At 47.6% G+C, this 115,343-nt stretch carries 101 protein-coding genes and 6 tRNA genes (1 of these 107 running past the window's edge); 66 read left to right on the forward strand and 41 right to left on the reverse strand.

Annotated features, from left to right (window positions below; genetic code table 11):
• From nifJ to ACKU41_RS19250, 12 genes are all read left to right on the forward strand, one after another.
• A protein-coding gene (nifJ, locus tag ACKU41_RS19195; protein ID WP_321403129.1) for a pyruvate:ferredoxin (flavodoxin) oxidoreductase crosses the window boundary here: on the forward strand, positions 1 to 1,581 show its 3' portion. Its footprint begins 1,944 nt before the window's first position; the window shows 1,581 of its 3,525 coding nt (coding positions 1,945-3,525); its start codon lies beyond the left edge, outside the window; it ends in the stop codon at positions 1,579 to 1,581.
• Between the two features lie 232 nt (positions 1,582 to 1,813).
• Complete coding sequence (locus ACKU41_RS19200; RefSeq protein ID WP_319779190.1) at positions 1,814 to 3,526, forward strand: L-lactate permease; 1,713 nt, start codon at positions 1,814 to 1,816, stop codon at positions 3,524 to 3,526.
• A 108-nt stretch (positions 3,527 to 3,634) separates the two neighbouring features.
• On the forward strand, positions 3,635 to 5,020 hold the full coding sequence (locus ACKU41_RS19205) for an FAD-linked oxidase C-terminal domain-containing protein (RefSeq protein WP_319779191.1): 1,386 nt from the start codon (positions 3,635 to 3,637) through the stop codon (positions 5,018 to 5,020).
• Between the two features lies 1 nt (position 5,021).
• Positions 5,022 to 6,314 carry a (Fe-S)-binding protein gene (locus tag ACKU41_RS19210; RefSeq protein WP_319779192.1) on the forward strand — a complete coding sequence of 431 codons (1,293 nt, stop codon included), beginning with the start codon at positions 5,022 to 5,024 and terminating at the stop codon, positions 6,312 to 6,314.
• 209 nt (positions 6,315 to 6,523) lie between these two features.
• On the forward strand, positions 6,524 to 8,641 hold the full coding sequence (gene pta / locus ACKU41_RS19215) for a phosphate acetyltransferase (protein ID WP_319779193.1): 2,118 nt from the start codon (positions 6,524 to 6,526) through the stop codon (positions 8,639 to 8,641).
• Positions 8,642 to 9,832: an acetate kinase gene (locus tag ACKU41_RS19220; RefSeq protein ID WP_321403134.1), complete on the forward strand. Its 1,191-nt coding sequence runs from the start codon at positions 8,642 to 8,644 to the stop codon at positions 9,830 to 9,832.
• A gap of 214 nt (positions 9,833 to 10,046) precedes the next feature.
• Positions 10,047 to 10,670: a lactate utilization protein gene (locus tag ACKU41_RS19225; protein ID WP_321403135.1), complete on the forward strand. Its 624-nt coding sequence runs from the start codon at positions 10,047 to 10,049 to the stop codon at positions 10,668 to 10,670.
• A 2-nt stretch (positions 10,671 to 10,672) separates the two neighbouring features.
• Positions 10,673 to 12,832: an L-lactate dehydrogenase (quinone) large subunit LdhH gene (gene ldhH, locus ACKU41_RS19230; RefSeq protein ID WP_319779197.1), complete on the forward strand. Its 2,160-nt coding sequence runs from the start codon at positions 10,673 to 10,675 to the stop codon at positions 12,830 to 12,832.
• A gap of 377 nt (positions 12,833 to 13,209) precedes the next feature.
• Positions 13,210 to 15,015 carry a methyl-accepting chemotaxis protein gene (locus ACKU41_RS19235; protein ID WP_321403138.1) on the forward strand — a complete coding sequence of 602 codons (1,806 nt, stop codon included), beginning with the start codon at positions 13,210 to 13,212 and terminating at the stop codon, positions 15,013 to 15,015.
• Positions 15,016 to 15,122: 107 nt separating this feature from the next.
• Positions 15,123 to 15,425, forward strand: a complete 303-nt coding sequence (locus ACKU41_RS19240) for a Dabb family protein (protein WP_319779199.1) — start codon at positions 15,123 to 15,125, stop codon at positions 15,423 to 15,425.
• 215 nt (positions 15,426 to 15,640) lie between these two features.
• Positions 15,641 to 17,452 (forward strand): methyl-accepting chemotaxis protein, encoded by a 1,812-nt coding sequence (locus ACKU41_RS19245; RefSeq protein WP_319779200.1) that lies wholly within the window; start codon positions 15,641 to 15,643, stop codon positions 17,450 to 17,452.
• Between the two features lie 57 nt (positions 17,453 to 17,509).
• Positions 17,510 to 17,851, forward strand: coding sequence for an Hpt domain-containing protein (locus tag ACKU41_RS19250; protein WP_321403140.1), 342 nt, complete (start codon positions 17,510 to 17,512; stop codon positions 17,849 to 17,851).
• A 35-nt stretch (positions 17,852 to 17,886) separates the two neighbouring features.
• Here the strand turns inward: ACKU41_RS19250 and ACKU41_RS19255 are convergent, their stop codons facing one another.
• Both ACKU41_RS19255 and ACKU41_RS19260 read right to left on the reverse strand, forming a co-directional pair.
• The gene (locus ACKU41_RS19255) at positions 17,887 to 18,849 is read right to left on the reverse strand and encodes an alpha/beta fold hydrolase (RefSeq protein WP_319779203.1); all 963 of its coding nucleotides are present in this window, start codon (positions 18,847 to 18,849) and stop codon (positions 17,887 to 17,889) included.
• 153 nt (positions 18,850 to 19,002) lie between these two features.
• The gene (locus tag ACKU41_RS19260; RefSeq protein WP_321403142.1) at positions 19,003 to 19,560 is read right to left on the reverse strand and encodes a manganese efflux pump MntP family protein; all 558 of its coding nucleotides are present in this window, start codon (positions 19,558 to 19,560) and stop codon (positions 19,003 to 19,005) included.
• 152 nt (positions 19,561 to 19,712) lie between these two features.
• Here ACKU41_RS19260 and ACKU41_RS19265 point away from each other — a divergent pair, with 152 nt between their 5' ends.
• Positions 19,713 to 20,609: a YitT family protein gene (locus ACKU41_RS19265; RefSeq protein WP_321405268.1), complete on the forward strand. Its 897-nt coding sequence runs from the start codon at positions 19,713 to 19,715 to the stop codon at positions 20,607 to 20,609.
• A 97-nt stretch (positions 20,610 to 20,706) separates the two neighbouring features.
• Here the strand turns inward: ACKU41_RS19265 and ACKU41_RS19270 are convergent, their stop codons facing one another.
• The gene (locus tag ACKU41_RS19270; protein WP_319779206.1) at positions 20,707 to 21,396 is read right to left on the reverse strand and encodes a VTT domain-containing protein; all 690 of its coding nucleotides are present in this window, start codon (positions 21,394 to 21,396) and stop codon (positions 20,707 to 20,709) included.
• Positions 21,397 to 22,128, reverse strand: coding sequence for a glycosyltransferase family 2 protein (locus ACKU41_RS19275; RefSeq protein ID WP_319779207.1), 732 nt, complete (start codon positions 22,126 to 22,128; stop codon positions 21,397 to 21,399).
• Between the two features lie 88 nt (positions 22,129 to 22,216).
• Here ACKU41_RS19275 and ACKU41_RS19280 point away from each other — a divergent pair.
• Positions 22,217 to 22,293, forward strand: a tRNA-Met gene (locus tag ACKU41_RS19280).
• Between the two features lie 55 nt (positions 22,294 to 22,348).
• Here ACKU41_RS19280 and ACKU41_RS19285 read toward each other — a convergent pair.
• Entirely contained in the window at positions 22,349 to 23,275 is a 927-nt protein-coding gene (locus ACKU41_RS19285) for a hypothetical protein (protein ID WP_321403144.1), read from the reverse strand.
• Between the two features lie 507 nt (positions 23,276 to 23,782).
• Here ACKU41_RS19285 and dhaK point away from each other — a divergent pair.
• The 5 genes from dhaK (at position 23,783) to ACKU41_RS19310 (ending at position 29,739) form a co-directional block, all read left to right on the forward strand.
• Positions 23,783 to 24,841, forward strand: a complete 1,059-nt coding sequence (dhaK, locus tag ACKU41_RS19290; RefSeq protein WP_321403146.1) for a dihydroxyacetone kinase subunit DhaK — start codon at positions 23,783 to 23,785, stop codon at positions 24,839 to 24,841.
• A 192-nt stretch (positions 24,842 to 25,033) separates the two neighbouring features.
• Positions 25,034 to 25,663, forward strand: a complete 630-nt coding sequence (dhaL, locus tag ACKU41_RS19295; protein ID WP_321403149.1) for a dihydroxyacetone kinase subunit DhaL — start codon at positions 25,034 to 25,036, stop codon at positions 25,661 to 25,663.
• 307 nt (positions 25,664 to 25,970) lie between these two features.
• The gene (ptsP, locus tag ACKU41_RS19300; protein WP_321403151.1) at positions 25,971 to 28,460 is read left to right on the forward strand and encodes a phosphoenolpyruvate--protein phosphotransferase; all 2,490 of its coding nucleotides are present in this window, start codon (positions 25,971 to 25,973) and stop codon (positions 28,458 to 28,460) included.
• 272 nt (positions 28,461 to 28,732) lie between these two features.
• Entirely contained in the window at positions 28,733 to 29,431 is a 699-nt protein-coding gene (locus ACKU41_RS19305) for an AzlC family ABC transporter permease (protein WP_321403153.1), read from the forward strand.
• Complete coding sequence (locus ACKU41_RS19310; protein WP_319779214.1) at positions 29,431 to 29,739, forward strand: AzlD domain-containing protein; 309 nt, start codon at positions 29,431 to 29,433, stop codon at positions 29,737 to 29,739. The genes ACKU41_RS19305 and ACKU41_RS19310 overlap by 1 nt, the downstream gene beginning before the upstream one ends.
• A 96-nt stretch (positions 29,740 to 29,835) precedes the next feature.
• On the opposite strand, the gene ACKU41_RS19315 is transcribed toward ACKU41_RS19310, so the two are convergent.
• Positions 29,836 to 31,287, reverse strand: a complete 1,452-nt coding sequence (locus tag ACKU41_RS19315; protein WP_321403155.1) for an amino acid permease — start codon at positions 31,285 to 31,287, stop codon at positions 29,836 to 29,838.
• Between the two features lie 131 nt (positions 31,288 to 31,418).
• Positions 31,419 to 32,039 (reverse strand): LysE/ArgO family amino acid transporter, encoded by a 621-nt coding sequence (locus ACKU41_RS19320; RefSeq protein ID WP_321403157.1) that lies wholly within the window; start codon positions 32,037 to 32,039, stop codon positions 31,419 to 31,421.
• Between the two features lie 100 nt (positions 32,040 to 32,139).
• On the opposite strand from ACKU41_RS19320, the gene ACKU41_RS19325 reads away from it, so the two are divergent.
• The 6 genes from ACKU41_RS19325 to ACKU41_RS19350 all read left to right on the forward strand — a co-directional run bounded on the left by ACKU41_RS19325 (position 32,140) and on the right by ACKU41_RS19350 (position 38,558).
• Positions 32,140 to 33,015: a LysR family transcriptional regulator ArgP gene (locus ACKU41_RS19325; RefSeq protein WP_321403159.1), complete on the forward strand. Its 876-nt coding sequence runs from the start codon at positions 32,140 to 32,142 to the stop codon at positions 33,013 to 33,015.
• A gap of 108 nt (positions 33,016 to 33,123) precedes the next feature.
• Positions 33,124 to 33,200, forward strand: a tRNA-Met gene (locus ACKU41_RS19330).
• A 189-nt stretch (positions 33,201 to 33,389) separates the two neighbouring features.
• Positions 33,390 to 33,466 (forward strand) — tRNA-Met (locus ACKU41_RS19335).
• 525 nt (positions 33,467 to 33,991) lie between these two features.
• Positions 33,992 to 35,530: a DUF4301 family protein gene (locus ACKU41_RS19340; RefSeq protein WP_321403160.1), complete on the forward strand. Its 1,539-nt coding sequence runs from the start codon at positions 33,992 to 33,994 to the stop codon at positions 35,528 to 35,530.
• A 237-nt stretch (positions 35,531 to 35,767) separates the two neighbouring features.
• A complete protein-coding gene (gene ercA, locus ACKU41_RS19345; protein WP_321403162.1) occupies positions 35,768 to 36,928 on the forward strand; it encodes an alcohol dehydrogenase-like regulatory protein ErcA in 1,161 nt (386 codons plus the stop codon).
• Entirely contained in the window at positions 36,912 to 38,558 is a 1,647-nt protein-coding gene (locus ACKU41_RS19350; RefSeq protein WP_321403164.1) for an ATP-binding protein, read from the forward strand. Before ercA ends, ACKU41_RS19350 begins: the two co-directional genes overlap by 17 nt.
• Positions 38,559 to 38,578: 20 nt before the next feature.
• On the opposite strand, the gene ACKU41_RS19355 is transcribed toward ACKU41_RS19350, so the two are convergent.
• The 3 genes from ACKU41_RS19355 to ACKU41_RS19365 all read right to left on the reverse strand — a co-directional run bounded on the left by ACKU41_RS19355 (position 38,579) and on the right by ACKU41_RS19365 (position 42,069).
• A complete protein-coding gene (locus tag ACKU41_RS19355; protein ID WP_321403165.1) occupies positions 38,579 to 39,736 on the reverse strand; it encodes a hypothetical protein in 1,158 nt (385 codons plus the stop codon).
• Positions 39,737 to 39,751: 15 nt separating this feature from the next.
• The gene (locus tag ACKU41_RS19360) at positions 39,752 to 41,344 is read right to left on the reverse strand and encodes a Na/Pi symporter (protein WP_321403167.1); all 1,593 of its coding nucleotides are present in this window, start codon (positions 41,342 to 41,344) and stop codon (positions 39,752 to 39,754) included.
• A gap of 248 nt (positions 41,345 to 41,592) precedes the next feature.
• Positions 41,593 to 42,069 carry an OmpH family outer membrane protein gene (locus ACKU41_RS19365; protein WP_321403169.1) on the reverse strand — a complete coding sequence of 159 codons (477 nt, stop codon included), beginning with the start codon at positions 42,067 to 42,069 and terminating at the stop codon, positions 41,593 to 41,595.
• Between the two features lie 247 nt (positions 42,070 to 42,316).
• Between ACKU41_RS19365 and pyk the strand changes: the two genes are divergently transcribed.
• Positions 42,317 to 43,744: a pyruvate kinase gene (pyk, locus tag ACKU41_RS19370; RefSeq protein WP_321403171.1), complete on the forward strand. Its 1,428-nt coding sequence runs from the start codon at positions 42,317 to 42,319 to the stop codon at positions 43,742 to 43,744.
• 54 nt (positions 43,745 to 43,798) lie between these two features.
• On the opposite strand, the gene ACKU41_RS19375 is transcribed toward pyk, so the two are convergent.
• The 4 genes from ACKU41_RS19375 to ACKU41_RS19390 all read right to left on the reverse strand — a co-directional run bounded on the left by ACKU41_RS19375 (position 43,799) and on the right by ACKU41_RS19390 (position 45,340).
• Complete coding sequence (locus ACKU41_RS19375) at positions 43,799 to 44,311, reverse strand: cereblon family protein (RefSeq protein WP_321403173.1); 513 nt, start codon at positions 44,309 to 44,311, stop codon at positions 43,799 to 43,801.
• 23 nt (positions 44,312 to 44,334) lie between these two features.
• Positions 44,335 to 44,410, reverse strand: a tRNA-Asn gene (locus tag ACKU41_RS19380).
• 444 nt (positions 44,411 to 44,854) lie between these two features.
• Positions 44,855 to 44,930, reverse strand: a tRNA-Asn gene (locus ACKU41_RS19385).
• Positions 44,931 to 45,264: 334 nt separating this feature from the next.
• Positions 45,265 to 45,340: transfer RNA gene (locus tag ACKU41_RS19390), tRNA-Asn, on the reverse strand.
• Positions 45,341 to 45,618: 278 nt separating this feature from the next.
• Here ACKU41_RS19390 and lysS point away from each other — a divergent pair.
• From lysS to ACKU41_RS19435, 9 genes are all read left to right on the forward strand, one after another.
• Positions 45,619 to 47,145, forward strand: coding sequence for a lysine--tRNA ligase (gene lysS / locus ACKU41_RS19395; protein WP_319779577.1), 1,527 nt, complete (start codon positions 45,619 to 45,621; stop codon positions 47,143 to 47,145).
• Positions 47,142 to 48,371, forward strand: a complete 1,230-nt coding sequence (locus ACKU41_RS19400; protein ID WP_319779227.1) for a lipoprotein-releasing ABC transporter permease subunit — start codon at positions 47,142 to 47,144, stop codon at positions 48,369 to 48,371. Before lysS ends, ACKU41_RS19400 begins: the two co-directional genes overlap by 4 nt.
• The gene (locus tag ACKU41_RS19405; protein ID WP_319779228.1) at positions 48,364 to 49,047 is read left to right on the forward strand and encodes an ABC transporter ATP-binding protein; all 684 of its coding nucleotides are present in this window, start codon (positions 48,364 to 48,366) and stop codon (positions 49,045 to 49,047) included. Before ACKU41_RS19400 ends, ACKU41_RS19405 begins: the two co-directional genes overlap by 8 nt.
• A complete protein-coding gene (gene bamA, locus ACKU41_RS19410) occupies positions 49,034 to 51,748 on the forward strand; it encodes an outer membrane protein assembly factor BamA (protein WP_321403175.1) in 2,715 nt (904 codons plus the stop codon). The genes ACKU41_RS19405 and bamA overlap by 14 nt, the downstream gene beginning before the upstream one ends.
• 94 nt (positions 51,749 to 51,842) lie before the next feature.
• Positions 51,843 to 52,370: an OmpH family outer membrane protein gene (locus tag ACKU41_RS19415; RefSeq protein WP_319779230.1), complete on the forward strand. Its 528-nt coding sequence runs from the start codon at positions 51,843 to 51,845 to the stop codon at positions 52,368 to 52,370.
• A 6-nt stretch (positions 52,371 to 52,376) separates the two neighbouring features.
• Positions 52,377 to 53,405: a UDP-3-O-(3-hydroxymyristoyl)glucosamine N-acyltransferase gene (gene lpxD, locus ACKU41_RS19420; RefSeq protein ID WP_319779231.1), complete on the forward strand. Its 1,029-nt coding sequence runs from the start codon at positions 52,377 to 52,379 to the stop codon at positions 53,403 to 53,405.
• 1 nt (position 53,406) lies between these two features.
• Positions 53,407 to 53,871, forward strand: coding sequence for a 3-hydroxyacyl-ACP dehydratase FabZ (fabZ, locus tag ACKU41_RS19425; RefSeq protein WP_319779233.1), 465 nt, complete (start codon positions 53,407 to 53,409; stop codon positions 53,869 to 53,871).
• Complete coding sequence (gene lpxA, locus ACKU41_RS19430; protein WP_319779234.1) at positions 53,871 to 54,677, forward strand: acyl-ACP--UDP-N-acetylglucosamine O-acyltransferase; 807 nt, start codon at positions 53,871 to 53,873, stop codon at positions 54,675 to 54,677. Before fabZ ends, lpxA begins: the two co-directional genes overlap by 1 nt.
• On the forward strand, positions 54,677 to 55,510 hold the full coding sequence (locus tag ACKU41_RS19435; protein WP_319779235.1) for a UDP-2,3-diacylglucosamine diphosphatase LpxI domain-containing protein: 834 nt from the start codon (positions 54,677 to 54,679) through the stop codon (positions 55,508 to 55,510). Before lpxA ends, ACKU41_RS19435 begins: the two co-directional genes overlap by 1 nt.
• A 205-nt stretch (positions 55,511 to 55,715) precedes the next feature.
• Here ACKU41_RS19435 and ACKU41_RS19440 read toward each other — a convergent pair whose 3' ends face one another.
• The 5 genes from ACKU41_RS19440 to ACKU41_RS19460 all read right to left on the reverse strand — a co-directional run bounded on the left by ACKU41_RS19440 (position 55,716) and on the right by ACKU41_RS19460 (position 58,445).
• Entirely contained in the window at positions 55,716 to 55,961 is a 246-nt protein-coding gene (locus ACKU41_RS19440; protein WP_321403179.1) for a zinc ribbon domain-containing protein, read from the reverse strand.
• Between the two features lie 10 nt (positions 55,962 to 55,971).
• The gene (locus tag ACKU41_RS19445; protein WP_321403181.1) at positions 55,972 to 56,343 is read right to left on the reverse strand and encodes a CGGC domain-containing protein; all 372 of its coding nucleotides are present in this window, start codon (positions 56,341 to 56,343) and stop codon (positions 55,972 to 55,974) included.
• A gap of 12 nt (positions 56,344 to 56,355) precedes the next feature.
• The gene (locus ACKU41_RS19450; RefSeq protein WP_321403183.1) at positions 56,356 to 57,213 is read right to left on the reverse strand and encodes an ATP-binding protein; all 858 of its coding nucleotides are present in this window, start codon (positions 57,211 to 57,213) and stop codon (positions 56,356 to 56,358) included.
• Between the two features lies 1 nt (position 57,214).
• A complete protein-coding gene (locus ACKU41_RS19455) occupies positions 57,215 to 58,075 on the reverse strand; it encodes an ATP-binding protein (RefSeq protein WP_321403184.1) in 861 nt (286 codons plus the stop codon).
• A gap of 160 nt (positions 58,076 to 58,235) precedes the next feature.
• Positions 58,236 to 58,445, reverse strand: coding sequence for a hypothetical protein (locus ACKU41_RS19460; RefSeq protein WP_319779240.1), 210 nt, complete (start codon positions 58,443 to 58,445; stop codon positions 58,236 to 58,238).
• A gap of 269 nt (positions 58,446 to 58,714) precedes the next feature.
• Between ACKU41_RS19460 and ACKU41_RS19465 the strand changes: the two genes are divergently transcribed.
• From ACKU41_RS19465 to ACKU41_RS19475, 3 genes are all read left to right on the forward strand, one after another.
• Entirely contained in the window at positions 58,715 to 59,566 is an 852-nt protein-coding gene (locus ACKU41_RS19465; RefSeq protein WP_321403187.1) for an ARMT1-like domain-containing protein, read from the forward strand.
• A 107-nt stretch (positions 59,567 to 59,673) separates the two neighbouring features.
• Positions 59,674 to 62,895 (forward strand): AsmA family protein, encoded by a 3,222-nt coding sequence (locus tag ACKU41_RS19470; protein ID WP_321403190.1) that lies wholly within the window; start codon positions 59,674 to 59,676, stop codon positions 62,893 to 62,895.
• Positions 62,896 to 62,962: 67 nt separating this feature from the next.
• The gene (locus tag ACKU41_RS19475; protein WP_321403191.1) at positions 62,963 to 64,327 is read left to right on the forward strand and encodes a YihY/virulence factor BrkB family protein; all 1,365 of its coding nucleotides are present in this window, start codon (positions 62,963 to 62,965) and stop codon (positions 64,325 to 64,327) included.
• A gap of 16 nt (positions 64,328 to 64,343) precedes the next feature.
• Here the strand turns inward: ACKU41_RS19475 and ACKU41_RS19480 are convergent, their stop codons facing one another.
• The 3 genes from ACKU41_RS19480 to nth are packed head-to-tail and all read right to left on the reverse strand — an operon-like array spanning position 64,344 to position 66,789.
• A complete protein-coding gene (locus ACKU41_RS19480; protein WP_321403193.1) occupies positions 64,344 to 64,991 on the reverse strand; it encodes a YdcF family protein in 648 nt (215 codons plus the stop codon).
• Entirely contained in the window at positions 64,991 to 66,127 is a 1,137-nt protein-coding gene (gene tgt / locus ACKU41_RS19485) for a tRNA guanosine(34) transglycosylase Tgt (RefSeq protein ID WP_321403194.1), read from the reverse strand. Before tgt ends, ACKU41_RS19480 begins: the two co-directional genes overlap by 1 nt.
• Positions 66,127 to 66,789, reverse strand: coding sequence for an endonuclease III (gene nth / locus ACKU41_RS19490; protein WP_319779247.1), 663 nt, complete (start codon positions 66,787 to 66,789; stop codon positions 66,127 to 66,129). Before nth ends, tgt begins: the two co-directional genes overlap by 1 nt.
• Before the next feature lie 146 nt (positions 66,790 to 66,935).
• On the opposite strand from nth, the gene ACKU41_RS19495 reads away from it, so the two are divergent.
• The 7 genes from ACKU41_RS19495 (at position 66,936) to ACKU41_RS19525 (ending at position 72,853) form a co-directional block, all read left to right on the forward strand.
• A complete protein-coding gene (locus ACKU41_RS19495; RefSeq protein WP_319779248.1) occupies positions 66,936 to 67,223 on the forward strand; it encodes a hypothetical protein in 288 nt (95 codons plus the stop codon).
• An 80-nt stretch (positions 67,224 to 67,303) separates the two neighbouring features.
• Entirely contained in the window at positions 67,304 to 67,618 is a 315-nt protein-coding gene (gene cutA / locus ACKU41_RS19500) for a divalent-cation tolerance protein CutA (RefSeq protein WP_321403197.1), read from the forward strand.
• 109 nt (positions 67,619 to 67,727) lie between these two features.
• Positions 67,728 to 68,660 carry a carbohydrate kinase family protein gene (locus ACKU41_RS19505; RefSeq protein WP_319779250.1) on the forward strand — a complete coding sequence of 311 codons (933 nt, stop codon included), beginning with the start codon at positions 67,728 to 67,730 and terminating at the stop codon, positions 68,658 to 68,660.
• A gap of 155 nt (positions 68,661 to 68,815) precedes the next feature.
• The gene (locus ACKU41_RS19510; protein ID WP_319779252.1) at positions 68,816 to 69,898 is read left to right on the forward strand and encodes a phosphotransferase; all 1,083 of its coding nucleotides are present in this window, start codon (positions 68,816 to 68,818) and stop codon (positions 69,896 to 69,898) included.
• Positions 69,870 to 70,478 carry an adenylyl-sulfate kinase gene (locus ACKU41_RS19515; RefSeq protein WP_319779254.1) on the forward strand — a complete coding sequence of 203 codons (609 nt, stop codon included), beginning with the start codon at positions 69,870 to 69,872 and terminating at the stop codon, positions 70,476 to 70,478. The genes ACKU41_RS19510 and ACKU41_RS19515 overlap by 29 nt, the downstream gene beginning before the upstream one ends.
• A 64-nt stretch (positions 70,479 to 70,542) precedes the next feature.
• A complete protein-coding gene (locus tag ACKU41_RS19520; protein ID WP_319779255.1) occupies positions 70,543 to 71,004 on the forward strand; it encodes a nuclear transport factor 2 family protein in 462 nt (153 codons plus the stop codon).
• Positions 70,976 to 72,853, forward strand: coding sequence for a KUP/HAK/KT family potassium transporter (locus ACKU41_RS19525; protein ID WP_319779579.1), 1,878 nt, complete (start codon positions 70,976 to 70,978; stop codon positions 72,851 to 72,853). The genes ACKU41_RS19520 and ACKU41_RS19525 overlap by 29 nt, the downstream gene beginning before the upstream one ends.
• Before the next feature lie 35 nt (positions 72,854 to 72,888).
• Here the strand turns inward: ACKU41_RS19525 and ACKU41_RS19530 are convergent, their stop codons facing one another.
• On the reverse strand, positions 72,889 to 73,518 hold the full coding sequence (locus ACKU41_RS19530) for a YigZ family protein (protein WP_321403201.1): 630 nt from the start codon (positions 73,516 to 73,518) through the stop codon (positions 72,889 to 72,891).
• 185 nt (positions 73,519 to 73,703) lie between these two features.
• Here ACKU41_RS19530 and ACKU41_RS19535 point away from each other — a divergent pair, with 185 nt between their 5' ends.
• Both ACKU41_RS19535 and ACKU41_RS19540 read left to right on the forward strand, forming a co-directional pair.
• Positions 73,704 to 74,048 (forward strand): DVU0772 family protein, encoded by a 345-nt coding sequence (locus tag ACKU41_RS19535; RefSeq protein ID WP_319779257.1) that lies wholly within the window; start codon positions 73,704 to 73,706, stop codon positions 74,046 to 74,048.
• Positions 74,049 to 74,304: 256 nt separating this feature from the next.
• Positions 74,305 to 75,495 carry a PLP-dependent aminotransferase family protein gene (locus ACKU41_RS19540; protein ID WP_321403202.1) on the forward strand — a complete coding sequence of 397 codons (1,191 nt, stop codon included), beginning with the start codon at positions 74,305 to 74,307 and terminating at the stop codon, positions 75,493 to 75,495.
• 79 nt (positions 75,496 to 75,574) lie between these two features.
• On the opposite strand, the gene ACKU41_RS19545 is transcribed toward ACKU41_RS19540, so the two are convergent.
• Both ACKU41_RS19545 and ACKU41_RS19550 read right to left on the reverse strand, forming a co-directional pair.
• On the reverse strand, positions 75,575 to 77,290 hold the full coding sequence (locus ACKU41_RS19545; protein WP_319779259.1) for a bacteriohemerythrin: 1,716 nt from the start codon (positions 77,288 to 77,290) through the stop codon (positions 75,575 to 75,577).
• A gap of 158 nt (positions 77,291 to 77,448) precedes the next feature.
• Positions 77,449 to 78,378 carry a LysR family transcriptional regulator gene (locus ACKU41_RS19550; RefSeq protein WP_321403204.1) on the reverse strand — a complete coding sequence of 310 codons (930 nt, stop codon included), beginning with the start codon at positions 78,376 to 78,378 and terminating at the stop codon, positions 77,449 to 77,451.
• Positions 78,379 to 78,540: 162 nt separating this feature from the next.
• Here ACKU41_RS19550 and ACKU41_RS19555 point away from each other — a divergent pair, with 162 nt between their 5' ends.
• Positions 78,541 to 78,978: a hypothetical protein gene (locus ACKU41_RS19555; protein ID WP_321403205.1), complete on the forward strand. Its 438-nt coding sequence runs from the start codon at positions 78,541 to 78,543 to the stop codon at positions 78,976 to 78,978.
• A 13-nt stretch (positions 78,979 to 78,991) separates the two neighbouring features.
• Here the strand turns inward: ACKU41_RS19555 and ACKU41_RS19560 are convergent, their stop codons facing one another.
• The 11 genes from ACKU41_RS19560 to ACKU41_RS19610 all read right to left on the reverse strand — a co-directional run bounded on the left by ACKU41_RS19560 (position 78,992) and on the right by ACKU41_RS19610 (position 90,308).
• Positions 78,992 to 79,753, reverse strand: a complete 762-nt coding sequence (locus ACKU41_RS19560; protein WP_319779263.1) for a transporter substrate-binding domain-containing protein — start codon at positions 79,751 to 79,753, stop codon at positions 78,992 to 78,994.
• A gap of 60 nt (positions 79,754 to 79,813) precedes the next feature.
• Positions 79,814 to 80,725: a phosphate acyltransferase gene (locus tag ACKU41_RS19565; RefSeq protein WP_319779264.1), complete on the reverse strand. Its 912-nt coding sequence runs from the start codon at positions 80,723 to 80,725 to the stop codon at positions 79,814 to 79,816.
• Positions 80,726 to 80,784: 59 nt separating this feature from the next.
• On the reverse strand, positions 80,785 to 81,264 hold the full coding sequence (gene ilvN / locus ACKU41_RS19570) for an acetolactate synthase small subunit (RefSeq protein WP_319779265.1): 480 nt from the start codon (positions 81,262 to 81,264) through the stop codon (positions 80,785 to 80,787).
• A 92-nt stretch (positions 81,265 to 81,356) separates the two neighbouring features.
• Complete coding sequence (locus ACKU41_RS19575) at positions 81,357 to 84,479, reverse strand: EAL domain-containing protein (protein ID WP_319779266.1); 3,123 nt, start codon at positions 84,477 to 84,479, stop codon at positions 81,357 to 81,359.
• An 87-nt stretch (positions 84,480 to 84,566) separates the two neighbouring features.
• Entirely contained in the window at positions 84,567 to 86,765 is a 2,199-nt protein-coding gene (locus ACKU41_RS19580; protein ID WP_321403206.1) for a transglutaminase domain-containing protein, read from the reverse strand.
• 209 nt (positions 86,766 to 86,974) lie between these two features.
• Positions 86,975 to 87,286, reverse strand: coding sequence for an iron-sulfur cluster biosynthesis family protein (locus ACKU41_RS19585; protein WP_319779268.1), 312 nt, complete (start codon positions 87,284 to 87,286; stop codon positions 86,975 to 86,977).
• Between the two features lie 152 nt (positions 87,287 to 87,438).
• Positions 87,439 to 88,275, reverse strand: a complete 837-nt coding sequence (locus tag ACKU41_RS19590) for an AraC family transcriptional regulator (RefSeq protein ID WP_319779269.1) — start codon at positions 88,273 to 88,275, stop codon at positions 87,439 to 87,441.
• 9 nt (positions 88,276 to 88,284) lie between these two features.
• Positions 88,285 to 88,677, reverse strand: a complete 393-nt coding sequence (locus tag ACKU41_RS19595) for a cupin domain-containing protein (protein ID WP_319779271.1) — start codon at positions 88,675 to 88,677, stop codon at positions 88,285 to 88,287.
• A 148-nt stretch (positions 88,678 to 88,825) separates the two neighbouring features.
• The gene (locus ACKU41_RS19600; RefSeq protein ID WP_321403208.1) at positions 88,826 to 89,221 is read right to left on the reverse strand and encodes an OsmC family protein; all 396 of its coding nucleotides are present in this window, start codon (positions 89,219 to 89,221) and stop codon (positions 88,826 to 88,828) included.
• 130 nt (positions 89,222 to 89,351) lie between these two features.
• Positions 89,352 to 89,813: a YkgJ family cysteine cluster protein gene (locus tag ACKU41_RS19605; RefSeq protein ID WP_319779580.1), complete on the reverse strand. Its 462-nt coding sequence runs from the start codon at positions 89,811 to 89,813 to the stop codon at positions 89,352 to 89,354.
• Between the two features lie 42 nt (positions 89,814 to 89,855).
• On the reverse strand, positions 89,856 to 90,308 hold the full coding sequence (locus ACKU41_RS19610) for a GtrA family protein (RefSeq protein WP_319779273.1): 453 nt from the start codon (positions 90,306 to 90,308) through the stop codon (positions 89,856 to 89,858).
• A 647-nt stretch (positions 90,309 to 90,955) separates the two neighbouring features.
• Here ACKU41_RS19610 and ACKU41_RS19615 point away from each other — a divergent pair.
• The 15 genes from ACKU41_RS19615 (at position 90,956) to ACKU41_RS19685 (ending at position 105,627) form a co-directional block, all read left to right on the forward strand.
• Positions 90,956 to 92,275, forward strand: a complete 1,320-nt coding sequence (locus tag ACKU41_RS19615) for a diguanylate cyclase domain-containing protein (protein ID WP_321403211.1) — start codon at positions 90,956 to 90,958, stop codon at positions 92,273 to 92,275.
• Positions 92,276 to 92,843: 568 nt separating this feature from the next.
• Entirely contained in the window at positions 92,844 to 93,221 is a 378-nt protein-coding gene (locus ACKU41_RS19620; RefSeq protein WP_319779275.1) for an NADH-quinone oxidoreductase subunit A, read from the forward strand.
• Complete coding sequence (locus ACKU41_RS19625; protein ID WP_319779276.1) at positions 93,200 to 93,739, forward strand: NADH-quinone oxidoreductase subunit NuoB; 540 nt, start codon at positions 93,200 to 93,202, stop codon at positions 93,737 to 93,739. The genes ACKU41_RS19620 and ACKU41_RS19625 overlap by 22 nt, the downstream gene beginning before the upstream one ends.
• The gene (locus ACKU41_RS19630; RefSeq protein ID WP_319779277.1) at positions 93,736 to 94,269 is read left to right on the forward strand and encodes an NADH-quinone oxidoreductase subunit C; all 534 of its coding nucleotides are present in this window, start codon (positions 93,736 to 93,738) and stop codon (positions 94,267 to 94,269) included. The genes ACKU41_RS19625 and ACKU41_RS19630 overlap by 4 nt, the downstream gene beginning before the upstream one ends.
• Positions 94,266 to 95,417, forward strand: a complete 1,152-nt coding sequence (locus ACKU41_RS19635; protein WP_319779278.1) for an NADH-quinone oxidoreductase subunit D — start codon at positions 94,266 to 94,268, stop codon at positions 95,415 to 95,417. Before ACKU41_RS19630 ends, ACKU41_RS19635 begins: the two co-directional genes overlap by 4 nt.
• Positions 95,418 to 95,430: 13 nt before the next feature.
• Complete coding sequence (gene nuoH / locus ACKU41_RS19640; RefSeq protein ID WP_319779279.1) at positions 95,431 to 96,399, forward strand: NADH-quinone oxidoreductase subunit NuoH; 969 nt, start codon at positions 95,431 to 95,433, stop codon at positions 96,397 to 96,399.
• Positions 96,400 to 96,411: 12 nt separating this feature from the next.
• Complete coding sequence (locus ACKU41_RS19645; RefSeq protein ID WP_319779280.1) at positions 96,412 to 97,014, forward strand: 4Fe-4S binding protein; 603 nt, start codon at positions 96,412 to 96,414, stop codon at positions 97,012 to 97,014.
• A complete protein-coding gene (locus ACKU41_RS19650) occupies positions 97,011 to 97,526 on the forward strand; it encodes an NADH-quinone oxidoreductase subunit J (RefSeq protein ID WP_319779282.1) in 516 nt (171 codons plus the stop codon). Before ACKU41_RS19645 ends, ACKU41_RS19650 begins: the two co-directional genes overlap by 4 nt.
• Positions 97,526 to 97,834, forward strand: coding sequence for an NADH-quinone oxidoreductase subunit NuoK (gene nuoK, locus ACKU41_RS19655; RefSeq protein ID WP_319779283.1), 309 nt, complete (start codon positions 97,526 to 97,528; stop codon positions 97,832 to 97,834). Before ACKU41_RS19650 ends, nuoK begins: the two co-directional genes overlap by 1 nt.
• A gap of 4 nt (positions 97,835 to 97,838) precedes the next feature.
• Entirely contained in the window at positions 97,839 to 99,332 is a 1,494-nt protein-coding gene (locus tag ACKU41_RS19660) for a monovalent cation/H+ antiporter subunit D family protein (protein WP_319779284.1), read from the forward strand.
• 11 nt (positions 99,333 to 99,343) lie between these two features.
• Entirely contained in the window at positions 99,344 to 99,604 is a 261-nt protein-coding gene (locus ACKU41_RS19665; protein ID WP_319779285.1) for a hypothetical protein, read from the forward strand.
• Positions 99,594 to 101,366, forward strand: coding sequence for a Na(+)/H(+) antiporter subunit D (locus ACKU41_RS19670; protein WP_321403219.1), 1,773 nt, complete (start codon positions 99,594 to 99,596; stop codon positions 101,364 to 101,366). The genes ACKU41_RS19665 and ACKU41_RS19670 overlap by 11 nt, the downstream gene beginning before the upstream one ends.
• A 13-nt stretch (positions 101,367 to 101,379) precedes the next feature.
• A complete protein-coding gene (locus ACKU41_RS19675; RefSeq protein ID WP_321403221.1) occupies positions 101,380 to 102,915 on the forward strand; it encodes an NADH-quinone oxidoreductase subunit M in 1,536 nt (511 codons plus the stop codon).
• 18 nt (positions 102,916 to 102,933) lie between these two features.
• A complete protein-coding gene (locus ACKU41_RS19680) occupies positions 102,934 to 104,355 on the forward strand; it encodes an NADH-quinone oxidoreductase subunit N (protein ID WP_319779287.1) in 1,422 nt (473 codons plus the stop codon).
• Between the two features lie 201 nt (positions 104,356 to 104,556).
• A complete protein-coding gene (locus ACKU41_RS19685) occupies positions 104,557 to 105,627 on the forward strand; it encodes a hypothetical protein (RefSeq protein WP_321403223.1) in 1,071 nt (356 codons plus the stop codon).
• Here ACKU41_RS19685 and ACKU41_RS19690 read toward each other — a convergent pair.
• The 3 genes from ACKU41_RS19690 to ACKU41_RS19700 are packed head-to-tail and all read right to left on the reverse strand — an operon-like array spanning position 105,593 to position 108,788.
• Complete coding sequence (locus ACKU41_RS19690; protein ID WP_321403225.1) at positions 105,593 to 106,378, reverse strand: hypothetical protein; 786 nt, start codon at positions 106,376 to 106,378, stop codon at positions 105,593 to 105,595. The two genes, ACKU41_RS19685 and ACKU41_RS19690, sit on opposite strands and share 35 nt — an antisense overlap.
• Before the next feature lie 47 nt (positions 106,379 to 106,425).
• Complete coding sequence (gene feoB, locus ACKU41_RS19695; protein WP_321403227.1) at positions 106,426 to 108,549, reverse strand: ferrous iron transport protein B; 2,124 nt, start codon at positions 108,547 to 108,549, stop codon at positions 106,426 to 106,428.
• A gap of 2 nt (positions 108,550 to 108,551) precedes the next feature.
• Complete coding sequence (locus ACKU41_RS19700) at positions 108,552 to 108,788, reverse strand: FeoA family protein (protein WP_321403228.1); 237 nt, start codon at positions 108,786 to 108,788, stop codon at positions 108,552 to 108,554.
• A gap of 426 nt (positions 108,789 to 109,214) precedes the next feature.
• On the opposite strand from ACKU41_RS19700, the gene ACKU41_RS19705 reads away from it, so the two are divergent.
• Both ACKU41_RS19705 and ACKU41_RS19710 read left to right on the forward strand, forming a co-directional pair.
• Complete coding sequence (locus ACKU41_RS19705) at positions 109,215 to 110,699, forward strand: MFS transporter (RefSeq protein WP_321403229.1); 1,485 nt, start codon at positions 109,215 to 109,217, stop codon at positions 110,697 to 110,699.
• A 246-nt stretch (positions 110,700 to 110,945) separates the two neighbouring features.
• The gene (locus ACKU41_RS19710) at positions 110,946 to 111,509 is read left to right on the forward strand and encodes a type I restriction enzyme HsdR N-terminal domain-containing protein (protein ID WP_321403232.1); all 564 of its coding nucleotides are present in this window, start codon (positions 110,946 to 110,948) and stop codon (positions 111,507 to 111,509) included.
• Between the two features lie 68 nt (positions 111,510 to 111,577).
• On the opposite strand, the gene ACKU41_RS19715 is transcribed toward ACKU41_RS19710, so the two are convergent.
• Positions 111,578 to 113,176 (reverse strand): sodium:solute symporter family protein, encoded by a 1,599-nt coding sequence (locus ACKU41_RS19715; RefSeq protein WP_319779295.1) that lies wholly within the window; start codon positions 113,174 to 113,176, stop codon positions 111,578 to 111,580.
• Positions 113,177 to 113,338, reverse strand: a complete 162-nt coding sequence (locus ACKU41_RS19720; protein WP_319779296.1) for a symporter small accessory protein — start codon at positions 113,336 to 113,338, stop codon at positions 113,177 to 113,179.
• A gap of 491 nt (positions 113,339 to 113,829) precedes the next feature.
• Between ACKU41_RS19720 and gdhA the strand changes: the two genes are divergently transcribed.
• Positions 113,830 to 115,176 (forward strand): NADP-specific glutamate dehydrogenase, encoded by a 1,347-nt coding sequence (gene gdhA, locus ACKU41_RS19725; RefSeq protein WP_319779297.1) that lies wholly within the window; start codon positions 113,830 to 113,832, stop codon positions 115,174 to 115,176.
• The last annotated feature ends 167 nt before the right edge of the window (positions 115,177 to 115,343 follow it).

Below are 115,343 nucleotides of genomic sequence, written 5' to 3' on the forward strand. Positions count from 1 at the left end.
GGAGACAACCTGCCTGTTTCCGCATTTGATCCTGACGGCCTCGTCCCTCTTTCCACTTCACAGTACGAAAAACGCGGCGTTGCTATCAACGTTCCCGAATGGCTGCCTGAGAACTGCATCCAGTGTAACCAGTGTGCATTTGTATGTCCCCACGCTGCCATCCGCCCCGTGCTCGTAACTGAAGAAGAGCTGAAAGACGCACCTGAATCCTTTGTAACTGTTGATGCAAAGGGTAAAGAGCTCAAAGGCCTTAAGTACCGCATGCAGGTTTATGCTCAGGACTGCCTCGGTTGCGGTAACTGCGCAGACATCTGCCCCGCAAAAGAGTCCGCTCTGGTTATGAAGCCTATCGCTTCTCAGCTTGATACTGAAGTTCCCAACCTTGATTTTGCTCAGACCGTTCCTGAAAAGGACAATCTCATGAGCAGAACCACTGTTAAGGGTTCCCAGTTCCAGCGTCCTCTTATGGAATTCTCCGGTGCATGTGCCGGTTGCGGTGAAACTCCCTACGTTAAGGCTCTCACCCAGCTCTTCGGCGAACGCATGATCATTGCCAACGCCACCGGTTGTTCCTCCATCTGGGGTGCATCCGCTCCGACCACTCCTTACTGCACCAACAAGAACGGTCACGGTCCCGCTTGGGGCAACTCCCTGTTCGAAGATGCAGCTGAGTTCGGATACGGCATCGAAATGGGTATTTCGCATCGCCGTGAAAAACTGGCTGACCTCGTGAATGAAGCAATCGAAGCAGGCGTTCCCGCTGAACTCGAAGCTGACATGAAGGCATGGCTGGAAAACAAAGATAACTCTGCTCTCTCCGAAGAGTACGGTCAGAAAGTTGTGGACGGCATCTACGGTGCTCCCCAGACCGAACTCCTCGCTGAGATCGCTGACATGGAAGAACTGTTCACCAAGAAATCCCTCTGGGTATTCGGTGGTGACGGTTGGGCATACGACATCGGCTTCGGCGGTGTTGACCACGTTCTCGCTTCCGGTCGCGATATCAATATCCTTGTAATGGATACTGAAGTATACTCCAACACCGGTGGTCAGTCCTCCAAGGCTACTCCTCTCGGCTCCATCGCCAAGTTCGCAGCCGGCGGTAAGAACACCGGCAAGAAAGACCTTGCCCGCATGATGATGAGCTACGGTTACGTATACGTTGCTTCCGTATCCATGGGCGCAAACAAACAGCAGTTCATGAAGGCAATCCAGGAAGCAGAAGCTTACCCCGGTCCTTCTCTCGTAATCTGCTACGCTCCCTGCATCAACCAGGGTATCCGCAAAGGTATGGGCAAGACTCAGCTTGAAATGAAGCTGGCAGTAGATTCCGGTTACTGGCCGCTCTACCGCTTCAACCCCATGCTTGCTGAAGAAGGCAAGAACCCCTTCGTTCTGGAGTCCAAAGCTCCTGACGGAACCATGCAGGAGTTCATGGGCGGCGAAAACCGTTACGGTCTTCTTGAGCGCATCAACCCTGAAGCTTCCAAAGAGTACCGCGCGAAAATCGAAAAAGATTACAACGAACGGTATGAAATCTTAAAATACATGGCTGACGCTGATTACAGCGAAAGCAAATAGCAGCACCCGCGCCTGCGGACGGGCCTGCACAGGTGGCCCGTCCGCAGCACCCGCTTTCTATCTACGAATTGTGGAAGGTGTCGTAGAGAGAGAAGGGCAGGGCATAAGTCGCTTCAACGAGACTTATTAAAAAAAAAGTTGAGCCTGTGTCGTTCTTATGTGGTATGATGAATGGGTTTTCATCAGAGGACGGCAAGAACAAAAGCATTTCTTTTATGCTTAAGGAGGAAACATGTCTGTAGGAATTTTGGCCCTCGTAGCGATCATCCCGATCGTACTGGCTCTGGTACTGATGGTCGGTATGCGCTGGCCTGCTACTAAAGCTATGCCCGTTGCATGGCTTTCTGCTGTTGCAGGCGCAATTGCAGTCTGGAACCTGCCCGCAGCTTACGTTGCTGCTCTTACCATTCACGGTTTTATCACCGCTATCGGCGTCCTGATCATTGTTTTCGGGGCGATTATCATTCTTTATACTCTGCAGTATTCCGGTGGTATGGAAACCATCCAGTACGGTTTTCAGGGTATCAGCCGTGACCGCCGTGTACAGGTTATTATCATCGGTTACCTGTTTGCAGCATTCATCGAGGGTGCCGCAGGTTTCGGTACTCCCGCAGCTCTGGCAGCTCCGCTGCTCCTCAGCCTCGGGTTCCCCCCCCTATGTGCAGTCGTAATGTGTCTGGTATTCAACTCTTTCCCCGTAACCTTCGGTGCTGTTGGTACCCCGATTATCCTCGGTATGAAATACCTGACTTCTTATGTTGATCAGGCTGTTGCAGCTGCAGTTCCCGGTCTGAACTTCCATTCCATGGAAGCTTTCGACGCTATCATCGGCCAGTGGTCTACTGTAATGCACCTGCCCATGATTTACATCCTTCCCATCTTCATGCTCGGCTTCATGACCCGTTTCTTCGGTGAAAACAAGAGCTGGTCTGAAGGTTTCGGAGCATGGAAATTCTCTCTTTTCGCATCTACCGCTTTCACCGTACCTTACCTCTTCACTGCATGGTTCGTAGGCCCTGAGTTTCCTTCCCTTATCGGTGGTCTTGTCGGTCTCGGTATTGCTGTCTTCGGTGCTAAAAAAGGTTTCTGCGTACCTGAAAAAACTTGGGACTTCGGCGCACCCTCCACTTGGGATGCTGAATGGACCGGTTCCGTATCTGCTGAAAACTCCGGTGAATTCAAAGCTCACATGAGCCAGTTCAAGGCATGGACCCCTTACATCCTTATCGGTCTTATCCTTGTTGTTACCCGTATCCCCGAGCTCGGCCTGAAAGGTATGCTCGCAGGTGTTGGAATTCCCTTTAAAAATATCCTCGGTTTTGCATCTGTAAACAACTCCATCAAGGTTCTGTACCTCCCCGGTACCATTCCTTTTGCTCTGGTTGCAGTACTGACCATCTTTATCCACGGCATGCCTGCTGACAAAGCAGCTACCGCTTGGAAAGAAGCAATTGCTAAAATGAAGAACCCCACCATCGCACTGTTCTTCTCTGTAGCGCTGGTATCCATCTTCCGCGGTTCCGGTATTGCTGATGCAGCATTGAATCCCAACGGTTACACATCCATGCCTCTGGCACTGGCTGAAGCTGTATCCGGCCTCGCCGGTCAGACCTGGCCCATGTTCGCATCCTTCGTTGGTGGTCTCGGTTCCTTCATTACCGGTTCCAACACTGTATCCGACTTGCTCTTCGCTGAATTCCAGTGGGGTGTTGCAGCTCAGCTCGAACTGCCCCGTCAGATCATCGTATCTGCACAGGCTGTAGGTGGCGCAATGGGTAACATGATCTGCATCCACAACATCGTTGCAGCATGCGCAGTTGTCGGCCTCTCCGGTATGGAAGGCGCAATCCTCAAGCGTACTGTATGGCCCTTCCTCGTATACGGTGTGGTTGTAGGTGTCATCGCTTGCGTACTTTCCTTCGTAATGTACCCGACTCTGTTCTAATTAAATAACGTCCCCTCAGGGCCGGAGACGGCTCCGGCCCTGAGAGTTTAATTAGTCCAGATTGATTTATATAAATGATTGTTTTTTAGATTCAGGAGCAAAAAAAACATGTCCAACGCTAAATTAGCAAAAGACTTTGAAAAGATTGTAGGTGCTGGAAACGTCATGCACGAAGAGGCTGACCTCCATGCGTACTCTTACGATTCTGCTGTACTCGATCCCCAGGTACCGTCACTCGTAGTTAAGCCTACCACCACCGAACAGCTCGGTCCCGTAACCAAGCTTTGTAACGAACACGGCCTGCCAATGACCGTTCGCGGTGCAGGAACAAACCTTTCCGGCGGTACCATTCCCCACCCCGGCGGTGTTGTTGTCCTGACCAACGGTCTTAATAAAATCCTCGAAATCAACGAGCAGGACCTCTACGCAGTAGTAGAACCCGGTGTTGTGACTGCACAGTTTGCAGCACAGGTCGCCGCAAAAGGACTTTTCTATCCCCCGGATCCGGGTTCTCAGGCAGTTTCCACCATCGGTGGTAACGTTGCCGAGAACGCAGGCGGACTCCGCGGACTCAAATACGGTGTTACCAAAAATTATGTCATGGGCATGGATTTCTATGATGTAAACGGTGACCTGATCAAATCCGGTTCCCGTACTGTTAAGTGCGTAACCGGTTATAACCTTGCAGGACTCATGGTTGCTTCCGAAGGAACTCTGGGTGTGTTCTCCAACATCATCCTCAAGCTTGTTCCTCCGCCGAAGGCATCCAAGGCTATGATGGCTGTGTTCCCTGATGTTCACAAAGCATCTGAAACCGTTGCTTCCATCATCGCCAGCCACATTGTGCCTTGTACTCTCGAGTTCCTTGATAACTCCACCATCCGTTACGTGGAAGACTATACTAAAGCAGGTCTGCCTACCGATGCCGGTGCTATTCTGCTCATCGAAGTTGACGGCCATCAGGCTGAAGTAATCGAAGATGCCGAGAAGGTTGTTAACATTTGTAAGAAGTGCGGTGCCAACGAAGTCAAGATGGCAGAAACCGCTGAAGAACGTGAAGCTCTCTGGACTGCACGCCGTAATGCGCTGCCGGCTCTTGCCCGTGCGAAACCGACTACTGTTCTTGAAGATGCAACTGTTCCCCGTTCCCAGATTCCTGCAATGATGGATGGTCTGGAGAAGATTGCAGCCAAGTATAAAATTAATATCGGAACTTTCGGTCACGCCGGCGATGGTAACCTGCACCCCACCATCCTCTGTGATAACCGTGACAAAGAAGAGTTCCACCGTGTTGAAGAAGCAGTCAACGAAATCTTTGAAGTTGCTCTTTCACTGAAAGGAACCCTTTCCGGAGAACACGGTATCGGCATGGCAAAATCCAAATGGATGGAGAAAGAGACTTCCAAAGCTACTCTTGAATACTCTCTGAAAATGAAGCGTGCTATCGATCCGAAAGGCATCCTGAACCCTACCAAGATCATTGGAGACGTTTAGGATGGAAGATCTCAAACAATTAGCACAAAACCTCATGGAGCTGGACGACCAGATGGCCGCCTGCATGAAGTGCGGTATGTGTCAGGCTGTATGTCCTGTCTTTGCCGAAACCATGCGGGAAGCTGACGTTACCCGAGGCAAGATCGCCCTGCTTGAGAAGCTTGCCCATGAAATGGTCAAAGACGCTGATCAGGTTAATGAAAAGCTCAACAGGTGTCTGCTTTGCGGTTCCTGTGCTGCCAACTGTCCTTCCGGCGTAAAGATCATGGATATTTTCATTAAGGCCAGAGTAATCGTCACCTCTTACAAGGGACTTTCACCGGCCAAGAAAATGATCTTCAAAGGGCTGCTTACCCGCCCCAAACTCTTTAACACCCTGACTGAGATGAGTGCGAAGTTTCAGGGCCCGTTTGCAAAAATCGCCGACCAGGCCTCCGGTGCTGCAAGCTGTGCCATGCTGAATCCGCTCCTCGGGGAACGTCACTTCATGCCTCTGGCTAAGAAGCCTTTCCGTAAGGATTATCCCGAACTGGATACCCCCCGCGGCAAGAGCGGACTGAAAGTAGCGTTCTACCCCGGCTGTGTTGTGGACAAGATGTTCCCCAACGTCGGCCATGCGGCAATCAAGATTCTCGAACATCACGGTGTCGGTATCTTTCTGCCCAAGGGACAGGCCTGCTGCGGTATCCCCACACTGGCTTCCGGTGATGCTGATACCATGGTTACTCTCATGAAGCAGAACATCAAGGCTTTCGAAAACGGAACCTATGATTATCTGGTGACTCCCTGTGCAACCTGCACAGCCACATTGCATGAGACCTGGCCTAAAATGATTGATAACGAAGATCCTGTTTTTGTTGAAAAAGTTAAGGATCTTGCAGCTAAGACTATGGATATTAACGCATTCCTCGTTGACATCGTGGGCGTTAAGGCTCCTGCGGAATCCAAGAAGGGCGGAAAGGTCGTTACCTACCACGATCCCTGCCACCTCTCTAAATCGCTTGGTGTTACCGCTCAGCCCCGTACCTTGCTGAAAATTAACGAGAACTATGAGTTCAAAGAAATGAATGAAGCCAACCGTTGCTGCGGCTGCGGTGGTTCTTTCAACCTTTACCATTACGACCTTTCCAAGAGCATCGGTGAACGCAAGGCGGGCAATGTCCGCGATGCGGGTGCTCAGGTTGCAGCCACCGGATGTCCTGCCTGCATGATGCAGCTGGGGGACATGCTGTCCCAGACCGGCGGTGGGGTAGAGGTGAAACACGTTCTCGAAATATACGCTGACTCCCTTTAGTTGTATACGAAAGTAGTCCAGAATGATTTCATTCTGGACTACTTAATCAAAAAAAGTTCATATAGGGATTGGCTGGAAGCAATTTTCGGGTTTGTAGGATCTCCATAGTTCGATCCGGCCCAAGATTAACTTATTGAAATAGTGCGGACTCTTCAAATGCGGCTCTGAAGGTTCCAGCTGTCCGTGCTTATACACAGGAGATAATCCCAGTGTCTAAAAACCTTTACATCACTGCCACAGAAGAAAAGAGTGGAAAATCTGCCATTGCTCTGGGCGTGATGCAACTGTTGCTGAGAGACCTGCAGCATGTCGCCTTCTTTCGTCCCATCATTAATGATAGTCAGACTGGAGACCGTGATCACGACATCAACCTGATCATGAAGCATTTCAATCTGGATATCAATTATGAGGATACCTATGCCTACACCTTGAAGGAAGCAAGGGAACTCATTAACAGCGGCAAACATTCCCTGCTGCTGGAGAATATTCTTAACAAGTACAGCTTACTTGAAGAGAAATATGATTTTGTCCTTTGCGAAGGAACCGACTTTCAGGGTAAAGACCAGAACTTCGAGTTCGACATCAATGCGGAAATCGCCGCCAACCTTAGCTGTCCCGTTCTTCTTGTTGCCAACGGAAGAGGGAAGAGTGCTGACGACATCATCGCATCAACCCAGCTCGTAATTGATGCTCTTGAAGATAAAGGCGTTGACACCGTAGCCGCAATCATCAACAGACTTACCGTTACCGGTGATGAGAAAAAAGAAATCCTTTCCAGCATCAAGTGCAAAACCAGATGCGCTCAGGAACTTCTCGTCTATGGTATTGATGAAAATGAAAGTCTGGGCAACCCCAGCATGAATGACGTTCGCAAATGGTTGAACGGTACTGTCCTTTACGGTCACGGAAGACTCGATACACTCGTTGATGACTATGTTATCGCTGCTATGCGTATCGGCAACTTCCTTGAATACATCGAAGACGGCAGTCTGATTATCACACCCGGTGACCGTTCCGACATTATTCTCAGTTCTCTGGCTTCCCGTCTTTCCAGCTCTTTCCCGGATATTTCCGGTATCCTGCTGACCGGAGGATTGCAGCCCAGCGCCAGCGTACATCGCTTGATCGAAGGTTGGACCGGTGTTCCCACTCCCATCCTTTCCGTGTCCACAAACACTTACCGCACTACACAACTGCTGAGTGAACTGTACGGAAGAATCGATCCTGAAGATCAGCGTAAAACCGCTTCCGCTCTCGGAACTTTTGAATCGAACGTTGATGCGGATGAACTCAGACATCGTCTGGTAACCAACAAGTCCAGCAAAGTTACTCCTAAAATGTTCGAGTACAAGCTGGTTCAAAAGGCTAAAGCCCACAAACAGACCATCGTTCTTCCCGAAGGAACGAGTGAAAGGGTTCTGCGTGCAGCTGATATCCTGACCCGCCGCGGCGTTGCAGATATCGTACTGCTGGGTAAGGCCGAAGATGTTACCGGAAAGATTTCCCAGCTCGGTCTTGAAATGCACGATGTGCGTATTATTGATCCCGAATCAGCACCGCAGTTAGACGATTACAGCGAAACCTACTTCAAACTGCGTGAGCACAAGGGTATCCGTATGTCCGATGCCCGTGACCGCATGATGGACCCCACATACTTCGCATCCATGATGGTCCACAAAGGTGATGCTGACGGTATGGTTTCCGGCTCTATCACAACAACTGCACAGACCATCCGTCCTGCTTTCGAGTTCATCAAGACCAAGCCCGATGCATCCATCGTATCCAGTGTCTTCCTGATGTGCCTCAAAGACCGTGTACTCGTATTCGGTGACTGCGCAGTTAACCCGAACCCCAATGCAGAACAGCTGGCTGAGATCGCACTGAACTCCGCTCAGACTGCTAGAATATTCGGTGTTGAACCACGTGTGGCTCTCATGTCTTACTCCACCGGTCAGTCCGGTAAGGGTGCTGACGTTGAAAAAGTCAAGGAAGCAGTCAAAATCGCCAAGGAACGCAATCCCGAGCTGAAACTCGAAGGACCTCTGCAGTACGATGCAGCTATTGATCCTTCTGTTGCACGCACCAAGCTTCCCGACAGTGAAGTAGCAGGACAGGCTACCGTGTTTATCTTCCCCGATCTTAATACCGGTAACAATACCTACAAGGCTGTACAGCGCTCCGCAGAACAGTCAGTGGCTATCGGCCCCGTACTCCAGGGTCTGAATAAACCTGTAAACGATCTCTCCAGAGGTTGTACTGTTCCGGATATTGTTAATACTGTCGCAATCACAGCAATTCAGGCAGCCGCCGAAAAAGGACAAATCTAAATGAAAATCTTAGTTATTAATGCTGGTAGCTCTTCTATCAAATACCAGCTTCTCGACATGAACACCGGTAACGATCTTGCTTCCGGTATCGTTGAACGTATCGGTGAAGAGATGGGCAGCATCTCATACAAAACAAGCGAAAAATATACTGCCGAACAGCCTTTCCCCACCCACAGGGAAGGTATGGTTGAAGTTATCAACCTGCTTACCGCTGCTGATAAAGGTGTTGTAAAAGATAAAGCTGAAATCGCTGCTATCGGTCATCGCATTGTTCACGGTGGTGAGCTTTTCTTCGAGCCTGTTGAAATCGATGCAAAGGTTCTGCAGGGCATCAGGGACTGCATCCCTCTCGCACCTCTGCACAACCCCGGTCATGTCATCGGCATTGAAACCGCTATGGAACTGTTCCCCGGTGTAAGACAGGTTGCCGTATTCGATACCTCTTTTCACCAGACCATGGAACCCAAAGCATACATGTACGGCGTTCCTTACGAGTACTATGAAAACTGGGGCCTCAGAAGATACGGTGCTCACGGTACCTCCCACAAGTATGTTGCCCGCGAAACTGCAAAGCTTCTCGGTAAGCCTCTTGAAGAGTGCAACATCATTACTGTCCACCTCGGAAACGGTGCTTCCATTTCCGCAGTCAAGAACGGTAAGTGCTATGACACTTCTATGGGACTGACTCCTCTCGGCGGTATCATCATGGGAACCCGTTGCGGTGATATTGATCCCGCGATCGTAGGTTTCATCGCTGAAAGAACCAAGCAGAGTGCTGCTGAAGTTGTTGCCACCCTTACCAATGAGTCCGGTCTTAAAGGTATCTGCGGTTCCAACGACCTGCGCGATATTCACGCCCGTATCAAAGAAGGCGACGAAAAAGCCAAACTCGCTCTGGACATGGCTTGCCACCGCGTCCGCCAGTTCATCGGTGCTTACGCATTCGAACTGGGCAGTGTAGATGCCATCGTATTCACTGCTGGTATCGGTGAAAACGACGAAGTTTACCGTGAGAATTGCCTCTCAGGTCTCGAAAACTTCGGCATCACCATCAATAAAGACAAGAACGAAAACTGGGATAGAACTCCCTCCTTCATCAGTGATGACGACGGTGCCGTTAAGGTCGCTATCATCGCCACCAACGAAGAACTTGAAATCGCAAATGATACTGTAACAGTTCTCGGACTGTAATAAGTATATATTAAAAAAACCGGGGTGAAGTGTGGAAGACTTCACCCCGGTAAAAATGGACAGGTCTTCCTCATGAAGGATGACCTGATGGAAACGGTCCGTATCAGCCTGTGGAAGAGGCTGTGCCGCCATCTTGTGGAAGGGATTGAGCGGTATTACGGAAATATTAACGGAAGATGTTATTATAATATCGACCATCGTATTTGGGGGAAAAATGACAGCTAAAGCTGAAAGTGTAAAGCTTTTTACCGATAAAGCTGGGCTTGCATCCGCTGTAGTGACTGAGATCTCTTCTATGGATGAAGCTTACAAGTACACTATGGATCTTTGCGGAAAGAAAGAAGCCTGTAAATTGCTTGTTTCCGGTTGTGAACAGAACCTCTCCAACAAAGCAGAGCAGTTTTGTGCCACCAAGACAGGTAAAACCATTGTTGCTCCTGCACTCACAGATAAAGAATCTGCTGCGCTGGAAAAAGAGTGTGAAGAAAATGGTTTCGCCCTCATTAAGGATAGCGTCCGTAACCACCTCGGTGGTATTGATATTGCTTTTTCTTATGCCGATCGCGGTATTTCCGAAACAGGCACTATCGTACTCAACTGTCCTAGTGAAGAATTGAGACTTGCCACCATGATCAGTGAAGTTCATGTGGCGGTTCTGCCCAAGTCCCAGATTGTGGATAATTCCTACGATCTCGAATCATGGATGGAAGGCAATATGATGGAAGGTAACTATACCGCATTCATCACCGGACCCAGCCGTACTGCCGACATTGAGCGCGTTCTCGCAATCGGTGTACACGGTCCCCTTGAACTTCATATTCTTCTTCTGGAGGACTAATCATGCAGGACGCTAAGAACCTTAAAGAATACAGAAAAGAGATCAAAGAATCTCTTGGTAATGATTTTCTCAGAACCGCAATGGATAACTTTGCTGTTGCCTACCGCGCCAGCCGGGCCAATGCGTTCAAAGGTATGGATGAAAAAGCGCTGATCAGTGAGATCGCCGCTGCAAAAGATGCTTCAGCTCAGAGACTCGACGAACTTTATCTCAAGTTCAAGGAAGAAGCTGAAAAGCGTGGTGCTGTAGTTCATCTTGCCAAGGATGCCAAGGAAGCCAATGAAATCATCGGCCGCATCGCTATGGAAGAAAACTGCAAGACTATCGTTAAATCCAAGTCCATGACTGCGGAAGAGACCCTGCTCAACCATCATCTTGAAGATGACCTGAACCTCAAGGTTGTAGAAACCGACCTCGGTGAATGGATTATCCAGATGCGCCATGAAGGTCCTTCTCACATGGTTATGCCTGCGATTCACCTTTCCCGCCATCAGGTCAGTGACCTTTTCTCCAACGTGACCGGCCAGAAGCAGGGCGATGATGTCCAGGCTCTTGTCAAGGTTGCACGTCGCGAGCTTCGTCAGGAATTTGTGGAAGCTGATATGGGTATTTCCGGCGGTAACTTCGCTATCGCTGAAACCGGTTCCATCGGTCTCGTTACCAACGAAGGTAACGCCCGACTGGTTACCACCCTGCCCAGAGTGCATGTTGCTCTCATGGGTCTCGATAAACTGACCCCTAAACTTCATGACGCTCTGCGTGTGATCAAAGCATTGCCCCGTAACGCAACCGGGCAGGCGATCACCTCTTATGTTACCTGGATCACCGGGTCCAACGAGTGTGCTGCGGCTGAGGATGACAGGAAGAAAGTGCACTTCGTGTTTTTGGACAATGGAAGACGCGCTCTCGCAAAGGACCCGGTGTTCTCTCAGGTCCATCGCTGCGTACGCTGCGGTGCCTGCGCCAACGTTTGTCCTGTCTACCGTATGGTTGGCGGCCACAAAATGGGCCATATCTATATCGGGGCTATCGGCCTCATCCTTACTTATTTCTACCACGGTACTGATAAGGCTAAGAACCTTGTTCAAAACTGCATTAACTGTGGAGCATGTAAGGAAATCTGTGCAGGTGGAATTGACCTGCCCGGTCTGATTAAAGACATTCAGGCCCGCATTCTGGAAGAAGAAGGACATCCCATGTACTCCTCCTTCCTCGCGAAAATGATGAAGAACCGCAAGCTCTTCCACAAGTTCCTGCGCATTGCTAAGCATGCCCAGAAGCCTGTGAAAGCTAAAGACGGTTTTATGCGCCACCTGCCCATGATCTTCGCACCGGACCACGACTTCCGTGCGCTGCCCACTGTGGCTGAAGTACCTTTCAGGGATATGTGGGCTAAAGTTAAGCCTGCCAAGCCTGCTGAAACTAAGCATAAAGTGGCACTCTTCTCCGGCTGCGTACAGGACTTCGTTTATCCCGAACAGTCTGTAGCAACCGTTGAAAGTATGAAGAACAAAGGCGTTGACTTTGAATTCCCCATGGATCAGTCCTGCTGCGGTCTGCCGCTGCAGATGATGGGTGAAATCGATAGCGCCAGAGACGTTGCTCTCCAGAACATGAAAGCCTTTGAAGCTACCGATTGTGACTACATCATCACCATGTGTGCTTCCTGTGCATCTCATCTGAAGCATAACTATGTAAAAATGCTTGGCAAAGATGCCCAGTACGCTCTGCGCGTTCAGGACTTCGCTGATAAAGTCATCGATTACAGCTCCTTCATGAACGATGTACTTGGTGTTGAAAAAGAAGACTTCCTTGATTCCGCCGGCGAATCTGTGACCTATCACGCTCCCTGCCACCTCTGCCGTGGTCTGGATGTTAAAGAAGCTCCCCGTGAGCTCATGGTCAAAGCCGGACTGGACTATAAAGAAAGTGCTGAAGAAGAAGTCTGTTGCGGTTTCGGCGGAACCTACTCTGTTAAGTTCCCCAAGATTTCCGAACAGCTGCTTCAAAAGAAAATCAATAATGCGAAGGAAAGCGGTGCTAAAGTATTGCTGACCGACTGCCCCGGCTGCGTAATGCAGATTCGAGGCGGTGCCAAGAAGCAGGGTGCTGACCTTGAAGTCAGACACATTGCTGAATACATGGCTCAACGCAGAAAATAACAATCGACACACGCTCACTGTCCGCGGCTTTGTTTGCCGGTCGCGGACAGTGGTTTAAGCTGCGGCATGTAATATGCCTCCAAATCCGGTACCTTCACCTCGCAACTGAAAACACCGGTTACAGGCCGCGCATCTAAGGCTTTTCCATTCGCTCGCCCGATGGAAAAGCCTTTTTTATTGTATTAACTATACAATATTTTATATTTAGTATGTAAAAATTTTTTTTATAGTTCTATAAGTATTAACTTTTGTTGTTATGTTGACGATATGTGTGTATCGTCAGCTTTAAGGCTGTAGAATATATGGGGTGGCACGTAAGATGTGGTGTTTTTTGTGCCTCATGGGTTGTCCTGAATTTATGTTTTCTGGAGAGAAATATGTTGAAGAATTTGTCAATTGGCGGACGTTTTGTGTTATTGCTTGTGTCAACACTGGTATTTATAATGCTATGTTGCGGCATGTTCCTTTTGGAAATTAAATCCGTAGTAGGTGTTGGAATCCATGAAGTGGAAACCGGTATGGTGCGGGGGCACAAGGACAAGATTGAAGTCGCCACGCAGGCTGCCGCTGATATGTTGGCAGCGCACATTAAAGACATTAATGGTGAGGATGAGAAAATAGCTTATGTACGCAAGGTTGTGGATCATTTCCGCTTTGAAAAAGATAAGTCCGGGTACTTTTTTGTTTACCGTGGAACTACAGTAATTACTGTTCCCACTAAGAAGTCATTGCAGGGGAAGGATCTTGGGGGAGCAAAAGACAAGAACGGCGTATATTTTGTTAAAGAGCTTTCAGAAGTAGCACATGCCGGTGGCGGCTTTGTAGAGTACGTGTTCGACAAACCGGGCAAAGGCCTTCAGCCTAAACTTGCCTATGCGACAATGATTCCGGGCAGTGATCTTTGGATCGGGACCGGTGTTTATATTGATAATGTTGATGCTGAAAAAGCCCGCATTAATCAGGAGTTGGGGGATGCCGTCAAGGCCGAGACAATTAGGATTGTTCTGATCATGCTGGCGTTGCTTCTCTTTATTCTTACCCCGCTTTGTATTGTCATCGTACGTTCAATTGTCAGGCCTATTCAGGATGCTACAGATGCTGCCAGCCGTGTAGCTGAAGGAGATTTGTCTATCTCTCTCAATCCTGCCGGCAAAAGTGAGATTTCTACTCTGCAGTCTTCCCTCAATACCATGGTTGAAACCCTTGATGCCAACCTCAAGGATATCAAGCGTAAGGAGGCTGAGTCTGCAGAACAGGCCAGAGTCGCTCAAAACATGGCTGCCGAAGCAGAAAAAGCACGTCAGCAGGCAGAGGGAGCCAAGCGGGAAGGTATGTTGGCCGCTGCAACCAAGCTAGAGAGTGTGCTTAATAATATTGTGAAAATTTCAAGGGATGTCGAAAAATCCACTAATGAAATCATGAACGGCAGCGATTTCCAGAAGCAGCGTATTGCCGAGACTGCAACTGCCATGGAAGAAATGAACGCTACTGTTCTTGAAGTTGCCAGGAATGCCACTGAAACCAATGAAGACACCGAAATGACGAGGGATAAGGCTGCAGAAGGTCAAGGTGTTGTGCAAGGTACCATCGAATCCATGGTCGGTATTCAAAACCAGACAAACGCACTGGAACAGCTTATGGATCAGCTCAATACCCAATCCATAGAAATTGGTAATGTAATGAGCGTAATTAATGATATTGCAGACCAGACAAACCTGTTGGCCCTGAACGCTGCCATTGAGGCTGCCCGTGCAGGTGAAGCAGGACGGGGATTTGCTGTTGTCGCAGATGAAGTACGCAAGCTTGCTGAAAAGACTATCGGTGCTACTGATGAAGTGGATAAGTCTATTTCTTCCATTCAAAGGTTGGCCAAACAGAATATTGAAGGTATGCGCACAGCTGTAGAGGCTATTGGCGGAGCAACAGAACACTCCCGTGCGTCTGGAGATGTTTTGTCCGAGATTGTACAACTGGCCTCCAATGCAGCCGGACAGGTCCAGTCCATTGCCACTGCAGCAGAAGAGCAGTCCGCTACTTCCGACGAGATTAACCGCAGTATCGCTGAAATTGATTCCATGACTGAAGACAACGCCCGTAACAGCATGCTCGCAGCCGAGGCGGCTACCAACCTTTCCCGTGAGGTAGACGCTCTGGTGGCACTGGTTGAGGAACTCAGGAGTTAAGCAGGCTGATTTTATCTTGTACAGCTTACGAAAATAAGCTTTAATGAATTTTCGAAATATCGAAGCCATTGTCCTGTTTATATATGCACTAAGGGAACGGAGGAAAAATGATTAAACATATCGTAATGTGGAACCTGAAAGAAGAAGCTGCAGGCGGAACTGCTGCTGAAAACGGAGCTAAAGTCAAAGAAATGATTGAAGCCCTTAACGGCAAGATTGCTGAACTCAAACATGTTGAAGTCAGTGTGGATGTTTTTGAAGCCACACAGAAATGGGACATGGTTCTTTATTCAGAGTTTGATAGTAAAGAAGATCTGCAGACTTATGCAGTTCACCCCCTGCATCAGGAATGCGTTGCTTTCATTAAGCAAGTGGTGACTTCCCGCGATGCTATCGATTACGTGATCTAGTTATAGGAACATATGCTTTCAAAGGCCGGAGACATACTGTCTTTGGCCTTTTTTTGTCCACTGGTATTTCAGGATGTAATGCTTATATTATTAGAAAGTAATATGAAGTTGTTTCATAAAAGTTGCTAAAAAAATTGAAATTCTCCACCAAAGATGTATATTTTAAGTAAGGCTGGCAAAATTAGTTTTCAAATCCGTAAACAAGGGGAGGGCCTATGTTGAAGAATTTATCAATAGGCGCACGTTTTTTTATGCTGCTGGCTTTGATGGTGCTTTTTTTGATCGTTACCGGTTTTTTCTTTCTGGGAGCCATTCGGGACATAACAGCCTTCGGTGTGAGTAGTACTGAGGAAATCATGTTTCAGGACCAGAAGGACAAGGTTAAGGTTGCCACTCTAGCCATGGCCCGTTCGCTAGGTGAAGAGATGAATGTTGTTTCCGGGGAAGAGGAACGATTGGAATTCCTTCGTGCAGCTCTTGATCCGGTTCGGTTTGAGAGTGATAACTCCGGTTATTTTTTCGTATACAAGGGAACTGTAAATATGGTCATGCCGCCCAAGAAGTCCCTGCAAGGCAAGGATCTCGGCGGACTGAAGGATCAGAACGGCCTGTTTCTCATCCGGGAACTTTCCAAGGCTGCTCATGCCGGTGGCGGATTTGTGAAGTATTACTTTGATAAGCCTGGAGCCGGTATTCAGCCCAAGATCAGCTATTCCATGATGATTCCCGGAACCGACATGTGGATCGGTACCGGTGTCTACATTGATAATATCGAAGTAGAAACCACCAAGATGGGTAATGAAATGCGTGAAAGCGCTAACAGCTATACCATGAAGATCGTTCTTGGTGCAGGTGCAGTTCTGCTGCTATTGGTGTTGCCTCTTGCCATCTACCTGATTCGGTCCATTGTAAATCCTCTGGTTGAATCTACCAAGGCAGCCACTGAGGTTGCGGAAGGTAATCTGGATGTTTCACTTAATCCCGAAGGACGTAATGAAATATCCACCTTGCAGACGGCTCTTAATACTATGGTCGGAACCTTGTCCTCCAACCTTGAAAACATCAAGGCTAAGGAAGCCGAAGCTCAGGAACAGGCCCGTATTGCAGAAGAATCCGCTGCTCAGGCCCGCGAAGCCCAGATAAGGGCCGAGGGCGCCAAGAAGGAAGGTATGCTTGCTGCTGCAAACAGGTTGCAGGAAGTAGTTGAGCGCGTTTCTAGCATCACAAGTGACGTTTCCAGCAGTGCTGAAGAAATTCAGCGCGGGAGCGAATTCCAGAAGCAGCGCGTGGCTGAAACCGCTACTGCCATGGAAGAAATGAATGCGACCGTTCTTGAAGTTGCCAGGAATGCCACCGAAACCAATGAGAGCTCTGAAAGGTCCATGGAAAAGGCTCGTGAGGGAGCCAAGGTTGTGCAGGATGTTATTGCTGCCATGGGCAACATTCAGGAACGTACTTCCAATCTGAAGGAGTCTATGGAGCATCTTGATACACAGGCTGTGGATATCGGCAACGTTTTGGGTGTAATTAATGACATTGCAGATCAGACCAATCTGTTGGCTTTGAATGCCGCTATTGAGGCTGCCCGTGCAGGCGATGCCGGAAGAGGCTTTGCTGTGGTTGCCGATGAGGTTCGAAAGCTTGCTGAAAAGACCATAGGTGCTACCGAAGAGGTTGAAAACAGTATTAATTCAATTCAGAAGTTGGCCCGTGAGAATGTGAGGGGGATGGATTCCACTGTAGACGCTGTAGCAAGTGCTACTGACCTTTCACGCTCCTCGGGCGAAATGCTGGATGAGATTGTCGAGCTGGCTGGTAATTCAGCAGATCAGGTACGTTCAATCGCTACCGCAGCAGAAGAACAGTCCGCCACTTCAGATGAGATCAACCGCAGCGTCGGTGAAATTGATTCCATGACTGAGGAAAATGCCCGTAACAGCCAGACTGCAGCAGAAGGAACCCGCTCGCTCACAGCGGAAGTTCAGGAACTTCTTAATCTGGTTGAAGAATTGCGAAGTGAAGAGTAGTGTGTTCTGCTAGGATTGGATTATTCTGTCCTTGTGACCTACGCAATTGGAGGACTCATGGCTTCTGAACTCATTGAGATCATTACAGAACATTTGCAGGGTAAAGCAGGTGTCCCGGCTGAAAAGATAATTGGGTTTCTCAAAGAAACGTCAGTTCATCTTCGGGTAATTATGGATACTCTTGATGAGGCCATTGATGAAGGTGAGTTTGAAGACGTGGTCGCCAGTTCCCATATGCTCAAGGGGAGTCTTGTAAACCTTGGGCTGGAGGAACTCAGCATTGTGGCGGGAAAAATCGAAACAGCAGCTTCAAGCACTTCTCCCCTGTATCTGAGCTGCTATTATATGCGATTACGCAGAGAGCTTTTACCTCTGCTTGATTATGCGGATAAAAGATGAAAAGTCCCGAGGCAACTGCCTCGGGACTTTTTTTATTATGTATTCAGAAATCTTACTGTCCTATCCTCAGACCAGAGTTGTTTTTCCATCGGCAGGTCAGCGAATCCGACATGACCGCCGAAGTTTGTTATCTGCAGAGACAGGTACTGGTTTTTTTCCGCTTCCTGAACAGGGTAGCACTCAGGGGTCAGGAAGGGGTCGTCCTTGGCATTCAGTATTAGTGAAGGTACCCGGATATTTTCTAGATATTGTTTGCAGGAAGATTTGCGGTAGTAGTCAGCTGCATCAGCAAAGCCGTTGATGGGGGCGGTGTATGCGTTGTCGAAATCAACTATATTTTTGATGGAAGAAAGTTTTTCGAGAGGATAGAGGTCCGGAAATTGTTTGTTTTTCAATTTTATTTTTTGTTTCAATGATCGAAGAAAATAATTTGTATAAATAAAATTGGATTTTGCACAGAGCCTTGTGGCCGAAGCTTCCAGATCGCATGGTACTGAAATACCAATGGCTCTTTTTACTTTGTTCGGGACGATGTCGGGATTTTCACCAAGATACTTTAGCACGTGGTTGCCACCCATGCTGAAGCCGATAAGGGCTGCATTTTCGTAAATACCATGATCAAGGCCGTATTTAAGAACTGTGTGCAGGTCTCTGGTATCACCACTGTGGTACATGCCGGGAGCTTTGTTCATCTCGCGGCTGCAGCCCCGGAAGCTGTATGTTATGCAGTCCCACCCTGCCAGCACCAGAGCGCGGGCCATACCAAGCACATACGGTCTGCGGGAATTGCCTTCAAGTCCGTGCGCAATCACGGCAAGTCTGGAGCTGCTCGCAAGGTGCCAGTCAATATCAAGGAAGTCTCCATCAGGTGTGTCGATTCTTCTTTTTACTACAGGCGGTAGGCTGACTTTCCGGAAAAGACGAGGGAAAATTGTTTGGATGTGACCGGATTGGAGAGGAAATTTGGGTTTATAGGGCGGGGGTTGCAATAAAGGCATTTGGTAAAAATATCCATCCTTTGGCTTGCTCAATTGAAGCCTGCTGATTGTGAATTGAAAATTTAAATCAAAGTGAGAATATACCGTTGGCAGTCTGCTGTCAAAAGGCTTATGCGCAGAGTAATTAATATCTTTTCGAGGATAGTCAACAGTTTATTGCAGTAGCAATTTCAGGCCGATTAAAATGAGCACGCATCCTCCGACCCTTTCGGCGATGTGGCTGTACCGCGAAGCACGTGCAAATGATTTACCCAGCCAGAGCCCGAAAGAAGTAAGCACCAGCGCGGTAATCCCGATCATGGTGCAGGGGAATAGGATTGGGTAATCCATGATTGAAAAGGAAAGTCCCACTGCTAAAGCATCAAGGCTGGTGGCAACCGAGAGAAATACCAGGGAAAAACCTTTGGTAGGGTCCTTTTGTGTGTCGCAGGAGTCATCTGTGTCAAAGGATTCCTGAATCATTTTACCGCCGACAAAAGCCAGCAGGAAAAATGAAATCCACGGGGCGTATGTTTCAACAAGGCCTTTTACAGTCAGCCCGGCCAGCCACCCCAGCAGGGGCATGAGAGCCTGAAACAGACCGAAGTGGAAAGAAAGCCTGAAGTTCTGGCGTCTGGTCACATCCGGCATGCATAGCCCGCAGGCCACGGCAATGGTGAAGGCATCCATGGCAAGTGCCACGGAGATGATGAGTATTTCGTATAAAGGCATGGGACGTTTACGGCTCCTGTAATTAATTAGGTAGTACTCTTACCTCTACGTTGCTTGTTTGTTAAGTACAAAAAAAAAGGTTATGGTGTGTGTTTGTTTTTGGTTTTGTCGTTATTAATTACGTTATAAAGAAGGGGGAGATTTACCAGCCAATGTTAGAGCCGCTTAAGTCCGTATTAGGCAAGGGAACCTTAATAAGCTTTGATTTTACCTATTCTGTCTGGTGGAACATCATGTTGATCACGGTCGGATCGACTATATGTTCTGTCGCAATTAAGAGTCTTGCGGTGCCGCACGAGTTCCTTGCGGGAGGGATTTTCGGTTTGGCTTCTCTTGTATTTTATAAATTTAGTTTTTTAACACCAGGTTGGCTTTTCTTTATACTAAATATTCCGCTTTTTATTTTTGCTTGGATAAAGGTAAGCAGACGGTTTTTTGGGTATAGCCTATATGCAACATTTGCCGCGACTATTGCATACGAATTCATTAATATACACCTTCCGGTGTATAATCATATTTATGCTGCTGTGGCATGCGGAACATTGCTTGGTTTTGGTGCTGGAATAGTACTGCGGTCTCTTGGATCAAACGGAGGTCTTGATGTTCTGGCTGTGTACTTGTTTCAGCGGTTTAATATTGGAATTGGTAAGGTCTATCTTGTTTTCAATTTTATCCTTTTCAGCTTAAGTCTGTTTGAGTTGCCGCTAGATACAATAATTGCCTCGCTAATCCTTGTGTTTATCTCGGCAACCGTGGTTGAGCAGACTCTCTCAATGTTTAACCAACGTAAGGTTGTCTTTATTATTTCTGATAATATAGAATTGATCTGCCATGATATTCTGCACGAAATGAAGCAGAGTGCCACTTTTATTAAGGGGCAGGGAGCTTATTTACGTGAGGATAGGAATATTTTGATGACAGTAGTGAACAATATCCAATTAAAGAAACTGGAAGAAATAGCTTTCCGGCATGATGAGAGGGTTTTGTTTATTGTTGAAAATACGTTTTCGGTTATCGGGGCAAGTTTTTCGCGCAGAAAAGTTTATTAGTGTCTTTTATCTCTGAAGATTTTTTTTGTGCCGATTAAATAAAAAAAGCCGGATGCCTGATGGCTCCGGCTTTAAAAATATTAATTGATCAAACCTTTTATTCTACAACAGCTTCCGCCTGATTGCGGTATTTGCGGTAGATCTTGAACCCCAGCAGGGTGGAGATAACAAACAGCACCACGGCCATGACCATACGGATAGAGGAAGATACTTCCACCCCGCTTCCGAACAGGGCAAAGACCATATTCTGGGGCAGGTAGCCGACAGTTGATCCTAATATGAAGGGCAAGGCAGGAATACTGGTCACACCCGCAAGAATGTTGGTTATTACGTTGCTGCCCAGCGGGAAAAAGCGGATGGTCAGGGCCATGTTGAATGGGCTGCGGCTCAGGAAATTGTCCACTTTCTGGATACGGGCGCCGAATTTGTTTTGAATGAAAGAGCGGCCCACCAGCCGTGAGTAAATAAACGCTCCTGCGCAACCAAGCCCGGTTCCGATACTTCCCAGCAGGGTTCCCAATGCGAAGCCGTATGCGTAGCCTCCCATAAAGCAGATCACCTGTCTGGGAAAGCCGACAGCAGAGAAGAATGCCGACAACCCTACATAGGTGAGGACTCCGATTAAGCCGCGAGAACGCACATGCTCGTCTACCCAGTGGGTATCCAGGGCATCGGCTAGTCCTGCATAACGGATCAGGTAAACCGATAAACCCATAACCGCGAGCATAGCCAGTCCTTTGATCAGGGCCTTGACGCTGACTTTTGATTCGCTGCTTATCGCGCTCATTTATTCATCGCCGCTGCGTTCTTTAACTGAATATGAAAAATGGCGTCCCAGCAGCCAGCGTACGCCAAGCAGGTCATACCCTCCTGCTATTGCCCGGTCGAGGGTTCCGTACTTGGATTCACCTTCGAAGCGGGGACGGTGGTTGACTTTCATTTCTGCAACAGATGCGCCCTGCATTTTCATGAGAGTGGGCAGGAAACGATGCATGCCGTTGAAGCGAGGAATAGCCCGGACCATGATGGTATTCATTATTTTAAGCGAACATCCGGTATCCCGCACGGTTTCGTTGGTCATCCTGTTACGGATGGCGTTGGCGATTTTGGAACCGATGCGTTTGATCCAGACATCCTTGCGTTTCTGACGCCAGCCGATGGTCATGTCGTGCCCCTCATTGTATAGGGCAAGCATGGCCGGAAGGTCTGCAGGATCATTTTGCAGGTCAGCGTCCATGGTGGCGACACGAGGTGCGCGGGCCTCATCAAATCCTGCACAGAAAGCTGCGGACTGCCCACGGTTTTCCGAAAAGGAAATGTAGCGGGCCTTGGGGTAGGTTAATGAAATATCTTTGAGCACGGCAAGGCTGTTATCCTTGCTGCCGTCATCTACAAATATAATTTCGTATGGAGTATCGAGCGGCTCAAGGGCTGCATCAATTTCCTGCATCAGTTTTCGTAAATTGTCCTGTTCGTTGTAAACAGGGATTACGATGGAAAGTTCGTAGTGGTTTGTCATATCGAGAGATGAGATAAGAAAATTTAAATAATTTGTAAATAGCTGTTGACATGAAGCGGCCTCGTCTGTAGAACCTCTTTCACAGTGACGCGGGGTGGAGCAGCTTGGTAGCTCGTCGGGCTCATAACCCGAAGGTCGTAGGTTCAAATCCTATCCCCGCAACCACAATGCTTCATCAGAAAGGCTCAACCTAACGGTTGGGCCTTTTTTTATTGTTTTTTTACATATCATCTTGCAATGCGGGGGTGTCTTTGCGCTTCTTCCTGACAGCTTCCCCGATTTTTTTTCCCGGAATAAATGTAAAATTTTTCAAAGCCGACAATGCTTTTTCACTGATGTTTTGGATTGGGATCTCAATTTTTATCCGTTTTCCAAGGTTAATCTCCTGCATGGTTTTGTTGTATACAGGATCGGTCATGATCATGTCCTGCAACTGTCCGTTATAATATGCAGTTTCCAGACCGGTTTTTATTGCGTTGTACAGCTTCTCGTTATCTTTTCTGACATAGAAAAAAGAGGCCAACGGATAGGAGAGGACAATATAATCATCGATTACAAGGTCGGGGTAATCCGCTGAGTACCGCTTGTACTCAGCGGCAATTTCGAAAAGTCCGCGCGGGTATAGATCTACTCTGTCGCGTATCAGCATTTTAGGAATATTTGTCGGATCTGCAGGGGTATGGACTGTAAGTCCGGCATTACGCAGTATTTTTACATCCGCCCAGCCCAGTCCCTGAGCGAAGATAAATTTGGAGAGGTCGTCGAGGTTTTTAACTTTTTTTAAATTGTCCTCCACATCAGGGCGGGTGAGCATAATTCTATGTCCGATTCCAAGTCCAAGCTGGATTGGAACATATATCGGTTTCAGAATTTCTTCGTGTTCCTTCCGGCTACCCAATGCGATGACATAATTTTGGGAGGATGAATTTACTATCTGCACTCTGCGGGGCTGTGACGCAGGTATGGTTTCAATTTTTAAATTATAAGGTATTTCCTGATTTTTAAGGGCAATATCCAGCACTTTGAATATGTAGTTTTCCGGTGTGAGAGGGCGATCAACAAGCAGGATTGTTTCCAATTTGTCTTGGGCAAAAGCTGATTGCGTATAAATAAAGACGAGGATGAAGCAAAAAAATATTTTCCGCATAACATATCTCCATATTGATTATATGAGCTATTATGCGGGAGAAGTCAAATAAATGCAGCTTAGTTTAGTTGGGGCTGGTCTGGTAATATTCAAAAGATTAAGCGGGTAGTGACGTCACTGTTTGCCACTGCCATTTCAAGAAAATCTACTCCCTGAAATTGACCGGTTACGCTTTTCATGGAGTCGTTCGGTCTCTTTCAGATACGAAACTATAGTTGTTTGCTTTCCTGATAAGAAACCGAGTGCTTACTTCTACACAGCCAAAGTATGGTATCTGTGTGATACGGACTGTTTTAAATGGGTATGTCTCAGGAATGAGCTCCGGTGGGAATTTATTTCCAACGGGAAATATTGAGAAAATTGTTTTCGAAATCGAAAATTATATACATTTATTAAAAATAATTTTAATAGAAGCGAAAAAAAATACGTTCATTTGTCGACAATGTTTCTCAATTGATTTAATGTTTCCCGCACGTAAGGAACCTAGAACCTGAGGTAATTTTTACTATGAAAAAATTGATCAATGATGTGGAAAATGTGGTTAAGGAGCAGCTTGAGGGGATGGCCCTCGCTCACCCTGAACTGAAAGTCAACTACGATCCCTATTACGTAGTTCGTGCTGATGCTCCGGTTGAAGGAAAGGTTGCCGTTATTTCCGGCGGCGGTTCCGGCCACGAACCCATGCACGGCGGTTTTGTCGGCAAAGGAATGCTCGACGGCGCCTGCCCCGGCGAAGTTTTTACTTCTCCCACACCCGACCAGATGTACGAATGCGCAAAGGCTGTAGATAGCGGTGCAGGCGTTCTTTTTATGGTAAAGAACTACACTGGCGATGTAATGAACTTTGAAGCAGCGGCCGAGCTGGTTGCAGCCGAAGGTATCAAAGTTCAGAATATTTTGATTGATGATGACGTGGCAGTTAAGGATAGTCTTTACACTGCTGGACGTAGAGGCGTTGGAACCACTGTTCTTGCTGAAAAGATTGTCGGTGCTGCTGCTGAAGCAGGGTACGACCTTGAAAAATGCTCCGATCTTTGCCGCAAGGTTAACCAGTATGGTCGTTCGTTCGGTGTTGCCCTGACTTCCTGCATTGTTCCCGCAGCAGGCAAGCCCACCTTCGAACTTGCTGAAGACGAAGTCGAGATGGGTATCGGCATCCACGGCGAGCCCGGCATCGAGCGTACCCCGCTCAAGTCTGTTGACGAAATGACCCAGTACGCAGCGGAACAGATCATTGATGATCCCGCATACAGCCGCACCGTCCGCGAATGGAACGGTTCCGAGTGGGAAGACAAAGAACTTACTGACGAGCCTTTCGCCAAAGGCGATAATGTCATCGCATTTGTTAACAGTATGGGCGGAACCCCGGTTTCCGAACTTTACGCTGTGTACAGAAAGCTTGATGAAGTCTGCAAAGCCAAGGGTATCAAAATTGTCCGCAATCTGATCGGACCTTACATTACTTCTTTGGAAATGCAGGGTTTCTCTATTACTCTGCTCAAGGTTGATGATGAAATGCTCAAGTTCTGGGATGCACCGGCACAGACTCCCGGTTTTGTCCGCTAAGCTTAACTTTCTATAATTATGAGTTAAAAATACGCAGGCGTGGGAAGAACTTTTCACGCCTGCGTTCCCGTTTTTTCAAAAGAAAAATTTATTTGTAAAGGAAACCTCCGGGCTGACGCTGATATCGTATATGCCCGCAGTAATTTCAAACCTGACCCAGTTTTAGATGGCGTCATCATTTGGAGGATAAGAATGTCCATGAACAAGGCCCAACTTATTGCATGGCTCGGCAGACTGAATGAAGTTTATGCTGACAAAAAAGAATATCTCACTGAACTTGATGCCGCTATCGGTGATGCCGACCACGGAATCAACATGAACCGCGGCTTCGGCAAGGTTATCGAAAAGCTGCCTACAGTGGAAACTAAAGATATCGGAACAATCCTCAAGACCGTGGGTATGACTCTCATGTCCAGTGTAGGCGGTGCCAGCGGCCCCCTTTACGGAACATTCTGGATGAAGGGCGGCATGCTTATGGGCGGTAAGGAAGAACTTAGCCCTGAAGATTTTGCCAAAGTAATTGAAGCTGGTGTTGAAGGGATTCTTCAGCGCGGGCGTCCCGATCTCGGAGACAAGACCCTGTATGACCTTTGGGCGCCTGTCCTTGAAGTAATCAAGGAAAAGGCCGGAAACGGTGACGATGTTCTTGCCATTGTTGAAGCTGCATTGCCTGTTGGTGAAAAGGCCCTTGCGGATACCATCCCCCTGCAGGCCAGAAAAGGACGGGCCAGCTATCTGGGTGAACGTTCTATCGGCCATCAGGACCCCGGTGCTACTTCATCTTATTACATGCTGGAAACACTGAAAGAAGTTTTGTCTTAAATAGTATGATGCCTCCGGCGGCCGGGGAAGGGGAAACTTTTGTAAGATTTTCTCCTTCTCCATCCCTTATCCCCTTCAGAACCTTTTATTAGGTCTTCGACGCTGGGGGCAGGAATCTGTTGTTCATATAAATGGATTTTTCCCACGCCGATTTGCGCGTTTTATAGGATCAAACGATTAATTTTTTTAACGGGTTATTCTGTGTAAGTAGGGGCCAAGCCCTACTAAAAGTTTTTGAAGAGTCCAGAGAAACTTTTTTCAAAAAGTTTCTCTGGCCCTCGGAGAGCCGCCGGAGGCATATCAAATTATGGTTGGATTAGTAATAGTTTCCCACAGCCAGATGTTGGCGCAGGGAGTTCTGGAACTTGCGGAGCAGATGACTCGCGGTTCCGTGGTCATGGAAGCCGCAGGCGGTATTGACGATCCCGATAATCCCATCGGCACCGATCCCATGAAGGTCATGATGTCCATCGAGTCCGTTGCCGCACAGTCCGAAGACGGCGTACTGGTCATTATGGATCTTGGCAGCGCGCTTATGAGTGCCGAGACTGCGCTTGATTTTCTGCCCGATGAAGTCAAAGAGAAAGTGCTGCTTTGTTCCGCCCCGATTGTGGAGGGAACAATGGCTGCGGCTGTACAGGCTTCTGTCGGCGCATCTCTTAAAGAGGTGAGTGCCGAGGCCGGTGCTGCTCTGAATGTTAAAATTGAGCAGTTGGCTCCCATTACCGGGGAAACTGTCCAGACTGCCGTACCTGCTCAGGAAGAAATTCAGGAAGGCGAAGAGCTCAGCATCGATCTGCTGGTAATCAACAAAATGGGGCTTCATGCCCGCCCGGCAGCCAATCTTGTTGCAGAGGCCGGTAAATTTCAATCAGCCATCCGGATTCACAAGGGTGAAAAGAGCGCATCAGCAAAGAGTATCAATCAGGTGGCCCTGCTGGCAGTCAAAAATGGTGAAACCATTACTGTTACGGCAACCGGACCGGATGCTCAGCAGGCAATTGACGGCCTGAAAGCTTTGCATGCCGATAACTTCGGTGAACGTGATGAAGACGTTGCTGAAGTTGTCATGGAAACCGAACCCTGCAAGGTCGGCGGGGAGGGTTACGTGCATGGTGCTCCGGCTTCTGCCGGGTATGCGGTCGGTCCGGTCTATGCCCATCTGGCGAGTCTGCCGGAAGTGGAGCGTCTCGAAATTGCCAACATTGATGCTGAAGTTTCGCGTCTTGATCAGGCATTATCCACAGCGCTTTCCGATATTCAATCTTTGCAGCGCGAGACTGAAAAGACTGCAGGTAAGGCTAATGCCGCAATTTTCGAAGTACACGGCCTGATCCTCGGTGATAAGGATATGCGTGACAAAGCCGTGTCCGTTATCTCTGATGAAAAGGTTAATGCCGAGTTCGCGTGGTTTCAGGTCATGGATAAAATGGCTTCTGACTATCGCGAGCTTGATGACGCATACATGCAGGCCCGTGCCGCAGACGTAATGGACTGCGGGGGACGTGTGTTGCGTGTCTTGACCGGTGAAGGGGAACAGGCCATCAGGCTTGAGCGGGAATCCATCATTGTGGCCCACGATCTTACTCCTTCCGATGTAGCCGGGATGGACCCTGAAAAGGTTCTGGGCATTATCACCGAGACAGGTGGGGCCACTTCCCATGCCGCGATTCTGTCCCGTTCAATGGGCATTCCGGCCGTTATCGGGACCGGAGAATGCTTTCAGTATGTTTCAGATGGACAGACGATTGCGTTGGACGGTTTTGAAGGTACTGTCTGGACCTCTCCTGATCAGGTCAAGCTGGACGAGATTTCCGCCAAACGGGATCAGTGGCTGGCCGAGTGCGAGGAAGCCAAAGCCAAGGGCGCTGCTCCGGCTAAGACTGTGGACGGTACTGAGATCATGGTCATGGGTAATATCGGTACTCCGGCAGATGCTCCTCGGGTGCTGGAATACGGCGCAGAAGGTGTAGGGCTTTTCCGTACCGAATTTCTCTTTCAGGACCGTGATCAGCAGCCGGATGAGCAGGAGCAGTTTGAAGCTTACGTTGAAGCTGCCAAGGCTATGAACGGTAATCCGGTCATCATCCGCACTCTCGACATCGGCGGTGACAAGCCTGTTAAATATTTGGATACCCCGGTTGAAGAAAATCCGTTCCTCGGTGAACGCGGAGTCCGTTTCTGCATGGCTCGGCCCGAGCTTTTCCGCACTCAGCTGCGCGCTTTATTGAGAGCTGCCAGCGCGGAAAATATCTGGATCATGTTTCCCATGATTTCCGGGGTGGAGGAGCTTGAAGGGGTTCTCGCATTTCAGGCTGAGGTCCGTGAAGGTCTTATCTCCGAAGGTGTGAAAATTGCCGAAAAGATCAAGACCGGAATTATGATTGAAGTTCCTTCCGCTGTTGCGGAGGCCGAAAAGCTCGCTGCGATCTGTGATTTCTTCAGCATTGGCACTAACGATTTGACTCAGTACGTAATGGCTGCGGACCGGGGTAACAAGTCGGTTTCCAAAATATGCGACAGCCTTAATCCCGCAGTACTGCGCATGATCAAAATGACCTGCGATGCAGCATCTGCCAATAATATTGAAGTCGGTATGTGTGGTGAGCTGGCCGGAAACCCCAAAGCTTCGGCATTGTTGCTCGGACTCGGTTTGGATGAGCTGAGCATGAGCGGTCCTTCAATTCCCGAAGTGAAGGAAGCTATCCGCGCCGTATCCATGGATGAGTGTTGCGCTCTGGCTGAAAAGGCGCTGGCTGCCAGATCCGGTGACGAGGTTCGTGATCTGCTGAAATAGTTTGCTTACGGCAGCGCCGCCGGGGGTCGGAGGAACTTTTGGGAAAAAATTCTCTGGACTCTTCAAAACTCTTTAATAGGCTTAGCTGTGTTGGATCACAGATTGTTGATGAAAATATATAGGCCCGTCTTTTTGGACGGGCCTTTTGTTTGTGTTGTACATTTTTAATGGATCTGTGTCTTATAAGTTATTCCTGTTTCGGCTAAACAGCAGACCTAACCTGTTCCGATTTTCCTTTTATTAATTATTTACCTCATTGCGGAGGTTTTAATATGAGCGGTTTTATGCGTGGAGTTCGAGCTAATGTCCCCCTTCTGCCCAGTGTGGTTGCCTACGCCGCGGTGCTTGGAGTGCTGGCAGCCCAGAAGTCCATTGCATGGGTGGATATGATGGCTTTGAACGTGCTTATGTTTGCCGGGTCAGCCCAGTTTGTGCTGGTGGATATGTGGAATGCACCGCTCCCAGTGCTGGAAATGATCCTTGCAGTGCTGGTTGTGAACTTGCGTTATGCCCTGATCGGGGCATCTCTCAAGGATTTGTTTGCCGGGCAGGGGCTCTTGAAGCGGCTGGGGATCATGCATTTTGTGGCTGACGAAAACTGGGCCATGACCATGGTAGCGGCACGTAAAGGAGAAGGGGATGTGTTTCATCTGTTGGGCGGGGGGCTGCTGCTCATGCTTTTCTGGAGCATAGGAACCATGGCCGGAATGTTTTTTGGCGGCCTAATTCCCGATCCCAAAATGCTGGCCCTTGATTTTGCTTTTACTGCGGTCTTCAGCGCGCTGGCGGTTTCCCTGTGGCAGGGGCGGCAGGATGTTCTGCCGTGGCTGGTGGCCATAAGTGCATCGGTGCTGACGGAGCATTTTGTGCCCGGTAAATGGTACATACTGGTCGGTGGAATTCTCGGCGCGGTCTTTGCGGCATTTGGTCCGGAAGTTGTCCCTGCAGCAGAAGGTGAGGGTAAAGCATAATGAATATTTACACTTCGGAAAACGCAATTCTGATCATTGCCCTGACTGCTCTGGTAACTTATTCCATGCGTGTGGGCGGTCTGCTGCTGGCTGGCTATCTGCCTACGGGAGGACGTTTCAGCAGGGCTTTGAAGGCCCTGCCCGGCACCATCCTCATCTCCCTTGCCGCCCCCGGCTTTTTCAATGAAGGATTGATCGGATTTGCAGGCGGGATCGTTACCGTGGCTATGGCATTCAAGACTAAGAATGTGTTTCTTGCAATGCTTGCCGGAATGCTGGTGGTGGCTCTCGGAAGATTGTTTTTGTAGTTGAATTGCTGTTTTATTGTTCAAAAAAAGAACCCCGTAGAATCTTCAAGTTCAGGAGATTCTACGGGGTGTATTTATTGAGATAGTTCGGGGCAGTTATTCGTCCCGTTTCCAGTTAGGTTTTTTCATCTTGTTGATAAGTAAGGGCAGCCCCACAAAGACAACCATTCCAGCCGCAACCAGCCCTACGTAGAGTGCCGGGTCGCCGACCTTCAGGTTTGTGGGCGGAAAGAATCCTACTACCAGCGCGAAACTTACGCCCAGAAGACCGATTCCTGCCACGGCGCAAAGTCCGAATAATCCTCCGGGTACCTGATATGTTCTGGGCAGGTCGGGCCGGGTGTAACGCAGTTTTATTGCTGCGGCATACATCAAAATGTACATGACCAGATAAAGGGTCACGGTCATGGCTGAGATCATGAAAAACGCCACACTCACGTTATCCATGATAAAATAAAGACCGGCAAGGATGCTCACAATTACAGCCTGAACCATTAAAATATTGATCGGCATGCCGTTCTTATTAGTTTTAGCCAGAATAGGCGGTAGTTCTCCCTGATCAGCAGTGTGTAGCAGTCCACGGCTGGGACCGCTGATCCATGACATGACACCGCCTATTGCCCCGAAGGCAACCAGCAGTCCGATCAGCGGGGTAAGGAAATCAAGATGGAATTTTGCGAGAAGCATTTCAAAGGCCTGCATCAATCCTGCGGTCAGGCTGATTTCGTTGGCCGGAATTACCGCGGCTACGGAAAGGGAGCCAAGGGTGAAGAGCAGGAAAATTATAGCTGCAGCCAGAAACATTGATTCCGGAAATTGTTTGCCGGGGTCTTCCAGTTCATTGGCGTGGACGGCATGGACTTCCACTCCGGCAAAAAGAAGTATGATCCCTGCCAGAAAGGCAACGCTGCCTAACCCGGTTATACTGGGGAAGAGTCTGGCATGGGGAAGTTCTCCGGCGGCTTTCTCCGCTGCTTCCAGTGTGGGGGAAATATGCATGAATTCAAGCGGATTACCCATATTAACCCACAGAAGTCCAAGTCCGATGACCAGCACTCCGGGAAGTACGGTCCCCAGCAGTACCCCGTATTTGGTGACTTTGCTGACCAGATCTGTTCCAGCAAGGGTCACGAAAGTCGCTCCCCAGTATGCAACGAGTATTACTGAACCGGTGTACACGCCGCTATCGGCCATACCCGGATCCATGAACAGGTAGGCCAGCGCTCCGGCCCCGAAGCCGAGCACAGTGGGATACCAGACAACATTCTGAATCCATTGCAGCCAGATTGCCGTAAATCCCCATCTTGAGCCGAAAGCAGCTTTTACCCATGTGTATACTCCCCCGGATTCTTTGGAGAATGCTCCGCCAAGTTCGGCGGCTACCAATGAAGCCGGGATAAGGAATATCAATGTTGAGAAGAGGATGTAAAAGATCATGGAAAGCCCTTCCCGCGCCATCATGGGCAGGCCGCGCAGGCTGCATACTGCCGCTACGGTCATCATTGAAAGGGTGAATACCGAGAGCCGTTTTTTACCGGGAGTTGCCATAACTTTTTCCTCTTCCTGTAGTTTGAAGTGCAAATCGTGAAATAATTCCTCATGCAATCACAACCATTACGGCACAGGCAGGAAAATATCAACAGTGTTAAAAATAATTCTATGTCAAAACAGCAAAAGAATTAAACACTCATGGCCTTCTGAGCCAGATTGTATGCAATAACCCACATTGTCAGGCATACTGCACTATCCAGCACCCGCCATGTTACAGGCTTTTTAAACAGCGGGGCCAAAGCCCTTCCACCGAATCCCAGAGTATAGAACCAGACAAAAGATGCAGATATGGCCCCGATTCCGAACAGATAGCGTTCCATGCCGTTATATTGTCCGCTTATGGAACCGAGCATGACCACAGTATCAAGATAAACATGCGGATTGAGCAGGGTTATGGTCAGGGTCAGCAGAATTATGGATTTCAGGCCTGTTGTTGCGTCTTGTCCGGCTTCCAATTGTCCTCCGGCCAGGGCTGAGCGGAAAGAACCGAATCCGTACCAGGTCAGGAAAGCGGCCCCGCCCCATGCTGCAGGTTTAAGCAGCACAGGATTTGAGGAAATCAGTTCCCCCATACCCAGTACTCCGAGAGATATCAGCAGCGCATCACAAATTGAGCAGACCAGACAAATGGTCATATGGTGGTTTTTCCTGATACTCTGGGTAAGCACAAAGGCATTCTGCGCTCCGATAGCGATTATGAGTCCTGCTCCGGTTCCGAATCCCTGCAAGTATGGTATAATTGATGACATTGTTTTCTCCGTTTTGTTTTTCAGAAAGATATATGGCTGGGATATGAATTAGTAAAATTAAACATTTTCATTTCTGATAAGTTTAACTTATAATGTTGCCATGCTTGATAACATTTATTTGGAAGCACTGACTGCGGTGGTTGAGGAGGGCGGTTTTGATAAAGCTGCCTTGAAGCTTAATATTTCCCAGTCTGCTGTGTCGCAGAGGATAAGGAATTTTGAGGAGCAACTGGGGCGGGTGCTTGTTGTCCGTTCCACTCCACCTGAACCAACTGAGGATGGCCGCAAGCTGATTAAGCATCTGCGCACCATTCGGCTTATGGAGTATGAATTAACAGATTCAATGGGGCTTAATCCCAGTGGTGAATTCATAACTTTACCAGTGGGTGTAAATGCGGACAGCCTTGCCACTTGGTTCATGGATGCTCTTGAGTCCTTTATGAAAGAGCACAACGTTCTTTTTGATTTATACGTGGATGATGAGAACAGGACTCATGAAATGCTACGTCGCGGGGAGGTGGTCGGCTGTATAGGAACAGGATCAAAACCTGTTAAAGGATGCCGCAGTGATTATCTGGCAACATTTGATTATCTATGCCTGAGTACGCCGGATTTTTGCAGGCGCTGGTTCAAAAACGGATTCAATTTAGAAAGTGTTGCAAAAGCACCGGCTGCGGTATTCAACCGTAAGGATGAAACACAGTCCCGGATGCTGGAAAAAATTTTTCCGGGTGAGTTGGTGACCCATCCAATTTTTTATGTTCCCTCAACTGAGTCTTTTGTTGATGTCATATGCCGGGAGCTTGCATACGGTATGGTCCCGGAATTTCAGGTGGAAGATCAATTGAAATCCGGGCAGCTTATTGAAGTTACAACGCAGGGCCGGGTTCCGGTCTCACTGTATTGGCATTCGTGGAATGTGGATACGGAGCTGCTGAACAAACTGCGTCAGGAGTTGATTAAATTTTTTAATTGAAGCCGGGTGAAAAGCAGTTATTTTGGGTATCTGTTTGTGAGGGCATTTTATTTTTGTTTTTAAGTTGACATCCGTGGGGCGTACCTGTAGTTCTTCTCTTCTCAGTGACGCGGGGTGGAGCAGCTTGGTAGCTCGTCGGGCTCATAACCCGAAGGTCGTAGGTTCAAATCCTGCCCCCGCAACCACCGATAATTCTGGTCATGGCGGAAGTTTCGGATGAAAGGATAAAAGGCTTTCAATAGCTGTTCTTTTTACTGAGTAACAGGAGTGGGTATTTATCTTAACTTCTGGTAATGTTTAAAAAAAATCTGTTTTTAAATCGATATTAGAGTTGACAACAGGTTTCAGAGCATGTAGACATGCTCTCACAATGACGCGGGGTGGAGCAGCTTGGTAGCTCGTCGGGCTCATAACCCGAAGGTCAGAGGTTCAAATCCTCTCCCCGCAACCACAATGCTTCATCAAAAAGGCCCAACCGTAAAGGTTGGGCCTTTTTTCGTTTTGATTGTAGAGCCACTTCATTGGGTCTACACCAAACAAAGGGGCGCAAGCCCGATAGATCAAATTTCCAGCCGTTGATTGTTGACTCGACAACCCACACAAAACCCGCACACGAAGTCGATAGATGTTCTTTTTACGGTCCCGCTTTTTACTTATCTTCCCTAGTCTATAATTTTTGTTACCTGTCTGCAAAATTTTTGTTTCGTATTTGCCATATATATTGCGTTATTATGATCGTTTAAGAAATATTCTTGAGCAAATGGTTAGTAAGTTCAGTATTTTAGTGTAACATACTGAGTTTCTGGGACAAAGCAAAAAAGTTACAAATTAATTTATTTTGATACTAAACAGGGCTGAAAATCTGTGTTAAGGGGTAGGTAACTACCAGTGCCGAATAGTGTATTGGGATAGTTATGTGCGCATAGTTAAGTTGCTGAATTTATGCTGTTTTTCAATTTATAGCACGGGAAGGTACATGATGGTTACTGAAAATGAACTCCGCGAAATTGAGAATGGTTTTATTGATATTATCGACGACGGTATTTCCGCATCCGCATTGGCTGAACAGATTGAAAGGTTCAAAACAGGATTCCCTGCCACAAGTCTTGAACGGGCTTGCACATTGAATGACGGGATATACAGCATTCAGTCTGATGAAAAAGACGAGCTTTTGGGGCATTTTGAAGAGGCTGCTGACGGAGGACGCTTTACCAAGTTTGTTCCGGCATCAGGCGCGGCAACCAGGATGTTCAAGCATCTTCTAGCCCGGTTGAACGGGGAAGAGCTTTCCGAAAAGGATACCGATATGGTTCAGACCTTTATGGATCTGCTTCCGATAATGCCTTTTTATGGAGATCTGCAGGATGTAATGAACAAAGCCGGGGTCAGCATTGATGAGGCTTATGCCAGCAATGATTACAATTTAATATTGAAGTATCTGTTAACTGAGCAGGGGTTGAATTATGCATCAAAGCCCAAGGGGTTGATTCCGTTCCACAGCTACGAAAACGGATACCGTACTCCTTTTGAAGAGCATGTTGCCGAAGCTGCCGCCCATATTAAAGACCGTATGGGGCGCGCAAGGCTGCATTTCACAGTCTCGCCTGCCCATGAGCAGGAGATTCGTGAACACATTGAAGAAGCGGTCGCAAAATATCCTGAATGCAGATTTGAAGTCACTTTTTCAAAGCAAAGCAGGAAGACGGACACTGTTGCTGTTGATATGGACAATGAAGTTTTCCGGACAGATGACGGCAAGATTCTGTTTCGGCCCGCCGGACATGGCGCTTTGCTGGATAATCTGCATAAGCTGCGCGGAGATCTCGTTTACCTGAAGAACATCGATAATGTCATGCCGGACAGATTGAAGGGAGCTACCATTGAATATAAGAAGCTTCTAGGCGGACTGCTGGTCAGGATTCAGGCCCAGATTTTTGAATGTCTGAATATGCTTGAAAATCATCATTGCAGTGAGTTTGAAGTCGCTGCCGTGGCCATTTTTGCCGTTTCTCATCTTTCCATGCAAATGCCTGCTAATTTTGCTCAGATGAGCCTTGAAGATAAGGTTGACATGTTGAGGGTGCGTCTATCCAAGCCGGTCCGTGTCTGTGGTATGGTTAAGAACGAAGGTGAGCCCGGCGGCGGTCCGTTCTGGGTTAATGGTCCTGACGGTTTTGTTACCCCGCAGATTGTGGAAAAGAGTCAGGTTGATATGGATGATTCTGTTCAGGCGGGTATTGTACGCAAGGCAACTCACTTCAACCCTGTGGATCTGGTCTGCGGAATGAGAAATCACCGTGGCGAATGGTATGCGCTTAAGAATTTTACCGATCCTGAAACCGGATTCATTTCCAGTAAGTCCAAGGACGGCCGCAAGCTCAAGGCAATGGAACTTCCGGGATTGTGGAACGGTTCCATGGCAGATTGGATCACTATTTTCGTTGAGGTCCCGCTGAGTACCTTTTCACCGGTTAAGACTGTTAACGATCTGTTAAAGGAAGATCACCGCAACTGACTTTATAAAAATTGTTTCGGTTGTTTTTGGAAAGGCCGTCCTTCTGTGCGAAATACATGAGGGCGTCCTTTTTTTGGGTTTGATGTGTTGGTGATTTCTTGTTTAACGCACTGTCTATTTCAAATTAAATTTTCTTGTGTTGCAGATTTGCCATGTTTTGTGCTATCTGTTGATATGCTTGATAAAAGATAGTAGTTCAAGCTCTGGTGAGGTTTTCCTTTAATCGTTGGAGGAAGTGTGAAAGAAGTACTGGATATGAGAAAATTTGTTGCCCCTGAGCTTGTCTTCGGGGTCGGTTCTTCAAAACTTGCCGGGCAGTATGCGGAGAATTTCGGGGTCAGCAGGGCCTTGATCGTTACTGATCCCGGTATTGTCATTTGCAGTTGGGTTACTGCAGTTAAGAAAAGCCTTGAAGACTCCGGCATTGAAACTTATATTTTCAGCAATGTTTCCGAAAATCCCCGCGATGTGGAAGTTATGGAAGGGGCGAAGTTTTACCTTGAGAACAATTGTGACTGCATAATCGCTGTCGGTGGTGGAAGCCCTATGGATTGCGCAAAGGGAATAGGCATTGTGACCACCAACAATTCACATATTCTGAATTTTGAGGGTGTGGACATGGTTGAGGTTCCCGGTCCGCCTCTGATTTGTATCCCCTCCACAGCAGGAAGTTCCGCTGATGTTTCTCAGTTTGCTATTATTACCGATACAGAGCGGGACGTAAAAATCAGTATTGTCAGCAAGGCCATGGTCCCCGATGCAGCCCTTATTGATCCTGAATTGACCACCACAATGAATGCCCAGCTTACTGCTTCCACGGGCATGGATGCCCTGACCCACGCCATAGAGGCTTATGTCTCAAATGCCAATTCCGCACTGACTGACCTGCTGTCCCTTGATGCCATAGGACTTGTTGCCGGCAGTCTGGCCGAAGTTATAAGGGAGCCGGATAATCTTGAGCTGCGCGGTCGTGTGATGCTGGGCAGTATGGAAGCAGGGCTGGCATTTTCCAATGCGATTCTCGGTGCGGTACATGCCATGGCGCACAGCCTTGGAGGGCTTCTTGATCTGCCGCATGGTGAATGCAACGCTATTCTGCTGCCTTTTGTTATCAGGGTTAATTTCCACTCGGCAGTCAAAAGATATTTTAAAGTCGCAGAGAAATTTGGAATCGACACTGCCGGAAAGAGTGACGATCAGGTTTGTGAAGAACTTGTTCAGGCAATTACCGCTTTGGGCAGGGCGGCGGGAATAACCAAATCTCTTGGAGACTTCGGACTTACACGTGAGGATATCCCCCAGCTTGCCAAACTTGCATTGCAAGATGCCTGTATGGTCACCAACCCGGTTGAACTCAGTCAGGAAGATGTAGAGAAGATTTATGAAGCGGCGCTCTAGGTCCAATTCAAATGAAAATGTTCGCAACAAGCTTATCGGGCTTGGCGAAAATTCAATGCGCAAGAGTTATTATCCTGAATTGCGTGAAAGGATTAATGAGCTTGAGCGCTTCAGGGCTCTGGTTGAAAATGCCAATGATGCTCTTTTTGTGCTTGATGCCTTTTCATGGAGCTTTGCCGACGTAAACAAAACCGCACTGAAAAAGACCAATTACGATCGTAACGAATTGCTGGACAGTCCTCCGGAACTGGTTTTTCCTGAAGAGACCTGTTTTCTTCTGCACGAAGTTTTGATTGATGACGATGTTTATTCCTCATGGGATAAGGAAGACGTTTCAATGACCGACCTGCTCGGAAAAGGCGGGTCGCGTATTCCGGTTGAAATGACTCTTCGTGTCCACTATGTGGGGGGCAGGCTTTATATTGTTATGGTTGCCCGTGATGTACGCCGCAGGCTGGCGGATCAGCGGGAGTTGAGCCGTGCCCGGAACTATCTTGGCAATGTGATTGATTCCATGCAGTCTGTTCTGGTCGGGGTGGATGAAACCTCGAATGTTGTTCTCTGGAATGATTACGCCCATAAGGAAACCGGAATTCCGGCAGATACGGCGGAAGGGCGGTTTGTATATGAAATGATTCCTGCCCTGCGTCGTTTTGAACATTTGATTTCGGCGACAATAAGTGGAGATGTTTCAGGGGGAACAGAGATATTTCATATGGACCGGGACGGGGATACGGTTTTTTTTGAAATCGTTGTTTTCCCGTTCAAGGGCGATGAAGCCGGGGCAGTGATCCGAGTTGATGATATTACTGCCCGTACACGTATGGAAGAGGTCATGGTCCAGACCGAAAAGATGATGACTGTGGGTGGGTTGGCCGCAGGTATGGCTCATGAGATCAACAACCCCCTCGGGGGAATACTGCAGGGCATACAAAATATCCAGCGCAGGATTTCTAATAATCTACCCAAGAATATTACTGTTGCGGGTGAATTAGGCATCCCCTTTGATGCAATCCGTGAGTATTGTGATAGGAGGGGGATTCTTTCCAAACTTGATTCGGTTCAGAAACTGGGTGAACGATCGGCACGTATTGTTTCAAACATGCTTCAGTTCAGCCGCCAGTCCGGCGGGGAAAGATCTTGCTCCAACATAAAGGAAATCGTCGAAACATCCATTGAGCTATCTTTCAGCAGCTATGACTTTTACAGCAAATCAGGGAGTGGGGGATTTGAAATTGTTAGGGAATTTGATGAGTCTATTCCCTGTCTTCTTTGTTCTCCTTCTGAAATTGAGCAAGTACTTATCAATCTGCTTAAGAATTCCGTACAAGCGATTCTCTCTACCCCCGAGTGGAAAGAGAAAGGTGGCGTCCGTATCATTGTCCGCCTGAAGTCAGAACCCGATTATGTTCGGCTCGAGATTGAAGATAATGGTCCGGGGATGGATGCTAAAACACGTAAAATGGCTCTTGAGCCTTTTTTTACTACCAAACCTGCTGGAGAGGGAACCGGACTTGGACTTTTTGTCTCTTATTTTATCATTACCCAGAAGCACGGCGGAACTTTTGATATTGAGACCAGCCCCGGCAAGGGGATGAAAGTCGTGATCAGAATGCCCTACAATTGCTGATATCTATCTGACTCCTTGGGCTACATTGATTTCTCGATTGCCTCAGCCCGTTTGTCCATTTTATCTGCTATGCGATTTAAGGCTTCGTACCCGGCGGTAATGGATTTAAGTCTTTTTTCGTCGTTTTCGACCCTGCGGAAAACCCATTGGGCAATGTAAAACAAGTCATCAGGACCACCGCATTTTTCAGCGCAGTATGATTTTATCTTTTGAGTTATTCCGGTTTTGATTTTCTCACGTATAGTTATGGCTTCTTTGAGTAATTTCCCGGAATGTGCAGCTTTGTTGCGTGCTGATTCCGATTTCATGTTTTGAGAGTTAGCAAGGTCCAGCTGGAAAATTCCGTTGGCTGAATCAACTCTCTTCTCAGCCTTTATGTAGCTGTCCAGCGCCTGAATAAGGTCCGGGTTATCGGTAATTGCTTTCAGGACCGCTGCTACATGCCGCAGTGGTTGCGCACTTACCCGAAACATTTCCGCTCGCTGTTTGCGGGTCAGTTCCCTTACAGAGTATGAATCCCCTTCCACAAATTTGCGTTCAGCAAGAATTCCTTTTTCTTCGATGAGGTCCAGCAAGCTGCCGGTTTCAGATTCGGTCAAGGCTGAAAGTTTGCCGGGAGTCAGCAGATATGACCATATGCTCTTACGTGCGGAAACAAGATTCTGCGCATCGGGCATGAGTCCGTGTAGATTCAAGCCGAAGTGCATGTTGATGCTTTTGAAGGAGGCTGTGCTGAATCCTGCGGTTGCCTTGAATGGTAGTGATTCTGCCGGGTGGTAGTTGTCAGCCGTGTACTGGGCGAGGTTATCAAGGAAAACTTCGGTGATAATGCTGTCCTTGATTTTATCCACGGTTTTTTCAAGCGTAGATTGCTCTGTTTTATTGGCTGCATGAACTGCGGTTTTGTTTTCCGTAACAGCCGGTTCATCTTTTTTTTCTGCAGGTTGAACTTGTTCTTCCTGCTTTTCGGGAGTGGGATTTATTGAATTTCCAGATCGGGCCACTTTACCGGATACAGGCAGTTTACCGCTGGAGCCGGCTTCATTGACCCATGCCGGAGCTTCTACTTCAACTCCTGTTTTTTCTTCAAGATCCTTTTTTACGTAAAAAAACAGAGCTGCTGCAGAGATCACAAAGACAGCGACGAATATCAAAGTCGGTATTTTAAATTTATTCATATGAGCTCCAATTTGTTACCAATGGCGATTCCACGCGAATTTGACGGTATTGGTCGGGCAACAGACTCCTGAATCAGGCCTCATGGCCGCAAGGTAGACTGCCCCTTTAGCTGCCTGCCGGGCTATACGCCTGATTTTAGAAAAAAGTTCAAGCTGTTCAACCATTTCAGGGACGGGAATGCTGCCTGTCCCTCCTGCGGATAGGAGTTTTTCTTTCAGGTCGTGATAAGCAGATAACATGTCATGTGTCATGTTGTCGATTTGGCAGAATTCCTCAGAATACGGGTTGTCGGCAATATTCAATACCCCGATGCACGAGTTCTGGAAAACTGTGACCATATCTGCGTCCGGTCCGAGCCGGTCAAGGGCCGGTCTGAGTTTTTTCTTTTCAATAGAAGCGCAAAGGGCTCCCGCTGTACGGAAATATTGCAGTACTCGCAGGGCGGTTGCCACTTGTTGGCCCTGGTGTTCGGTAAGCGGACGGGATTGCAGTCTGGCGCAGAAGGAACGGGCTGCTTCAATGAGGCTGTCCTGTGCTGCCTTGTCTGCAGATAGGGCTCCGTAGCTGAAGTTTGAATTCAACCCTTTTCGCACAATTCTGCGGGTCAGTTGACCGATACGTTCCATTTCAAGATTCAGGGCATCAAGTGCAAGTGTCGGAGTAGTGATTACGTTGTTGTCCAGATATTTGGGACGCCCGCGTTCGTCTTCCAGAGATGCGAATCTTTTTTCGATGAAAGAAACCAGTTTGTCGGTGAAAGGCCAGAGCAGCAGAACCCCGAGGATGTTGAATACTGTGTGAAACAGGGCCAGAATTACTGCAGGTTCACGGGTAAGATTCATGAGATCCATGAAAAAGAGAATTGATTTGATAAGTATCGGTAGCAGAAGTAGGGCTACGAATGCAGTGAGAATATTAAAAATAATATGTCCGGTGGCCACTTTTTTGGCGTTGATGGTGGCTCCTATTACTGAGAGAGCTGCCGTGGAGGTTGTACCTATGTTGGTTCCGATAACAGCGGCAGCACCTTGATTGAGGTCGAGCAGGCCGCTGACTGCGGCAGTAAGTACAAGGGCCATAGCTGCGCTGGAACTCTGCATGAGAAGGGTCAGTATTAGTCCGATACCGATGAAAATGGGTATGGAAAGAATGCCCATTGCCGCAAAAGAAGAAAGGTCAATGGATGATTCAATCCCTTTGAAGGACATCTGCAGGGTGGATATCCCCATCAGAAAAAGTCCGAATCCGGCGAAGGCATCCCCGAAAAATGCCCGTCGTGTAGATGGTCCGCTTATACGCAGCAATGCACCTAAAGCTACAACAGGCAGGGCAAAGGCTTTCAGGTTTACGCTGAAGCCTACGGCGGCGACAATCCAGCCGGTAACTGTAGTTCCGATATTGCTGCCGTAAATAACCCCGATGGATTGCGACAGGGTAATCAGCCCTGCATTTACAAAGCCGATAACCGCCACAGTTATCGCACTAGATGATTGTACCAGAGCAGTAATCAGAAACCCTGAGAAGAGTCCGCGTCCCGGACTTTGAGTCCATTCCCCAAGAATCTTCCGCAGTGATTTTCCGGCAGCCTGTTTTAAACCTGTGGTCATTAAACGCATTCCGATCAAAAAAAGTCCCAGACCGCCGAACAGGTTTCCAAATAATTCTATGCTCATATTGATTGTTTAGTAGATTGCTGAAATTAAGAGAAAAAATATTATTTAATATTCTACTGTGTAGAGTTAAAAATCAAGGGAAAGGTTGCGGTAGAAGTAATAGTCTGCTGTTTTGTAACAAAAACGCCCTCCATTGCCGTGGCAGTGGAGGGCGTTTCAGTGTAAATGCAAATCAGCCGTAATTATTCAGGCTTGATTTTGATGTCCATTTTGTTCATAGCTTCGATGATTTTATCACTGATATCAGCTGTTTTGTCATAGCTGATGGCAGATTCTGTGCCGAGGATAACAGCGTAGCCGTTGGCAGTGCGGTACTCTTCTACAGCTTTGGTGAAGCTGCTCTGGAGAGCTTCCACAATGCGGTTCTGCTCAGCACCCATTTTGTTCTGATATTCACCCAGGGCTTCCTGAAATTTACGGGTGTTCTCTTCAGTCTGGTTGCCGGTAAGTTCTTTTTGCATTTCTGCAAATTTAGTCTGGAATTCTTCGCTGGATTTCTTTAAGTATTCCATGCCTTCAGTGCCGGCTTTACATTCTTTGAAAACTTTGTTGGTGTTTACAAATCCGATTTTGGCACCGGAAGTGCTCTGCTGCTGACATCCTGCAACAAATGCGGCCATGGCAATAATCAGTACGAGTTTCAGTGTGTTTTTAAACATTCATTACTCCGTGAGTTAAAATTATTTTCATTTGGAGTTATTCGGTATAAACTCGGAAGGGTGTCATGTAAAATAAAAAAATCATTATTCGGAAATTATGCGGCAATGAAATTAAAATTTTGTACATTTCCGAAAATTATGCTAAGAATATTTTCGAAAGTGAACACAGAAACGTGGTGGATCCGTATTTTTTCAATCAATTGGGGACAGTAAAAAAATACCCAAATAAAATATTGAGGACAAGATCATGAGAACCAAAGTTGTTGCCACCCTCGGCCCAGGGTCAAGTAATGTAGAGACCATTACCAAGATGGTCCAGAATGGAGTCAGGATTCTTCGTTTAAACTTTTCCCACTCTGATGCGGAGAGCTTTAAGCCTGTAATCGCAATGATTCGCCAGGTTGAAAAAGAACTTTCTATCCCCCTGACAATTATGGGTGACCTCTGCGGACCCAAGATCAGGGTCGGTGTTATTGAAGGTGCTCCCCACGATATTGAGTCCCGTGCTTATGTCTATCTCGGGCTCCCTGATGTTGCCGATAAAGCTGGAGACCTTCCTTTTATTCCTCTTGACCAGCCGGAATTGCTGCAGGGTCTTGAGGAAGGAATGGAAGTTTCTCTCAGTGACGGAATGCTTCAGTTTTTCGTAACCGAAACACTCGAAAAAAATAAACTCTATAAGCTACAGGCCCAGAACGCAGGTCTGCTTGCTTCCAAAAAAGGTATAACCTTCCCCGGCAAGCACATCGCGCTGCCCGCTTTTACCGAGAAGGACAAAGTGGATCTGGCCGGATGTATTGAAATCGGAGTTGATGCCATTGCCATGTCTTTTGTTCAGACCGCCCAGGACGTTCAGGATGTTTTGGATGCAATGAACAAGTTCGGTGTGGTGCTGCCGATTATTGCCAAGATTGAGCGTCAGAATGCAGTTGAAAATATTGAATCCATTCTGGAAGTTGCCAGCGGAATCATGGTTGCCCGCGGCGATCTGGGTCTTGAGTGCAAGCTTTCCACTGTACCTGTTATTCAGAAGAAACTTATCCGCGCAGCAAGGCATGCCCAGAAGCCGGTAATCGTAGCTACTCAGATGATGCTTTCCATGGTCAAGAACCCCATCCCCACCCGTGCGGAAGCAAATGATGTTGCCAACGCAATAATGGACGGCGCTGATTGCTGCATGCTCTCAGAAGAGACTGCAATCGGTGCATATCCTGCGGAGGCTGTCGGTTATATTAAAGAGATCGCGGAAGGAACCGAGCCTTATTATCTTGAGCGTAACAAGGGGCCTTACAAGCCTGCTGACGAAGTAGTGCCCAATCCGGTTAAATACCTTAGTTATTCTGCTTGCCTGCTGGCCAAGAATATCGACAGTCCGGCTATTATCTGCCATTCCTCAAGCGGTTCTTCCGCAAGACTTATGTGCAGTCGCAGGCCTGAACAGCCTGTTTATTGCCTGACCCCGGATAAAAGCGTTCCTGCCTACCTGAACTTCTTCTGGGGCATTATTCCTGTTGTTACTGAATCAAAACTCAGTAACCATAGAGATCGTCTGGTGGAATTTCTTGAAGCAAATGATAAATTTGTTCAAGGCGAGGGTTTTGTTCTTGTGTCCGGCCAGCCTACCCCTGGTCAGACTATGCCTAAGACTAATGAAGTTAAGCTCTATTACAAATAGTTAAACTATTAATATCACTAAAAAACTCCCGAAGTCTAAGATTTCGGGAGTTTTTTATTTTTCGCTTATTTTGTCTCTGATTAATCCGTAAAAGGATGTTGAGTCAGATTGAAAGCGCCAGCCCAAGTGGGTCATGCAACTTCTGCAGACAGCAACTTTCCATGTGTATCCAGAGAACCAGGTAAATTCATTGGAAGGTTTTCCGGCTGTTGCGCATCCTGTGGCGGCTGAAAAGCATCTGATCTGGAATACGTAGCCGTGGGGATTAAAAAAAGAATGTTCGTGGTTTTCATTCACTTTGGTGGCGAAGGAGCTGTCAGTAATCTCGGTCCCGCAGGCTCTGCAGGTAATTATTTTTTTTTCTGATTCACGCACTTCATCCTTATCTTCAACCTCAATTCCGGAGTCCGGCCCATGAGGAGTTGATTTAAGGAAAGAGCAGGGTGGGATGCTGTTATTTTGATTCATGGTTAAATTATAGCCTGCGGATGCGGAAAGCGCAAAAGAAAATAAATAATTGCGTGGAGTGCAGGTATGCGAACGGACAAAGAAAAAGGCTGCTTTCATTTGAAAGCAGCCTTTGAGCTATCTGGCTCCCCGGGAGGGACTTGAACCCCCAACCTAGTGATTAACAGTCACCCGCTCTGCCGATTGAGCCACCGAGGAATATTTATTGTTGTGCGGTTTCCCGCTGCAACGAGGATTGTTTCTACGGATTTGTTCTCATGTTGTCAAACATTATCTTCAAATTAATTCAATTTTTTTTAGTTTCTAAAGAAATTTTTCTGCGAGCCCTTATTTTTGGGGGCTAAATGAAAGGGACATATTTTAGAATGCGTCTGATCGTCGGTTAGGCACAATAGATGTGGCTGGTGGGGGGGGGAGGATTTCGATGGAGGGGATATGGATTTTAATCGATTGCTGGTTTTGTTAAGGGGGGGGCGTATTTAGAATTAACGGATGGGAATTTGATTGGGCTTGCGTTCCTGTCTGCAGTGAAGACCCTGATAAATCAGATTTGTGTCTTTTGGTTCGATGCAGATGTTTTTTGTTAGAATGAAAGCGTAAAGAAAAAGGCTGCCTTCATTTGAAAGCAGCCTTTGAGCTATCTGGCTCCCCGGGAGGGACTTGAACCCCCAACCTAGTGATTAACAGTCACCCGCTCTGCCGATTGAGCCACCGAGGAATATTTGCTGTTGTGCGGTTTCCCGCTGCAACGAAGATGGTTTCTACGGATTTGTTGCGCCTCTGTCAAATATTATCTTTAATTTAATTTAAAAATTCTTTAGAGTTTCTTTCAGAAGTCGTTTTGCTGGTTCAGAATAAGTCTTTCGGGCTTAAAGCTCAGCCCGGTTTTCAGATCCGTTAACAGCAGACTGGAGTGTAGTTTTTTCAGGACATATATATTTAATGTAGGGTTTCGCTTCAATCAGTAAGCTTTTGTCGAGCTAAAAAGGATGACAGCTCTTTGAAATAAAAGAAAAAGGCTGCTTTCATCTGAAAGCAGCCTTTGAGCTATCTGGCTCCCCGGGAGGGACTTGAACCCCCAACCTAGTGATTAACAGTCACCCGCTCTGCCGATTGAGCCACCGAGGAATATTTGCTGTTGTGCGGTTTCCCGCTGCAACGAGAATGGTTTCTACGGATTTGCTGCGCACTTGTCAAATACTTTTTTAAAAAAATATTTGTGCGCGAAAGTGAACTATTTAAAGATGTACTTTCTTGACGACAAAGGGTAATTAGCTTAGGCAATCAACGGATCTTGTATTTATCTAGACTTTATTCGGTTACGGAGAATTAATAACTTGAGCGGCAAGAAGAAAAAGCAAATCAAGCTGGCAACCAAATCAGAGCATGTGCAGTCCTTTATGCCCATGCTTGAGGCTCTGCAAGCTCAGAACGAACTCAATCAGGTTCTGAAGAATCGTGTGGAAAAGGCATGCGCCCTTCTCGACGAAGGTGTTCCGCTTTATCCAAACGACTTCAGTAAAGATACAGAAGTCTCAGATATCTGGGACAATTATGACAATCTCGGAGGCGAAGAGCTTGAAGCTCTCGGCAAGAAATTCAAACTTGCAGGCAGGGTGATCACCCACAGGTCCTTCGGTAAGGTCGCATTCTTTCATCTTCAGGATCCCAGTGGCAGGATTCAGATCTATGTAGCGAGGGATGACCTCGGCGCAGACCTGTATAAAATTTTCAAAAAAATCGACATCGGTGATATCGTCGGGGTTGAGGGGACTCTTTTCAGAACTAAGACTGATGAGTTGACCGTTAAGGCCGATAGTGTAGAACTGATCACCAAATCTATGCGTCCGCTTCCGGAGAAATATCACGGGCTCAAGGATGTGGAGACCAGATACCGTCAGCGCTATGTTGATTTAATCGTTACCCCCCGCTCCCGTGAGATTTTCCAGAAACGGACTCTCATTGTCAGGGCTATCCGCAACTATTTGGATTCCAAGGGATTCATGGAAGTGGAAACACCCATGATGCATCCCATTGCAGGTGGGGCGGCAGCACGTCCTTTCATCACTCACCATAATGCCCTTGATATGCAGCTCTACATGCGCATCGCGCCTGAGCTTTATCTCAAGCGTCTGCTGGTCGGTGGATTTGAGAAAGTGTACGAAATCAACCGTAACTTCCGTAATGAGGGTATTTCTGTACGGCATAACCCGGAATTCACTATGCTTGAATTCTACTGGGCGTATGCCGATTTTGAAGATCTCATGGATCTGACCGAGGAGATGGTTTCCTCTGTCTGCAAGGAAGTTAACGGAGACACTGTAATTCAGTATCAGGAAGAAAAAATCGATCTGACCCCCGGAGCGTGGCACCGTATGGCTTTCCACGAATCTCTGGAAAAGGTCGGTGGCGTTTCTCCCGAAGTATATAATGATTACGATAAGTGTAGGGATCTGGTTAAAAAGCTCGGTGAAAAAGCTGTTGAAGGCGAAAAACTCGGCAAGCTTCAAGCCAAACTTTTTGATCAGCTCGTTGAACCCAAGCTGATTCAACCTCATTTTATCTATCACTATCCTACAGACATTTCTCCTCTTTCCAGAAGGAATGAAGAGAATCCGGATATCACCGACCGTTTTGAGCTGTTTATTTACGGTCGTGAACTGGCCAACGCCTTTTCCGAACTTAACGACCCTGTGGACCAGCGTTGCCGGTTCATGGATCAGGTTGCTGAGAAGGATGCAGGTGATGATGAAGCCCACAATATGGACGAGGACTATGTTCGCGCCCTTGAATACGGAATGCCTCCAGCCGCAGGGCAGGGGATCGGTATTGACCGCCTTGTCATGCTTTTGACTGACAGTGCGAATATCAGGGAAGTTATCCTGTTTCCGCTTCTCAGGCATGAAGGCGCTTCAGGCAGTGGTGGCTCATGAAGTTTGAACTCTTCGTCGCATTGAGATACCTCTTCACGCTGAGAAAGAATAATTTCATCTCGGTTATATCTCTTTTTGCCGTGTGCGGCGTTGCCTTGGGCGTAGCAGCCCTGATTGTGGTGATAGGGGTTATGAACGGTTTTTCAACCGACCTCCGTGACAAAATACTCGGAGTCAATGCCCACATCATAGTGACCGCCTATGACGGTACGCTTGAAAACTACCATCACATGACCGATAGAATTGAAAAAATTCCGGGCGTTACAGGTGTAACGCCCTTTATCTATTCTGAAGTAATGCTTTCCAGTAGCGGGGGTGTTAAAGGCGTGGTTCTCAGGGGTGTGGATTCCGAGACTGCCAAGGGCGTACTGAGCCTGCCCGGAGATATGCTTTCCGGGAGTGTTGATTGCCTTGCAACAAAAGGGAAAATCCCTGAAATTGTTATAGGAAATCAGCTGGCCAAGCGACTGGGGCTGGTCATAGGCGATACCGTCAATCTGCTTTCACCTTCCGGAACACGCACTGCAGCCGGTTTTACCCCTAAAGTCAGGGTTTTTAAAGTCGGCGGAATCTTCCGTACCGGAATGTACGAATATGATTCTTCACTGGCATACATCAGCAATATTGCTGCCCAGAAACTGCTCGGATTTAAACGGGATTTTGTTTCCGGCCTTGAAATTCGTCTGGCAGACGTATATGCAGTTGATAAGATAGGCGATCTTCTGGATACAGAACTTGCCGGCTATCCTGTACAGGTCAGGAACTGGCAGGAGATGAATGCCAATCTGTTTGCGGCTCTCAAGCTTGAAAAGACCGCCATGTTTATCATTCTGGCAATGATTGTCATGGTCGGTTCATTCAGTATTATTACCACGCTGGTCATGCTGGTTATGCAGAAGACCAAAGATATTGCGGTGCTTATGTCTATGGGAGCTACATCCGGAAGTATTAAAAGAATTTTTATGCTGCAGGGCACTTTGATCGGATTGATCGGAACCAGTCTTGGATATCTTATCGGGGTTCCGGTGGCTTTGCTTTTAAAAAAGTATCAGTTCATCAAACTGCCGAGCAATGTTTATCCGGTGGATTACCTGCCCATCAGGATGGACTGGACTGATTTGACTATAATCGGGATTGCGGCGTTTATGCTCTGTTTTCTGGCTACCTTATATCCGGCCAGACAGGCGGCTGCTCTCGAACCGGCACAGGCTTTAAGGTATGAGTAATTTGCTTTACGAACTTACCGATGTCGTAAAAGAATACCAGGGACCGAATGAGGCTGTGCGGATTCTTGATCAGGTCAACCTGCGGGTTGAGGCCGGGGAATCTCTTGCAATCCTTGGGTCCTCCGGGTCCGGTAAGACAACGCTGTTGCATATTCTCGGCACTTTGGATACCGCTTCCAGCGGAAATATCTATTTTGCGGGAATGAATATAAATGATATGACACCTGAAAAGCGGGCCGAAGTGAGAAACAGGGAAATCGGTTTTGTTTTTCAGTTTCATCACCTTCTTCCGGAGTTCACCGCTCTGGAAAATGTCGCTCTTCCTGCCATGGTGGCAGGCATAGGTCAGGGGGAAGCCTCTGATATGGCCCGTGAAGCCCTTGGGCTGGTGGGTCTGCAAAACAGGATTGACCACAGGGTGACGACCCTGTCCGGCGGGGAAAGGCAAAGGGCTGCCATAGCGCGAGCCATCCTGCTTAAACCTAAAGTCCTGCTCGCAGATGAACCTACCGGCAACTTGGATGAGAAGACAGGGAAGATGGTCGGAGATATGCTGGCCTCCCTTAATGAAGAGCTAGGAATGACGCTCATAGTTGTGACGCACAACATGGAACTTGCCGGGGTTATGAAACGCCGGCTTGAGTTGCGTTCCGGAGAACTGTATGCCCAGAACTAGAATTCTGCTTTTACTGATTGCGGCAACTTTTGCTTTCCTGATTAATTTCGGGGCTTGCAAGGCACAGGCTGAAGAAGCTTCCAGTGTCATTATAGCCGTACTTCCTTTTGAAGTTAATGCTGATGCTGATACCCAATACCTTAAAGACAGTTTACCCACTCTTCTTTCCGATAGATTGCGCGAAGCAGGATTTCGTGTAGTCGACCAGCAGAAAGTGATGCAGCTCGTTGACGAGCAGGGGTTTGATTACCTGAACATTCAGGCCGCTAAGGATATGGCATTGCTGGCCGGAGCCGGATATTCCGTCTACGGCAGTTTCAGTCAGATCGGAGAAGACCTGAGTCTTGATGTACGTCTTGTGGAAGCGTTCGGCATGAAGCCTGCGGTTCCTCTTTTTGTTTCCAAGAAAGGGCTGATCAACCTGTTGCCTGCTGTGGATGAGCTTGTTTCCAAAGTGAAACTGGAGCTGCTCAGTCAGGATAAAATAGCGGATATTGAAGTTCGCGGCTGCAGGGTTCTTGATAAAGACGTCATCTTAATGCGTACCAATATCAAGACCGGTGATATTTATACTCCATCCAAAATCAATGCTGACCTGAAAAATATTTATGCGCTCGGCTACTTTGACGATGTGAAAGTAAAAGTCAGTGATGTGCCGGGCGGCAAGAAAATTATCTTCGACGTTAAGGAAAGGCCGCGCATTCAGGCTATTTCTGTTAAAGGTGAAGACGCAATTGATGCCGAGGATATTCTGGCTGCCGTCAATACCAAGAAGGGCGCGGTAATGAACCCCAAGGTTCTTTCTGACGACCTGAATACCCTGCGCGAAATGTACCGCAAGGAAGGGTATTACAACGCTAAAGTAGATTACAAACTTGAAGGTGAAGGCGCTCAAGCCCGCTTGAACCTGAATATTGATGAAGGTAAGAAGCTCTATATTGAAGGCATCAAGATTGAAGGTGCCAAGCAGCTTGATCCTGATGAAATTAAAGAGCAGCTGGCTCTTACTGAGAGAGGCTGGCTTTCATGGTTTACCAAAACAGGAGTTCTCAAGGAAGAACTGCTTGAGCGCGATGCTGCGGCGATTCTGGCTTATTACGGTAACCGCGGCTTTATTGATGCAAAAGTCGGTGAACCTGAATTGGATATTAAGGAAGACGGAATTTACGTCACCTTCAAGGTTTCCGAAGGGGACCGCTACAAGGTCGGCAAGGTCAGCTTCCAAGGCGATTTGATTGTAAAGAAATCAAGGCTGCGTGAACTCATCACAGCTGATGATATGTCCGATGGTGGTGAGTATCTCGACCGTTCCCTGTTGCGCGAGGATATGAAATCCATATCAGATTTTTATTCCAACTACGGTTACGCCTATGCTGAAGCCAACATCAAGTTCGATCAGCACACAGAAGACAAAAGCGTAGATATAACCTTTATTATTTCCAAGCGTCAGAAAGTACATATCCGCCGGGTTATTATTGAAGGTAACTCCAAAACCAGAAACAACGTCATCATGCGTGAAATGCGCTTGACTGACGGTGATCAGTTCAGCGGTTCCAAACTGCAGCGTTCCATTGTCCGCCTTAACAAGCTCGACTACTTCAGTGAGGTTGATATTGAACCGGTTCCCACCGGAGATCCCGGCGAGATGGACTTGAAGGTCAAGGTTAAAGATAAGAACACTGGTATGATCAGCGGTGGTATCGGTTATTCCACCTCTGACAGTGTATTTGTTTCCGCTAAAATTACTGAGCGCAACCTCTTCGGTCGGGGCTGGGAATTTGGTCTCAACGGCGGTTGGAGTTCCAAGACCATCAGTTATGGACTCGAGTTCTACAACCCCCGTATCAATGATACCCGCTGGGGCGGTGGTTTTAACACATATTGGCGTACTGACGACTATACCGACTACGACAAACAGACAATCGGTAGTGTGGTTTCTGCCGGATATCCACTTGGTGAATATACCCACTTCTACACAAACTACCGTTTGGATTTTTATACCATCTCCGAAGTATCTGATAATGCTGCCAAAGCCATCAAGGATATCGAAGGGGATAACTGGTCCAGTGTTGTTACCGCGGGTGTAAAACGCGATACAACTAACAAGGCGTTCAACCCTTCCACCGGTACTGTTAACAACCTGGTTGTTGAAATGGGTGGCGGTCTCCTTATGGGTGATGACTCGTACGTTAAGTATACATATGATTCCAACTACTTTACCCCGGTTTTCTGGGATCTGGTTTTCCACTGGAAAGGTAGTGCCGGATTCATTCATGATAACTTCGGAAGCGGTGAAATGCCCGTTTTCGAAAGATTCTATCTCGGTGGTATCAATAACGTACGCGGTTATGACAGCCGTGAGATTTCGCCCCGCGATCCTGACTCCAACGACCGTATCGGTGGTAACAAGATGTTCTACATGAACTTCGAGTTGCTGTTCCCGATCAACGAGGAACTCGGTCTTGTCGGTGTCGGTTTCTTTGATATTGGTAACGCATGGGATGATGGTCAGAGTTTCTTCTATGATACCAAGCAGGAAGACGGATCCTCTCTCTTCCTTGGCATGTACAAGAGTGTCGGTGCCGGTATCCGCTGGTTCTCCCCCATGGGACCGATCAGGGTTGAATACGGTTACGGGCTAGATAAGCTCGAAGACAGCTCAAGGCATAAGATTGAGTTCTCTATGGGGCAGTTCTTCTAGCAGAGTTTGACAGATTAATGTAAATGATAGGCATGCCGAGGTTCGGCATGCCTTTTCAACTGATTTAAGATAGGATTATAAGGAGTAATTTTAAATGCGTAGAATTCTTTTTGCAGTTTTGGTTCTGGTTTTTGCTTTTCAGGTTCCGGCTTTTGCCGCTTCCCAGAAGATAGCTGTTGCATCTATGGCAAAGCTGATCAAGGAATCAGAAGTCGGTCAGGATGCCCAGAAAAAGATGGAAAAGAAATTTGAAACTGCTAAAAAACAGCTTGAAACCAAGCAGAAAGAACTGGAAAAACTTAAGCAGGACCTCCAGAAACAGAGCCTCGTACTTTCTCTCGAAGCCAAGCAGGATAAGGAACTTGAGTTTAAACGTAAGGTAAGGGATTATCAGGATCTCGCACAGGCTACCCAGCGCAAAATGCAGATGGAAGAGAAAAAGGTAAGCACTCCCGTACTTCAGCTTATTCAGAAGGTTGTGAATGAATACGGTAAGAAGAACGGCTATACCGCCATCTATGATAAAAAGACATCCGGTCTGCTTTATGTTGACGAAACCATTGATGTTACCAACCAGCTGCTTCTCGAAATGAACCGTGCTTTCAGAGCAGGTAAAAAGTAGAACTTTATGCTTCTTTCAGAACTCGCAGGTCTTATCGGCCTGAAAATGACAGGCGTGGATAAGGAAATTTCAGGCGTAAATACGCTTGATCTGGCCGGACCTACTGAATTGTCCTTTTTGGCGAATCCCAAGTACGAATCTGCTCTTGCGGTTACCAAAGCAGCAGCAATCGTGCTTGAGGAAAAATATGCAGATCAGGTTGAATCCGCTCTTATAAGCGAAAATCCTTATATGGATTTGGCCAAGGCCATGCATGTTTTTTCCCGTCCACAGGGTTGTTTGGAAGGAATACACGAGTTGGCTTTTATACATCCTGATGCTGACGTCGATGACTCAGCAACGGTTTATCCCTTTGCCTTTGTGGGCAGAGGAGCCAAGATAGGTCCCAACTGTAAAGTCTTTGCCGGTTCTTATATCGGGGAAGATGTTGTACTGGGACCGGGGTGCATTATTTACCCTAACTGCTCCATCATGGCCGGTACTGTTATCGGAACCGGTGGTATTGTTCAGCCCGGTGCGGTCATCGGCGGCGACGGATTCGGCTACGCGCAGGTTTCCGGCAAGCATATGAAAATTCCCCAGATAGGCAGTGTTGAGCTGCAGGATCAGGTGGAAATCGGAGCTAATGCCTGTGTTGACCGGGCGGCTCTTGATGTAACCAGAATCGGTGCCGGGTCCAAGATTGATAACCTTGTCCAGATTGCACACAACGTTACTACCGGCGAGGACTGCCTTGTTATTTCTCAGTCCGGTGTCGCCGGAAGTACCAAGCTCGGTAAAGGCGTTGTGCTGGCTGCACAGGCCGGACTGGTGGACAATATCAAGATCGGCGACGGTGCCGTTATCGGCGCACAGGCCGGGGTTACCAACGATATTCCCGCAGGGTTCATGGGGGCAGGTTCGCCTATTCAAGAAAAGGGCAAATTTTTGAGATCCTCCATTTATCATAGAAAATTGCCTGATATGGCTAAAAAAATGTCTGCGCTGGAAAAGCGTATCAAGGCATTGGAAGCAGAATTAAGTAAGGGAGATTAAAGTGAGTAATTCAACTCCTGATGTAATTGATATTAAAAAGATCATGGGGATGCTTCCCCATCGGTACCCTTTTCTTCTCGTTGACCGGGTAGAAGAAATTAAGCCCGGCGAGTCCATCAGGGCGTATAAGAACGTAACCATGAATGAGCCTTTCTTTCAGGGTCATTTTCCCGGCCTGCCTGTAATGCCCGGGGTCCTGATTGTGGAAGCACTTGCTCAGGCCGGTGGGATTATCGTTCTTAGCACTGATGAAGTTGATACCGATGACAAGGTTTTTCTGTTTACCGGAATTAATAAAGTTAAATTCCGCAGGCCCGTTGTCCCTGGAGATAAGCTTGTGCTTGAAATCAGTGATGTAAAGCGCAAGATGCACATCTGGAAAATGAAATGTGTTGCAACTGTTGACGGAGAAATCGCTGCACAGGGCGAAGTTTCTGCAGCAATTGTCGACAAGGAGTCCATGTAGTGGCTACTGAAATCCATCCCTCTGCCATTGTCGATTCCGGCGCGCAGCTGGGGGAAAATGTTAAGATCGGTCCTTTCTGTATTATTGAAGGGAACACTATCATAGGTGATAACTGCACTCTTGACGCAAATGTTCAGATCAAGTCATTCACCCGTATGGGTAAAGGTAATACTATTGACACCGGTGTTGTTCTCGGCGGTTTGCCTCAACATCTCGGTTTTAAAGGTGATGAGACCTGGGTGGAACTTGGAGATAACAACATTCTGCGTGAATACGTGACCATTCATCGCGCTACAGGCGTGGATATCGGTCGTGAAAAAACTGTCGTGGGCAGTAATTGCATGCTTATGGCTTATGTTCATGTGGCCCATGATTGTAAGCTTGGTGATCATGTTATCATGGCCAGTTCGGCCAACCTTGCCGGGCACATTGATGTCGGTAGTCATGCCACTATCGGCGGCATGTCCGGTATCCATCAGTTTGTACGTATCGGCGAATATGCTTTTGTAGGAGCTATGTCCGGCTTTGGTCAGGATGTTCCCCCATACATGATCGCGACCGGAGTGCGGGGTGCGCTTCAGGGACCGAACTCCATCGGTTTGCGCAGGAATGGGTTTAATGCCAAAACCTGCAACTCAATCAAAAAAGCGTACAAACTTATTTTCCGCTCAGAGATTCCCCGCAAACAAGCATTGGAACAGGCGGAACAGGAATTTGCAGAAGTTCCTGAAGTCTTGAACCTCATAGAATTTATCCGTGCCAGTAAACGTGGCGTTACCTCTGCTGGGCATGGTTCTAAAGAATAATGAAAGAAAAGATCGAGACAATTGGTCTTATAGCCGGAGGGGGACAATTCCCCCTTCTGGTTGCAAAAGGAGCCGCAGCACAAGGTCATCGTGTTGTGGCTGTTTTTTTTAAAGGCCATTCAAATTTTGAAGTCGGTGAGTATGCTGATGCGACTGTTGAGCTCAAACTCGGTCAACTGAATAAATTGGTGTCTTTTTTTAAGAAGAACGGGGTTACCAAGGTTGTCATGGCCGGAAGTATCAACAAACCCAAAGCCCTTGATATTCGTCCTGATTTTCGGGCTGCAAAGCTTCTTTTCAAATTGGCAACCAAGGGTGACGATGTTCTGCTCCGGGCCATTACAAGTGAATTTGAATCCGAGGGCATGAAGGTTGTCGGTCCCCATGAATATGCCCCTGATCTGCTCACTCCTGCCGGTTTTTTAACCAAGCGCAAACCTAATGAGGTGGAGTGTGCCGATCTTTCTTTTGGATGGAAAATTGCTCGTGAGCTGGGCCGTATGGATATCGGTCAGTGTGTTGTTGTCCGCGAGGGGATTGTGGCTGCGGTTGAGGCTATTGAAGGTACTGATGCCGCAGTTAAACGAGGATGCGAACTGGGCGGCAAAGGGTGCTGTATCGTAAAAGTTTTTAAGCCAGGTCAGGAGAAACGTGTGGATATGCCCTCAATTGGCCTGAAGACCGTGCAGGGTATGAAAGAACTTGGCGCGACATGCCTAGGCGTTGAAGCCGGAAAGAGTCTTTTTTTCGATCTTGATGAGTCTGTTAAGTTTGCCGAAAAGCACGGCATTACGATAGTAGGACTTACTCAGGAATTGATCGATGAGCTTTAATGTCTCCTGCGAACCTGCCGGTGACTTTAACCTATTTGGTTTATAGTCTTTAAAGTTTGTTGTTAAATATAAAGACCGTAATATCGTTGGATATTACGGTCTTTTTTTATAACCATTTATCGCGCGAAGAGGTGAAACTCTGCTAAAAGTTATTGAGGGAGAGTCCAGATATTTTTTGTAAAAATGGTATCTGGTTCGCTAAGGGTTAAGCTTTGCCGCAGCAGGAGCCGGGTACGCAGCCCTTGGATGACGGATTGGCTCCGCAGCATCCTGTTCCCCGTGCATCAGGAACGTTGGGAGTCTCTTTTCCGGTCAGCGAAGAAGTTGATGACATGAGTTTTTCCCCGGCCGGTTTTCCGCAATTGGGGCATTCACTGCTTTCCGCATTCACACTGCTGATTTCTTCGTACACATTTCCGCATTCGCGGCATTTATATTCGTATATAGGCATGATTAAGAAGTTATTCTGCAAAAATGTTTTCAGGGATGTAGGGATGTGTACCTTCAATGACCTCACAGCCGGCCTTGGCTTTGATTTTTTTGAGGAGAGTTTCCTTGTGGGGACAGTGCATTGTGATGCAAGGGGCAACAAATACTTTGTTGGGAACTTCGCCCATCGGAGCGTTCCATAATTTGATGTTGGCCATTCTGGTAACTATACCGCTGCCGGGGCATCCCCCACAGCCTACTATTGCAGTAAGTTCTGCATCGTCAGCACACTTTTCGAATTCGCCGGCACGGCGGTTGAAACCCACCATGCAACGGGAGCATCCGGTACAAACATCATCCATAGCCTGACTGCATCCTAAAATAAGAATTTTTTCCTTAGCCATGCTAACTCTCCTTTAAAAGTTTGTTTCCATTTTATCCCATATGGCTTCTATCTTTTTCCCCATTCCGTCGGGGTCGTATTCAACTACGGATTGCCCCGCAAGCTGAGCCTTTGAAAAAATGGTATCGTAAGGCAGTTCTCCTGCAAGGAGGATTTCCTTTTCTAAGCAGAAGGAGCGGATTTCGTTTTCTTTATCCGCATTGATCCCGCATTTGTTGATAATTACCATGGATGGGATCTTGAAGTGCTCGGTCAGTTTATAGACTCTTTTTAAATCGTGAATTGCCGAGATAGTTGGTTCGGCCACGAAAACTGCAAGGTCAGCATTGGTCAGAGATGCAATTACCGGGCAGCCAACTCCTGGAGAACCGTCTACCAGAACCACTTCCGCCCCCAGCTCTTCGCCTATTTCTGCAGAAGCGTTACGTACGGTGGTGACCAGTTTGCCTGAGTTTTCTTCACCGATGCCGAGCTCTGCATGGACCATCTGACCAAAGCGGGTTTCGGAACGGAACCACTGTCCGCAGAGACGCGGGCTAACAGAAACAGCCTCCACCGGACAGACGTATGAGCAGACGCCGCATCCTTCGCATTTTTCGGGAATTACTGTGAAATCATCCGAGATTGCATCGAATTTACAATGCTCGGCGCAGAGACCGCACTGAGTGCAGAGTTCGGGGTTGATTTCCGGGCGTTCACCGCTGAGGAAGTCGTGTCTTTCTTTTATTTCAGGATGCAGGATCAGGTGCAGGTCCGCAGCATCAACGTCACAGTCCGCGAGAACTTTTTTGGGTCCGATTGAGGCCAGTCCGGCGACCACGCTGGTCTTTCCGGTGCCGCCTTTCCCGCTGATAATTACTAATTGTTTCATTCTATTTTGCTCCGCTCACTTGTTCTTGGATGGACGACCATATTTTTGCAAACTCGTCTTTGAATCCGGGTATGGTTTCGTATAGCAGGTGGCCTTCGGAATATTGGGAAGCGGCCTCTCGACTGTGCGGAAGCGAGCCGAGCAGGGGGACATTTTTTTCAGTCAGATATTTTTCCACACGGTCATCACCCATTCCGGCGCGGTTTATGACTACACCGCAGGGTTTATTCAGGGTCCGCATAAGTTGTACGGCCAGATTAAGGTCGTGCAGACCGAAAGGGGTGGGTTCGGTTACCAAGACCACAAAGTCGGAATCGTCAACTGATTCCACCACCGGACAGGAGGTTCCGGGGGGGCAGTCAAGAATATTCACGTCTGCCTGTGGGGAAAGATTTTTGACTGCATTAATCAGCGGCGGGGCCATTGCTTCCCCGATACGCATCAGTCCCTTTGTAAAAAATATGTTGCCCGCCTTTCCGGTGGAAGTTGTTCCTATTTCTCTTTTCCCTTTACCGATGGCGTCTGCGGGGCAGGCCAGTTCACATAGTCCGCAGCCGTGGCAGAGCTCAGAAAAGCAGAGTACGGAATCAACCATCCAGATCAGGGATTTGAAACGGCATAGTTCTATACATTTGCGGCACGATTCACCGATACATTTTTCTTCATCAATGTCCGGGACAGTGAGAAATTCCTTTTTTTCAGGACCCAGCTCAGGTTTCAAAAAGAAGTGGGCGTTAGGCTCTTCCACATCGCAGTCGGTGAAGCTTACGCTTTTGCCCATGGATTCAAGATAGGCTGCAAAGTTTACGGCAACAGTGGTTTTCCCGGTCCCGCCTTTGCCGCTGGCAATTGCTATTTTCATATGTAAGTTCCTTAAAAAAGGTTCCGGCCCAGACAGCCGAACAAGAAGCATCCATATCGTTGCAGTGAAAAAGCCTGAAACCCACGTATCTATGATACGCATCGTTTCAGTCTTTTTCTTATGCCTTCATCCGGCACTGATTCAGCTGTCTGGTGAGTTATTATTTATTGAGTTCAGCTTTGAGTCTCTGGTTTTCAGCTTCAAGATCGGCAATGCGCTTTTCCAGATCGTTAAAGTCGCTTCCCTGTACGAAGTCCTGTCCACCCATGAATCTACATGAACCGTCACGGCGTCTGAGGCCTAGCCCCTGTCCGTAACCCTGTCCACGTCCGGCACCCTGGCGCATCCCGGCATTCTTTCCTCTGGCCATTCCGGCTCCGCAAGGTCCCAGTCCTCGACCAGCCCTTTGGGAGCTATTGTTATTTCTGTTAGTAAATGGCATTGTTTGCTCCTCTGTTTAAATTGTTTTCACTTTGATATTAGCAACAGCCGTGCCTTGATGGTAAATAGCGTAAATTCGGTATGTTAATGCATGGTTTATTTGTTTCGTTCTGATGTTTAGGGCTTAAAGTACGCCCGTTTTTTTGAGCTTTGGGATCAAAACTAGCCCTGAGTTCCAATGCAGGGAAAGGTATAGTTATGAGAACGCATCTGGAGTGTCTGCCATGTTTTTTGAAGATGGCTCTCACCGGGATCAGGGCAGTTTGTCCTGGGCAGGAAGAGATACATGAAAAAGTAATCAAACATTGGGCTGCAGGATTTGCAAATGCAGATTTGAGTGAATCTCCGCCTTCACTTGCCGGGCGTCTTTTTCGGGAGACTTCCGAGTATGTTGGTGAGGTCGATATTTTTAAATATCAGAAAGAAGCATCCAATAAGCGGGTTCTGGAGTTGCTGCCGGAAGTTAAAGCCAGAGTTCTGGGCAGTGAGGTTCCGCTTTTAGCGTCCATGGGCGTTTCCATTATCGGTAATTATATGGATTGCGCCGTTATGGGGGAATACGACTGGGAAGGTGAGCTTGATCATATGGAACATGGTCTTGATCTGGATGTTTTCAATAAGTTCCTTGACGAAGTGCGTACCCACAAGTCTCTGCTGGTTCTTGGTGATAATGCCGGCGAGATCGGGTTGGATACTATTTTGGCCGGGCTGTTACGCGATGAAGGCATTGCTGTGACCTACGCTGTGCGCGGTAAAAATATTCTTAATGATGCCACTGTTGTGGATGCAGAGATTGTCGGCATGACTGATGTTTGTGAGGTAGTTACTTCCGGGGTGGACACTCCCGGTACCGTGCTTAACCGGTGCAGCGATGAATTTCGTAAGAGGCTGGAAAATTCTCCGGTTGTGCTCAGCAAGGGACAGGGCAACTTTGAATCCTTATGGGGCGTAATGCCGGATGTGTACTATGCTTTTAAGGTCAAGTGTCCGGTTGTTGCCGATGTCACCGGGGTTCCGGTAAAGACTTCATTATTCTGTCAGGAAAAATAACCTGCTTTGGGTAGGGGGAATCCGTGTAGAGGATTTTCCTTACCTTTTTAATTGTAATGCCGTATTAGTCATTAATTGGCGGCAAATTTTCAACACAGGTGTTTTCAGTGCTTCTGCGGGTGAAAAAACTTTTCTGGATTTTGTTTGTCCTTTTTGACCTCTGCATTATGGCGGCGGTTGCCGGGGGGATGTTTTATCTGGAATCCGACGAGCCTCGCATAATGCTTGAAAATTACCTGAGTGCTAAACTTGAGCGCGAGGTCCGCTTCCACGAAAATCTTGATCTCATCTTTTACCCCTGGCTTGGTGTGGAGACCGGTCCTGTCACTGTTTCGGCCCTTGAAGGGGCAACCTCTCCTTATCAACTTGAAGTTCAGGATATTGATTTCAAAGTAAGACTCCTTCCCCTACTCTGCGGAGAGTTGGAAGTTGATACAATTATAGTGGATTCGCCTTCCCTGTTCGTGGAGCGTTTAAAGAGCGGATCTCTGGATCTGCCTCAAATCGAATCCGGAACAGCTGCAAACGGCGATAATGCCGTCTTTACATATTTCAAAAACATAAGCGTGCGCGGAATGAGTGTTTTGAATGCCACCTGTTTCTACAAGGATATGGGGAGCGGTAATTCATTCAATGTTTCCGGCGTAAATGTGCGCACCGGGCTTTTGCGTCGGGATACGCCTCTGGCCTTTGATATCAGTGCCATGCTTGATACTGAGTTGTTCAACCTTAAAGCTCATGCAGATCTCAAGGGGCTGGTGGATTTTTCTGTTCGGGAAAGGCAAGTGTCTCTTTCCGAGACTTCACTTTCCCTGAAGGTTGAGAGTGACGATCTTTTCGGCCCCGGCGAGGTAGTGGAGGGTATAGCTTCACTTGACTTCAACCTTGTTGACGGACGGATTGATGTTAAAGGTCTGGTCTTGCAGGGGGCAGGGGTCCGGTTGTCCGGGGCTGCCAATTGCACTGATATTTATCATGATCCTCATTTTAAAGGCCGCTTGAAGTCTACTAAGTTTGATCCCAAGAAAGTTTTTTCAAGATTTACTCCCATACCCATTCCAGCAGAGTATAAGGATATTCTCAATCAGGCTTCTTTTGAAATGGACTTTCACTCCACCTTAAAAAAAACTGAGCTTTCACATATAGTCTTTGCAGTGGACAAGACTGTGATTAAAGGAAATTTTTCACTCACAAACTACCGTAAACCTTGGGTTGAGTTTGATGTCCGGGCCGATTCAGTTATTTTTGATCCGTATGAAAAGCTTTATGACCTTGAAAAGAAAGACAATAGCAACAATTCTGTACCCAAAGTTTCTGCCAAAAAGCAGAGACGTCTCTTCCGTGATCTTGTAATCGCCGATCTGGTCAGGAAAATTCCCTGTAACGGCAAGCTGGAAGTAGGGCGCTTTGTTTATGACGGTATAAGGCTTGATAAAGTTGCCGTAGCGATATCTCCGGGACCGAAAGTAGCCGCGCTGAGTATAGGTAAAGGATCATATCTTGATGGCGATTTTGCTTTATCCGCAGAGCTTGCATTTGACGAAAAGCGTCAGCCGGGAGTTTTGTATTTAAACAGCCGGGGGGCGGTTTCTCCGTTTTCTCTGGCCCGGCTGCCGCTTGATATCAAAGGACTGAAATTCCATGCAGGTAAAGCTTTTTTCGATCTTAACAGTCTGACTTCCAACGGTAAAACGCCTGGTGAACTGGTGCGAAACCTTAGGCTTGATTCCAGGCTTGAAAGTGCCGGTCTTGTAGCGGATATGAATTTCAAGGGATTGCCGGAGGAACTGAAGAAATTGCGGGTTGAAAAAGCCGCACTGGCCTTGAAAGTTGCTCCTTTGCCCGGTGAAGAAGTGCAGGAATCTGTGGGCCGTGAGCTGGATATTAAGCTTTCCGGGGCTTTTCTTGAACCGGAGGGTGCGTTTAAAGGCCGGTTCAAAGGCGGATTGTTGTGCAGCAGGAATGATCCCGCAAATATCGAGATCAGGAACGGGGTCCTTGATTTTTCTGTTGGCGGCAAGGGAGTGCCGGTCATTAAAAAAGAAGTTTCTTTGAACCTTGCGGGAAGTGGCAGCGTGAAATCCGGTAATCTTAAATTGGATAATTTTGCCCTGAAAAGCGGGCAGATTAATCTGCATGGCAGTGTAGACGCCCAAAGGCTAGGCTGGGAAACTGCGTCCGCACAAGGAGTTCTAAAACTTCCCAAAACAGGGTGCAATGACCTGTTTGAGCTTTTCGGGGTGGAAAAGCCGGAAACCAAGGACCCGGACGCATTTGAGACTGTTGAACTGGATAGCTCGTTTCAGTTGAACGGTGAAAACCTGACTTTGAGGGTGGATAAATGCAGCCTTGATAATGCCGCAGTGCAGGGAACTTTTCAGATAACTGATTTTAAAAATCCTTTCCTGAATTTTGTCATCAAAGGGGACAAGGTTGATGTAGATCACTTCCTGCCTGTCAGTCTGCAGAAACTTGGCAAGGACGATATTGTCGGGGAGGATAAAAAAGCTAAGCTGCCTGAATGGCAGTTCCCGGATAAATTGCTTGGTTCAATCAATGCAAAAGGCCGGGTAGAGTGTGACTATTTCCGTATTTTTGATTTCGGTGCCAACCGGGTCTTTGCTGATGTTGATATGAGTGATGCAGTCATTGATATTCACGACATCAAAGCTGATTTTCATGAAGGGAATCTGGCCGGTAAGCTTGACCTCGGCCTTAGGAACGGAACAGTCTCACTTGGTACTGACATTGAGGTCAGGGGCTTTGAGGCCGGACTGTTTTTTGTTGATTATGTGGGGCGTGATTATGTGAGGGGCAAGACTGATGCTTCCTTGAAAATAGATGGCCGTTCCACCGCCAATATAGATTTTGTGGATACCCTCAGTGGAGATCTGGCCTTCAGGATTGTTGACGGTTCCTATCTTTTTGCTGCAACGGCTGAACAGGACGTCAAAGATAAGAAATCGCCGAATCCGACCAATTTTTCTGTCATGAAGGGATCAATTAACGGTAAGGACGGCAGGTTCAAGGTTACTGATTATCTGCTGAAAAACGCTTACCTTACAGCCACAGCCACAGGTGGATTCAGTTTCCCTGATGATTCCATCAACCTGCGGGTTAATGCGGATATTATCAAATTGCCCAACCTCTATCTTAAACTGGTCAATGCCTTTCTTGATGCCATGACCGGGGTTAACGTTACTGTTACCGGAAAACTCAGTAACCCAAAAGTGGAAGTCAAAGGTCTGGAGCGCTGGGGGGATGTGCTTAGCGATGTTCTCGGTCTTCCGAAGCAGTCTTTTATGTTTTTCAGGAAGCTTATATTCTGATATGGTTCATTAAATTCAATATTTCCTTTACTGTTGATTCTTATCCATATTCATGCGGAGGGTCGCGATGACTGGCGGAAAGGTTGGACAGCGGATTTCTGATTTTTTTATGAAAGATATCTGGGATTGGGGCACTTCTCAAGAGAGTGGCCCTCTTAAGTTTCTGCATACCATAGCACGTCTCGGGTACCTTATTACAATAGGGTTCCTCAAGGATCAGTGCATTATCCGTGCTTCCGCACTTACGTTCACTACCATGCTTTCCATTGTGCCGTTTTTGGCTGTGGCATTCTCCCTGATGAAGGGTATGGGGTTTCAGGATTCCAGCTACATCCATGAAATGTTGCTCAAAGTTTCCGCCGGAAGGGAGGAGGTTGTGGGTAAGATTCTTGAGTACGTGGATAATACCAATGTGCAGACACTTGGCTGGATCGGCGTTGCGACTCTTCTTTTTACTGTTCTGTCGACTGTGGGAACAGTGGAAAAGGCTTTCAATATTATCTGGAAAGTCAGTCATGGCCGTACATTCTGGCGAAAGTTTACTGACTTTTTTTCGGTGATCTTTATCTGTCCGGTAGCTGTAATTGTCGCCACAAGCGTCAGTGTTTCAATTAAGAAACAGGCTATTCTGCAGCAGTTCGATAATATTTACGGGGTTACGGAGTTGGAAGGTTTTCTGATCAGTCTGGCGCCGCTGGTGCTGATCTGGTTGTCCTTCACTTTTATCTATGCCTTTATGCCCAACACCAGAGTGAGGATCGGGAGTGCTCTGGCCGGTGGGGTAGTGGCCGGAACTGTCTGGCAGATGGCGCAGTGGGCCTATATTAACTGGCAGATCGGGGTGAGCAAATATAATGCAATTTATGGCAGTTTTGCACAACTGCCCCTTTTCCTGATCTGGCTTTATACCAGTTGGGTGATTGTTCTGCTCGGTTCTGAAATAAGTTACGCCGTGCAGAATGTCATGCTTTACCGGCAGCAGAAATTTATGCCCGATGCCGGTGTGGATGACATGCAGAAGTTTTCATTGCTGGCCCTGAGTTTGATGAGTCTCCGTTTTGAGCAGTCCAAGGCTCCTTATGATCTGGAAGAACTGGCCGCGGAGATCGGGGTTCCGGTACGGTTCATTTCTCCGATTATGGATAAGTTTGTGGAAGGAGGGGTGCTGATCAAGGGTGCTGATGAAGGTAAAGAAATTTATACTTTCGCAGTCTCGCCCCGGAATATGACCATGTTGCAGGTCATGGGAATTCTTTCCGGCACCGGTAAAGGGGCCAGTGCAGCGGTTGATAATCCGGGAATGCTTTTTATCTCCAAAATGATGGATGATATCAGGCAGGTTCTGCGTGACAGTGGGTGCGATGTGTCTATTTCCGATTGCGGTGAAAATATGGGTAAGTTTTTGAAAAGATTACCTGAGTATCCTGAATAGTGCGGGACGGTTCATTTTATCCGGCAGTAGTCTGTTCTGAATTACTCATCGCTCCGCCAAGTTCGTAATAAATTGTTTTTATCACTTCTAAGACCACGAAAGGCGCGGACCGGAAGTTGGTCCACCATTTATCAGGTACTTTTTCGTAGGGAGTTCCTACAACAGTGATCTTTATCTGCGGGGGCAGTATTTCACGAAAGATTGTTCCTGCACGGCGGGTATGCAGGGGGGAGGTTACCAGAATTATGGATTTGATTTGCGGGCTGAGATCTTTGCGCAGTTTCTCGGCTTCATCAAGGGTGCTGAAGTTGGCCTTGCCGAAAAATTTTATTTTATTTTCAGGTACCCCTTTTTTCAGCAAAACATCACGGAACAGTTCCCACTGGTAGGGGAAGCTGATACCCAGATCACGTACAGCTTCAATTTCCGGCGTTACTACCGGTCTGCTTGCCAGAATTTGCGGGGCGTATCCCTTATTGTATAGGTCTGCAGCATATAACGGGCGGTAATAGTGCCCACCCAGTACCACGATGGCATCCGCTTTTTCCAGTACATCTTCTTTCTGGAGCAGGGCCGGGGCAAAGAAAAAAAGCACTGCCGTTGCCAGCATTCCGGCAACGGTCAGTGCTCCAATAAGGGTCAGGATAGGTCTGATAATTTTCACTATTTTGTTACCGGTTCGTAAACGGCTTCATACTTTTTGCGCAGGTCGGCGAATGTGCCTTTTTCAATGGCATCCCGTGCTTCTTCGGTGAGTTTCAGGAAGAAACGCAGGTTGTGGATTGAATTCAATTGGTATGAAAGCAACTCTTTGGCTGTGTACAGGTGACGCAGGTAGGCTTTGCTGAAAGTGCGGCAGGTGTAGCAGTCGCAGTTGGGATCCAGCGGAGAATCGTCTTCACGATATTCGGCGCGTTTGATATTGACCTTGCCGAGGCTGGTGTACAGGGTGCCGTTTCGGGCATTCCTTGTGGGCAGAACACAGTCGAACATATCCACGCCGTTGGCGATACCTTCGAGGATATCCAGGGGAGTTCCCACTCCCATTAGGTAGCGGGGTTTGTTTTCCGGCAGCTTGGGTCCGATATGCTGCAGTATGTCATACATATCCGGGATGGGCTCGCCAACACTCAAACCGCCGATAGCATATCCTTCAAAAGGAATCTCAGCCAGTTGTTCAAGGCTCACTTCGCGCAGGTCCTTGTGAAAACCGCCCTGAACGATACCGAACATGAGCTGGTCCCCGGAACCTACAGGATAGGCGTCACGGCAGCGTTTGGCCCAGCGGGTGGTCATTTCAAGGGATTTGGCTGTGTAGTCCCGGTCATGTCCGTAACCTACGCATTCATCAAGCACCATCATAATGTCGGAGCCGATATTATTCTGGATTGAAATTACTTTTTCCGGGGAAAAGAAATGTTTTGATCCGTCAATGTAGGAACGGAATTCGACACCCTGTTCTGAAATTTTGCGGATGGATTCAAGGCTGAAGACCTGAAAGCCTCCGCTGTCGGTAAGGATTGGTTTGTCCCAATTGGCAAATTTGTGCAGGCCGCCGCGTCGGGCTATCAGATCATCTCCGGGCCGCAGGTACAGGTGGTAGGTGTTGCCGAGGATGATCTGCGAGTTGATTTCATGCAGATCCCGCGGAGATACTGCTTTGACTGCCCCTTGAGTTCCCACAGGCATGTAGACCGGGGTCTGGATTTCACCGTGGGCGGTGACAAGGGTTCCGCGCCGGGCATTGCCGTCAGTGGCATGTACGCTAAAGGTCCCGGGTTTCTTTTTTTGTTCGCTCATTATTTTTTCTCAATTCCGTTTTGCGGACATATATCGTTAAGTTCGCAGATGTCGCATTTGGGGGTTCTGGCCGAACATATTTCCCGTCCGTATAGAACGAGTATATGATTGGCATCGCCCCAGTTTTCACGTTTGAAAAGCGGCATCAGGTCTTTTTCAATTACATTGGGATTAGTGCTTTCGGTCAGGCCCATTCTGAATGAGAGCCGTTTTACGTGGGTGTCCACGGCTACCCCTTCATGAATATCCATGGCATTGGAAAGCACTATGTTGGCCGTCTTGCGGGCAACTCCGGGCAGCTTGATCATATCTTTCATGGTCCGGGGCATTTCTCCCCCGAATTCATTCATGACCACTTCCGCCGCCCCTTTGAGATTTTTGGCCTTGTTGCGGAAGAGACCGGTGGAACGGATGACTTCTTCAATTTCCGTTACATCAGCCTCATACATTTCCGCTGGTCCGGGCCATCTGCGGAAAAGCTCAGGGGTAACCTTGTTAACCCGCACATCAGTACACTGGGCCGCCAGTGCCGTAGCAACCATCAGCTCCCACGCGTTGGACCAATCCAGCTCCGGTTCCGGGTTGGGATATCGCTTGATCAGGCGGTCATATATCTCCGTTGCCCTTTTCAGCGTTCGTTTATCAGGGGTTTTTATTTTCATAATGTCTGGTGTGGGCTATCATTTCTTTTTGCAACTTACAATCATCCAGTTTTTGTATATTTCCGTTTTCCAACAACCTGATAAATGTTGCCGTTCATGTCAATTCATGTATCATTTAACATAAATTAAAAACGGAGGATTAAAAAATGAAAATAGTATTAAGTCTCATAGTTGCGGTTCTTTTTACCATCTCCGGCTTTGGGTTGTCCGTATCCGGTGCAGTGGACGGTTCTGATCTCGTCTTTGCGAAGTGTAGCGGCTGCCACAGTTTAAAGCGGGTCTGTCGCGCACTTGGTAAAAAGGATCTTGCAGCATGGGAGAAGACTAACCAGCGCATGGCTGAAATGGGCATGACTATTACTGCCGACGAACTGGATGGTATCAGTAATTATCTTGCAAACGCCAAACCCGGCGAGAGTCCCATTTGCAAGTAATGTGGCGTCCCTGAATTTAAATGAAGGATTATTTTTATCCATAAAGATGAGTTTAATGGGCGTAACATCAGGAGGTCCTCATGTCCGTAATGATGGTTTACATTACCGCCGGAGATGTGGAAGAAGCACGGGAAATAGGTGGTGAACTGGTTATGCGCCATCTGGCTGCCTGTGTGAATATCTTTGAGAAGATGGAATCCATGTATTGGTGGGAGGGCCGGTTGGAGCGTTCAGATGAAGCAGTGCTTATTGCCAAGACAACTCCAGAGTTGGTCAGTAAATTGACCGAAACAGTAAAAAATCTTCATAGCTATGACTGCCCGGCTATCATTGCGCTTGAAGCAGAGCATGGTAATGAACAGTTTTTTGAATGGATCAGGAGCCGTACCCAATAACCCGCAATTGACTTTCCTATGGAAGAAAGCATAATCTCTGTCCGCAAAACTTAAGCGGGCAGAGATTTTTATTTCGCCTGATTCAAATCCCATTCAGGAGTTCAAACAAATGCAGATATTGGTTTCCGGTTCTTTGGCCTATGATAGAATTATGAGTTTTCCCGGTAGTTTTTCCGATCATATCCTGCCCGATAAAATTCATATGCTCAACGTATGCTTTTTGGTGGACGGCCTTGATGAACGCTTTGGAGGCACAGCCGGAAACATTGCTTACGCCCTTTCAATGCTTGACGAAAAACCAGTCATTCTCGGTACCGCCGGTAAAGATTTTGACGGCTATGAAAAATGGCTGGATGACAATAAGATTACCCGCGAAGGCATCAAGCGTGTAGATGATGAATTTACCGCCGGTGCCTACATCACCACAGATAAATCCGACAACCAGATTACCGGATTCAACCCCGGAGCCATGAAGTACGGTTGCGATTACGATTTTTCTGCTGTTAACCCCGCTGACACATTGGCGATTGTTTCTCCCGGAAACCTTGATGACATGCAGAATTTTCCCAAGGTATACCGTGAGAAAGGTGTCTCTTACATTTATGATCCGGGCCAGAACATTCCTGCTTTCAGCGGTGAACAGCTGCTGGAAATGATCGGCGGTTGCAAGATTCTTGTTTCCAACGACTATGAGCTGGAAATGATCATGAAATCCACAGGCAAGACCCGTGATGAACTTATGGAAATCTGCGATTCCATTATTGTTACTCTCGGTGAGCAGGGTTGTCTCGTAGTTGAAAAGGACGGAGAAACCAAAGTCCCCGCAGCCAAGGCTGAAGTTGTGGAAGATCCCACCGGTGCTGGAGATGCTTTCCGTGCCGGGCTGATCAAAGGTCTCGCCATGGGCAAAACTCTTGTCGAAGCCGCTCACGTTGGTGCTGTAAGCGCAGTTTATTGTGTTGAAAAGCTTGGTACTCAGGAGCATTCATACACAGAGGAAGAGTTCTGGGCTCGCTACGAAAAGAATTTCGGCAAGCTTTAGTCCAGCGGTTTTAAATCCCGATTATTCAGCCGGAATCCTGCTTTCAGGATTCCGGCTTTTTTTTATGTGGGTAGTTTGTGTTATTTTTTATCAAAAAAGTCTGTAAGAGATTCACTAGTTCCTGTATCCTTGGATTAAAATCCGGAGGATGGGTCATGATAAAAATTACAGCAGCCATGCTTGAACACTATCTGAAAAATACTTTTGGTTCTGATGCGGTTCTTGTTGATTATGGAGATATCGGTTCGCTGGATAAACAGGGCATGAAGAAATTCGGTTACGGCAAGCCGTTGCTGGTTCAATTTACGGTAGACGGGGAGCAGCAGGAAACGGTCATTTCTGTTATGAAAGGAGACAATTACGGGCATCAGTTTTACTGGGACAGGGCTGCAGTGCTTATGTTTCAGTATGAAACTTCGGCCCGGCTGCCCCGTCATGTAAAGCCTATGGGAATCGGGTATATCAGCCGTGACGGAAATATGTACCCGCTGAATGAACCGCAGGAATTCTTTATTCTCAATGAAAAATTGGAGGGATACGATTACTTTCATGATCTTGACCGTATCCGTCAGGGTGATTTCCGGCAGCAGGATGAACAGAATGCTGCTGCTCTTGCCGGGTGGCTGGCTGATATCCATGCAGTGAAACATAACGACCCGCATCTATACAAACGGCGTATCCGTGATCTGATAGGTTCCAGTGAATGTATCATGGGGCTGATAGATGAGGCTTTTGCTCATCCCTGCGCTTTTTTTTCTCAGGACCGTTTTATGAAGCTGGAAAAAAAGCTTATTGACTGGCGTTGGAAGCTTTTTCATTACACCCACCGTCTGTGTGCGGTTCATGGTGATTTTCATCCCTGGAATGTGCTCATGAGCGGTGCAGATGATTTCAGTGTTTTGGACCGCAGCCGCGGGGAGTGGGGAGAACCTGCCGGAGACCTTTGCTGCATGGCAACAAATTATATCCTTTTCGGACTTTATGCCGACGGAAGTTTTTCCAGTAAATTCCGCAAAATGTACATGATTTATATGGAGAAATACCTTGAGGAAACCGGCGATAACGAGGTACTGCAGGTAATGGCTCCTTTTTTCGCCTTTCGGGGATTGGTTATTGCCTCTCCGGTCTGGTATCCGGATCATCCGCAGGAAGTTCGTGAAGCCTTGATGCGTTTTGTTGAAAACGTTCTTGAAGATGAGGTCTACGATTATGTCCAATTCGAACGGTATATGCGTTAACAGAAACTGGGCAATATGGATTACCGGGTTGCCCGGCTGCGGCAAAAGTACCATAGCTGCAAGATTGTATGAACGGTTGCGTGGGGAAGGTGTGAATGTTTTTCTGCTTGGAATGGATGAGCGCCGTAAACTTTATACCCCTAATCCCCAGTATACCTGCGATGAACGACAACGGGCCTACAATCTTTTTATTGAGGATGCCTTATCCCTGATGGAATCCGGGCGTTGCGTGATTATGGACGGTGTTGGCCATGAACGATGCTGGCGCAATGAAGCCCGTGAAAGAATCGGATATTTCGCCGAAGTTTATCTGCGTTGTCCTGTGAACATGGCTATGAAGCGTGAAGCCGGGCGGCAGCAGGGACTTGTTATGGCCGGGCTGTATGAAAAGGCTCTTGAGCGTCAGCGTACCGGGAAGCAATACGCGAATCTTGGAGAGGTTATCGGCGTGGATGTGAAGTTTCAGGAAGACAATAATGCCGAGTGCATTGTTGATACGGGTGGGAAAAATTCTGACGAAGTTTTTGAAGCTGTTATTAATTGTCTGCAAAAGTGGCGCAGGATGAACGGGATTTGCTGATTTTTATTTCAAATTGTTTTAAAGACAACTTAGTCGCAATCAAAAATATCAGAAGGTGTTTGCTGTGAAGAAAATTCTGTTTTCAATGTTCATGTTGCTGGTTGTTGTTTCTGCTGCTGTTTCCTCAGGTGCTTCAGGGGAAGATGAGGTGAGGGCGCAGATCAAGGATGTGCTTTTTGACTACAAGGATGCTTACAATCTCCGGGATTTTAATGCCATCAGGGCTCTCTACGCCAAGAATGCACAGGTTAAGTCTTTTCCATGCAAATCACAGGAACAGATTCCGTTTTCTGTTTTCAGTGATGGTTTGCCCCGTTGCTCCTCCTACTGGCTGGAAAATTCTTTCAAGCTTCGTTTGTTCAAAATTACGTCCTTTAAAGTCGATAACAACAGGTGCAGCATAAGAGTGCTGTGGGATTATCGCAGTAATGAAGGGCGGGGTAAGTTTACTCCTTCGTTTGAGCTTTTGCACAAGGATGGAAAATGGCTGATTGAAAATGAAACATATGGCCGCAAAGCAGAGTAAGAAAGGCAGGGAGGCTACCCTTGCCCTAGGTGCTCTGGGGGTGGTTTTCGGTGATATCGGGACCAGCCCTCTGTATGCCATGAAGGCATGCTTCAGCGGACATCATGCCATTGCGCTTAACCCGGCAAATGTTCTGGGAGTGCTTTCCCTGATCATCTGGTCTCTGCTGATCGTTATTTGTCTTAAATACGTTACCTTTGTTATGGCTGCGGATAATGAAGGTGAGGGTGGAATTTTTGCCCTTTATGAGCTTGTCAGTCCCGAAGGGCAGAGGCGGTCCGTTTCCTTTATGCTTTTCGCGGCTATGATCGGCGGAGCTTTGCTTTACGGTGACGGGGTTATCACTCCCGCTATTTCCGTACTTTCCGCAATTGAGGGGCTGGATGTAGCAACCACTGCCGCGCATCAGTACACTCCCCATATTGCCTGTGCCATCCTGCTGGCTCTTTTTGCCATTCAGAGCAGCGGCACAGATAAAATAGGCCGTCTGTTTGGACCGGTCATGCTGGTATGGTTTACAGTTATCGGTATTTCCGGCCTGTTTTCCGCGGTGGGAACCCCGGAAGTGCTGCAGGCATTCAGGCCATATTACGCCGTCCGTTTTTTTGCTGAAAACGGTCTGGCCGGATGCATGGTGCTGGGGGCTGTTGTTCTGTGTGTTACCGGCGGGGAAGCTCTTTTTGCCGATATGGGACATTTCGGTCGTCGCCCTATCACTCTCGCATGGTATTGTGTAGCTCTGCCCAGTCTTCTGCTCAATTATCTCGGGCAGGGGGCTATGTTGATCAGAAATCCCCATTCTATTCTCAATCCGTTTTTCAGCCTTTTTCCGAAATTCATGACTCTGCCTATGGTCGTGTTAGCCACCGTTGCAGCTATCATTGCTTCACAGGCTATTATTTCCGGAGCCTTTTCGTTGACTGCACAGGCTGTGCATCTCGGCTTTGTTCCCCGTATCCGCATTATGCAGACTTCAGAAGATAATCCGGGGCAGGTCTTTGTGCGTTCTGTTAATTGGATAATGGCTGTGCTGTGCATCCTGCTGGTGGTCCTTTTCAGGGAGTCGGAAAATCTGGCCGGGGCTTATGGCATTGCCATAACCGGAACCATGGTCATCACCACGTATCTTTTCTGGTTTTACCTGCGCAGGATTCGTAATTGTCCTTGGATTGTGTCCATTGTCCTGACCTGTTTCTTTGCGCTTTTTGATTTGGGATTTTTTATTGTCAATTTTACCAAGCTTGCAGGAGGCGGCTGGTTTCCTCTGCTTCTTGCCGGGCTTATTGCGTACGGCATGTTTGTCTGGATTTGGGGGCGTGCCAGAGTCCGTGAAAGGTTGCGGGAGCGGGGACTTGAAGTTTCCGATCTGGAAACTGAAATTGAAAAATATATGCTGGCAAAGGTTCCGGGTGAGGCTGTTTTTCTTTCCGCTTCGGAATTTGTTCCCCATGCATTTTTACAGCATTTGCGTAACAACCGGGTGGTGCATGAGAAATTGGTTTTTTTGCGAGTAAATACCAGTAGCGAGCCTTTTCTTGATTTGCGTAAACGCATTTCGCTGAAAAATATTGATAAAAATATTTATTGGATGACTGTGAATTACGGTTTTATGGAGAAACCGAATCTTTCGTTGATCTTGGTGCAGACGTGGAATCAGCTGGGACTCAGCAGTACGGACAGTTATTTTTATATCGGGCGTATGCAATTACGTTTTAACAAAGAAAATAAAAAGGATGTCTTGAAGCGCAAATTATTCATTCTGCTCAGTTCCGTATCCGAAGATCCGCTTGATTACCTGCGTATCCCGGCTGACAAGGTTATCAGCATCGGTACGGCGGTCAGGGTATAAGCTCCTGTCTGTGAATATCTTCTGCCGGATCGACTTTATTTCCAGATATCTTCCTCTTCTATCAGTAATTCAGCCGTGCCGTTAGTGTCTTCTACAATTCTGGCGCTGAACGCTTCCACCTGATCCGAAGGCATGATCAGTGTAAATATCAGGCTGGCCCCGAATGATTGTTCTTCGATTTCAGCCCGGAATTCATCGAGCATGCGCCGCAGCATGCCTTCCTGCGCATATGAAATCTCAAGGGTGAGGATGCGCATGGGTACTTTCATGACTACTTCCAGAGCTTCCAACCCCTGCTGTACTGCTCCGGAATATGCCCGCAACAGTCCTCCGGTCCCGAGCTTTATCCCACCGAAATATCTTGTCACTACTACGGCGATGTCTCCTATACCGCTTCCCTGAAGAACCTGCAGCATGGGTTTGCCTGCAGTGCCTTGCGGTTCTCCGTCATCACTCATGCCCATATCGCCGGTCTGAGGCGGACCGGCTATAAAAGCAGAGCAGTGGTGCCGGGCATCAGGGAATTCTTTTTTTATGGCTGCAATGAATTCTTTGGCTTCTTCCCGGCTGCTAACCGGCTTGATATCACAAATGAATCTGCTTTTTTTGATGGTTTCTTCCGTACGGGTACTTTTACGGGGAACAGGATATGCTTGGTTGGCCATGATTAATTAGTGTCTGATATGATTGGTTTTGTTTTGCTGCAAGCTCGTCAGTTACATCAATACAGCACAGAAAATTAAATTTAAAGTAATTTATCCCTTGACTCAGTAATAAGAATTGTTATTATTTAATCAAGGTTGATGGGAAAACAACTAATTCATTTTTTTTAGACAATAAGGAGATAATTATGGGAAGCTTAAGAGACTATAAGAATTGGGACATTGATTGGGAAATGACCCCTGAAGATGCTGTAACCCTGTACCTTGAGTGGGGTAACCATCCTTGGGATTCAAAGTTTGCTCCGGTAACCTCCAAGAATGACTATACAAATTATTTCACCGTATACCTGTGGGATGACAAGCCGAGAGTGCTGTTTGTACGCAGAAATTCGGAAGAAGCACGTGAACTGATGAGCATTGAGCTGCCCAGAGACATTGCAGAAAGGTTCAAGAAGTCTGTAGGCGGCCTGAAGGGAAATTATCCCGTAAATGCCGAAGTCAGAGAATGGATTGAAACACAGATGAATAATTAGTTCCCATCTCCTTATCATCTAGCTGGGGGAGGCAGGCTTGGAGCCTGTCTCCCCCTAACTTTTTCTGTACGGTAGCAGAAAATGCATTCTGCCACTTGTGTTCTAAATGAAAATCAGTATGATTTTCTTCATTCCAGCGTTCGCATTTCTTTTTTCCCCGAAAATAAGCAACGAACAGCCGATAGACTGCTGCCTGCCTGCAATGAAGCAAGCCGGTATGTTTTTATCGGTATTTTATATTCATAAGGAGGCTAGTATGCCCGTAAAATTTGCTGACCGTATGGCTACAGTACACAGGTCTTTTATCCGTGAGATTCTTAAAGTTACGGAAGATGCATCAATTATTTCTTTTGCGGGCGGTTTGCCCAATCCTGAACTTTTTCCAGTGGCTGACCTTGAAGCGGCAGCAGTAAAAGTCATGCGTGAAAGCGGACCGCAATCAATGCAGTATTCCACTACAGAGGGTTTCCAGCCCCTGCGTCAGTATATTGCGGACCGGTACCTTGAGAAAAAGGGTATTGAGGTTGATGCTGAAGAAATCCTGATTACTGCCGGTTCACAACAATGTCTTGATCTGCTGGGAAAGGTTTTTCTCAATGCCGGGGATAATGTCCTTATTGAGCGTCCCGGTTATCTCGGCGCAATTCAGTCTTTTTCCATTTTTCAGTCAAATTTTTTTACCGTCGGGCTTGAAGAAGACGGTCCAGATCTCAACGAACTGGAAAAGGTTCTTGATCAGAATGAAGCCAAAATGTTCTATGCGGTAACTAACTTTCAGAATCCATCCGGGTTGACCTACAGTGCTAAAAAGCGTCAGGGCGTTGCAGACATACTCAAAAACCGCTCTATCCTTTTTGTAGAGGATGATCCTTATGGAGAGTTGCGTTTCATGGGTGACTTTGAAAAGCCTGTTGTGCGTGGATATCTCGAGGATGACGGTATTCTGCTCGGGTCTTTTTCAAAAGTTGCAGCTCCCGGATTCCGCCTAGGCTGGATGGTCTGTTCCGGTGAAGTGCGCGATAAGCTGATTATCGCCAAGCAGGCCTCGGACCTGCATACCAGCACCTTTGCACAAAGGGTGATGCATCAGTTTGTTACTGATAATCCACTGGATGATCATATTGAAAAGATTCGCGAGCGCTATGGAAACCAGCGTTCAGCAATGGTCCGGGCCATTGAGGAATATTTTCCTGCCGAAGTTGAAGTTACCCGTCCTGAAGGGGGAATGTTTCTTTGGGTAACACTGCCGGAGAACATGTCTTCCATGGATCTTTTTGAAGAGGCCATCAAAAACAAGGTTGCCTTTGTTCCTGGACGCCCTTTCTATGTTGACGGCAGTGGAGAGAATACGTTCCGGTTGAACTTTTCCAACTCCGATGAGGAACACATCGAGGAAGGTATTAAAAGGCTAGGTGCTGGGATCAAGGACTTCTTGAGCAAAGCATAGTTATCATCTAATCATGCCATAAAAAAACGGCCCTGAAATCATTGTTTCAGGGCCGTTTTTCTTATTTGTATACCGGTTTTTAATGGTAACCGTGTTCATGCATGAAGTCAGTGTATTTTGCATCCACCACCATGATGTGCTTGATGAGCCAGTCTTTGAGAAAACGGATGATCTCTGTTGATGATGTGACTTTACCAGCATCAACATCTTTTTTGAAATCCGCAATTTTTTGAATAAAAGTCTTGTGCAGTTTCTTGTGCGGTTCTTTTTCCGGGTAACCGTGTTTGTCAAAGATTTTTTCTTCGTACCCGAAGTGGTAGATAGTGTACTCGAGCAGCCTTTCCGCGACTTCGCCGATTACAGTGTCCGCCTTGCGCTGGCGCATTGCCCTGTAAAGCTCGTTGATCAGGTCAAGCAGGGTCATGTGATGTTCGTCAATGGTACGGACATGCACCGAAAGATCGTCGGACCACTCAACAATTTTACCGGAGCTTGTATCCACTATCCTGCCGGATGAAATTCCTTGTACAATTGAATCCAGTTCTTCGACAACACTGGCTATTTCATTGAGCGCGTGGGCTGATGCTGACATACCTTCAGATGTTTCAGAGGCAACCCGTGCCACATCGCTGATAGCCATGTTGATTTCTTCGGATGCTGCGGACTGCTCCTCACTGGCTGCGGCAATGGACTCGACCTGAGTGTTTGTCTCATCAACAATACCTACAATGGCTTCCATGAGTTCGCCGGATTTCGCGGCTGCTTCAGTAGAGTTGACAATATCCTCTGCTGCAGATTCAACTGCTGCTATGTTCTCGCGGGCATTATCCTGAATTTTGGAAACTGCTTCGCCGACACCTTTGGTGGCATCCATGGTTTTCTCCGCCAGCTTGCGGACTTCGTCGGCAACAACCGCGAATCCGCGCCCGGCTTCGCCTGCTCTTGCGGCTTCAATAGCTGCGTTCAGGGCCAGCAGGTTGGTCTGGTCGGCAATGTCGGTAATAACGGTCATGATCTGGCCGATATTGTCCGCCTGCTCACCGAGGGTTCCCATGGTTTCTTTGAGGTTGAGGATGGTTTCTTTAATTTGCTCAAAAGACTGAATTGCTTCGAAAACACCTTGAGCTCCGTGAACAGCGTTGTCTTTGGACTGGGCGGAACTGCTGGCAGCAAGTCCTGCGTTCTGTGCAACTTCCAGAACAGTGCTGTTCATTTCTTCCATTGCAGTGGCTGTTTCGGTGATGCGGTCCCTTTGCAGTTCCATTCCGGAGTTGACCTGGTTGACCTGTGCGCTGAGTTCTTCAATCCCGGCAAAGAGTTTTCCGGAAATGCCTCCCGCATTGGCAGCAGATTTATTGATGGATTCAAGGACATCTTTTTGCTTAGCAAGTTCTTTTTGGCATTTTTCAATTTCTGTCTCAGCCGTAGCCAGCTGTGAACGCAGAGAGTCTGATTCATTTTGGGCGTTGAGGAATTTTTCCGCGAGAGTATGAACAGCTTCCCCTGATTTTTTTGCTACGTTCATTATTTCGTCGTCCAGTGCGGCAGGGAGGGATGCCTCCTTCTTGCCTTTGCTCAGCTCAACCAGATATTTGTTCAAGGTTTCCAACTGACCTGAAAGGCCGGAATTAAGGGAGACAAAAGCCATTATAGTGGCTGCTAGAGCAAGACAAAGGAAAACTATCTGCAAGTATGAAAAGCCTGCTTGGGGGTAAAAAGCAGCCATGGCAACCGAAGCCATAGTAGTTAGAAAAATTATGATGATAGATAATGTTAATTTTAACTTGGCGTGCATAGGGTCTCCTTTTGCGGAAAAAATTTAATCTAATTGGTTACTTTTCTTATTAAGCAAAAAAGGTTCATTGCGCAAGCATGTAGTGGGTGAATACTTCATTACTTTTAATATTTTAACAATTTCTCAGCATTAGTGTTAAATTGTTGTGTTGATTTGTGTTAAATGCCCAAGGGCGGTAATGTCTCCGCAACTTTTCTGATAACTGTACGCATCCATCTCTGGGCCGGATCGTTATCATTTAGGGTATGCCAGTGCTGGAATACATCAAAAACAGTGTTCTCCAGCGGCATCCTCACTATCCTCAACCTTTTCTTGTCTGCGTAGATTTCAGCCAGACGTTGGGCCACGCTGCCCACAAGGTCTGAATGCTCCACCAGAGACGGAATAACTGTCTCCTGCTGGAGTACAACTTTTATTTTTCGTTGTACCCCTTTGCGGTAGAGGTAATCCTCCAGAAAGCCCAAACCTGATTCGGAAAGGGAAAGGGCGACAAATTCACTATCGGCCATTTCCTCTTCTTCCATTACCCTGCCTTTGATGGGGTGCCCGTCGCGAACAACGCATACTTCCCTGTCTTCAAATAATTTTTCTTTAAGAACTCCCGCTCCGTAATCTCTCGTACAGCCCACAAAAATATCCAGTTTTCCGTTCTGGAGCATTTCAGTCCGCTGTTCGTATGTTGTCTGTAAAATGCGAATAGATATATCCGGGGCTTCCTGCTCCAGTATTAATAAAATTCCGGGCAGAAGCAGTCTGCACAGGTAGTCACTCAGTCCAAGACAGAAAGTACGTTTAGATGAAGCTGGTTCAAATTCACCACGGTCGGCAAGAGATTGGATGATTGCTTTCAGGCAGGGAGATATGTTGCGGTGTATTGTTTTGCATAGCGGGGTAGGTTCCATGATATTGCCGCGGCGTATAAAAAGGCGATCATCAAAATGTTGGCGCAGTTTGGAAAGGGCATGACTGACTGCTGACTGGGTCATGAAAAGTTTTTTCCCGGCCATGGTCAGGTTGCGCTCGGAAAAGATGGTGTCCAGTATGACCAGCAGGTTGAGGTCCATTCTGGTAAGATTCGTTTTGTTCATACAGGTAATGAATAATTTTCAGTGGTAAAAGTTAATAAGCGGAGCTAGTTATCTCTAAAAAAGTTACTGCCAAAGTTGAAATAATCCTTTTGCAATAACCATTCTGATTTGGCTTTGGATTCGGATTTGAAAAAACATTACTTTATTTAAGAGGAAAATGAAATGCTCGCTCTCTACGGATCAATCGCGGTTGTCGTTGCTTCGTCTGTTATTTACCACCTTGCCCAGAAGAGTATTGCCGGGGGTGGATCCATGTTCGGCTCACTCGCTTTTGCTTACGCTATCGCCATGCTTTTCAGCCTTGCGGGAATGTTTTTCCAGACCGGACGCATAGAAATGATGGAAATAGTGAGTCTGAAAAATTGGCCCGTGCTGCTTCTGGGACTGGCCGTTTTCGGTATCGAGATCGGTGTCCTGCTAACATACAAAGCCGGGGCGAATGTTAACACATTGCCTATATTGGTTAACGGGGTGGTCATGGCCTGCCTTATCCCGCTGGGGGCAATTATTTACAGGGAGCACATTTCACTGAGTTCGGTTATGGGCATTTTGTTGATCGGTTCCGGAGTCTGGGTGCTTTGTTCTTCCGGACATGCCTGATGGCCCGGACAGGTTATTTGCAGGGAGAGATCAATTCCGGTTTAACGCCGATGCGGCGCATGATTTCGGCACATTCGTCCGATTTTTTTAATTCGGTGAGGATGCGGGAGAATTCGAGACTTATTTCGCCGTTTCCAGGTTTTCGCGAAAATCCGATGTATAGCGGACTTAAGTATACTGCCTCAGGGCATATTGTTACCCTGTCCTGTATATGCATCTCATTAAGTGTATGTATTCCAACTGTCCGGTATGCTGCCACAAGGTCAATTCTTCCGGCCAGAAGTTTCAGAAAATTATAATGCAGGTCGCTGACCTCTTCTTTGATGAAGAGAGAACTTTCATCGAATTCTTTTCCGTAGGTGTACCCTTTGGTTATCCCTATTGTTTTACCTGCCAGAGATGAAATCCCTTTGTACTCAAAAGGGTCGTCGGCGTGTTTGAATATTACCGCGGTAATATGCATAAGCGGTTCTTCCGGGTAGATCAGCCAGCGTTCCCTCTCCTTTGTCTTGCGCAGACCGAAAACCCCGTCCACTTTACCGGCTTCAGCCATCATCAGGGCGCGTTTCCAAGGGACAAATATGATTTTGAAGTTGGTATTCATTCTGTTGAATACTATTTTGGCAAGTTCGTATTGTATTCCTGCCGGTGATCCGTTTTTTGGGTAATAAAACGGCGGAAAGGAATCTGTGGCGAAAATGAGTTTTTTTTTAGCAAAGGCGCAAGTCGGCATCAGTAACAGGCTGATCATGATTGTAACGATGACTTTTTTCATAATTCCACGCCTTACGGTACTCAATTGAGCGGGGCTGCCGATTTCCTAAGTGTCTGCCGTTTAAATTTCGGCAAGATAGCAGGCCAGTGCAATTGAATGAAATTTTGAACTGTCCGAGTCTCCCCTAGAGGAAACCACAATGGGAACATCACAACCAACGACAACACTTGCCATAGTTTTATCCGCAATGGTGGCCAGGGCTTTGTAAAGTATATTTCCGCTTTCTATTTCAGGTGCGAGCAGGATGTCGGCACAGCCTGCAACCGGGTTGTCTATCCCTTTGCAGGAAGCTGCTGTTTGAGATATTGCCAGATCAAGTGCGAGCGGTCCTGCAACAACTGCATCTCCGAAAGCTTCTTCTGCTCCCATTTTAGCAAGGATGTCAGCATCAAGGGTGGCAGGCATTGCCGGATAATTTACCTTTTCCGTAGCTGCCAGAATAGCCGCTTTAGGTTTTTCAATGCCCAGTTTACGGGCAACGTCAAGTGCGTTGCGCAGTATGTCCGCTTTGCGTTGCAGATTTGGTTTGATATTAACCCCGGCGTCGGTCAGCAGGATAAGCCGTTTGCTTACTGAGGATTCGAACACACTTACGTGGCTGATGATTCCTTTAGGCGGAACCCCGGTCTGTTTGTTGAGTATGGCTTTAAGCACCACACTTGTGCTGACCAATCCTTTCATGATCAGATCGGCTTTGCCTTCCCTGAACAGGGAGACTGCTGCTGCCACAGCTTTTACATCGTCGTTTTCTTCGTAAAATTCAAAACCTTCTATGCTCAGGCCGTTTGATTCTGCCACCGAACAGGCTTTTTCCCGGTTACCGATGAAAACAGGTTCAGCAATGCCTTCTTTATGCGCAGTGAGCGCGGAGCGGATGACAAACTCTTCCGCACAGGGGGCAATTGCCACACGTGCAGGCCTATTGTGGCTGCGAACAGCAGTTATGATTTCATCTAATGATGTGATTGTCATAAGCGCACCTTTTGGGGGCTGGAGATTAAGTTTATTTTACTTTGTTCAGTAACTGTGCGCTACTCATCCCCGCGCTTGAGAGCAATCATGCCGGTGCGGCATAAACTTTTAATTCCGAATGGTTGGAGAATCTTTATCAGTCCTTCGACCCTTTCCTGATCACCGCTAAGTTCAACTGTGATGGTTTTTTGTCCCATGCCGACCACATCGGCTCTGAAGACTTCGAAAATCTGCATGATCTGGGACATGGTGTCCTTGTTCACTTCAACTTTGATAAGTACCAGTTCGCGGTCGACGAATTCCTTACGTGCAAGGTCGTCAAGCTGGATAACGAAATCCATTGCTTTGAGCTGTTCGGTTACTTTTGCGATTTCTTCTTTGCTGCCTTCGGCGCAGATGACCATGCGCGAAACATCCATGTTTTCGGTTTCGCCGCAGGAAATGGAAGTGATGTTTATTTTATTGGCCTGAAAAGCTGCAGAGGATTCAGCAAGGACTCCGGTTTTGTTTTTTACCAATGCGGAAATTGTATGTTTCATATCTGCTCCTGAAATACCCTTTTTATGAAACATACACGTAAAAGAGTCAGCTAACAAGCAGGGATAATAACATATAGGTTGGGGAGGGCTGTTTATATTGATGTTAGTCCGGGAGGACAGAAACCCTCGGACCGCATTTTGACGAGCTTTTCCGCGTCGTCCATTGTCTGTGGTTTATCAAAGTAAAAACCCTGCACGTAATCACAGCCGATATCCTTGAGCAGTATGAGCTGCTGTCTGGTCTCGACTCCTTCGGCAATGACATCCATGCTCAGGCTGTGTCCCAGTGCGTTTACGGCTCGGACAATTTCCAGAGATTCATGGTCTCCGGCCATGTGGCTGACAAATGAACGGTCTATTTTTACCGTGGAAGCAGGAAAGCGTTGCAACTGGGCCAGAGAAGAGTAACCGGTGCCGAAATCATCAACAGCCAGCCGGATGCCCATTTCTCCGATTTTTTTCAGGTTCAGGGAGGAAGCCGCATTGCGTTCCATGATAGCGGACTCGGTGATTTCCAGCTTCAGACAGTCCGGGTGCAGCTTTGTTTCATGCACAATATTCTGGATCGCATCAGCCAGATCAGGCTTGGATAGCTGGCTGGGGGAGAGGTTTACAGTCAGGAATAGGTCTTGGGTATTTTTATAATTTCTCATCCATGAGGACATGGCCCTGCATGCGTCAAAAAGTATGACCCGGTCCAGTTCGACAATCAGCCCGGTTTCCTCGGCTACGGGAATGATCTGGTCCGGGGTCAGGAAACCGCGTTCGGGATGGTTCCAGCGGACAAGAGCTTCGAATCCGGCCAGATTGCGGTTCTGCATACTGTAGACCGGCTGGAAGTAAGGAAAGAATTCCCGTTCCGGGATACCCTGCCTGATTTCGGTTTCAATAAGCAGGCTTTGCAGGGCCTGTTCGTGCATGGATTTATTGAAGACTTTGAACTTGTTAACACCCTGAGCTTTGGCCTTGTACATGCTTATATCCGCATCGCGTACAATGTGTTCGGGGTGGTCATAGCTGGAGGTCTTGAAGACAATGCCGATGCTGGAGCTGATCACCACTTCACGAGAGGAGATGTTGACCGGTTTGCGGATTTCATTGCGGATGTTGCGGATTATCTGGATTACCTGTTGCGGGGTGGAAAAATCATCTATCAGGACAGCGAATTCATCGCCGCCCATCCTTGCAACGGTGTCTACAGGGCGCAGACAGTTATTGATTCTTTTTCCAACTTCAACAAGCAGGCTGTCTCCGGCCTGATGACCGAGGCTGTCATTGATGCGTTTAAACATGTCAATATCAAGCATGAGCACAGCAAAGGTGCGCTCCGGATTCTTGCGGGAATGATCCAGTGTTTCTTCCAGCCGTTCCAGAAAGAAGGTGCGGTTGGGAAGTCCGGTCAGAGAATCGTGCAGGGATTGGTATGAAAGTCTGCGTTCATATTCCTTGCGTTGTGAAATGTCGTCATAAATGATGAAGGTCCCCGATATTTCATCATTGTAGATGAATGGGTAGCCGAGAATTGAAACCGGGATCAGTCTGCCGTTTTTGTGTCTGCGCATATCCTCGGTGCGGTATGTCTCTCCACTGAGGATTTTTTTCAGATTGGCTTTGATTTTCCCATGGCTGGTCGGGGATAGGTTTTCACAACAGGGGGACATTTCCTCTGTGGAATATCCGAAAAGTTTTCTGAAAGCCCGGTTGGTATCAACAACGTGGCCTTTGGAGTCCGTCAGGGCAATGGCCTGCGGCGAGCTTTCAAATAATTGCATGAACCGGGATTTATGCCTGAAAATTTTGCGCTCGGCTACGATCTCAAGTGTGGAATCGAAGGCTGTCCCGGTGTAGATGATCGGTTTTCCATACTTGTTGTATGATGTGCGGGCGTTGATGGTTACCCATTTTTCATCACCGTAGCGATGATTGACGCGGAGCAGCATGCCGTTGACAGAACCGTCGAAGAGTAATCTTCTCAGGAATTTCTGACGGCCTTTGTGGTTATATATGAACTTTGAGGCCCGGTCATTTTCAGCCAGCATTTCGTCTACACTGGAGTAACCCATGATTGCTGCCAGAGCTGGATTGGCTACGGTAAGTTTTCCGGAAGCGGAAATCTGGAAAATGGCAACTGTTGCATTTTCAAAGATTGAGCGGAATTTCTTTTCGCTTTCCAGCAGGGCTTTTTCTGTCTGCCGGCGTTGCAGAGAGGCCGCGACCTGTTCCGAAATTGCCACCATGAGGTCAATATCCTGCGAAGTGTAAATTCCGGCCTGTTTATAGGATTGGATGGCCATGACTCCGGTGATTCTGTCTCCAGATTTCAGGGGAACACCAAGCCACGATTTTGCAGGAGATCCTATGTGACCTCTCTTGTTGGTCCTTTGTTCGCTGAAGTCTTTCTCGTCCAGAAGTAATGGGTGCCCAGCCTTGATAACTTCTACACTCAGGCTTTGGCCTTCGACAACAGGCAGAATCTCATTAGGTGAAATGAAATCTTTTTCATCCACATAGTAGGGAAAATTCAGAGTCATTTCTTCTTCATCAAAAAGGGCGACAAAGAAATTTTCGGCATCAATGAACGGTTTAAGGCTTTCGTGTACTTGCTGGATAAAAATCTGGGTGTCGGCGCCGGAGTTCAATGCGGATGAAATTTTGTATAGAATCAGGTTGATATTTTCAGTCTGTTTTCTTGCTGAAATATCACGAAGGGACTCAATAGCCCCTATGGTATTACCGTTTTCATCCAGTATGGGGGCGGCTTGAACCCAGACGTTTGTGCTTTTACGGTTTCCGAGATTCTGGATGCAGATTTCTGCAGCAAGGGCATTGCCTCGGCGGCTGATGGCTTCATATTCAATTTCCCCGATTTCCTCGCAGCCGTTAACAACGTCGATCAGGCCGGGGGTTTTTTTGCCATGAATGATTCTGATGTGTTCAAATTCACCCTTTCCGATAACATCTTCCGCACTGATTCCGCTGAGTTTTTCAAGGGCCGGATTCCATGCGACAATGACACCCTGCTTGTTGATGATAAAGGCTGGATCGGGAAGGAACTGTAAAATGGAAACTGCGGGAGAATTTGATACGAGGGTAGATTCATCAAGGCCGGAATATGTTTTTTCAACCAGCTTAATGAATTTTATCAGCTCATCGTCCAGTTCCGCAGACCTGAATCCGATGGTTTGTTCAATTTGTTTTTCCAGCAATTCGTGCATCGTAGATAGTGGATACTTTATTAATCGGTTACTTGCAAGTTGGGCTTCCAACTTTATGAAATATTGGGATTTGATTTAACAGTAACCTTATTTTCCGATTTTGTGGACATTAATTGCAGGTTCGTTTTTTTTGTTTCTTTCTACTGTTATTAGGAAGTAATTGCCATGTGGTGTGCTTATCTCCCATGTTTTGTTAATTGGATCTAATTTACCGTTTACTGTTTTTTCTATTAAACTGAATGTAGCTGAGTCCTGTAATTGGGAAACAGAAAAATCCTTGAAGTATTGCGGGGTCTTCTTTGTGTTTTCAAAAGAAGTAAGTTTGAACTTCAGTCCTTGCCAAGGACCATAAAAGGCCCGGCTTTCTTCTGTCGCATTACAGTTGCCTGTCTGGTCCGGGTGTTGCGGATAGAAAGGCTGCCATTTTTTGCCATCATAGAATTCAATCCACCCTTGTTCATCCAGATAACGAGCAGGGATTCCGGCACTGCGCAGCACCGCAGTGTTGAAAATACATATTTCTGAATCTGTGGAAGCCTTGCGGGTATCCAGCAGACTCAACGGGCTGATTGAGTCTCCGAGGGGCCCACGCTCCACAGAAGTTATACCTGAATTGAATTCAGCCAGAAGACGAAGGGTGCTGGGTAATTTTATTGTATTTCCTCGCTGAAATTTATCGAATAATATTTTACGCCAGTTGCTTTGCTGTTCATACATGATTCGTGGGTTCAGTACGTATTGTTGAAATATTTCGTCACCGTATCTGATACCTGCTGCATCCGCATGCCTGCGGGCAATGTCCGATAACCTGGCATTGGTCAGCAGTTCGTCGGCCCTTATGTTCAGCAGGTCTGCAACCGGCATTGCGGAAATCGATACCAGCAGGGAGTTCAGGTTTTCATCCGGACATGAATCGATGGCTGCGGTTACTTGCGGTGTGTTCAGCCCTGCTTTGTTTATTATCGTGGAATAGTCTTCCGAAAAATTTTCAGCGGCCTTTTTCATTCCTTCAAATTTGCGAAGCCGTACATTTCTTATAGAGTCAAATTCGGCTTTTCTGGCCCCCTCTGAGTTTTTGGGCGGTGTCTGAATCTTGATTGTATCCTTATAGTCAAAGCGGAAAGAGATTGAGCCTACAGGAAGGTTGCCGGGGTGCAGGCGGAGTAGAGTGTTGTCGCGGGTTTTTTTTTCGCCGGGAATCCAGATTGAACCTGAATATGCTGAATTATTTCCGTCTGCCGCTGAAATGAGAACCGAACCGGGGCCGAGAGTTATTTGGGCTCTGCCGTTGTTGTCTGTTTTTTTAACGGCAACCGGGCGGAAGGATGCGTAGTTGAGTACTGAGAAAAAAACTTTGGTGTCCGCAAGCGGTTTGCCTTTGAAATCCATGACTTGAATTTCAGTTTTGCAGGCAGGGGCGTAACGGGATGTTGTGTTGATCAGGGTACAGCCGAAAGGGCGGCCAAGTACCGGATACTCAGTTGATGCCACCTGACCATATGCGTACGAAACAACCAGCGGTGCCTTACGTACCGATCCGCTGAACCATGCGTGGTCAAGTCCGTAATCAGGGTTGGCGGATTCAATGTAGTGCCATCTGCCGCCAACCTTTACTTCAGTCCATGTGTGGTTGTCATTGGAATGCTGCCACGCCGGAACCATGGCTTGCCGGGCCGGGATACCGATACTTCGTAAAGCGCAAACTGTAAGGATTACCGCCTCTTCGCATCTTCCCCAGCCTCTGTTGATAGTCATCAACGGGTTCTGATCCCAGCGTTGTGTGGATTTGAATCCTGTTTTTGAAAAACACCAACGGTTTACCGCAAGCACCGCATCTTCCATGGAAGCACAGGTGGAAACCAGCGGCAGGAGTTCATTGTAAAAAGTTTTCCGCCACGGGGATGTTTTTTCCTGACTGACCCGGTGTGGGAGTACGTAGTGCAGAAAATCGGTCCATGAAATATTCTTGCCCCATGGTGTGGATTCCCTTGCTAAAAATGCGTAATCGAGATTTTCAGCAAGCTGCGCGGCGGTAAGGGAGGCCCGGTCTGAGGGGGGAAGGTTCGCGGTCAGGAACTCTGCGGCCTGATGCTTTTCAGGCATCCTGTCATATCTGGAGATAAAAAATTCAAGTTCAGCCCTGTTGCTGCCTGAAGTTTCGAGTATGTTTTGTATTTGGTCTGAGTATGGGGAGATCAGTTCCGGGTTACTTCTGGTTGAACAGCCGCAAAGAGAAATGCAGATCAGAATCGCGTATAAATATGAAATGTTTTTGACAGACAGCATGTCTGTTGATCTAGCATATAGTCCGGTCCATGTAAAAAGACCGGAACCATGGGGTTCCGGTCTTTTTACAAATCTACTTATTATCAGGGCGTCAGGAATGTGCCATTTGCAAGGAGCAAGAAAGGTTCAGGAACCAAGCGTATTAACCATATCTTAATTTCTTATTTTCCCGCAGATATGCAGCAGATGGTACATCATTGGCTTTTTGATCAGCCGCAACCGCCGCAGCAGCTGCCGCAAGAACCCTGTGCTTCTTCGAAGACGAGGGAAGAGGAGATTTCGATTCCCATTGGGGTCAGATCAATAACCATAGGTTTGGCCTGCTCGAAAAGTTCCTGATCCACAACAAAATCGTATCCTTCGAGATTGATGGTTTCGTCACCTTCTTTTGCGGAATCAATTCCGAGTGCCAGACGGGTTCCGCTGCATGCGGAAGCAACGTATATGCGGATAGGTTCTTTCTCTTTCGCTTCAAAGTGCTGGTCAAGAACTTCTTTTGCTTTTTCTGTTATCTTAAGCATTAATTCGCTCCTTTTGAGTTTGGTTTCTAAAAGAATAGCTCTCATGTATTGTAAGTCAACATAGTTTACTGAAAAAATATTCACTATTTGCTTTGCTTAATTTTATGTTGCTTTTGCATAGGAAATTTCTATTTCCGTTTGTTATGAGTCTGCTACCCGTTTTCCTTGAAAAAATGTCCCGGAGAAATTCCTATTACCTTTTTGAAGTGGCGGGAAAAATGACTTTGGTCAGAAAAACCGGAATTATAGGCCGCTTCTGAAAGTGGAACGCCTTTTTTAATTAGTGAACGTGCTTTTTGCACACGGCGGAAAATAAGGTGTTCCTGAGGTGATTGACCGTATTTTTTTACATAAAGTTTTTGCAGATGAAATGGACTGAGACAGGCGGTTTCAGCAAGATTCTCCAGGGTCAGTTTTTGCCTGTAATTCCGGTCAATGAAATCTTTAACCCTTTGCAGGGCTTCGAGCTGAGGGCCGGTTTTTTGGGGGATGATTTCGCCCCGGCTGTGCTTTTCAATGATTTGATACAGGAAAGAATTGAGCGCGACCTGTTTTTCCAGCGCCGTTTCCGGGGTATGAATTAGGGCAAATAACTCTTCAAAGGATGCCCGGTCATAATCGGTGTAAATTGCCGTCGGGTCGAAATCTGGTTGCCGACAGGCTTTTCCGCAGATTTCTCCGGCCAGTTTTTGCAGCAGGGACGTCCCGGCACAGATGGCCCGGTAGGAATGCGGCCCGAATTCATCTTCACAAATTGATTCACAACTGTGGGGAGTGCCGGGGGGCAGTATGCACAGCTCCCCGGCTTTAAAGGTAATTGTTTTAGAGTTGATGTTGACCCTGCGTTGGCCTTGATCAATCAGGGAGAATATGAAGCTGGTATGCACATGGCGCGGAAAGCGGTTGCTGATGCCAGATGCTTCAACAAGGGTTGCGTCCGGTATAGTCTCCAGCTCGTGGAAGATTAATTTTGTTTTCTGGCTTGTCATCGGTCCTGATCATAGCAAAGCGGGGAAAAACTTGGCAAGCAGGGTTATCCCCTCCGGTCCGGCCACGACGCTGTGCTGTTGCCCTTTGGGGATTATTGCCGATTTTCCGGGATGGTACGGAGTAGTTTTATCTGCCAGAGCAGCCTCTCCTGAGCCTCCGATTATTTCATGCATTTCCCATTGATTCTCATGGATATGGGATTCAAGGGTACAGCCCGGATCAACACGGACAATATGGCAGCTGAGTTTGCCGTCGGTCTTTTTTCCGGTGATGAGGTGCTTCATATAGACCCCTTCAAAGGCCGGATGCGGATTCCAGTCAAGATCACTACAATTGATGGTGCCTTCAGCCGTTTCGATGGTTCCGTTTGCTGCAAGGGTAGGGAATTCTTCAGTGGTCATGTTTTCGTCCTCCGTTTGATGAGAAAGTATTATTTTTCCCTATTTGTAGCTGGAGTTTGAGGACTGGTCTTGGACGATCTTGGGAATCTGTCTAAAAAAATAAAGCGGACAAGGTGTTGCCTTGTCCGCTTAAGTTGCAGGTTGGAAATTAAACTATTTCCAGTTGGAAGGATGGAGGGTTCATCAGCAGTTTTTTGATGGGGCATAGATCCAATGCACGGAGCAGGGCGGCTTTGTATTTTTCAGGAAAGTCATCCGGGATGGTCAGTTCAAAGGTGAACTTTGTGATCTTATTGTCTTCTTCGTTACATTTGTACTTCAATTTCAAGCCGAGTCCTTCAGTGGGCAGGGATCTTGTCTCGCAGAATTTACGGGCGTAATGCGCCCCGCAGGTTGCCAGTGAGGCAAGAAAAAGGTGGGTTGGTTCGGGTGCGGAGCTTTCCCCGCCTGGGTTGGCAGGCATATCAACGTCAATACAATACTCGTCGCTGACAGCTGACAGCTTTTGTCCCGGACCGAATTCTATTTTGATTTCATTGGTCATAGTGACTCCAATTTATCATGAATGTTGAGATAAATGGTGCTGCGGCTGCAGCGGTTTATAAGTAGCTTTGAAATGAGGTAAAGATCAATTGTTATTATGTGCTAAAAAAGAAAAATATTAATTTTGCGGGTTATTTATCAACAGGAAAGTGCCCAGAGGCGACATTGTCTTCATTTTCTATGGCATCATGCAATATCTGCTCAAAGTCTGCTTCTGTGGACATGCGGAATCCGCATCCTTGCGGAAGTTCTCCGAATAGAAGGAAAATTGAAGGTGCGGGAAATTTCTGGCAGAGAGCAGGCCTGTTGTCATAATCGTCGCAGGTACCGTATTTGTTCAAGCAGGTACAAGAAAATTTCAGGTATCCTTCCTCAGTCTTTCCGCAGATTTCAAATCTTGAAAGGCTCGGGTCTGCTTCTATTGCTTTCAAGAATTGTTTTTCTTTTTTCAGCCATCTGCCTTCAATCTGAAGGCTGATGGAATGGCAGCATCTTCCGCACATGTTGCATGAACCGCGGATCACCACAGCCTGTCTTTTCTTTTTCAATTTCCATTTGCGGTAGTTTAGGTGCAGGTAGTCAAATAGATTCATCAGCAAAAAATAGTCCGCTGCGGAAAGGAATGCAAGTGGCTGCTATAAGAGCGGTTTCCCGGCCATCTTGAAATTAACATAAAGATTGAGAAGATAGTTCCATATTCCGGTCACAAAGGAAACGAGAATTCTGGAAAGCATATATTGCCAGTGAAGGAGGTCAACCATGATGTACATAAAGCCGGTGACTATACACAGTCCAGACCCGGCAATGATCAGGAATCCGAGGTATCCCTGTTTTAATTCGCGGCTGGTACCGTTAAAAACCAGCTTGCGGCTGATGAAGTAATTGAAAGACACCGCAATAAAAAAGGCCAGTCCCGCAGAAAAAACAGGAGACCATCCGAACACATCGGTGAAAAGGTAGAGCATTGTCAGATCAAAAAGAAAAGTTCCGCCTCCGACAAAAGTATAGCGTAGGAACCGCTTGATACCTTTACTGTCCCATTTGGGAAGTCTTCTGTTCAGCTTGTCCTTTTTGGGCGATTCGATCATATGAAGCTATCTTTTTGTCAGTGTTCTTCTGAATTTTTTTTCGTGGTTTAATATTTTGTGCATGGCCAATTCCGGTCTGGATTGAAAATTATTGATTTAGCGAAAAGGCCTGCTCAAAGATAAAAAGTCAACCCTGAAAAAGAAAGGTCACTCATCTGTAATATTCTGTAAACAAAAAGAAAGGCCCCGCTGTACGAGGGGGTGAAATCCTCGTCAGCGGGGCTTGCGGCGTTCGGGTCAGGTTGCGCCAAACCTCCCTTTTGCCGTCTGGAAGAAAGGGTGTCTGTTCTCTGATGAACAAAAGAATGAAAATAAAATTTATATCTTATAAGGTGAAGCCAAGCAGTGCGATTTTTCATTCATGCTGAGCGAAAAGGCTACTTAGTATCTCCTTTTTGTGCTTCGTTGAACTTTTTATATGGAACGGCATTCTATATGTCTAATATATAATTTATGCGTATTTGATATCTTTGAAGTCTTGATAAGAAAATAATAGGTACTGATGATGAAATAATCGTAAAATTTGGATTGTCAGAATTATGTTTGCTTAATTAGTTAAAAATAAAGTAATGTTCGCATGTGATTTATTGAGCCATATTAAGAATATGGGTTTTATTAATATTGAATTTATATTATTTGGTTGAATCATGGAAGATAGCCTGAAAATATTGCTGGTGGACGATAATGCCTTGAATCTGACCCTTCTGGAAAAAATTTTGAAGGATGAAGGGGCTGAGCTGTTCAAAGCTATGGACGGAGAGGAAGCAATAGGGCTTTGCCGGGAAAATGATTTTGCCCTTATTCTGCTTGATGTGCAGATGCCCGGGATGGATGGTTATGAAACTGCCCGTATAATCAAGGGGATGGAAGAGTGCCGTCTGGTTCCGATCATTTTTTTGACTGCGATCTATAAAGATACGGCTTATGCCCGGATGGGGTATGAAACAGGAGCGGTTGATTTTCTCACGCAACCTATCGATCCGGCTACCCTGCGGGGGAAAGTCGGTGTTTTTCTGCAATTAAAAAGACAGCAAGATCGGCTTGAGAACGAAATCGCACAACGAATCAAAATTGAGTATGCTTTGCGTGCTGCCGAGGAAAAGTACCGCAACATATTCGAGCGTGCTGTAGAAGGTATTTTCAGGTCAACCATTGATGGAAGGTTTGAGGAAATCAATCCGGCCCTTGCCCGTATTTTGGGGTACGAGACAACTGAAGAAGCGGTTGCTAATGTTCACACGGACAATATTTACAAGAACCCCGCTGACCGGAAGGCTTTTCTCAAAAAGCTGATGCAGGAGAAGTCGCTTACCGATTATGAATTGCGTTTCAGGCGCAAGGACGGCTCTTTTATCTGGATTTCGGAAAGCTGCCGTCTGTTTGAAGAGGGCGGTGAATTTTATATTGAGGGGGTGGTGGAAGACATTACTCACCGCAAGCTTTGTGAACTGGAACTGCAGGAAAAAGCCACCCTTGATGCTTTGACCGGTATTCCCAACCGCTACCTTTTTTTTGACCGGCTGGGCAAATCCATCGCCAATGCCGGGCGGTATGGGGAAAAACTTGCGCTTCTTTTTATAGATCTTAATGATTTCAAGAAAGTTAATGATCAATATGGACACCATGCAGGGGATGTGCTGCTTGGGAAGGTGGCTGCTCGTTTAAAGTCCCGGTTGCGGTCGTCGGATACCTTTGCCCGTTTGGGCGGTGATGAATTCTGCGTTCTTCTTGAGCGACCTTCCGGGCGTGATAGTGTTGCCTATGTTGCAGAGGAATTTATTGACTGCCTGACGGACCCGTTCAGTTTTGATGATGTTTGCTGTTCTGTCGGAGCTTCTATCGGCATCAGCATGTATCCGGAAAACGGGGTCAATGCTGAGGAGTTGGTAAAAAAAGCAGACAAGGCAATGTATCTGGTCAAGGAAGAGCCGGGCAGGCGGTTCTGTTTTTACTCCGGGAGCGATTAATCTGGAGTTTTTTACTGTATCTTTTTTGCACGCACAAAAAAAATTTAAAAAGGTGTTTTTGCCGCTCGGCGGTGAAAACACCTTTTTTTATCGGCTGGTTGCATCATGATCATTGGTGTCTTTGTCGGTTGTGTCAATTTGATACTATATCTCTGTTTCGAGTCAAATTGTGAAATATATTATTTTCTTTTGTCCCTTTTTTTAGGGGTATTAAGGCAAAATTTACGATGTGTGTCGAAATAAATTTCCGAAACAGTATTGAGTCAATTGTAATATGTGCTATTAGTAAGCGGAATTTAAATTTTACATACCGATGTATCTTTTAAGTTATTGAATTTTTAATCGATGTTATTGTGATTTATGTAACGATCAACCTTTTTTACAGTCGTAGCTGTCTGTTAAATAGGCTGACATTCTTGACACAATAAAGTGGTGGTGCAATATTTTGACAAAATCTTTTTCAGATTTTTTTTAGACTTTTCTTAAGCATAGTGTTTGCAATTTCATTAGAACGTAATTAGTGTCCCCTTCGTGTTACTAATTTTAAAAAAGTAAGAGAGGTGGAAGAATGGTTTTTTCTTGGCTTCAGTTCGCCATCTTCATGTTTTTGATAGGTGGGCTTCTCTTTGCCGGCGGGCCTTTGATTTTGTCTGCCCTAGTTCATCCGCGTGCCAAAGGCGGGGATATGGGAATCCCCTATGAGTGCGGTATGAAACCACACGGCAGGGCATGGAATCAGTTCGGCATCAGTTATTATGTCTATGCCTTGCTGTTTCTGGCCTTTGACGTAGATGTTCTCTACCTTTTTCCGGTTTCCGTCTGGTACCCTCAAACCGAGGGGATGTTCTACTTTATAGAGGTTGCCGGTTTTCTGTCTGTTCTCGCCATCGCAATCATTTATTTCTGGAAAAAAGGAGTATTCACATGGCCGAGAAAAATTTCCTGACCCCCGGCGGGCATGTTATCGAGGACGGTATTGTCCGTCTTGAACTTGCTGAAGACGCCATGAATATCTGCCGGTCCATGTCACTTTGGCCTATGACCTTCGGGTTGGCCTGCTGCGCCATTGAAATGATGGCTGTGGGGATGGCCCGTTTCGATATGGCCCGGTTCGGGGCTGAGGTTTTTCGTCCTTCTGCCCGTCAGGCCGACCTGATGATTGTTGCCGGGACGGTAACTAAAAAAATGGCTCCGGCGGTTGTTCGTCTTTATGAACAGATGCCCGCCCCGAAATGGGTGCTGGCGCTGGGAAACTGCGCGATTTCAGGTGGACCGTTCAAATTTAAGGGTCAATATGGAATCGTGGAAGGTGTGGACAACCTGATCCCGGTGGACGTGTACGTTCCCGGATGTCCTCCCCGTCCGGAAGCCCTGCTTGAAGGGCTGTTCCAGATTCAGGAGAAGGTGACCGGAAAACGCTGGTGGCCTGTGCCTGAAGAGTTAGAGAAGGAGCGTTCCTTATGATGGATGGTCAATTAAGTCTTCCGGTGACCCCGCTTATGGTCGGCAAGGGAAGTATCGAAACTTCCGGGGTGACCATGAATGTTTTTATTATGTCCGATGATCTTATGCAGGCGGCGGAGGCCATGCTGAAGCAGGCTTACCACCTTGAAAACATAGATGCCCTTGATGTGGCGGAAGGTTTTCTCATCTCCTACCACTACGCGCATTTCACCAAACCGGGGCGCATTGCCCACCGGGTTCTGGTCAGCCGGGAAGAGCCCGAGCTGCCGTCCATCTCTTCTGTTTTTCAGGGAGCTGACTGGCATGAGCGGGAATGTCATGATTTTCATGGCGTGAAATTTGCCGGACACCCTAATCTGTTGCCTTTGCTTCTCGATCCGGAAACACCGAACGGGGTGCTGCTTAAGGATGATAAAGGCCGCAAGCCGTTGCGTGAGATTCTCAATCCTGGCGAAATTGTCTTCAAGGGAGAGGGTTTTACCCTTTTTGACGAAGAGCAGCCGGAACCGGAAGAGGAGTCTGCATCATGAATACATTTCTGGAAGGCGATTTCTATACCAATCATTTTGAAAAGGGTGCGGACGATCATACCATGATCCTCAACATGGGACCGCAGCATCCTTCCACCCACGGTGTCCTGCGGGTCATTCTTGAGTTGGACGGTGAATACATAGTCCGGGCCGAGCCTGTGCTGGGTTATCTGCACCGTATGCATGAGAAGATGGCAGAGGTGAAGACTTGGGTTCAATTCATCCCCAATATGGGGCGCGTGGATTACCTGCATCCCCTAGCCTGGAACCATGCTTATGTGTGCGCGGTGGAAAAACTGGCCGGAATCGAGGTCCCTGAGCGGGCTGAGTTCATCCGGGTTATCCTTACTGAATTGAACCGCATCTCTTCGCATCTGCTCTGGTGGGGTGCTTATCTGCTGGATCTCGGTGCATTCACCCCGATCATGTATGCATTCGATGATCGTGAAATCATGATGGATATGATGCAGAAGGCGACCGGGGCCAGATTGACTTACAGCAACTTCCGTTTCGGCGGAGTTGTTCATGATCTGGATGACGGATTTGTTGAAAACTGTACCGCTTTTATCAAGCGTTTGCGGGATCGGCTGCCCATGTACAAGGATCTGGTCACCGACAACATTATCCTGCGTAAAAGGGTAGAAGAGATCGGTCCCATGGACGTGGACATGTGCAATCGCTACGGCGCGACAGGTCCAATTGTCCGCGGTGCGGGCGTGGAGCACGATACCCGCAAGGCTGAGCCTTATTCTGTTTACGACCGTTTTGATTGGAAGGTTCCTGTGTATTTCGAAGCGGATGCCATGGCCCGTTACATGGTGCGTATGGAAGAGATTGAGCAGAGCCTGAATATTATTGAGCAGGCCCTTGAGCAGCTTCCGGAAGGCGAGCACATCATCAAGAAGGCTCCCAAACCCACATGGAAAGCTCCCGCAGGGGAAGCGTACTTCAGCACAGAGGGAGCACGCGGAAAAGTAGGAATCCATATTGTGAGTGACGGCAGCAAGACTCCATACCGGGTCAAACTGCGTGCACCGGGATTCTCCAATCTTTCTCTTTTTGCTGAATGTGCTCAGGGAACAATGCTGGCAGATGCGGTTGCCATCCTCGGCAGCCTGGATATGGTAATCCCCGAAATCGATAGGTAGTCAGGAGCGTCATATGTCTCAAATTCCTGTTGAATTGATAAAATTGCTCATCGCATTAGTGGCCATTGCCGCTTTTGTGGGGCTGAACGGGCTGGTGCTGGTCTACCTTGAGCGAAAGGTTGCCGGATTCGTACAGCGCAGGCCCGGACCGTATGAAGTGGGACCGCAGGGACTGCTGCAGCCGCTTGCAGATGCGGTGAAGCTTATCGGTAAACAGCTGTTTACCCCCGGTGGTGCGGATAAGCTGCTTTTCTGGATGGCTCCGGTGTTGTCTTTTCTGCCTGTCCTTCTACTCTTTTTGCCTATCCCTTTCGGCCCTGTCGCGACCGGAATGGAAATGGACCTCGGCCTATTACTTATTCTGGCTTTTGCCGGTCTGAACGTCCTAGCCTTATGTCTGGCCGGCTGGGGTTCAAATAACAAATGGGGCATTCTCGGTGCGGCAAGGGCGGTTGCCCAGTCCGTGGCCTATGAAATCCCGTTGCTTCTTTCAGTGCTGGCAATTGCCTTCATGACCGGAACCCTGAACCTGACCACAGTTGTCGAGGGGCAGGGCGGATGGCCATGGCAGTGGAATGCATTTGTGCAGCCGCTGGCTTTCATTGTCTACTTTATCAGTGCACTGGGCGAAACCAACCGCGCTCCCTTTGACCTTCCGGAAGCGGAAAGTGAATTGACCGCAGGTTTCCACACCGAATATTCGGGTATGGGTTTCGGGCTGTTTTTCCTTGCAGAATACGCCAATATGATCGTGGTCTGCTCTGTTGCTGCGGCCCTGTTTCTAGGCGGCTGGCAGGGACCTTTCTTTGACGGCGCATGGTGGTTCCTTGCAAAGGTGTACACTCTGCTGCTGGTCATGATCTGGCTGCGCTGGACTTATCCCCGCGTTCGTTTTGACCAGCTTCTGAATATCAATTGGAAATGGCTCATGCCCTTAGCTCTGTTGAATCTGTTTATCACCGCTTTTGTGATGAAGTTGTAGGAGGGCGCTTAAATGAGTGTAATCAAAAAAATATGGGACGATGTTTCATCCCTATGGTCTTTGATCGTAGGTCTGAAAGTCACGGGAAAAAACTTTATCGATAAAAACGTTACCCTTCATTATCCTCGGGAGACTGTAACTTCCGGGCAGTTGGAAGGATTTCGGGGTCCGCTGGAGCTGATCGGTAAACCTAAAGATCCGGCTAAGCCCAAGTGCATTTCCTGCATGATGTGCGTTACCGCCTGCCCCAGCAAATGTATAACCGTTGTCAAGGCCAAAGCTCCAAAGCCCACCGAGGCTGAGTTGCAGGCCATGAAGGAAGCTGAAGAGCGCGGTGAAAAGGTCAATAAGCCAAAAGCTCCCAAAGAGCCTGCTAAGTTTTTATACGACTTTTCGCTTTGTTCCTTGTGCGGTTCCTGCGTGGAAAACTGTCCTGCAAAGTCGTTGCGGTACTCCTCCAATGTGTACTTGACCGTGACTGACCGCAAGGAACTTAAAATGGATTTGCTGGCACGGCTTGGCGCACAGGCTGGAACTGCTGCTGCGAAAGTGGCGGAGACACCCGTGAATGTTGAAGCTGAAACCACTGAAAAAGAGCGGGGAATGAAATCATGATGGAAATACTCGCCAAAGTAGCTTTTGCTTTTTACACGCTGCTGATTCTCGGCGGCGGGTGCATAGCTGTGGGCGCACACAGTCTTGTCCGGGCCATGGTGGGGTTGATTTCATCCCTGCTTGGGGTGGCCGGAATGTACATGCTCATGGCGGCGCCGTTCATGGCTTTCATGCAGATTCTCATTTATGTGGGTGCGGTCTGTGTGCTCATCTTCTTTGCCATCATGCTCACTCGGGCAGATGATCAAGGTGTGGAAGCCGGAAGCCGTAGACCGGGTAAATCTGCACTGTCGGCCCTGACTTTCATTTCCCCGGTGTTTGTAATCGGGTTTATTTTGGTCAAATTCCAGCCTGCATCCATTAATCTTCCGGTAGAAGTCCCGCTGGTTCAGATCGGCAGGGGGCTGTTGGAAGATTATCCGGTAGCCTTTGAGTTGATTTCCGTGGTTCTGCTGGCGGCCATGGCCGGAGCTGTTTTGCTGGCTTTTGAAAAGAAAGGGAGGAAGGCATAATGAGTCCTCTTTTAATGTACCAACTGGTGGCATTGTTGCTACTTGCCATCGGGCTGTACGGCATTGTCTGGCGTAAATCACTGGTGGGCATGCTTATTTCCGTGGAGCTGATGCTCAACGGTGCAGGGTTGTCCATTGTTGCCGCTTCCCAGCTTACTGAAGCCGGAAGTGCTGTGGGGCAGATCGCCGCACTCTTTGTTATGGGGCTGGCCGCTGCTGAAGCGACCCTTGTGCTGGCAATAATCATTGTGGTGGCAAAACGGTTTAAAACCGTTGAAACCGACGCAATAACAAGGCTGAAAGGGTAAACCTATGACAGTTAGCACTGAATTAATTACCAGCGCGCGAATCCTGATCCCGCTCTGCATCACCCTTGTGGCTCCGTTCTTCATCTGGTTTTTACGGGAGAACATCAACCGCCGCGAGGCCGTATCCATCTGGGCCGGTATCCTGACTTTCATTTCGGTCGCCTCCATGGTTCCGGGTGTAATGGAAGGCAAGATCGTAGAATATACCCTGTTCACCCTTTTTCCGGGAGTGAAAGTCTCATTTGCTGCGGACGGGCTGTCTTTTATATTCGCCCTGATCGCATCATTGCTCTGGGTTTTTGCAACAAGTTATAACATCGGTTACATGCGTACCCTTAATGAACATGCCCAGACCAGATATTATTTCTGTTTTGCGGTTGCCATTTTCGGTGCCATAGGGGTGGCTTTTTCGGCGAATATATTCACCCTTTATCTTTTTTACGAAATCATTTCCGTATGCACTTACCCGCTGGTTGCCCACCATCAGGATGATGAAGCTTTCAACGGGGCACGGAAATATATGGTTTACCTGATGGGTACCTCCAAGCTGTTCCTGCTTCCGGCCATGGTCATGACCTATGTGCTTTGCGGAACTCTGGATTTCCATCTCGGTGATGTTGCACAGGGGATCTTCCCGGCTGATGCAGACCCGACTCTGGTGACCATTACTTACGTCCTTTACATTGCAGGTCTGGCAAAAGCCGCACTCATGCCGTTCCACAACTGGCTTCCTTCAGCAATGGTCGCGCCGACTCCGGTCTCTGCGCTGCTGCATGCGGTTGCGGTTGTTAAGGCCGGGGTGTTCTCGGTTTCCCGCGTGATCCTTTCCGGCTTCGGGGTGGATCTTATGGACAAATTAGGGTTGGGGCTGCCGACGGCTTACCTTGCGGCATTCACTATTGTTACTGCCTCGCTTATTGCCCTGACCAAGGACGATATCAAGGCCCGGCTCGCTTATTCCACGGTCAGTCAGCTTTCCTACATTATTATCGGTGTAGCTATGCTGACCCCGGACGCTGTGCAGGGCGGATTGATGCATATTGCCCACCACGCGTTCTCAAAGATCACCCTGTTCTTCGGAGCCGGGGCTATCTACGTGGCTACGCATCTTAAGAAGATCAGCCTCATGGATGGGTTGGGCAGGCGAATGCCCTGGACCTTCGGAGCTTTTGCCATTGCTTCGCTTTCCATGATCGGGGTGCCTCCGGTCTGTGGATTTGCAACCAAGTGGTATCTGGTCAAAGGCGCGGTAAGCATAGGTCAATGGGGGCTGCTTATAGCTCTGTTGGCAAGTACCCTGCTCAATGCCGGTTATTTCGGCCCCATCGTCTACCGGGCGTTTTTCAAAGCCCCGGCAGAGGGCGCCAATATCGAGCAGTACCACGAGGCTCCGCTGTGTATGGTTATCCCGCTGTTCACCACGGCTTTGATTTCGGTCTGGCTGGGACTTTATCCCCAGACCTTCCTGAACTTCATAAACGTGTTCGGTAAATTCTAAGGAGAACCGCCATGAGAGAAAAACTTGGAAACTGGTTCGAAACCCAGCGCACGCAGAAAATGAAGTTCTGGAAGATTCTGTTCGCAGCCTTCCTTGCCGTGCTGGTGGTGCTTAATTTCTTCATTCATCCGCACCATGCTGAGTATCATTACGATATTTATCCCGGCTTCTGGGAACTGTTTGCACTTGGTGCATCAGTAGGCATGGTTTTCCTGATGAAGATACTCATTCAACCTTTTCTCGTAGGACCGGAGGAAGACGATGACGCTTAACGGTTTTCTCCATCCGGCACTGGCTTTTATCGCCCTGGCAGTGGCTCTGCCGTTTTTCCGGGGCAAACAGTGGAAATGGCTTCTGCTGGTTCCGCCCGTAATTGCCATTACTGTTGTTTTCACAGCTACTCTGGGTAATTTCGGGGTTCTCCCGTATCTCGGCAACGTATTGGTGCTGGGCAGGGTGGATAAGCTCTCGCTGGTCTTTGCAAATGTTTTCGCCATACAGTCGCTCATAGGCATGATTTATGCCCTGCATGTGGATGACAAGGCTCACCATGCTGCAGCAGCTCTTTATGTCGCTGGATCGTTCGGTTGTGTCTTTGCAGGCGATTACCTGACTCTATTCATCTTCTGGGAACTTATGGCCGTTGCATCCACATTCCTTGTCTGGCTGCATCGTACCAAGACTTCCAGCGCAGCAGGATTCAGGTATTTCCTGTTCCACATGCTCGGCGGGCTGTTCCTGCTCGGCGGATTGCTGCTCAGATATTCCGAAATCGGAACTTTTGCCTTCCTGCCTGTGGACCCCCACGGCATGGAATACTACGATTGGCTGATCCTGACCGGATTCTGCGTCAACGCAGCTGTGGTACCTCTGCACGCATGGCTGCCTGATGCCTACCCCGAAGCTACTGTCCCCGGCGCAGTTTTCATGTGCGCTTTCACCACCAAGACCGCGGTCTATGTTCTGGCCCGAGGATTCTCTGGAGTTTACGCGCTGGCGGTGGCCGGAACAATCATGGCTGTCTACGGAGTGCTTTACGCGTCCATGGAGAACAACGCGCGCAGGATTCTTTCCTACCACATTGTTTCGCAGGTCGGTTATATGGTTGCCGGTATCGGTATCGGTACGGCCATGTGCATCAACGGTGCTGTGGCTCACGCTTACGCCCACATTCTCTATAAAGGGCTGCTCTTCATGAGTGTTGGTACCGTGCTTTATGCTACCGGCACTGCCGATCTTGACCGTCTCGGCGGACTGGTCGGAAAACTGCCGATGGTCATGCTTCTGTATATGGTCGGTGCGGTATCCATTTCCGGTATGCCGTTCTTCAACGGGTTCATATCCAAGACCATGACCATCACCGGGGCTGCCGAGTCGCATCACACCCTGCTGGCAATCGGGCTTGAAATCGCTGCAGTAGGTACGTTCCTTTCTGTCGGTATCAAGCTTCCGTATTTTGCCTTCTGGAACAAGCCGGCAAAAACGGACATCAAGCTTAATCCCATCCCCAAAAATATGTACGTGGCCATGGGTATCGCGGCTTTTCTCTGCTTTGCGCAGGGTGTTTACCCGCAGATGCTCTACAAACTGCTGCCGTTCCCTGTGGAATATCATCCCTACACCCCTTGGCATCTCCTGCAGGCTTCCATGCTGCTGGCGTTCACCGGAGCAGGGTTCTGGATTATGCGTAAGGTAATTATTCCTCACCATGGCCGTAACCTTGATTTCGATAAGCTTTACCGCTTTATCGGCAATATGGGGCTGCTGCTTGTCTGCCGACCCATTGCATGGGTTGATTCCATCTGGACCACCGTTTACCGGGTGATCGGTCTTAAGTGGCTTATGGATTCTGCTGCAGGGGCATCTTGGTTTGACCGCAAAGGCATTGATACGGTTGTGGATGGAACCGCCTACACTGTGCGTAATATCGGCAGAACCGGGGCGAAGATTCAGACCGGACGGTTGCAGGATTACCTGGGACTGGCCGTGGTTATCGTACTCTGCGTTTACGGCTTAGTCTGGTACTTCGGATAATGGAGAGAATGCAATGCAAGAAATAGCTTATCCTGTTCTGACTGTCCTCGTGTTCTTTCCGCTGCTGGCGGCTATAGGGCTTTTCTTCTTGAAAGGCGACAACACCGTCAGGATGTATACACTGGGCGTGTCTATAATTGAACTGGCGCTCTCGTTTCCGCTCTTTTCCGGATTCAAACTTGAATCCGCCGCCTTCCAGTTTGTGGAAAGGATGGATTGGGTTAAGCAGTGGGGCGTGGAGTATTACCTTGGTACAGACGGCATCAGCTTCCTCATGGTGGTGCTGACGATTGCGGTTCTGCCGCTTTGTGTGCTCTGTTCCTGGAACTATATTCAGACGAGGGTCAAAGAATTCCACTTCTGCCTGCTGTTTATGACTGCGGCTTGTGTGGGAGTCTTTACTTCCCTTGATCTGGTTCTTTTCTATGTTTTCTGGGAAGCAATGCTGATTCCCATGTATCTGCTCATCGCGGTCTGGGGCGGACCTGAGAAACGTTATGCGTCTCTCAAGTTCTTCCTGTATACTCTGGCCGGTTCTGCATTGCTGCTGGTGGCTATCGTTGCTTTCAGGATTGCCGGCGGAACCTTCGCCATACCGGAACTGATGGAACAGAACTTTACCTTCAGCTTCCAGTTCTGGGCTTTTCTGGCTCTGGCTCTGGCTTTTGCGATTAAAGTACCCATGTTCCCCTTCCACACATGGCTGCCTGCCGCACACGTGCAGGCACCAACAGCCGGATCGGTAATTCTGGCCTCAGTGCTCTTGAAGATGGGAACTTATGGTTTTCTGCGGTTTAACCTGCCGTTGACCCCGGCTGCCAGTGAATACTTTGCCCCGTTAATGATTGCCATCTCCATTGCCGGAATCTTATACGGCGGGATTGTGGCTCTCGGGCAGAACGATATTAAAAAAGTTATCGCTTATTCATCCGTTGGCCATATGGGATTTGTCACTCTCGGCATATTCCTTTTCAACCAGCGCGGGCTGGAAGGTGCTCTCTTTCAGATGCTCAACCACGGTATTACCACCGGTGGACTGTTTATGATGATCGGGGCAATCTACGAACGCAGTCACAGCCGTGAGCTGGGAGATAACCTTGGTCTCGGCAAATACATGCCCGCATACATGTTCTTTTGGGGCCTGTTTGCGCTTTCGTCATTCGGATTTCCCGGAACCAACAGCTTCGTGGGCGAGATTCTTGTTTTCGTAGGCGCATTTGAGCAGAATCCTTGGGTCGGTGCCTTCATGGTTCCCGGTGCCATGGTTGCTGCAGCTTATATGCTGCGTGTTTCCCTGAAACTGGCATGGGGTCGTCCCACATCATGGAAAAAATGGCCTGACCTAAACATGCGGGAATGGACCTATCTCGTCATTCCGGCAGTTTTCGTCCTTTACATCGGCCTGGCTCCGGGACTTTGTTTCAAGGTCATGGATGCCTCACTGGTCAAGTTGGAAAAGGACGTCAAGGAAGGAGCCAAGGTTGTTTCCATAGATAAAGAACGGCCTATGGATGTAGCCCTTAATTCCCTCAAGGGAATTCTTAAGTAAGCAACAGGAGATATTGAAATGAATGTGAATCTATATCTTTTCATGCCGGAACTTTCCATGTTCCTGATTATTACCCTGTTGTTTGTGCAGGCTGTCGGTAGTGAGAAGATGCGTGATAAAGTCGGAGTCTGGCTGCCTATTGCGTCTTTTCTTCCGGTGATAGTCTCATTACTTTCGGTGGGGCAGGAAGGGCTGTCTTTTCATGGAGCCTATCTGGTTGATCCGCTTTCGCAATTTTTCAAAGTTGCTATTGCCATCGGCTTTTGCGTGACTGTCTTCAATGCTTCCCGTCAGCCTACATTGCTGCAGGAGAAAAGGTCCGACTACTTCCTTTTCCTTGCCATCAGTGCATGGGGGCTGATGATGCTCGCTTCTTCCGTGGAGTTGATCACCATATACCTTGCGTTGGAACTTTCCTCCTACGCTCTCTATGCCATCATTGCCCTGCGGGCCAAGGATAAGGGCGCGGCGGAAGCGGCGATCAAGTATATCATGTTCGGCGCAATCTCCACCGCAGTGGCTTTGTACGGGTTCTCTTACATCCTTGCCGGTATGCATACCACTTACCTTGCCGAACTGGTCCAGAAAACATGGTCCTTCGAGGCCGCTCCCATGGCCGTGACCGGTATGGCCTTGTTTCTGCTGGGCATGTTTTACAAGCTGGCTCTGTTCCCGTTCCACTTTTGGTGTCCGGATGTTTACGAAGGTGCCAGCAATGAAACCGCAGCTTTTGTGGCAACCCTGCCCAAGCTTGGCGCGGTGGTTATCCTGATCCGTCTGGCTGCCATGTTCAAACCCGGTTACGATATTACTACCATAATTGCCGTGCTCGGTGCGTTGTCCATGACTTTCGGTAACCTTGCTGCGCTCGTGCAGCGTGATGTAAAGCGTATCCTCGGTTATTCCTCTGTAGCTCATGCTGGATACATCATGATTGGTCTGGTTTCAGGGACGGCTGAAGGATTGGCGGCGGCATCATTTTACGCACTGGCCTATGTGGCTATGAACCTGACCTGTTTCTGGGTGGTCAGCCGCGTTTCTGTTGATGGGCGCAACCTGCAGCTGGATGACCTGAACGGCCTGCACAAGCGTGCTCCGGCCCTTGCCTTTGCACTGGCAGTAGGGGCATTCGCGCTGGTGGGCCTTCCGCCAATGGCTGGATTCATGGGCAAGCTCTTCCTGTTCTCATCCGGCTGGAATCATGGTTACAACTGGCTGATCATTATCGCCGGGATCAACACCGCAATTTCCATCTACTACTATCTTGGAATGGTTCGCCATGCCTATACCAAGGACGCAGTTGAAGGAACACCTCTGCCGGATACCTCCACATTCAGCTTTGCAGGAGCGGCTCTGCTTTCCCTGCTGGTGTTGGGATTGGGTATGATGCCTGCCGGTGTGTTTGACTTCGCCTTGAAGGTGGGGAGTATCATGCCGTAGGGTTTGTTACTGGATACAAATTGAATTGAAAGCTCCCTCCGTCGTAAGACGGGGGGAGCTTTTTGGGGTGTAATAGATTTTTTGCTCTAGTATTACTTTTGTGATTCCATTACAACTCAGATTGATGTGTATATGAGGTCATCAATTTATTATGCTAAATTGTAAGTTGTTTTTATAGTAGTTGTTGTATGGGTCGTGTTTATGAGAAATAGTTTTTTGAGATTATTAGCATTGTTGTTTTCCGGGGCATTGGTTCCTATGCTTTATATGCCTGGCTCTGTCTTTTTTGAAAAGTCCGACAACGCTGAAATCAGTAAGACTGCAATTAATTTAAAAACTGAACCTGCAAAGCTCATAAATCCTTTCCGAACGGAAAATCTACTTGGATCAGATAGTCAATTTGACTCTGGTTACAAGATGAACCTTCAAGATAACTATATTGAATTGTTTAAAAGATACATGGATTCATTGTGGGGTAATATGAAGCATGACTCTGCAGAGAATATTATAGATAATAACCTTACTTCTGAAATTGTTAGTTCTGTATTTTATTATCCAAATTTCGATGATGTCAAATTTATAATTCCTATTGGTTGTTGTTTTCCATTATTTGACAGTAAGCTGAATGTACATGAATATACAAATTCTATTAAACCAGAATATACATCTCCTGATTATGATTCCTATTTGTATGTCGAAGATAAGATTAGTTGCTATTATAATGAAAAGAAATGGGAATTAAAGGAAATATTAAGAATGTGTTTGAGACACCCTTCAGCTGTTGAGTTATTTTATGCTAAAAAAAAGTCTCTTATAATTAACGCAATTGAACAAAAAGTTACTGTCAGGAATAGAATCTCGGTATGCGAATTGATTGATTGCATTGTGGAGTCCTTTAGGCTCATCTTAGATGATAGTTATAGGCGTACATTTAGGGCATATTTGGATAGAGAGTCTACTTTTCTAGAGTTGATAGATAGAAAAAGGGTTTTTCGGAATAGTCACCTCCGTCGTCAGGATATGCGGGAGTATCCTCTGATGGTTCCTGAAGAGTATAAAATAAATAAAGATATTATTGAAGTGTACACTAGTTTAAATTCATTAAGAGTGGAATTGTTTGATAAAACGAAAAGTTTTAGAGCTACTTCTTTTGCATATCGTCGATACCTAGATGGCGGCACTGCCTTGGTTGAAAAATACATCGAAATTATAACCGATGTGCGTGATTCCTTGTCTGCTAATCCTCCCGAAGCTCAACTAACATCTCAGTAGTAAATCCCATAAATCGGTATTCCCCCTGAATCATGCCAAGTCCTGCTGCAAAGGTGAATACTTTTGTTTCAGGTGAATAACTTCCTTCCATAACTTCAACGCGTATAATCCGCCGTTTTTTGCTAAGTATTACTTCTTCGCTTTCTTCTATTATCTTGCTCGTGTATTTCTTTTTTCCGGGTTTGTATTTTTTCTTATAATCAGGGTCATTCATTGCAAGGTCTAAGGTGACACCTTCTTCTGTCTTTGGGGAAATTTCCTTGTAGATTATCTTTGTGCCTACCGCTTGTTGCGTATATCTGGTGATCAGTTCATTGTTTTTAATAGGTAGAGGAGTTGTGCTTGCTGGAGATTCGGTGGCAACTTTTTCTTTTTGTTGTTCAATCGGAAATTGTGGAGGAGGGAAGGTGATTCTTTCTTCTATCAGATATACACCATCTGCAGAAACTCCGAGACAGGTCCGTTTTGTAACCGCACCTCCGGGATTATTCAAAGTAATGGTTTCACCCGGAGCAGGGCCTATGAACATTTCCGCCTTAAGATCGTCACTGATGTGTACGTAATTGTGCCTGTTCAATAAGAATATTAAGAGCAGCAGTGCACCGGCTATAATAGTCTGCTTTTTGGAAAGTTTCGGTATGGTGATTTTTTTTAGCATTACGGAGGTTTCTTTAGCAGGTTTCAGCGGGGAAAGAAATAGGCTTATGAATACTAAAATTATGGTATTTATATAGCAAAAGCGGAGAACCATGTTTATGGTTCTCCGCTTTCTATTTAGGTTGCGGAAAATGCTTGCAGCTACAAATTCAATGGTCTGAGCTGCGGTTCGTTTTCAACTTCTTTGTTACCCAGATATTTCAGGGTTGCGTATATCCCGCCGAGGATTGCAACGGCGATTCCCATGTAGAAAAGGTTTTTGCCCTCGGCGATCTGGTAGAAGAGGGTTGCTACGGACCAGCCCAGTGCGGTGCAGTACATTGCCATTACAGCGGAGTAGAAGCCGCCCATCTCTTGCTTTGTGGCTCCGATAACCGCGAGGCAGGGGAAGTACATAAGCACGAAAAGCAGGTAAGCGAAAGCGGAGTAGACAGTGAAGTTGGCGGCGAGATGTTTGTATACTGATACATCCGCGCCGATTTCTTCAGATACAGTAGCGCTGTCTTCACTGATCAGTCCGATACCGAGCAGATCCACGGATGTAACAACACCCGCAAGGCCGTCGATAACGGTTCCGAAAGCTTCGTTTACAGTTCCGCTGATGTCGAGTCCTGCTTCTTCTTCCGGAGTTGTTTTCGCTGCGGGAGCGTTGTCGTCATCCATGGAAGAGTAAAGTGAGTTTACGGTTCCGACGATTGCTTCTTTTGCAAACAGTCCGGTAAACAGTGCTACAGATGCAGGCCAGTTTTCTTCCTTAATGCCCATGGGCTTAAATACGGGTGAGATGGTTTTGCCTGCAATGGAAAGCGCGGAATTCTGGGAATCTTCGTTGCCGAAAGTCAACTGCCCGTTGTCAATGCCTACGGAGTTGAGCATGGAGAGAACAAAGACGGCTGTGACAACGATAACACCAGCACGCTTAACAAAACCTTTCATGCGCAGCCATGCACTCTTGAAGACCGCACTCATTTTTGGAATGTGGTAGAGGGGCAGGTCCATTACAAAATGGGAAGATGTGCCTTTGAAAAGAGTTTTCTTGAGCAGGAATCCGGTGAAAATAGCCATTGCCAGACCGGAGAGATAGATGAGAAATACGGCCAGACCGGAATAAGCACCGAACAGGGCAACGCAGAACAGGGCGTAGACGGGCAGGCGCGCGCCGCAGGACATGAACGGGGCCATGAAAATGGTCATGAATCTGTCGCGTTTGGAACTCAGGGTTCTGGCTGCCATCACAGCAGGAACAGTGCAGCCGAAGCCTACAACCATGGGAATAAAAGCGGAACCGGGCAGCCCTATTTTACGCATGAAGCGGTCGGCAACAACTGCCACGCGGGCCATGTAACCGAAGTCTTCAAGGATAGCCAGCGCAAGAAACATAAAGAATACCACCGGAATAAAAGTGGCAACTGTCTGAATTCCGGAACCGATACCGCCTAACGTTACACTGATCCACTCGGGAGCACCTATTTTTGCCAGCAGTTCAGCGGGAATGTCGATGAAAATTAGTCCGGCCATGATATCGAAAAAGTCAATGAATACAGAACCGAGTCCGATGGCAAACCAGAAGGTGAGGAACATGGATATCAGGAAGACAGGGATAGCCGCAAACTTGTTCATGACTATGTTATCCACCTTATTGGTGAAATTCTGACTGCGGTCTTTCCTTTCTTTGAGAACTTTATTGTAGATGGAATCAATGTAGTTGTATTTTTCGACTGTATCCATCACTTCCTGACGAGTGGGGTGGGAGTCGTGTGCCGGGAGTTTCTGTGCTTCTACAGCGAGGGCTTCTATTGCTTTGGCAACGGAATTATTGTCTACGGCGATTACAGGGATTACCGCGACGCCAAGTTCTTTGCTGAGCTTATCCACATCAATGTCCAGCCCTTCACTTTCCGCCACATCCAGCATGTTGAGCAGAATAACTATCTGATCGGTGCGTTCCAGCAGATCCATGGTCAGAAAGAGGTTACGTGAAAGGTTGGTGGCATCAACAACATTGATGATAAGGTCATACTCTCCGCTGCGGATGACTCGTTCTGCAACCTTCTGGTCTTCGGTGTCCGGGCTCAGGTTGTATGTTCCGGGCAGGTCAACAAGTTCAACCTTGGTCCCGGCGAGAGAAAAAGTGCCTTCAATTTTTTCAACGGTAACGCCGGGCCAGTTTCCGACTTTCTGGCGAGCTCCGGTCAGGGCGTTGAAAAGGGTGGTTTTACCGCAGTTTGGTACGCCCGCAATGGATATACGTTCTATCTTGTGCATCTTTAGAGTTCCTCAACTTTGATCTGATCAGCTTCATTTTTACGCAGGGCAATTCGGCTGCCGCGAATTTCAAAAATCATTGGGTCAGAAATTTTTATCGGCGCAAGGGTAATCTGTGTGCCTTCAATGAAGCCCATTTTGCGTAGTTTATGCGCGTAGTCGGATGTTTCAGTTTCAAAACCGAGGACGGCGTATTTTCGGCCTTCAAGGATCTTGGAAAGATTTATGTTTTTAGTCATTTGAGTCTCCGTATTTTAATGACTGTTTGATTATGAAAGTGCTTAGAGGTTGAAAATCATTGTCAACTGAATTTTTGACTAACCAAGTATGAAATGTGCGTCAAGGAGAAAATGAAAATAATTTTCAATTCAAGTGGAGAGAAAAGAAATTTCTTACATTGTACTTGCGAAAGAATTTAAAATCATTATTATGTAAACTAAGTGTATGGCTCATAGGGAGTTGTGCTTCAAGGATAAAGAAGGGGGGGCGACCTGATCGGCAGGTCGTCCTCCCTTCTTTCATTTTTGCTGAATACAGTCTGATATCTTCACCTTCCTGCCATGTATGCAACTGCCTCATTTTGTACTCCGATGAATCAGGGACAAACAAATCATTCTTATGCTATGGATGGGGAACATATGAATTTTTACCGGAGAGAAGGCCGAATGGCTTTTATGGATGAATCGGGCGAAATCGCAGCCAGATCTGTGCAGGATTATATAGACGAAACCCCGTATTGGGCTGATGGGACTGTCGCGCCATCTTCTCCCATGACTGCAATGCAGTGGCGGATCTGGTTTCTTGCATCCGCAGGGAAGTTTTTTGAGGGTATGGTCGTTTTCATGACCGGGGTGGCCCTGCCGCTGATTGTGCAGGAGTTTAAACTCGGAGCCATGGAAAAGGGTACAGTCAGTGCTGCGACACTTTTCGGAATTCTCATAGGAGCCACTGCGCTCGGTGGACTTGCAGACCATTACGGGCGCAAGAAGATGTTCATTGTGGAGATGGTTCTTTTTGTGTCTTGTCTGGTAGCTCTTGTCTTCAGTCCCGATTTTCCATTTTTAGTGACTTTCCTGTTCGGTATGGGCTTGGCTCTGGGGTGCGATTACCCCACCGCTCATATGGTCATTTCTGAATCCATTCCCAGTAGCGACAGGGGACGGCTGGTCCTCAGCGCTTTTGCTTTTCAGGCTGTAGGTGCCCTTGCTGGAACTGCCATCGGCTTCCTTATTCTTTACAAAGCCCCGGAAATTTCAGCATGGCGATACATGTATGGAGCAGCTATTATTCCTGCGGTTCTGGTTGTTGTCGGCAGGTTTTATATTCCGGACAGCAGTCACTGGCTGGTATCTAAAGGCCGCATCAAGGAAGCGGAAGATGCTCTCCACAGGTTGCTGCACAGGGAGCCCCACTACCCCAAGATTATCAGAATTGCTCCTCCCGCTGAAAATGGAAATGCCAGTGCGGGTGAAAACGGTAAAGGTTCATATGCCGATCTTTTCAAGGGAAAATGTCTACGGGCGACAATTCTTGCTTCTGTCCCATGGTTTCTGCAGGATTTGGGAACGTACGGGATCGGCATTTTTACCCCGACAATACTCGGTTCGGTTATCGGGGCCAAAGCTGTGCATGCCCGTAATGTTGCGGATCTGATACAAAATGATATCTTGGCTGCCAAGGGAGCTGCATTTATTGATGTGCTCCTGCTGGTTGGGATTATAGCCGCTGTGTTAATGGCGGATAAGGTCGGTCGTATCAAGCTGCAGGTGGCGGGGTTTCTCGGCTGTGCTGCAGGGCTTTTTCTTGCTTCCATGTCCATGACTGTGGCCGCTGATTCCTCCATGTCCATGAGTCTTCTCTTCAGCGGATTTATGCTTTTCAGCTTTATGACTAATATGGGACCTAATGCCATAACCTATCTTTTGGCCGGAGAGGTTTTCCCGACCAATATCAGAGGTAAGGGGGCAGGGTTTGCTGCATCCTTTGCCAAGATCGGTGCGGTCACCACAGCGTTTTTCTTTCCTTTCCTGCTCAAGGGGTTCGGTGCCGGAACTATTTTGATTTTTCTGGTCGGTTGTTCAGTGCTCGGTGCAATCATAACATGGCGATTCCGCATAGAAACCAGCGGGGTAAATCTGGAAGATTTGTAAATTCATCTCTTCTCCTTCCACGAAAGTCTTGTCTTTACACACAGGGGTATGGCTTTTTCTTTTTTTGAATACTTGCACAACAACCCCGCATGCTTATATAATTATCAAATCAAATTAACCACAACGACCCTTGTAAGATAAGACTATCCCCCGGATAAAATTTTTTTGGGATTTTTAAACCTTTTTTAAGAAAAGGATTTAAACTTCCACGGTGGGAAAGCCCAGCAGGGCCGCCGGAGGCACAATATGCATGAAACAAGTATGGGTGGAACATTGCGCGACTATTTAAGTGGCGAGGAGATTGAAGAGACTACTTACGAGGAATTCCGTCAGGCACTGGCAAAGCTGCTGGTTGAGGAGTTAGGCTATCCCAAAGATTCCCTGAAGGCCAAGATCGACCTCTGTTTTGAAATTGACGGCGAGGAAATGTGCCGCACCATCGACCTTGTTGTGTACGACAAAAAAGGTTTGCCGGTTTTGATGGTCCTGTTTTGCGCCGGGGATGTCGGCAGCTATGAACGTGAAGCTGTCTGCGCGGGCAAGCTTTTTCAGGACGGACCGGTACCTTATGTTGTCATTTCCGATTCCATGGATGCATTTCTGTTGGATGCTATTTCAGGTAAGACCCTTGCCCACGGCATTAAGTCTGTTCCCAGTTATGAAGATTTGTTGAAAATGACCGCCGACTACAAGCGTGAACCGCTCCCGGCAGAAAGGCGGGCCAAGATTGAGCGTATTTTCTACACCTACACAGGTTTTCTGCAGGGCACTTGTTGCAGCGAGTCATGCTCCCTGCCGCCCAAGAAGTGATTTGGGTAAGCTGTCGCTTAGATAAATAGAAAAGGGCCGGAACATTGTTTTGTTCCGGCCCTTTTCTATTACATATTAGCCCAGCAGAGTTTCAGGTGTTCTTTGTTCATCCTGGGAGTAACCATCGCTACCCCGATAGCCAGGGCTAGGGAGATGGGCAATGCGACTACGTTGGGGTCAACCCACTGCAGCAGCCAGACCCATGAGCCTTTGGCGGCGGAGGATACGAGTGTATCCATTCCGGTCAGGGCTTTGCACAGTCCGATGGCTTTGGCTTCCTTGGCGTGAACGAAAAGCAGCCAGAACATTGATGCGCTGAATCCGCCTACCATAGACACTTTTGCGGCTTTTTTGGTCATACCTTTCCAGTACAGGCCCAGCAGATAGATGGGCAGGAAAGATGCGGCGCAGAGTCCGAAGAAAAAGGCAGTTGCGCGGGCAATGATAGATGGCGGCAGAACCCATGCCCAGAGAATGGCGGCCAGCAGGGTGATGCCGACACCGATTCTGGTGATTTTAACGGATTTCTCTGCCGGAACATTTACAAAGCGTTCAAAGAAGTCCCGGCCCAGAGCTGTTCCGCCAACGTGGTACTGGGAGGACAGGGTGGACATCCCGGCGGCGAGCATCGCCAGCAGGAACAGGGCGGAGAACCATGAAGGCATCATCTGTTCGATATACATGGGAATGATTTTATCCATGTTTCCGCCTGCAACAGCAATTGAAATTTTGCCTACAGCTTTATAAAATACAGCGTTGGAGAGAGCTCCGGTCAGGAATGCCACCCCGGTCATGAGCGGGATGAAGATTCCGCCGTAGAGGACAGCCCGGTTGAGTTCCCGGTCGGAAGGAACGGTCATGAAACGTACGGCCAACTGCGGCTGGGCCAGAACACCGATGCCTACGCCGTAGACAATTGTAGTGTATATGACCAGCCAGAGCGGAGTCCCGAACCTGGCGCCCTGAGTCCAGCCTATCATGCCCCCCTTCTGGAGCTTGGCCGGCATCAGATTGACCATATCGGTCAAAGCCTGATGCGCTTCAGTTACGCCCCCAAGCATGGAGTAGGTGGAGATAATAAGGATGATCATCATCACAGCCATGATCAGCCCCTGAAAAGCATCAGTGTACATGACCGCTTTCATGCCGCCTGAAATAACGTATCCGGCAAGAATAAAGCTGATCAGCAGAAGTGCGGTGCCGTAGGGGATGCCGAAGGATATTTCCATCATGCGTGAAATACCGATCAGTACCGCAGCAGCGTATACCGGGATGAAAAGGAAGATAATTCCGCCGGCGAAGCCCTGAATGAATTTGGAATCATAGCGGCGTCCCAGCAGTTCAGGAAAGGTGTGGCTTTCGAGCGCCAGCCCCATGCGTCTGGTCCGTTTGCCGAAAAAGACCATTGCAATGAAAATTCCGACTACAATGGTGGCAAGAGTCAACCAGAGCAGAGGAAATCCGAAAAGACCGGCAGCCCCGCCGAAGCCGATGATTGCGGATGTAGAAACAAAGGTGGCGCCGTAAGACATGGCCATGATGAATGGATTCATCTGCCGCCCGGCCAGCATGTAGTCGGTGGTTTTTTTGGTGGACTGCCATCCCTTGAACCCGAGGTAGAAAATTACCCCGAGATAGATGCTGGTTATGACGATCTTGGTAATCATTTATTTATCCCCTTTCCCTTGCACTTCCACATTCAGTGCTGTGGTGTCGGGTTTGCCCCTGTTGTTCCAGTTGAGGATCCCATAGATCACGCAGCCTAGCGATGAGAGCAGGCATAGCCAGAAGACCGCCGCAATCTCAATGCTTCCTAGTCCTAACATCATTTGAAGCCTCCAGATTTCAAAGTTGATTAAAATTGTAAAAAGACGAATTTAGCCGAAATATATGATTTTTTGGTAGGGCAGGGGGTGTATGGTGACCCGGGGCAGATAATAAAAAAGGCCGCGGGCTGGGTGCCTGCGGCCTGGGGGAAATTCTTTCAATTAACGCTTACGCGCGTGAACACCTCCAGACCACAGGGCTGGTAAAGCTAAAAAAGTTAAAAAAGAAAAATAGAGCTTTTTGAGTGTTCATTAGGGTAGCTTTTACAGTAAGCATTTACTTACTGTCAACTTTTTTGTGTTGTAATTCATTAATTCTTTATGTGATTGGTAAATCAAAAAGTACAATTTTGGTAAAATTTATTGTGAGATTATTTGTTGATTTTTTGAAAAGATGTGTGGACTTAGTCGGTTAGTGGTGGAATAAAGGAATTGAAAATTTATTTAGGATGTTAATTTCATATCAACTGCTTAAGGCCGTCAGGAGGCTGTGAATGGAAATTTTGGAACTGGTCAAAAACAGGGACCCCAATGAACGTGAATTCCATCAGGCTGTGAGTGAGGTTGTCGAATCCATCAAACCCGTTCTTGACCGCAATCCCGAATACCGCAGTGCCGGGATTATGGAAAGGATAGTTGAACCGGAACGGGTGATCATGTTCCGCGTACCGTGGACTGATGATGATGGTGATGTACATGTCAACCGCGGATTCCGTATTGAAATGAACAGCGCCATCGGTCCGTACAAGGGCGGTTTGCGTTTCCACCCATCGGTGAACCTCGGTATTCTCAAATTTCTGGCTTTTGAACAGGTCTTCAAGAACGCCTTGACCTCATTGCCTATGGGCGGTGGCAAGGGTGGGTCCGATTTTGATCCCAAGGGCAAGTCGGATATGGAAGTGATGCGCTTCTGCCAGAGCTTCATGCTTGAACTTTCCCGGCATATCGGCCCTAATACCGACATTCCGGCAGGGGATATCGGCGTAGGCGCCCGTGAGATCGGCTACATGTTCGGCATGTACAAGAAGGTGCGTAATGAATTTACCGGCGTACTCACCGGTAAGGGCCTTAACTGGGGCGGCAGCCTTATCCGGCCGGAAGCTACCGGTTACGGCTCTGTCTACTTTGCCGCTGAAATGCTGAACGCGCAGGGGCAGACTTTCGAAGGCAAGACGGCCCTTGTTTCCGGGTCCGGTAACGTGGCTCAGTTTACTATGGAAAAGCTTCTTGAACTCGGCTGCATCCCGGTCACATTCTCTGATTCATCCGGTTACATCTATGATGAAAAAGGCGTGGATCGTGAAAAGCTTGAATACATTATGCAGCTTAAAAATGTGCGCCGCGGCCGGGTCAGGGAGTATGCTGAAAAGTATCCTGAAGCTGTCTATACCCCGGTGGATCCTGATCTGGATTTTAATCCGCTCTGGAACCATAAGGCTGATTGCGCATTCCCTTCTGCCACTCAGAACGAAATTAACGGTAAGGATGCATCCAATATCGTAGCCAATGGTGTGCGTGTGCTTTGTGAAGGAGCCAACATGCCGACCATGCCCGAGGGTATTGATATCTTCCTGGATGCAAAGCTCCTTTATGGTCCGGGGAAGGCTGCCAATGCTGGCGGAGTGTCCGTATCCGGCCTTGAAATGAGCCAGAACAGCATGCGGATCAACTGGCCCCGTGAGGAAGTTGATAGTCGTCTCAAACACATCATGCATAGTATTCACAAGTCCTGCATGGATACTGCCGAGCATTATGGAACCCCGTTCAACTATGTGAACGGAGCGAATATCGCAGGTTTTGTAAAGGTAGCACAAGCCATGCTGGATCAGGGTATAGTATAGAAATGTCTCCGACGGCCAGAGAGGGAAACTTTTGGGAAAAGTTTCCCTTTCTGGCCTCTCCCTTCAAAATTTATTAGCGGGCTATCGCGTCCGTGACTTTTAAGTTTTGTCTTTAATCAGTATAATCTCCCTTACGATCTTTCCAGCAAATAACTAAAACGTTTTGG

Origin of the sequence: Maridesulfovibrio sp. (assembly GCF_963678865.1) — a bacterium.
Lineage (GTDB): Bacteria > Desulfobacterota > Desulfovibrionia > Desulfovibrionales > Desulfovibrionaceae > Maridesulfovibrio.

Excerpts from the sequence above, each read along its gene's own strand:
- ACKU41_RS19200 (WP_319779190.1), top strand. The coding sequence starts at position 1,814 with ATGTCTGTAGGAATTTTGGCCCTCGTAGCGATCATCCCGATCGTACTG.
- ACKU41_RS19205 (WP_319779191.1), top strand. The coding sequence starts at position 3,635 with ATGTCCAACGCTAAATTAGCAAAAGACTTTGAAAAGATTGTAGGTGCT.
- ACKU41_RS19210 (WP_319779192.1), top strand. The coding sequence starts at position 5,022 with ATGGAAGATCTCAAACAATTAGCACAAAACCTCATGGAGCTGGACGAC.
- ACKU41_RS19220 (WP_321403134.1), top strand. The coding sequence starts at position 8,642 with ATGAAAATCTTAGTTATTAATGCTGGTAGCTCTTCTATCAAATACCAG.
- ACKU41_RS19225 (WP_321403135.1), top strand. The coding sequence starts at position 10,047 with ATGACAGCTAAAGCTGAAAGTGTAAAGCTTTTTACCGATAAAGCTGGG.
- ldhH (WP_319779197.1), top strand. The coding sequence starts at position 10,673 with ATGCAGGACGCTAAGAACCTTAAAGAATACAGAAAAGAGATCAAAGAA.
- ACKU41_RS19235 (WP_321403138.1), top strand. The coding sequence starts at position 13,210 with ATGTTGAAGAATTTGTCAATTGGCGGACGTTTTGTGTTATTGCTTGTG.
- ACKU41_RS19240 (WP_319779199.1), top strand. The coding sequence starts at position 15,123 with ATGATTAAACATATCGTAATGTGGAACCTGAAAGAAGAAGCTGCAGGC.
- ACKU41_RS19245 (WP_319779200.1), top strand. The coding sequence starts at position 15,641 with ATGTTGAAGAATTTATCAATAGGCGCACGTTTTTTTATGCTGCTGGCT.
- ACKU41_RS19250 (WP_321403140.1), top strand. The coding sequence starts at position 17,510 with ATGGCTTCTGAACTCATTGAGATCATTACAGAACATTTGCAGGGTAAA.
- ACKU41_RS19255 (WP_319779203.1), bottom strand. The coding sequence starts at position 18,849 with ATGCCTTTATTGCAACCCCCGCCCTATAAACCCAAATTTCCTCTCCAA.
- ACKU41_RS19260 (WP_321403142.1), bottom strand. The coding sequence starts at position 19,560 with ATGCCTTTATACGAAATACTCATCATCTCCGTGGCACTTGCCATGGAT.
- ACKU41_RS19265 (WP_321405268.1), top strand. The coding sequence starts at position 19,713 with ATGTTAGAGCCGCTTAAGTCCGTATTAGGCAAGGGAACCTTAATAAGC.
- ACKU41_RS19270 (WP_319779206.1), bottom strand. The coding sequence starts at position 21,396 with ATGAGCGCGATAAGCAGCGAATCAAAAGTCAGCGTCAAGGCCCTGATC.
- ACKU41_RS19275 (WP_319779207.1), bottom strand. The coding sequence starts at position 22,128 with ATGACAAACCACTACGAACTTTCCATCGTAATCCCTGTTTACAACGAA.
- ACKU41_RS19285 (WP_321403144.1), bottom strand. The coding sequence starts at position 23,275 with ATGCGGAAAATATTTTTTTGCTTCATCCTCGTCTTTATTTATACGCAA.
- dhaK (WP_321403146.1), top strand. The coding sequence starts at position 23,783 with ATGAAAAAATTGATCAATGATGTGGAAAATGTGGTTAAGGAGCAGCTT.
- dhaL (WP_321403149.1), top strand. The coding sequence starts at position 25,034 with ATGTCCATGAACAAGGCCCAACTTATTGCATGGCTCGGCAGACTGAAT.
- ptsP (WP_321403151.1), top strand. The coding sequence starts at position 25,971 with ATGGTTGGATTAGTAATAGTTTCCCACAGCCAGATGTTGGCGCAGGGA.
- ACKU41_RS19305 (WP_321403153.1), top strand. The coding sequence starts at position 28,733 with ATGAGCGGTTTTATGCGTGGAGTTCGAGCTAATGTCCCCCTTCTGCCC.
- ACKU41_RS19310 (WP_319779214.1), top strand. The coding sequence starts at position 29,431 with ATGAATATTTACACTTCGGAAAACGCAATTCTGATCATTGCCCTGACT.
- ACKU41_RS19315 (WP_321403155.1), bottom strand. The coding sequence starts at position 31,287 with ATGGCAACTCCCGGTAAAAAACGGCTCTCGGTATTCACCCTTTCAATG.
- ACKU41_RS19320 (WP_321403157.1), bottom strand. The coding sequence starts at position 32,039 with ATGTCATCAATTATACCATACTTGCAGGGATTCGGAACCGGAGCAGGA.
- ACKU41_RS19325 (WP_321403159.1), top strand. The coding sequence starts at position 32,140 with ATGCTTGATAACATTTATTTGGAAGCACTGACTGCGGTGGTTGAGGAG.
- ACKU41_RS19340 (WP_321403160.1), top strand. The coding sequence starts at position 33,992 with ATGATGGTTACTGAAAATGAACTCCGCGAAATTGAGAATGGTTTTATT.
- ACKU41_RS19350 (WP_321403164.1), top strand. The coding sequence starts at position 36,912 with ATGAAGCGGCGCTCTAGGTCCAATTCAAATGAAAATGTTCGCAACAAG.
- ACKU41_RS19355 (WP_321403165.1), bottom strand. The coding sequence starts at position 39,736 with ATGAATAAATTTAAAATACCGACTTTGATATTCGTCGCTGTCTTTGTG.
- ACKU41_RS19360 (WP_321403167.1), bottom strand. The coding sequence starts at position 41,344 with ATGACCACAGGTTTAAAACAGGCTGCCGGAAAATCACTGCGGAAGATT.
- ACKU41_RS19365 (WP_321403169.1), bottom strand. The coding sequence starts at position 42,069 with ATGTTTAAAAACACACTGAAACTCGTACTGATTATTGCCATGGCCGCA.
- pyk (WP_321403171.1), top strand. The coding sequence starts at position 42,317 with ATGAGAACCAAAGTTGTTGCCACCCTCGGCCCAGGGTCAAGTAATGTA.
- ACKU41_RS19375 (WP_321403173.1), bottom strand. The coding sequence starts at position 44,311 with ATGAAAGCAGCCTTTTTCTTTGTCCGTTCGCATACCTGCACTCCACGC.
- lysS (WP_319779577.1), top strand. The coding sequence starts at position 45,619 with ATGCTTGAGGCTCTGCAAGCTCAGAACGAACTCAATCAGGTTCTGAAG.
- ACKU41_RS19400 (WP_319779227.1), top strand. The coding sequence starts at position 47,142 with ATGAAGTTTGAACTCTTCGTCGCATTGAGATACCTCTTCACGCTGAGA.
- ACKU41_RS19405 (WP_319779228.1), top strand. The coding sequence starts at position 48,364 with ATGAGTAATTTGCTTTACGAACTTACCGATGTCGTAAAAGAATACCAG.
- bamA (WP_321403175.1), top strand. The coding sequence starts at position 49,034 with ATGCCCAGAACTAGAATTCTGCTTTTACTGATTGCGGCAACTTTTGCT.
- ACKU41_RS19415 (WP_319779230.1), top strand. The coding sequence starts at position 51,843 with ATGCGTAGAATTCTTTTTGCAGTTTTGGTTCTGGTTTTTGCTTTTCAG.
- lpxD (WP_319779231.1), top strand. The coding sequence starts at position 52,377 with ATGCTTCTTTCAGAACTCGCAGGTCTTATCGGCCTGAAAATGACAGGC.
- ACKU41_RS19435 (WP_319779235.1), top strand. The coding sequence starts at position 54,677 with ATGAAAGAAAAGATCGAGACAATTGGTCTTATAGCCGGAGGGGGACAA.
- ACKU41_RS19440 (WP_321403179.1), bottom strand. The coding sequence starts at position 55,961 with ATGCCTATATACGAATATAAATGCCGCGAATGCGGAAATGTGTACGAA.
- ACKU41_RS19445 (WP_321403181.1), bottom strand. The coding sequence starts at position 56,343 with ATGGCTAAGGAAAAAATTCTTATTTTAGGATGCAGTCAGGCTATGGAT.
- ACKU41_RS19450 (WP_321403183.1), bottom strand. The coding sequence starts at position 57,213 with ATGAAACAATTAGTAATTATCAGCGGGAAAGGCGGCACCGGAAAGACC.
- ACKU41_RS19455 (WP_321403184.1), bottom strand. The coding sequence starts at position 58,075 with ATGAAAATAGCAATTGCCAGCGGCAAAGGCGGGACCGGGAAAACCACT.
- ACKU41_RS19460 (WP_319779240.1), bottom strand. The coding sequence starts at position 58,445 with ATGGCCAGAGGAAAGAATGCCGGGATGCGCCAGGGTGCCGGACGTGGA.
- ACKU41_RS19465 (WP_321403187.1), top strand. The coding sequence starts at position 58,715 with ATGAGAACGCATCTGGAGTGTCTGCCATGTTTTTTGAAGATGGCTCTC.
- ACKU41_RS19475 (WP_321403191.1), top strand. The coding sequence starts at position 62,963 with ATGACTGGCGGAAAGGTTGGACAGCGGATTTCTGATTTTTTTATGAAA.
- tgt (WP_321403194.1), bottom strand. The coding sequence starts at position 66,127 with ATGAGCGAACAAAAAAAGAAACCCGGGACCTTTAGCGTACATGCCACT.
- nth (WP_319779247.1), bottom strand. The coding sequence starts at position 66,789 with ATGAAAATAAAAACCCCTGATAAACGAACGCTGAAAAGGGCAACGGAG.
- ACKU41_RS19495 (WP_319779248.1), top strand. The coding sequence starts at position 66,936 with ATGAAAATAGTATTAAGTCTCATAGTTGCGGTTCTTTTTACCATCTCC.
- cutA (WP_321403197.1), top strand. The coding sequence starts at position 67,304 with ATGTCCGTAATGATGGTTTACATTACCGCCGGAGATGTGGAAGAAGCA.
- ACKU41_RS19505 (WP_319779250.1), top strand. The coding sequence starts at position 67,728 with ATGCAGATATTGGTTTCCGGTTCTTTGGCCTATGATAGAATTATGAGT.
- ACKU41_RS19510 (WP_319779252.1), top strand. The coding sequence starts at position 68,816 with ATGATAAAAATTACAGCAGCCATGCTTGAACACTATCTGAAAAATACT.
- ACKU41_RS19515 (WP_319779254.1), top strand. The coding sequence starts at position 69,870 with ATGTCCAATTCGAACGGTATATGCGTTAACAGAAACTGGGCAATATGG.
- ACKU41_RS19525 (WP_319779579.1), top strand. The coding sequence starts at position 70,976 with ATGAAACATATGGCCGCAAAGCAGAGTAAGAAAGGCAGGGAGGCTACC.
- ACKU41_RS19530 (WP_321403201.1), bottom strand. The coding sequence starts at position 73,518 with ATGGCCAACCAAGCATATCCTGTTCCCCGTAAAAGTACCCGTACGGAA.
- ACKU41_RS19535 (WP_319779257.1), top strand. The coding sequence starts at position 73,704 with ATGGGAAGCTTAAGAGACTATAAGAATTGGGACATTGATTGGGAAATG.
- ACKU41_RS19540 (WP_321403202.1), top strand. The coding sequence starts at position 74,305 with ATGCCCGTAAAATTTGCTGACCGTATGGCTACAGTACACAGGTCTTTT.
- ACKU41_RS19545 (WP_319779259.1), bottom strand. The coding sequence starts at position 77,290 with ATGCACGCCAAGTTAAAATTAACATTATCTATCATCATAATTTTTCTA.
- ACKU41_RS19550 (WP_321403204.1), bottom strand. The coding sequence starts at position 78,378 with ATGAACAAAACGAATCTTACCAGAATGGACCTCAACCTGCTGGTCATA.
- ACKU41_RS19555 (WP_321403205.1), top strand. The coding sequence starts at position 78,541 with ATGCTCGCTCTCTACGGATCAATCGCGGTTGTCGTTGCTTCGTCTGTT.
- ACKU41_RS19560 (WP_319779263.1), bottom strand. The coding sequence starts at position 79,753 with ATGAAAAAAGTCATCGTTACAATCATGATCAGCCTGTTACTGATGCCG.
- ACKU41_RS19565 (WP_319779264.1), bottom strand. The coding sequence starts at position 80,725 with ATGACAATCACATCATTAGATGAAATCATAACTGCTGTTCGCAGCCAC.
- ilvN (WP_319779265.1), bottom strand. The coding sequence starts at position 81,264 with ATGAAACATACAATTTCCGCATTGGTAAAAAACAAAACCGGAGTCCTT.
- ACKU41_RS19575 (WP_319779266.1), bottom strand. The coding sequence starts at position 84,479 with ATGCACGAATTGCTGGAAAAACAAATTGAACAAACCATCGGATTCAGG.
- ACKU41_RS19580 (WP_321403206.1), bottom strand. The coding sequence starts at position 86,765 with ATGCTGTCTGTCAAAAACATTTCATATTTATACGCGATTCTGATCTGC.
- ACKU41_RS19585 (WP_319779268.1), bottom strand. The coding sequence starts at position 87,286 with ATGCTTAAGATAACAGAAAAAGCAAAAGAAGTTCTTGACCAGCACTTT.
- ACKU41_RS19590 (WP_319779269.1), bottom strand. The coding sequence starts at position 88,275 with ATGACAAGCCAGAAAACAAAATTAATCTTCCACGAGCTGGAGACTATA.
- ACKU41_RS19595 (WP_319779271.1), bottom strand. The coding sequence starts at position 88,677 with ATGACCACTGAAGAATTCCCTACCCTTGCAGCAAACGGAACCATCGAA.
- ACKU41_RS19600 (WP_321403208.1), bottom strand. The coding sequence starts at position 89,221 with ATGACCAATGAAATCAAAATAGAATTCGGTCCGGGACAAAAGCTGTCA.
- ACKU41_RS19605 (WP_319779580.1), bottom strand. The coding sequence starts at position 89,813 with ATGAATCTATTTGACTACCTGCACCTAAACTACCGCAAATGGAAATTG.
- ACKU41_RS19610 (WP_319779273.1), bottom strand. The coding sequence starts at position 90,308 with ATGATCGAATCGCCCAAAAAGGACAAGCTGAACAGAAGACTTCCCAAA.
- ACKU41_RS19615 (WP_321403211.1), top strand. The coding sequence starts at position 90,956 with ATGGAAGATAGCCTGAAAATATTGCTGGTGGACGATAATGCCTTGAAT.
- ACKU41_RS19620 (WP_319779275.1), top strand. The coding sequence starts at position 92,844 with ATGGTTTTTTCTTGGCTTCAGTTCGCCATCTTCATGTTTTTGATAGGT.
- ACKU41_RS19625 (WP_319779276.1), top strand. The coding sequence starts at position 93,200 with ATGGCCGAGAAAAATTTCCTGACCCCCGGCGGGCATGTTATCGAGGAC.
- ACKU41_RS19630 (WP_319779277.1), top strand. The coding sequence starts at position 93,736 with ATGATGGATGGTCAATTAAGTCTTCCGGTGACCCCGCTTATGGTCGGC.
- ACKU41_RS19635 (WP_319779278.1), top strand. The coding sequence starts at position 94,266 with ATGAATACATTTCTGGAAGGCGATTTCTATACCAATCATTTTGAAAAG.
- nuoH (WP_319779279.1), top strand. The coding sequence starts at position 95,431 with ATGTCTCAAATTCCTGTTGAATTGATAAAATTGCTCATCGCATTAGTG.
- ACKU41_RS19645 (WP_319779280.1), top strand. The coding sequence starts at position 96,412 with ATGAGTGTAATCAAAAAAATATGGGACGATGTTTCATCCCTATGGTCT.
- ACKU41_RS19650 (WP_319779282.1), top strand. The coding sequence starts at position 97,011 with ATGATGGAAATACTCGCCAAAGTAGCTTTTGCTTTTTACACGCTGCTG.
- nuoK (WP_319779283.1), top strand. The coding sequence starts at position 97,526 with ATGAGTCCTCTTTTAATGTACCAACTGGTGGCATTGTTGCTACTTGCC.
- ACKU41_RS19660 (WP_319779284.1), top strand. The coding sequence starts at position 97,839 with ATGACAGTTAGCACTGAATTAATTACCAGCGCGCGAATCCTGATCCCG.
- ACKU41_RS19665 (WP_319779285.1), top strand. The coding sequence starts at position 99,344 with ATGAGAGAAAAACTTGGAAACTGGTTCGAAACCCAGCGCACGCAGAAA.
- ACKU41_RS19670 (WP_321403219.1), top strand. The coding sequence starts at position 99,594 with ATGACGCTTAACGGTTTTCTCCATCCGGCACTGGCTTTTATCGCCCTG.
- ACKU41_RS19675 (WP_321403221.1), top strand. The coding sequence starts at position 101,380 with ATGCAAGAAATAGCTTATCCTGTTCTGACTGTCCTCGTGTTCTTTCCG.
- ACKU41_RS19680 (WP_319779287.1), top strand. The coding sequence starts at position 102,934 with ATGAATGTGAATCTATATCTTTTCATGCCGGAACTTTCCATGTTCCTG.
- ACKU41_RS19685 (WP_321403223.1), top strand. The coding sequence starts at position 104,557 with ATGAGAAATAGTTTTTTGAGATTATTAGCATTGTTGTTTTCCGGGGCA.
- ACKU41_RS19690 (WP_321403225.1), bottom strand. The coding sequence starts at position 106,378 with ATGGTTCTCCGCTTTTGCTATATAAATACCATAATTTTAGTATTCATA.
- feoB (WP_321403227.1), bottom strand. The coding sequence starts at position 108,549 with ATGCACAAGATAGAACGTATATCCATTGCGGGCGTACCAAACTGCGGT.
- ACKU41_RS19700 (WP_321403228.1), bottom strand. The coding sequence starts at position 108,788 with ATGACTAAAAACATAAATCTTTCCAAGATCCTTGAAGGCCGAAAATAC.
- ACKU41_RS19705 (WP_321403229.1), top strand. The coding sequence starts at position 109,215 with ATGGCTTTTATGGATGAATCGGGCGAAATCGCAGCCAGATCTGTGCAG.
- ACKU41_RS19710 (WP_321403232.1), top strand. The coding sequence starts at position 110,946 with ATGCATGAAACAAGTATGGGTGGAACATTGCGCGACTATTTAAGTGGC.
- ACKU41_RS19715 (WP_319779295.1), bottom strand. The coding sequence starts at position 113,176 with ATGATTACCAAGATCGTCATAACCAGCATCTATCTCGGGGTAATTTTC.
- ACKU41_RS19720 (WP_319779296.1), bottom strand. The coding sequence starts at position 113,338 with ATGATGTTAGGACTAGGAAGCATTGAGATTGCGGCGGTCTTCTGGCTA.
- gdhA (WP_319779297.1), top strand. The coding sequence starts at position 113,830 with ATGGAAATTTTGGAACTGGTCAAAAACAGGGACCCCAATGAACGTGAA.